Below are 104,516 nucleotides of genomic sequence, written 5' to 3'. Positions count from 1 at the left end.
CCCGACACCGGCTACCCCAACGTGCAGATCAGGAACGACGTCACGGGGCGGTGCATGCGTGCGATGAGCTCCAGCTCGGTCGAGATGAAGTCCTGCGACTCCAAGGACCCCTACGAGATCTGGGCGATGACGGACAGCCCGGTCGGCTACCAGTTCTTCAACTTCGGCGTGCGGTCCTGCCTGGACGAAGGAAATGGGCGCCCCTACCTCTTCCACGAAGAGGGCTGCAACCCCGGCAACCGTTACCAGGGCTGGGCGCTGCTCTAGACCAGCGTTCTCCTCCGGCGGGACGTCTGACCCGCGCGAGCCGTCCGACCGGTGACCAAGCCTGCCGGGAACGCCTCGGGCAAGCGGGAACAAGGACTTGAGGTCTTTGTTCCCGCACGCCCGTCCGGTGCATCATCACCTGGGGGGAGAGGTCATGGGATCCCACGACGTGCCTCCGCCCCAGGAGGGGGCGCGCATTCCATAAGCGGTCTCGCATACCGGTGCCGTAGTGCTCGGTGACCCGGCATCCGTGCGGATGCCGTGTGCCAGCCGCCGGTGAGAACGTGGTCCGCTCAGGTCAGCGGGTTGTCCACGACGTTGCCGAGGTACTTGTGGAATCCGCTGGACCCCTGTCCCTTGGTGGAGGAGGTCTCCACCTGGAAGAACTTGATGTCGGCCTGCTGGTTCCAGGACAGGTTGTTGAACACGGTGTAGTGGCCGCAGCCGCTCTTGCCCACGATGTGCGGGCTGCCGTACTGCTGCCTGCCGTCCGTACCGGTGACGATGATCCGGATCTGCCCGGCGACCAGGTCCTTGCCGCACGGGAAGGTGACGGACATGGCGCCGTTGAGGGTCTTCTTGCCCCAGGTGAAGGTGCCGCTGCCGCAGGCGTACGTACCGCAGGCGTCGCTGCGGCCGGTCGCGGCCGCTGCCGGGCTCGCCTGGACGAGCACTCCCGCCAGCGCGGCGAGTCCGGCCGTACCGGTTACGGCCAGCCTGCGGACGGTGGTCTTGCGCATGAGTAACCCCCTGTTGTGGCGATGATGCCGATGGTGCGGTCAACAGGAAAGGCTAGGGACGCCATGATCACACCACATTCAGCGGGGGGTTGAACTCAGCCTCCACCTTCGGCGGCAGTACGGGTAAACCCTCGCGGTACATGTCGTCAGGGTCGTACTGGAGTATCGGCGCCGACGGGCTCGCTGAGACGAACACCCGACGGCCCAGTTGCTTGGACAGCGGGGGATCCCAGTCGGGATCCCCAACCGCTGCCCCACCGTGAAGGCAACTCGTGCGGGTCGAGGGCCGCCGGGGTGGCGTGGTCGATGGAGCGGCGAAAGTCCTACGTCCCCATCGCGTCGAGGGCGTCGGTCGCGTGGTGGGGCATGAAGCAGGTGATGAGGCTCGCCGCGGGCGAGGCACCGGCCACGCCCCAGAAGTCGATCGTGGTCTTGGGGCGTGGGTCGACGCCGGAAAGCCGATCGGCCCCGCCGCGATCCCGGCGGCTCGGTTTCTCGGATGCGGGCAGCGGTCATTCCCCGCTCGCCAGCATGCATACCATTGCAGGAACGGCCTCCAGGCCAGGCTTCCAGGTCGCCCACCAGGGGAGATGCCGCCGGGTCGCCTGGTTCCGCGAGGACGCGGAGCCGTCGGGTGCGGGGGAGGCATAACGAAACGGGGGGTGCGGCATGCATCGGCGGGCGCTACTGGGTCGCGATACGGAGCGTCGCACGCTGGCTGCCCTGGTCGAGCAGGGGGCCGCCGGTTCGGGCGGCGCGATGGTGATCACCGGCGCGCCGGGGATCGGCAAGTCGGCGCTGGTCGCGGAGGCCGCGGGTGCGGCAGCACGCGGCGGGTTTCGGGTGATCACCGCTGTGGGGGTCCAGTCGGAGGAAGACCTGCCCTGTGCCGGCCTGCACCAGCTGGTTCACCAACTGCGGGACGGAATAGACGACTTGCCGGGACGCCAGCGCACCGCGCTGCTCGCGGCCGTCGGGCTCGTCGACGAGGCCGTGCCCGATCTGTACCTCGTCGGCTTGGCCGCGCTGACCCTGCTGACGGACGCGGCGGCGAAGGCGCCACTGCTGGTGGTCGTCGAGGACGCCCACTGGATGGACCGTGCCAGCCTCGATGTGCTCGGGTTCGTGGCGCGGCGGATCGAGTCCGACCCCCTCGTTCTGGTCGCCGTCACCCGGCGCCTCGACGACCGCCTCAGCAGTGCCGGCCTGCCTGCGCTGCACCTGGGCCCGCTGACGGACGAGGTATCGGGTGAGGTGCTGGACGCGGTCGCCCCCGGACTGGGACAGCAGGTCAGACGGCGGCTGTTGGAGGAGGCCGCGGGGAACCCGCTGGCGCTGACCGAGCTGCCGGTCGCGCTGCAGTCGGTCGGCGGGGCGTACGCGCTCAACCCGGGTCCGCTGCCGCTGACCGCGCGGCTGGAGCGGACGTTCACGGCACGGGTCTCCCGCCTGCCTGCCGACACCCGTGCGGTCCTGCTCCTGTCGGCTCTCAACGGTGACGGGACGATGGACGAATGCCTCGCCGCGGCGAGGCGGATGCTCGGGACGGCGGTCGACGTCGGTGCTTTCCAGGCAGCGATCGACGCGGGCCTGGTGGAGGCCCAGGGGCCGGCTTTCAGGCACCCCCTCATCCGCTCGGCGCTGCACCACGCCGCCACCGCCGCGGAACGCCAGGCCGCGCACGCCGCGCTGGCCGCCGCGCTCCAGGGGCAGCCCGATCGGCAGGCGTGGCACCGTGCCGCCGCCACCGCCGGTCTCGACGAGCGAGTGGCACGGGATCTGGACTCCACTGCCGGCAGAGCCCTCAGGCGAGCCGGTGTCGCCGCAGCCCTTGCCGCGCTGAGGCGGGCGGCGGAGCTGACGAAGGACCCCTCCGCGCGGGCGGACCGGCTGCTCCGGGCGGCGGAGCTCGCACTGGAGTCGGGCCAAGGAGACGTCGCGACGCATCTGCTGACCCAGGCGCGCTCACTGGACCTTTCGGTCCGGGACCAAGGCCGCGCCGCCTGGGTCAGCATCGCCCTGGCCGAGGGGACGCGGGGCGAGGGCGCCGCGACCGCCGAGCTGGCCGAGCTGGCGGTCGAGATCGCCGCCGGCGGCGAGTCGACACTGGGGCTGCGCATGCTGTGGAGCGCGGTCCTGCAGTGCTTCTGGGGAGAGCCGGGCCCGGCCGCCCGTGAGCGGGTCGCCGCCGCTGCCGACCGGATGCCCGTACCCGCTGACAACGCCGACCTGGTCGCTCTGCGGGCGTACTCGGCGCCGGTCGAGTGTGGGGAAGGGGTCATGGAGGGCCTGGCGGGTCAGCTCGAGCGCTCGTCGGAGAACGCGGAGGGGGACCAGCTCCTGGGTGCCGCCGCCGTGACGGTGGGCGCTCCCGCCCTGGCGAGCCGGTTGGCGGCGAGGTCGCTGGACGCCCTGCGAGCACAGGGCAGGCTGTCGATGCTGGCCCGCGCCCTCTGCGTCCAGGCGGGGAGCGCCGCACGGCTGGGTGACGTGCGCGCCGGTTCCCTCGCCGCGGAGGAGGCCGCGTCGCTTGCCCGCGAGACCGGTCAGCCTCTTGTGGCCGCGATGGTGAACGCCATCCGCGCACAGCTGGCCGCCGTCAGCGGCGACCCGGCGGCAGAGGCATGGGCGGCCGAAGCCGAACGCGAGGCCCTTCCCAGCGGAAGGCGCCCGGTGCTGGCCATCATGCAGATGGCCCGCGGGCAGGCGGCACTCTGCCAGGGCCGTTACGGCGACGCGTTCGGCCACCTGCACCGCGTCTTCGACCCGGCCGACCCTGCCTTCCACTCCTGGCTGCGCTTCTACGCGGTCGCGGAGCTGGTCGAGGCGGCGGTGCGCAGCGATTCCGCGGGGGTGGCACGCGACATCGTGCGGGAGCTGACCCCGCTCGGGGAATCGACGTCTTCGCCCGCCCTGCTCTGCGGGTTGCGACTGGGCCGGGCCCTGCTGAGCCCGCAGGATGCCGCCGAGCCGCTGTACAGGGCGGCCCTCGACGCCGTCCCCGCGGACTGGCCGTTCGAGGGGGCGCGGGCGCGCCTCGCCCTGGGCGAGTGGCTGCGGCGTCACCGGCGGCCCGCGGAGTCCCGCGTCGTCCTGCAGGCCGCACGCGAGATCTTCGACGCCCTCGGCGCGTCGGCATGGGCGGAGCGGGCACGGCAGGAACTGCGCGCCGCGGGCGCGTCGTCCCCGCGCCAGGATCCGGCCGCGGTCGACCGGCTGACCTCGACCGAGCTGCATGTCGCCCAGCTCGCCGCGCAGGGTCTGACGAACCGGGAGATCGGCGAGCGGTTGTACGTCTCGCCCCGGACGGTGAGCACCCATCTCCAGCGGATGTTCCCCAAACTGGGGGTCACGTCCCGAGGCGAACTCGCGTCGGTGCTCGGCGGCACGACGACGTACCCCGAGAGCGCAGCGTCATGACGTACGCGGAAGACGCAGCAGCATGACGTACGTCGAAGCCGTAATCCGACGGACGCGGTCCGACCTGCTTGATTCCTAGGTTTGTGCCATGCCCGGTGCGCACACGGCGGACGGGCGGGAAGGCACACCATGGGAACCATCACCGTCGGCACCGAGGGCTCGACCGGCATCGATCTCTACTACGAGGACCACGGGTCCGGGCAGCCGGTCGTCCTGATCCACGGTTACCCGCTGGACGGGCAGTCGTGGGAGAAGCAGACCGATGCGCTAGTCAAGGCCGGCTACCGCGTCATCACCTACGACCGCCGCGGCTTCGGCCGGTCGAGCAAGACCATGACGGGCTACGACTACGACACCTTCGCCGCCGACCTGGACACCGTACTGACGCAGCTGGACCTGCGTGACGTGGTTCTCGTCGGGTTCTCGATGGGCTCGGGCGAGGTCGCCCGCTACCTCGGCGTCCACGGCTCGGAGCGGGTGGCGAAGGCGGCGTTCCTCGGTTCGCTCCAACCGTTCCTGTTGCAGACGCCGGACAACCCCACCGGTGTGCCGCAGAGCGTCTTCGACGGCATCGCGGAGCAGGCGGAGGCCGACCGCTACGCGTGGTACGAAAGCTTCTTCGTCGACTTCTTCAACACCGACGAAACGCTCGGGTCGCGGCTCAGCGAGGCCGCGCTGCGGGCGAACTGGGCCACCGCCATCGCCTCGGCGCCCAGGGCGGCCTACGCGTGCGTCCCGGCGTGGCTGACGGACTTCCGGGCCGACGTGGAGCGCATCGACGTACCGTCGCTGATCCTGCACGGGACCGCCGACCGCATCCTGCCGATCGACGCCACGGCCCGCGAGTTCCGCCGCCGCCTGCCCGACGCGCGGTACGTCGAGATCGACGGCGCTCCGCACGGGCTGCTGCTCACCCACGCGGCCGAGGTCAACGCCGCCCTGCTCGACTTCCTCGCCGCCTGAGAGCCGGCGCCCGTCACGAAAGGACCGCACTGCTGTGCCGGTTGTCAACAACCCTCTGCCCGAGCGCGACCGCGAGACCGCGGGTGCGGCGCTGCAGGCGACCCTGGCCGACCTTCTCGACCTGTCCCTGGTAGCCAAGCAGGCCCACTGGAACGTGTACGGCCCGCGCTTCCGCTCGGTTCACGCCCAGCTCGACGAGGCCGCCACCGTCGCCCGCAACCACGCAGACACGGTGGCCGAGCGCGCGGCAGCCCTGGGCGTCAGCCCGGACGGACGGGCCGGGACCATTGCGGGAACCAGTGGCGTGCCCGCCCTTCCGCCGGGCTGGACCAAGGACAGCGACGCCGTCGAAGCCTTGGTGTACGCGCTCTCTGCCGTGACCGAAAGGCTGCGTGAGCGCATCGTCGCGATGGGCCCGGTGGACGTCGTCACCGAGGATCTCCTCGTCGGACTGACGGCCGAACTCGAGAAGCAGAGCTGGATGTTCCAGGCGGAGAACCGGGCCTGATCAGAGGCCAGAGCCCCACAGTTGTCGTCCGAAGTGGAGAAGAGCATGGGTGTCGAGGGAACGAGCACAGACCGATTCGAACCGGTACGAGCGGTGCTGGCAGCGCACCTCGAAACAGGCGAGGAGTTGGGGGCGTCCATCGCCGTCGATGTGGACGGAGTCATGGAAGTCGATCTGTGGGGTGGCCACGCGGACGAAGCACGGACCGTTCCGTGGCGCCGGGACACGTTGGTGAGTATGTGGTCGACCACGAAAACCCTCACCAATCTCGCGGCTCTCATCCTCGTCGACCGGGGCGCGCTGAATCTGCACCGCCCGGTCGCGCACTACTGGCCCGAGTTCGCCGCCCAGGGAAAGGAGCACATCGAGGTGCGCCACGTCCTGGCTCACACCTCGGGACTCTCCGGCTGGGAGCAGCCCTTCTCCATGGAGGATCTCTACGATCGGCCTACCGCGAGTGCCCGGCTGGCCGCGCAGGCACCCTGGTGGGAGCCGGGCTCCGCTTCGGGCTACCACGTGCAGACCCAAGGGCAACTGGTGGGAGAGCTTGTCCGGCGGGCCAGCGGCCGTACCCTGACGGAGCTCGTCGCCACCGAGATCGCCGAACCGACGCAGGCCGACGTCCAGATCGGCGCGCGACGGGCCGACTGGCCGCGTATCGCCGACCTGGTGGCCCCCTCGCAGCCAGTCGGTATACCCACGGGTCTCGATCCCGAGGGGATCTTCACCAGGACGCTGCTCGGGAGCCCCGCACGTGACGAGCACGTCGACACCCCGCAGTGGCGCTCCGCCGAACTCGGAGCCATCAACGGACACGGCAACGCCCGAGGCCTGGCCCGAGCGCTCTCCGTCATCTCGCGGCGCGGCCAGGTCAACGGCCGCCGGCTTCTCTCGGAGGAGACGGTGGACAAGGTGTTCGACGTACAGGCCGACGGAATCGACCTGTTCCTGGGCGTTCCCGTGCGCTGGGGCATGGGCTACGCGCTCGCCGATCCGAGGACCATGCCGCACATGCCCACCGGGAGAATCTGCTTCTGGGTCGGCCGGGGCGGTTCGATCGTCATGATGGACCTCGACCGGCGCGTCACGTTCGCGTACACGATGAACCGGGTGGGCGACGGGCTCCTCGGCTCGGAGCGCACGCACAGCTACCTCAGGCATGTCTACGAAGTCCTGGAGCGCACCGGCTGAGGGCAATCGTCCCGACGATTGAGGGCTACGGCACACCTCGGCCATGGGCTCGATCACGTCGGGAAACCGCTCCCGCGGCACGTCACACCGCCCTCCCTGTCCACGAACGAGCAGCCCGCCGGCGGCTGAACCGCCCGGACGCCCCCTCGGTAGGACAGCACGACGGCGCTCCTCGCCCGGTGAACGGGCGAGGCCGAAGCCTCAGGACCACCCTCGGGCCGCAGCCCGGCAGCCGCTCTCCGGGGCACTGTCGGCTGCCGCCTACCAGCGCTCCGATCCGCGCTGCTCACATGGCGCAGACGGACGCACGCCAACCAGGTACCGGCGAAGCGAGCCGGGCCCCATTTTTCTCGACGCACGCCGCTGCATCGCCTTTCGGTCCGTCGAGCACCATCCATCGAACCAACGAACAAGAGGGATGTCACACATGCGCAACACCCGCCTCGTCCGTCCGGGCAGCAGATCCGCGCTGCTCGCTGTCACCGCGGCCGTAGGACTGTCCGTCACCGCCGTCACCCTGCCCGCTGCGGCCGACGCTACGCCCCACCACCCCGTACGTCCGACGATCGTGCTGGAACACGGAGCGTTCGCCGACGCCGCGAGCTGGGACGGTGTCGTCGCCCGGCTGCAGCGTGCGGGCTACCCGGTGGTGTCCGCCGCCAACCCGCTGCGTGGTCCGGCGACCGATGCCGCCTACCTGCGCAGCGTCCTCGACCACATCGACGGACCCGTGGTCTTGGTCGGTCACTCCTACGGCGGCACTGTCATCAGCCAGGCCGCCACAGGTCTCGAGGGCAAAGTAAAGGCACTGGTCTACATCGCGGCGTTCCTGCCGGACGAAGGTGAGAGCTCGATCGGGCTGACGGACAAGTTCCCCGGCAGCACCCTCGGCCAGGCCGTCGAGTCCGTCAACTACGTCCTGCCCGACGGTGATCAGGGCGCGGACGTGTACATCAAGCCGGAGAAGTTCCGCAGCCAGTTCGCCGCAGACGTGCCGAAAGACAAGGCCAGGCTCATGGCTGCAGGGCAGCGTCCGATCGCTGCCGCCGCGCTGGAGGAGAAGTCCACCCAGGCCGCCTGGAAGACGATCCCCTCCTGGTCGCTGGTGACCACGCAGGACCACAACATCCCCTTGGCTGCCCAGCGCTTCATGTCAGCCCGCGCCCATGCCCGCATGACGACCATCGACGCGTCACACGCGGTATCCGTATCCCGCCCCGAGGCCGTCACCCGCATCGTCGAGCAGGCGGCCCGCACGGTCCGATGACCGAGAGCCCCGCCCTGTCGCTCCTCGCGCATCACCGCACAGCGGGTCTGATGCAGGTTCCGGTGACAGGTCAAGAGAGTCACCCGCTCGGCGCTGTCTGCGCCCGGGTCCAGGCCCGCCACATGGGCCGCGAGGTGTACGCGGGTGACTGCTCAAGGACATAGCCATGCTGGAGACCAGCGTGCTGCACGAGCCGCCTCTTTACCGGCAGCGACTGGTCGCGCCATCTGCGTCGCAGCTGTGTTGACCTACCCGGTGAACCGCGCGGCCACGTACAGCATGAAGCCGTCCAGGGCGCTGTCCTCGGTTGCGGTGTTGTCGTACATGCCCGTCACACGGAAGCCGTGGTTGGCGAGGTAGTACTCCACTTCCATGGAAAAAGGAGCCGGAGGCGCACAAAGTCCTGCTGGTCAGGCTGGCCGGGGAAGGACCAGATGCGCTGACGGGACAGGAGTTGACGGCGGCGGTCGAGATGGTAGGTGGCACTGGCCGTGGCCTGGAAGGAAGGTGTATTGATCACGAAGCGGGCTGGCATGCCGTGCCCGTCGAGGTCGCCGATGGCGTTGGGCAGGTGCAGGTGCAGGTGCAGGAAGAGCATGGTGCCTGGCGCGGCGTGGGCGGCGAACGTCGCCATGGCACTGTCAATGTCCTGGGGAGTATGCAGATTTGCGGGGGCCCAGCCGACGCACGTGATGACGTCGAAGGTCGTACCGAGCCGGAACGCCCGCATGTCACCGGTCTGGAAGTCGATGCCGGGCCGGCGGTCGCGCGCGTAGGCGATCATGTTGGGCTGGAAGTCGATACCGGTACAGCAGGTTCCCTGGCCTGCGAAGTATCCCAGGTCGCGGCCGGTGCCGCAGCCGATGTCCAACAGCGTCCTGGGTGTACCGCCGAACAGCGCTGCGCACATGCGGGGGATCTCGTGGCCGGATCCGTCGTAGATCTTCTCGTACAACTCGGGGTCGTCGTAGAGCATGTTCTTCAGGCTGGCTTCCATGCAGCCCTTTCCTTCGGCTACTGCCGTGCCGTGGTGACGACTTCGTCGACGAGGGAGGCGGAATCTACGAGGTGCCCGGCAGCTTCGAACACATGGTGCAGTTGTTGAGCAGGGAGGTACGGATCGACCGAGTGCACGACATCGCCTTCCATGGCACTGGGCGGATGGCCTTCCGCCTCCAGCCAGTCCCTGCCCCACTGTCCGTGCTCAGCCGCGTCCTCCACCGCGGCGTCCAGGTCCATGACGGTCTGCCGGTAGATCCCCACAGTGTCCTCCCTTTACATGGCTCAGCCTGCCGCAGTGATCTCGAACCGGCGGGCGTGACCTGTGGATGGTCCTTGGCCGTTTCCCGGGCTAGGTATTCGCCTTCGAAGAGGGGCTCGCTCGGAATGAGGCCATCCACAGTCGCAAAAGGCCTTTCACAGGTGCGCATTGTGCACCCGTCGGCGTCGTGAGGCGGTGAACGGGGCCCCTGCACGCGGGTTGGCCGTCAGGTAGCCGGAGGGACTTGCCTTCGGCTACCTCCTATCCAGCGCTCTGTTCCTCAAATTCACGGCTCACGGTTGAGGATGTGGGCGGAAGGCCGCCGCTGCGTGAGGAGGCAGCGCTGGTCTCGGTGATGGTCGTGGTCGTGAACCCGAGGCGGTCGATGAACGGCCGGAAGAATCCGGGGGCCGCCGCGACGAGCGCATGGGTGCGGCACGCGGTGATCGTCTGTGCCCGACGTTCGATGCCTGACACGATGCTGCGCACGGCCTTGTCGACGGTGCACATCCGCCACAGTCCTCGTTCGTTTCCGCCCCACAGGAGCCGACCTGCCGGGTCTGCGTGGATCGCGTCCAGCATCGGCGTTTTCAGGAACGTGGGGTGCAGGGTCCCGACACCAACGCCGAGGTGCCGCACTTCCAGACGGATGCTGTTGCACATCGCCCAGATTCCGGCCTTGCTGGCCGTGTAGGGGGCCTGGAGCGGGGAGTGCACGAAGGCCGCCATGGAGGAAGTGGCCAGCAGATAGCCGCATTGTTTGCCTGGGTGGTGTCGCTTGGCGCTCCGAGTGGTCGGTGGCGACCTACTGAGCTTGAAAGGGTGATGTCGGTGCCGATCATCCAGTCGACGCGCGCGTGTTGGTGCGGTCACTGTAGTGACCTACGACGGGCGCCGGGCCGGGGGGGGGGCTGGCCGACACGGAGACACGCGGCAGTGGTGACGGCCGCGGGCCGTGGACGATTTCAATCTCCAGCCTCGGGGCCTCAGGGGAATCCACCTGAATTCGGCCCCAGTCTCCGACGAGCGCGAACTCCCCGGCAGTCCAGGTGAACTCGTCGATGGCGCCGTAGTCGATCTCCCCGCTCGCGTCCCGGGCTGGCGGAGTGCCCTGGTCAGTCCAGGTGAGGGCGTGGACGGCGTCGAAACAGTGTAGAGCTGGACGGAAGCAGGACCGATCGTCTCCCAGCGGCGGACCGAAGTTGGGATGCCCTGGATCGAGCAGGAGGTCCAGCCTGAACACCAGCTTTCCCGGGCGGGCTTCGATCCCCAGCACGTAGCTGCTCTCGAGGTGGATCTTCTCGAAGTTCGGCAGGCTGCGATAGTCCGCCAGCATCCGGAGACCTCCCTATGCCTACACCGTTCTCCGACGACGCCACGCTACCCATGCCCATCCCGGCCGCCCAGGATCGCGCGCCGGGCGGAGGACGTGGCGTGTGTGGTGCTGACGAACCGCCAGGAGCAGAACCGCCGGGCCCGAGCCCACTAGATGGAGCACGCCGTGGCTTTGACCGAAGGTAGCTCTCCGTCCTGGTTCACCAGGCCCGACCAGCGGTCAGCTCCTCTGCCTCCGCTTCCGTGAACTCGTATGCCGACGCGACGAAGCAGAACTCGTCACAGATCCACTCCCGCGCCACCGTCTCGATTTCGCTTCCGGCCGCCACGAACTCGCTGTCCAGCAGGTTGAACTCCTCCGTCGCGGCCTGGGTGAGTGCATACAAGCTCTCCAGGTTTGACGGCCGCTCGGCCTCGATACGCTCGCACAGCCGCAGCAGGACCGCCTTTGCCTGGTCGACCACGTGATCAGGAAAATACGAGTCGTCGTACATCTGCCGCAGGAACGCATGTCCCACAATCTGCTGGTTTGTGATCGGCATGGCACTTCCCTACCTCCGCGAAAAGCTGACGCGCCGATCATGCACAGCACCACTGACAGCGGCGTCCCCATGGATGCCAGACCTCACGCGAGCTGGACTTTCACAACAGGCCCTAGCTCCACATAGGGGAGCGGCTGCTCTGCGGGTCGCCACCTCCAGTCGTTCCCGTGGCGGGCGGACCACGAAGATCCATCTCGCGGCAGACAGCCGATGCCGGCCCCTGGCGCTCGTCCCCACGCCCGGGCAGGCCGGTGACGCGCCTGCGTCCCCCTGGGCATGGCTCGCTTACGGGTGCTGCGGCTGATCGGTCGGCCCCGGACCACTAGCCTCCAGCAGGTGAGCCGTAGCGGGTCTTGAGTCGCGAGCACGAGGACCGGCCGCAGTACCGATGTTGGGCCGGCGGGAACGCCCCGGGCGGTCGGGTGTCCGCGTACTCATTGAAGTGCTCCGCCAGGTACGGATGAACGTGCTCAGCCCGACGTCGAGCAACATGGGGGCACGCAAAGTCTCGAGTCACCGAGGGTGCGACAATCTGGCTGTGTCTGAGGAGCTGTCGCGCTGGTATGGGGGCCGCTTGGTCGTGGGGCCGTTCAGGCCGTTCGAGACCAGTGAGCTGGAAAGTCTCGAACGGGAGGTCGGGCTGCCTCTGCCGGCCTCGTACCGCTCGTTCCTTGAAGCAGCGGGCGGGGCGAGCTTCCCGTACTCAGTCCGCCTGTCGGCTTGTGAGCCGGAGCCGTTCCAGAGCTTCGACGACCTATATCAGCTCGGGCCTGACGATGACGGCGAATACGGCTGGGGCACCTTGCTGGGCGAGTACCGCCGAAGCCGTGATGGGCAGCTTGCCGATGAGGTCTCGCTGGCCGGCCTTCTCCCGATCGCTCGCAACGGCGGCAGCGACACTCTGTTCCTGGACCTGAACCCGGCCACCCATGGACAGCTCCACGCCTTCGTCCATGGCATTCCTCACCCCGGATACTTGTCGACGGGGGTTTTCACTAGAGTCGCCGCCGACTTCAAGGGCTACCTCGACATGCTCGTCGTCGACCCGGACCTGGCGGCCGATACCTGGGCCGACGCCAACGAGAGCGACGTCACCGATCCCTGGCGGCGGACCGTCGAGGAATGGCTGGACAAAGAACTGCCCGACTGGCGTGATGAGCCGTGGGCAGTGGTCTGACCTCCCCGGCGGTGTAGTTGATCAAGGTTGAGGCGCCGAGCATCTTTCGGCTGGGGTGGGGTACGTCTGGACGATTGCGTTATTCCCCAGGGGTAAGTTCACGTAGTTCGCCAGGTGCTGGGCCTGGAGGGGCTAGCTTGCGCCGGGTAGTCCCAGGGCGGTCAAGAGGGCTGAGGAGAGCTGTTCCGCGAATGGAGCCGACCCGGTGAGCGTCTGCCGGATGGTCTCCTCGTCGGGTGTCAGTCCGGCGGCGGCCGACCAGGCGAGTGCGCCGGCGACGGCGGGCTCGATGGGGAAGTGTTCCAGAGGGATCTCGTAGCTCTTCGCCGTCTCGCGGTTGAGCAGGCCCTCCCAGCTACTGCCGTCCGGCGTGAGGGCCTCGACGAAACCGACGTCGCTGTCGAGGAAGGACACCATGACGGCCGGTGTCCCTGTGCTCTGGACGAGGTTCGCCAGGCTGCGCCGTCCGGCGTCGGCGAAGTCCGTCACCTGCCAGCCCTCCGCCAACGCCTGCGTGTCTTCAAGGCCCGTGAACCCAGCTGCTCGCATGAGCTGGTGCAGTTCCCCGGTGGACCGGGTCGTCAATGTTCCGCCTGAGTTTCCCATGGTCAGGAAGCTAGCGGATGCCTCTGACAAGCCCGTTCGCGCGCGACCTCCGACGGCCGTGGGAGTGGCCGGCGGAACCGAACAGGCTCACCCCGGCTTGAGTGAGGCGGGGGTTCAGGAACGTGTGGGCGAAGACGGGCACGCCGACCGGTGCACCGAAACCCACCTGGCCCGGCCCTGGCCGCCCGCTCGGTTCGAAGAACCGACCCCCCGCGCCTCGCCGGACGGCGGATGGTGGGCAAGAAGGGGTTGGGGATAGACCTGCGTCGATCGTTGCCCCAGCACTGCTGCCCCGGTCGGCGCGGCGCAGGACGGGCCACAACCAGCGCAGCCGTTCTGCGGCCGTGCGCATGGCTGCGGGCAGAAGCCTGGCCCTTGAGGAGTCCGGCGGTCGTGTGTGCTTCCAGCTGGCGGCGCGGTTGATGTCAGTGGGCTCTAGCGTCGGCGCACCGTCGGCGAAGTGGGAACGCACCGGCCGGCCCCTGCTGGACACCGTAGGTCGGCTGCGGCAACGACCCGGCCGGGCTTGCGGCGCACGCACGCGGAGAAGCAGTACGGCGAGCCGCGCCGAGATGGATCGAGTTGGCCGACCTGGACCGGACAGGTGAGAGTTGCTCCCGGTGTCGATGATGGCGCCGTTGAAAGCGAGCCGGTCAATGATGGCGGCGCGGCCAGAGCGATCGGTGAGGGTCGACGTCCAGATGCCGAACGACTCGCTGGAGCGGTGCGGCAATGTTGTTCTCCTCGCGCCCGGTCAAGTGGGTGGTGTTGTGGCGGCGCTTCGATGCTGCGCAGTCCCGCCCCCCATCCGTCCCCGCCAGCTCACGTCCTCCAGGCCGCTGGGCAACATGCCGGCCAGGCCCGCGCTTCGCCGCAACTTCTAGGCACGCGTCGTCAGCTGCTTCACGTCGCAATGGACCACATCCTTCAGGCGCCAGCTCCGCGACCTCGACCGTGTCCCCGTCCTGGGTACGGATGGTATGCGTCAGCACCAGGCTGGCCTCCACGCACCCGTGGCCGCAGGCCACGTTGTAGAGCAGCGTGAGTGCCGCCAGCTCCTTCCCCCAGGTAGCGCCGGCGATCCGCTCCGGATTCGCTGCCGCCGGGCGCCGCCACTCCTCCCATGGCTCCATCCCCACCGGACCGGCGGTTCGTACGGGGCGGCCGGGGTCGGCCGCTGTCGCTGTGCCCAAGAACAGCGGCCGGCCGGGGGCTCGAGGGGGGCGAACGGGACGGCAACCATTCCCGGTTCTGTGGCAACTGCGGAGTAGACCGCTCCTGGCGGGTGCCCCCGCGTACATACAGATTGGGACAACACGCATGACTGAGCTGCACGGCCACGGCAAGGCCCGGCACCGCAGAAAGAAGACGGCCCTGCTGTCAGGGATCGCACTGGCGCTGGCCGCCGCAGGCGCCATGGCCTACGGCACGGCCTTCGGGGTGTTCGGCGAGGACGTGCAGCCGAAGGCCGCGGCGGCGGCGCCGAGCGCGGCCGCCTACCCGGTCCCCGGGAGGGTCACCGGCGACGTCGTCGTCCACGATCCGACCATGCTCCGCGCGCCCGGCGGGCGCTACCTGCTCCAGTCCAGCCACGGCTACCTGGAGTCCCGCACCTCCACGGACCGCATCGCCTTCGGCCGTAACGGCAACGCTTTCTCCTCGACGCCGCGTTGGTGGTCTCGCTACTCGGCCGAGAACGATCCGTGGGCACCCGACCTCTCCTATCACGGGGGCAAGTACCTGATGTACTACGCCGTCTCCGGCTTCGGGTCCAAGACCTCCGCGATCGGCCTCGCCACGTCCACGACCGGGACACCGGGCAGCTGGAAGGATCAGGGCATCGTCTACTCCTCCACGTCCAGCAGCGACTACAACGCCATCGACCCCGACCTTTTCGTCGACGACGACGGTAAGTGGTGGCTGGCCTTCGGCTCGCACTGGAGCGGGATCAAGATGATCCGCCTCGACCCGAAGACCGGCAAGCGGTACGCGGGGGACACCACCCGCCACTCCCTCGCCGCCCGCTCCACGGGGACGAGGGCGGTGGAAGCCCCGACCGTCGTGAAGCGAAACGGCTACTACTACCTGTTCGCCTCCTACGACGCTTGCTGCAGCGGTACCACTTCCACGTACAAGATCAAGGTGGGGCGGGCCACCCGCCCCACCGGGCCCTACTACGACCGCAACGGCGTCGCGATGAACAAGGACGGCGGCACCGTCGTCATGGCGTCCCAGGGATCCGTGATCGGTCCCGGCGGGCAGGACATCATGTCCGACACTGACGGAGACCTGCTCGTCTACCACTACTACGATGGCAGGGACCACGGGGCTCCCAAGCTCGGCCTCAACCGGCTGAACTGGGACAGTGGCTGGCCCACCGCCCACTGACCAGGATTCGCGGAAGAGACGCTTCGAGCCGCACGCTGCTTGCGGCGTCCCGGGCGACAGTTGCGCCAGCAGCAGTCGTCCGCGGAAGTCGCAGGCCGCGTGTCGCACCGCCGTATCTCCGCAGGACTGGCGGCGCTTCCGTCTCACGAGGTGACCGGTAGGTGCTCCTGGGTGCATTTCTTGAGCGGGATGCGCCCAGGGCGAGGCGCAGGACGACCGGTTGATCGCAGAGGCGTTCGCGGGCCCAGAGGCTCCTCTCAGGGTGCCAGAGGTAAGGAGCCGCGTCGGCGCCGGCAGCGCAGATCCTGGTCGAACGTGTCCTGGGGGGACATCCGGTCGCACGCCGTAGTCGAACTGGGCTTATACGGCCGGAAAGCCCGTAAGTTGTTCCGCTGCTGCCATAGGGAAAGGGACGGAGACGCGGATCTCGCCGGGGCTCCAGCAGGAACGGCACCACCCCGCACCACGCCTTGGCACATACCAAAACGAGGTGTGCCGGGCCTTCGCGGGGCGGGGCACGACGTGTTGGTGAAGTCCCGCAGTCGCCAGATCGTCGCCGCCGCCGGGAATCTCGCCGGTGACCGCAATAAAACCGCGGCTGCGCTCGCCGCCGCGCAGCAGAAGGGCGCCGTGCGGTGGAGGCAGTAGGCAGGTTGCCCGCCGATCACGGCGGGCGGTGTCTCAGCCTGGTCGTTCCCCCGCGCGCACCAGGCCGGTCTCGTAGGCGATGACAACCAGCTGGGCGCGGTCGCGGGCTCCTAGTTTGGCCATGGCGCGGTTGGCGTGGGTCTTGACGGTGATGGGGGTGACGAAGAGGTGTGCGGCGATCTCGTCGTTTGCCAGGCCGGAGCCCACCAGGGTGAGCACCTCTCGTTCCCGGGGGGTCAGAGTGGCAAGTCGTGTGGTGTCGACGAGGTCGCCGGGGGAGGGCTGGGCGAGGACGCGGGAGATGAGGCCTTTGGTGGCCGCGGGGGAGAGCAGCGCCTCTCCGGCGGCCACCAGGCGGATGGCGTCGAGTAGTTGCGCCGGTTCGACTCCCTTGCCCAGGAAGCCGCTCGCTCCGGCCCGCAGGGACTCGATGACCAGGTCGTCCTCCTCGAAGGTGGTCAGGACGAGGACCTTCACTCCGGCCAGGTCCTCGTCCTGGGCGATCAGCCGGGTCGCCGCGATACCGTCGACTTCGGGCATCCGGATGTCCATGACCACCACATCGGCGTGCTCGGTCCGGGCCAGTTGCGCCGCCTGGCGCCCGTTGGAGGCCTCAGCGACGACCTCCATGTCCGGCTGGGCGTCGATGAGCAGCCGGAAGGTGCCGCGGAGCAGAGCCTGGTCGTCGGCGAGAAGGACGCGAATGGGCATGAGTGGCCTTTCCTCACGGGGCGTCAGACAGGGTGGGGGCGAGCGAGAAGGGCAGTTCGGCGACGACCTGGAAGCCGCCCTCCGGCGGGAGCCCGGCGGTGACGGTACCGCCGATGGCGACGGCCCGTTCGCGCATGCCGATCAGACCGTGACCGGTGCCCGCGCCCTTGGGCGCGCCGGGGCGCCCGTCGTCCTTCACGGTGACGCCGAGCGTGTGCACGCCGTACGCGAGGATGATCTCGGCCCGGGTGGCCGAGGCGTGCTTGTGGGTGTTGGTGAGGGCTTCCTGGATGATCCGGTAGGCGGTCAGCTCGGTGGCTGGCGCCAGCGGCGTAGGATCCCCGGTCCGGGACACGCACACGAGCAGCCCGCTCGCCTGGAACCCGCCTACGAGACCATCGAGATCAGCCAGGCGCGGGATGGGGGCACGCGAGTCGGGCGCGTCGTCGGGCTGGCGCAACAGGCCGACGGTGGCACGCAGTTCGTCGAGTGCGGCGCGGCTGTTGTCCTTGATGTGGGCGAGCGCCTCGTAGGCCTGGTCGGGGTTGGCGCGCATGAGATGGTGCGCCACACCGGCCTGGGCGTTGACGAGGGTGATGTGGTGGGCGACGACGTCGTGCAGATCGCGCGCGATGCGCACGCGTTCCTCGGTGACCCGGCGACGGGACTCCACTTCCTGCATGCGCTCGGCATGCTCCGCACGTGCCCTGGCCGCCGCGAGGTTCTCGCGGCGGCTACGGACGGCGCGGCCCAGTGTGGTGGCTCCGATCGCGAAGTCCAACCGCAGCAGACTGTCCCCTGCCACCACGGACTCTCCGTGGGTGGCGGCGTACACACCTGCGATCGCCACGGCCGCGGCCGTCCCGACCGTCCACGCGGTGCGCCGGCCGCCGAGGAGAGCGAGGGTGTACAGGGCGATCAGGCTCGCCGCCGGGGTCGGCGCGATGTGCGAGGCGACGGCCATCAGCGTGAGGTCGCCCGCCACCGTGAACAGGGCGACGGCCAGCGGCCAGCGGCTCCGGAAGGCCAGGGGCATGCAGGACAGTGCTGTCCATGTGACCTCGTGCCACCGGGGCTCGTGCCAGCCGTCCTGACCGACGGCGGTCGCCGCCGCGGCAATCACGACCAGAGGCGCCGCGGGCAGAGCGTCTGTGATGCGGTCATGACGGGCCAGCCACTGTCGCCACACCATGGGCAGTTCCATTCCCTCACTCTAAGCAGCGCCGGCCGGTGGAAGGTCAGTTCCCTTCCACCGGCCGGTGTGCGATGTCGGTCCGTCGTGCTGACGGTCAGCGGACCTGGCCGGCGGTCTCCGGCTCCCGCACGGCGTGCGGCGGGTGCCCGGACGCCTCGGCGGGGCCTTCCAAGGACACGCTGGGCAACGCGCGGTCCAGGCGGCGGGGCAGCCACCAGTTGACCCGTCCGCACAGGTGCATGAGCGCCGGCACGACGACCATGCGGATCAGCAGGGCGTCCACGGCGACGGCGACGGCGAGGCTGACGCCGAACTCGGAGATGACGCGCATGCCGCCGAACACAAAGGAACCGAAGACGCACACCATGATCGTCGCGGCGACCACGATCACCTTGCCGGTCTCGGCCTGCCCGACCCGCACGGCCCGGTGGCTGTCACCGGTGTGGGCCCATTCCTCGCGCATCCGGCTGACCAGGAAGACCTGGTAGTCCATGGACAGACCGAACATGATGCCGACCACCAGGATCGGTACGAACGACTCGATCGGTCCCGCGGCACCGAGCCCGAGCAGCCCGGCGCCGAAGCCGTACTGAAAGACCACGACGATCGCGCCGAAGGCGACGCCGATGCTGAGGATGTTCAGCACGGCACCGACGGCAGGGATGAGCAGGCTGCGGAAGGCGATGGTCAGCAGCAGGAAGCCGAGGGCGGCGATCACCAGCACGAAGATCGGAAGCTTGCTCATCAGCACCGACGCGAAGTCGTCGTTGCTCGCGGTGACACCACCCACATACACCTTCATCGCTGTGCCCCGTACTGCCTCGGGAATCACGTCGTCCCGCAGGTGGTGAATGAGGTCGGATGTGGCCTTTGACTGCGGGGAGGTGGTCGGGACGACCTGGATCACACCAACGGTCTGTCCGCCCTTCATGGGCGCGGCATTGACATGGGCGACACCGCCGACCTGCTGGAGAGCGGTGACCAGCTTCGCTTCGACGGCCATGTCAGCGGTCGTGGGGGCCTGGACGGCGAGGACGAGGGGGCCGTTGAAGCCGGGCCCGAAACCGTCCGCGATCATGTCGTACGCCTGCCGGTTCGTCGAGGTCACGGGCAGGTTGCCGTCGTCGGACGCACCCAGGCGCAGCGACAGCGTCGGCATCGCCAGCGCCGCCAGCACAGCCAGCGCGACGACCCCCAGAGTCTTCGGCCTGGCCTGGACACGTCCGGCCCACCGGACCCACAGCCTGGCATGCCCGCAGGACGACGGGCGGCTCGCCTGCCCGGTCATGCCGTGGCGCTCCTTCTTGCTGAGGACACGCGGGCCGATCATGCCGAGGAGGGCGGGCAGCAGAGTGACGGCGGCCAGCACGGTCAGGACGACGGTGACCGCGGCGCCGATGGCCATGCCGTTGATGAGGCCGACGTTCAGGGTCAGCATGCCGAGCAGTGCGACGACGACGGTCAGTCCGGCAAACACCACCGCCCGGCCGGAGGTGTCAAGGGCCTTGGCGACCGACTCGGCGACGCCCATGCCCGTCATGAGGTTGGCGCGGTGGCGGTTGACGATGAACAGGGCATAGTCGATGCCCACGCCCAGGCCGATCAGCGAACCCAGAGTCAGCGTGGTGTCGGAGAGCGTGATGACGTGGCTGAGCAGCATCACCGCGACCGCGGAGGTGCCCACTCCGACGATGGCCGTGATGATCGGCAACGCCGCCACCCAGACCGCCCGGAAGACGAACAGCAGCACGATGAAGGCGAGGAAGATGCCCAGGGCGTCGGCGGCCGCGTTCGGCTTGGGGTTGACGGTGAACGCCTGGCCGTTGAGGGCGATGTGCAGAGTCCCCGACTCCGGGCCTGTAGCGAGTTCCTTCACATGATCGACCTGGGCGTCCTCCACGTCCCGGTCGAACGCGACCGAGGCGTAGGCCGTCCGGCCGTCCTTGCTGATCTGCCCCGTGCCGTCCGGCGTGTAGGGGCTGGTCACCGCGGCGACGCCCGGTGCCTCAGCTATCTCCTTCAGAGTCCGCGTCATCGGCTGCTTGGCGGCAGCCTCGGTTACCTTCCCGCCGTTCACCTGCCAGACCACCCGGCCGCTCTTGCCGGCCGCGCTGTTGGAGGCCTGCTGGAGCAGTGCCGTCGCCTTGGCCGAGTCGGTGTCCTGGGAGATCGGGCTGTTGCCGAAGGCGCTACCAGCCGCACCGACTCCGGCGCCGAGAGTGAGCAACATGCCCACCCAGATCAGGAGGACAGCGAGCCGGTGCCGATGGCACCAGCGGGCGAGAGGGGACATCGACGAGCCTTTCGAGGGGACTGCCATGTGCGTGTGGGCCGACGATCTCGGCCCTCGAACACTCGCAGTTCTCCGCTCTCTCGTCGTTGGCCGCACGCAGACTCTTTCATCTACTGCGATCGCAGCAGACAGGACCGCGACGGCCTGATCAGACCGGTCAGGGGGACGTCGTCGGCGAGTGGCACCCCGTGGACGGCGCGGAGCATGAACCCGCGCAATCGTTCCAGGGCGCCCTCGTCCGGTCCGGCGAGCGCCCCTACCGCCGACCCCAGCCGGGCGGAGTACCTGCGGGCATCGTGGTGCTCGGATCACTGCTGGGCACGCCTACCGGGAGGAGCTGGCCGATTTGGTGGGCAACCGGCTCCCGGCGGAGCGGTGGAGACAGCCAAGGACTCGGTCGGCGGTGGCCTGGCCGTCGCGGAGCGGGCCGCGCAGGATCCCGCCGCCGGGCCCCAGCAGGGCTCAGGCCGCCGTGGACGCCGTCCACCAGGCCTTCGCCCACGGAGTCGCCCAGACCAGTCTCATCGGCGGGATCATCATGGCCGCCGGAACACCGATAGTCCTCGCGGTCCTGCCGGGCCGGCGCGGATTCGCGAGGAAGAGCGCCGAGCCGGGGGCCGGGACGACGGCGAGCTAGGCGGCGACTGGGCGGGAGCACACCGGGTCCACCCGCTGGACGCCGGCGGGGCGTCCACTGGATCGCCAGGGACGCGTCCGCCGGATCGCCGGGCACCGGCCCACCGCCAGATCGCCCGCCAGGCGCGTCAGGCAGGAGCCCGGCGGCGCGAGCACGCGCAGGGCACGGCCGTGGTCCACGGTCCACGGCCACGCGAATCCTCTGCCGGAACACCTCACCGTCCCTGGCCTCCGGGCCGCCCCGGGGCTCTCCTCCAGGGCGGCCCGGAGGCCAAGGACCGTGAGGTGACAGCGGCGATCGCGGCAGACGCCGCCCTGCAGACGACTGCCACTACGCCGCGCTCCGCTATGCCGCACCCACGCGGCGGCGTCATGCCACCACCCTGCGGCCTGCTCGCACCCCCGCCCTCTGAGCCTCGCGCCCCCACGGCGCCGCTCGCGTCGGCATCCCCTCTGCCGCCGTCACCCTCAAGGTGTCTACGCGGCCGGGTCCGGCCGCCGGGTGCGCTCTCTCCGGTAGATGCCGACAACCGTTTTTGAGGACGGCGTCTTCCGCCGGATCCCGGGCCACCATGGCATCAGGGGCGGGACGGAGGTCGGCGAGCTGGTCATGTCCGGGGCGCGGGGCAAAAAAATTCACCGCGTGCGGCAACCTTGCACGGGTCGGCGGCCACTGACAGGGCGTAACCCCGTTCTTCTCCCCGTAAGGAAGCCCTGTGGCTGCTCGCTCCCATCGCCGGTCCCTCCGCTCCCGTCGTGCCGCCGTCATCGGCGCGGCCGTCGTGGCCGCAGGCGTCGGCTCTGGCGTTGTCCTGATGAACGCCAACGCCGGGACCGTCGACCTGTACCACCAGACGCTCACCGCCAAGGACGGCTGGGCGTCCTTGGGAACGGGGACCACCGGCGGCACAAAGGCCGACGCCGCCCACACCTTCACCGTCTCCACCCGTGCGCAGCTCGTGAAGGCACTGGGCTCGGTCTCCGACACCACGCCCCGCATCATCAAGATCAGCGGCATGATCGACGCCAACACCGATGACAGCGGAAAGAAGCTGACCTGCGCCGACTACGCCCTGGGTACCGGCTACTCGCTGTCGGCCTACCTCAAGGCCTACGACCCGGCCACTTACGGCCGCTCCAAGCTGCCCTCCGGCACCCAGGAGAAGGCACGCGCCGCCGCCCAGGCCAAGCAGGGCAAGAACATCGTCTTCAAGGTCCCCGCCAACACGACCATCATGGGCGTCTCCGGTACGAACGCGGGCCTCACCGGGGCCATGCTGCAGATCCAGAGCGTGGACAACGTCATCGTCCGCAACCTGACCTTCGCCGCCACCGAGGACTGCTTCCCGCAGTGGGACCCGACCGACGGCGACGACGGCAACTGGAACTCCAACTACGACTCGGTATCCCTGCGGGGCGCGACCCACGTGTGGGCGGACCACAACACGTTCACCGACGCGCCGCACTTCGACAGCGCCAACCCGAAGTACTTCGGCCGCGAGTACCAGATCCACGACGGCGCCCTCGACATCACCAAGGGATCCGACCTGGTGACCGTCTCGCGCAACCAGTTCACCAACCACGACAAGACGATGCTGATCGGCAGCAGTGACACCGACAGCGTCGGCAAGCTCCGCGTCTCCCTCCACCACAACGTGTGGAAGGGCATCATGCAGCGCGCCCCGCTGACCCGCATCGGCCAGGTCCACATCTACAACAACTACTACGACGTCACGCCCCTCAACGGGTACACGCCGCAGTACAGCATCAACTCCCGCGCCAAGGCACAGGTCGTCGCGGAGAACAACTACTGGAAGCTGCCGTCCGGCGCGAAGGCCGCCAAGGTCCTCAGCGGGGACGGCACCGGCGCGGTCAAGGGTTCCGGCAACCTCGTCAACGGCACGGTGACCGACCTCGTCGCCGCCTACAACGCCGCCTCGTCCAAGGACCTGAAGACCACGGTCAACTGGACCCCGACTCTCACGACGGGCCTGGAAACTTCGGCGGCCAACCTGCCGGCGTCGCTGGCGACGACGACGGGGGCGGGCGTGCTCAAGTAGCAACCCAGCCACGCGAGGGCCGGGGAGACCACGAACCCCCCGGCCCTCGCGTATTCGTGCCGCTCGTTCCGCCCCGCCACAGACGGTGAGGGGGCCGCCTACGGCCGCAACTGGGCCGCGAGTGTCTCCGGGCGTCCCACTCGGTGAGGATCTCGGTTGCCCGGTGCATCGTGGTCCGGCTGACCCGGCCTCGCGGCAGAGGTTGTTCTTGCCGCCGCCAGCGGCCCCGTCGTGCAGATGGGACCGCTGGCGGCTTCTTCTTGCCGGAAGGTCCTGAGTGTCCCTGTGGCCGTGAGTGCGGTGCGCTTCAGCGGCGGCCGAGGGCTCGGGTCATCCAGCCGGCTTCGCGCCACTGTGCGGTGGTGAGGGTGCCGCGGGCGTCGATGACCTTGGGGTTGTTGGTGCGGGTGGCGAGCCGCTTGGGGTCGATGGTGGAGAACTGTGGCCACTCGGTGCGGTGCAGCAGCAGATCCGCGTCGTCGACGGCGGCGATGGGGTCCTCGGCGTAGTAGAGGTCGGGGTGGAGCTTGCGGGCGTTGTCGAGGGCCTTGGGTCGGTGACGGTGACGGTGGCGCCGAGGTCGTGGAGGGCCTGGGCGACGGCGAGGGCGGGCGAGTCGCGGATGTCGTCGGTCTCGGGTTTGAAGGCGGCGCCCCAGACGGTGATCCGCTTGCTCCGCAGGTCGCCTCCGAGTTCTTCGCGGGCGAGGTCGATGACGCGCTGGCGGCGGGGGGCGTTGACGGCGGCGGCTTCGCGGAGGATGCCGACGGCCTGGCCGTTGTCGAGGTCGTCGGCGCGGTTGATGAATCCGACCGCTCGGTCGGGATGCGGCTGGCGATCGTAGGGACCGCCCACCTCCAGGCCCGCGACCTTGACCACGGCCTGGAACTCGGCAACCGCTCCGTGGACATCCTCGCCCGCGTCCAGTCCTCCCGCGCCAAGGACTACGTCCGGCAGTTCAACACCGCCCTCGCCCCCTGGCGCCGGGAGCCGGCCGTCCGCGAGTTCCTCCACCGCACTCGCACCGAACTCGGCGTCGCCGCCTAACTGATCGGGGCTGGACCCGCACCGACCGCTCCCGCCACACCTACACCTTCCGCAACCTGCGCCTTGCAGGCCACCAGTCGGTGCGCGTCCACACCGGCATCGGCCGCGACACCGCACGCGACGTCTACCAGGACCGCCGCGCGTACGTCTGGAACAACACCGGTGACGCCGCCACCCTGCGTGACAACCACCAGCACGTCATCGCCGCGAAGTCCTGGGGTCGCCGCTGACGTCGAGTGACGAAGGCTGCCACGGCGCGTGAACCGGAGAGGGCGGTATTCCTGCAGGGGGTGCTGCCCTCAGCCTCTGGGCTCCGGCTGGGGGCTACCTGTTGTCCAGTTCCCGCACGAGACGCCGCAGTACGGGCAGCGCGTCCCGCAGTGCGGCCCTGTCCGCGGCCGGAAGCGCGGCAAGTGCGCCTTGCAGGGCTGCGGTGCTGGCGCGGTCGTAGCGGTCGAGCAGGTCGAGCGCCGCGGGGGTCGGGGTGAGGACCACGGCCCGCTGGTCCGCGCGGTCGGCGGCCCGCTCGACGAGTCCGGACGCCACCATCGTCTTGACGAGGTTGCTGACGGTCGAGGGCGCGATACGCAGCCGGTCCGCGACCACCTTGGTGCCGAGGGAGCCTTCTGCGGCCAGGGCCCGCAACAGCTCGATCTGAGCCTCGGGCAGGTCGGGGAGGTCGGCCGCGCTCCGTGTGGAGCGGAGTACGGCGCGGCGCAGGGGGCCGAGGAGCTGGCTGAGGTCGGAGGCGGTGTCCATGGTGGACATTCTGCCGAAGGTTTCGTTTTGACACAAAATAGTTTTGTGTCAAACTTAAGGAGTCAGTGACGCAGCAAGGAGAGATCCCATGACCACCATCGCCGAAGCCGCACTCGAAACGACCGCGTACCCCACCACGGTCACGACTCCGATCCCGCCACAGGACCTCTCGGGCATCGTCGGCCACCGCTTCATCTACACCTACGCCAACGGCTGGCAGTACGAGATGTATGTCAAGAACGACCACACCATCGACTACCGCATCCACACCGGCATGGTCGGCGGCCGCTGGGTGAAGGACCAGGAGGTGGACCTGGTCATGCTCACCGCGGGCGTCTACAAGGTTTCCTGGAACGAGCCGACCGGCACCTCCGTCGCCGTCAACGTCGTCCCCGGTGAGCGTGTCCTGCACGGCGTGATCTTCTTCCCGCACTGGGTCGAGGAGCACGGCGAGCGCACGGTCCTCTTCCAGAACGACCACCTGGAGGAGATGCGCGCCTTCCGCGACGCGGGCCCGACGTACCCGATCTACGTCGTCCCGGAGTTCGCGAAGATCACCCGTTACGAGTTCGTCGGCGTGGACAACGAGGACGTCATCGCCATCGCCCCGGCCGATCTCCCCGCGGGCTGGGCGGACGAGACCAACTAGGGCCGGGTCTGCCAGCCGCGGACCTGCGCGGTTTGACCTGGAGCGGGTGCGTGCCCTGCAGCCTGGGGGAGTGCGAAGCCCTCAGTGGGCTGGCCATGGACACGTGCGCACGAGATAGATCCCATGCTCGTTCTGGCGGCCGGGAACGAGCCGGCCGGCGCTCTCCCACTGGTGGACAAGGTCGGCAAAGATCGGTTCCGGGCCGGAGCGGGGAATCGTTCATTCACTACGCCGTCCCCTGACGCCCGGGGCCGGTCAGGTCATCGTGCTGAGCATGTTGGGCACAACGCTGATGCGCCTACCGGGTTACTCCTGATCCGCTACTGCTACTTCGGCAGTGACCACCTCGGCATTGAGACCGTGGCTTTCGTCACGGGGGACTCGACTCCGGCCAACCTGCCGATAGTCAGCTTCTTTCCGACGACGCCGCAGACCTGGCAAGCAGCTAGTGCCGTGTCAGGCAACGTTTGCCCCGTCCTGCTGGACGCGTCCGCGGCGGGTAGCTGTCGGATGCGGTCCGCGTAGTGTCGCGGGATGCATTCTCATCTGAGCTTCGAGAACCCTCCCGCGCTGCCTCACGACGTGGTGGTCGAGACGTTGGAGCGGGCGCTGCGTGACCGCTCAGCAGAGGGCGAGGCGGCGGGAGTCCTGGTCGGCACCGCGTTGAACGACAACGACGCGGGGTTCGCCGAGCACTGGTGCGTGCAGGTCGGGACGCGGGCTGTGTCGGGTAGTCCGCTGCTCGGGCTGGCCGGCCTGTGCCTGGGACACACCGCTCGACGCTTCGGGCGACTCGGCGATGAGGCCCGTGCCCTGGCGAAGTCGCTGGCGGCGCGGGCCGAGGCGGACCCGTCGGACGTGGACGGTCGGGCCCTCGACGGCTATGACGATGTCCGGAGCTTCCTTCATCTGTGGTGACATCGCCTGTGGTCCAGCGGGCTCGGCTGACGATGCCGGGGACGCTGACGGGTTCGCCTGCAGCGGGGGCTTCGTGCGGGACGGCGTGAACTCGTTCGTGGCGTCTGCGGCTTCCTGGCGGCCGTCGTGTAGGGAGGGTGTCATGAGCTGGGTCCTGAGTGGAAAACAGGGCGGGGCTGGCAGACTTGGGGGATGCCGAGGTGGATTGGGCGTCTCGGCCGCGGCCGAGGAGTGCGATAACTTCGTCGAGTGGGCCGTTCCTCTGGCAGTAGATCGCCGAGGTCGGTCCTGACCCGGCGGATGAGTCCGCGGACACGGGTGATCTCGTCGACGGCATCGCTTCAGCCTTCACCCAGTCGTGGGCATCGAGGGCCGCGGCGCATGAAGAGGCGTTGGCCGAGGTCCGCCGACTCAACCTCGTCGGAGAGCAGCGATTGCTCGCTCTCGCCGATAAGAAACGGAGTGCTCATGGCACGTCTAGGTCGTTCCCTGGAACAACAAGGACGCATGCGGAGGCTCTACGCCATGACATCCCTAGCTGCGGCAGTTCTTCTCCTCTCTGGAATAGCGCTCGCAATGCTGGGAAATTCTAAAGGATGGATTGTTGCCGTCGCGGCTGTGGTCACATGGATCAGCCTGTACATGACTCATAAATACAACAAGCGGGCAACGTGAAGTGCACAGCCCCATGCGTTCACCGCGCAGGGTGATCGATCCACTATTCCTTTTTCTATGGGGACTGGCAGTCCAACAAGCCCGGTCACGTGATCTCCGCGGTGACGCCTATTATCGCCTCTGGTGGCGTGCGAGCCGAGGAGCATGAGGCTGCCGCAGCTATGTCAGTCGGTCATCCCCGTGCGGTGTTCGGTCGGCAGAAGCCGCACGCCTCGACGCTGTCGGCCAGGGCTTACTCGGCGGGCGGTGTCGTGGTCGACGGCTTCGGAAACCCCCGTAGGCGCCTCTCTTGTCTCCCCGAAGCCGAAGCGCGCGGAATCCTCGGCCGCACGTCGTCCCATAGCGCCCACAAGCGGGAGCGGACGACGACCGGTGCAATCCCACCAGGTCGCCGGTGGTCAACGCCAGTTCCGTGGCGCTGATCCACCACCGGTTCGGCCCTACTCGGCACGCTGCATCGGGCAGTAGCTGGACGACCCCACCCAGGGGGAATCGCCCGTGGTGTGAACCGCACGGACCCGCCACCGGCCAGCCGGGAGAGCAACCGGAGCCTGCTCAGGCCGGCCGCCATCCGGATACTCCTCGTCGAGTTCGGCTCCCGCCGTGGTGGAGTCCATCAGCATGGCCGGCCCGTCCGTCTCCCAGACGCCGACGTCTTCTCACGCGGTATCGGCATCGGCAAGTACAGTCTGGGCCGCGGTGAGCAGTTCGTCTTCCGAGTCGGCAGCCAGCCAGCGTCCGAACGCCAGCTGCTCGGGCAAGTAGCGGCTGGTCGCAGGCTCGTCCGCGAGGACCAGGGCCCGAGCGCCGGAGGGGCCGACATCGAGCAGTCTGGCCCAGTCCCCGACAGCGCAGGCTCCGGCCGTCATCGACCTCATCACGCACACCCAGCACAAGACCCGCTGAGCCCCATTCCACAGGAACAGGCATCGAGCCGTCCTCTAGGCCCTCGACAAGACCACCCGCCGGTGCGGCAAGCTCCGCTATGCCCGCATGGCGGCATGGTCGGCTACACCGAACTCGCCCCCGACGCTGAAACCGACCCCGACAGTGGTCGGCAACTGCGTCGGGTGTGCTTCCTCCTGCCGCACGATCGAGCCGCACCGGGTGGGGGAGAAGAGGCTCTGTTGCTGATCTTGTGATCGGGCGTGCTCCTCTAGCAATTCGCTCGGAAGCGAACGTGAGTGCCCTGAGGTTTCTGGACAGATCCTATTCGGTCTCTGTCCAGAAACCTCAGGGCACCGCAGATGCGGTTCAAGCTATAAGCAGGCGGAGGCCGAGGTCTGCCGCGTCGAGGTCAGCGAGGTCGCTGTTGCGCTCGGCCCACCGGCCGGAGTCGAGGTCGTCGCTGAGGCTTCGTACCGCCCGCTGCTCGGCCTCCGGCCCCACCCTCGTCCACACCGACATCGCACGGCGCACGTGATCCTCCAGATACCCCCTCGGTCGGCGCCAGTACGCCTCGAACAGGCCGTCAGCGCAGTCCCATGGGATGGGCACCGGCTCAGCGCGGGCGCCGATCGCGTCGGCCATCCCGGTAAGCGAGGGAAATTCTGCGAGGACGGCGGCGAATTCGGGCAGGTAGTCGCGGGTAAGCCAGAACCGGTCCTGCCATCCGGGCTCGTCGGTGTCGAACGTGAGCACCACCACGCGGCGGGCAACGCGCCGCATCTCGCGCAGCCCCGCTATCGGGTCCCCCCAGTGGTGAACGGTGGAGACGGCCATCGCGACGTCGAAGGAGTGGTCCTCGAACGGCAGGCTCTCCGCGGCGGCGGCCACGCACGGCGCCGAGCCGGGAGGCCGCTGCCAGCGCATGACCGCCGATGGCTCCACCGCGGTCACCTCGCGATCAGCCGGCTCGTAGGAGCCGGTGCCGGCCCCGACATTCAGCACCGTCCGGGCGTCCCCGAGCGCGTTCCAGATCTGTGCGGCGATCCGCGGTTCGGTATGCCGTGTCGCGGTGTAGGCGCCGCCGATCGCGTCGTAGAGCCGTGCACCGAGCATTTCCAGTTGCTCCTCTGGTGTCACCTTCAGTCCCTTCGCCCGTGCATCAAGTTCCCTGTCGATGGCCGCCGCCATGGCGTCAGCACGATCACGCAGCTCCAGCAGCAGGCCACGCAGTCGGCGCAGGTGCGCGACCGCGTCGGTGGACGGGGCGCCGACCAGTTCCGCAACCTCCCGCAGACCGAAGCCCAGCCGCCGGTAGGCCAGCACCTCCCGAAGACGCTCCACGTCGCCCGCCGAATAAGCCCGGTACCCACCCGCGGTGCGCGCCGACGGACGCACGAGCCCGATCTCGTCATAGTGATGCAGTGTGCGGACGCTCACGTCGGCCAGCTCGGCCACGCGTCCCACGGTCCAGTGATCTTCCACGGCACCGACTATGCAGCCTGACGCCACGTGAGGGTCAAGGGCCTCATTTACGGCAGCAAGAGCCGAACGCGAAGCAGCGGTCCGAGCCCGACCTGAAAGGGACTCGCCCATGCCCGAGACAGAGACCAGGACGAGCAGCGCATCAAAGGCCACCACGGTGGACACGACCGCAGGGAGGCAGATCGAGATCCGGAAGGTCACCGCGCACATCGGCGCCCAGGTTTCCGGCGTCGACATCGCCAAGCCCCTGGACGCCGAGACCGTCACCGCTCTGCGTACCGCCTTGAATGAGCACAAGGCATTGGCCTTCGACGACGTCGACCTCGACGACGAGGGCCAGCAGGCCTTCGCCCGCCACTTCGGCGACCTGACCACGGCGCACCCCACCGTGCCCGCCGTGGCCGAGGCACCGAACGTGCTCCCCGTCGACAGCGAGCGCGGGCGTGCCAATCACTGGCACACCGACGTCACCTTCGTCCTCAACCCACCGCAGGCCAGCACTCTGCGCAGCATCACCCTCCCGCCATACGGAGGTGAAACCCTGATCGCCAACTCGGCGGCCGCCTACCGCAGCCTGCCCGAGCCGCTACGGTTGCTCGCCGACACGCTGTTGGGCCGAACACACCAACGACTCCGACTACGCGGTGCCGGACGAGGAGGTCGACGAGGAGAAGGCCGAGCAGCGCGCCCAGTTCACGTCCATCGCGTACCGAACCGCCCACCCGGTAGTCCGGGTCCACCCGCTGACCAGGGAACGCGGGCTGTTCATCGGCGGTTTCGCCCAGCGGATCGTCGGCCTGTCGGTGGCGGACTCCCGCAAGATTCTCGACCTCCTCCAGGCCCACGTCACCCGGCCGGAGAACATCCTGCGGTGGCGCTGGTCCCCGAACCAGCTCGTGCTGTTCGACAACCGGATCACCCAGCACTACGCCATCGACAACTACGACGGCCTGCCGCGCCGCCTCCACCGCGTCACGGTCGCTGGTGACGTGCCGGTCGGCACCGAGGGCAAGGAGAGCTACTCGATCGCGGGTGACGCCTCGCACTACACATCGGTCTATACGCCGGTCGCCTAATGCGGGGCCGGTGGCGGGCGCGGGTGTACGGGGCCGGGGGTCCGTATCCCGCTGCAGCCGAGTGCGTCCGCGTAGCGGTAGCACACCGCGTGTGAGGGGGCCTCTCCGTCCGGGGGAGAGGCCCCCTCGTGGTGCATACGGCGGTCTGGCCAAGGTCATCACCCATCGGTCTCCCGCGCCGTCGTCCCGCCCCATCCAGGAGTGCTGTCCAGGCCCGAGCCCGACAGCATCCAGGAGGTTCAGAGGAATCAGCGGAGGTGGTGAGTTCGAGCTGTGACCAGGGAGACGGTCGGCTTGGTGAGGCTCCGCGGCCGCCTGGTGGGTTTGGCCGGTACCGCGACCCGCGACCCGCGACTGACGAGTCTGACGAAGAGGCGTGTTGTGCCGACTTGAGGCGTGGGAAGCCGCCCCCGTTACGTCCTACTTCTCCGGCTCCCAGGTGTGGAGTAGGCCGAGCAGGCCTGCGTCTCGAACTGCTGCCGCAGCACAGCCGCTCCGGGTACGGACCGTACGCGCCGATCGGCAGGTACGGCCCGATGAACTCCCGCTCCGGGTCCGGCAGGTGCTGTCGCGTCACACGGCTTGATCTACCGGATCGGGCCTCGTCGCGAGGGCGAATCCCGCAGGTTGATCACAGCCCGATACGCGCCGTAGCTGTCTTAGCCGCCACAGCTCGGGCCGCCCGCTCCGTCGAACTGCACCGAGCTGAAAAAGTCCTGATAGGCCGGGAAGAAGTTGCCCTTGCCGGTCGGGCCGGAGGATGTGACCACGGTGCACCCGGTGTAACCCGCGTCGGACCACAGGTGGATGGTCGAAGGGGTCCGGTTCCAATCGGACTTGGCTCGGTCGTTCATGCCGAGCGCCGCGAGGTCCGGCGTGTTCGACCTCAGCTTGATCATGTCTCCGGTGCCGTCGAGGCCCGAGAACATGCAGTAGTAGCCGGTGGGGCACCGGTCATACCCGTCAGCCGCGTGGGCGGGGGAGATCGTCGCCATGCTCAGGGCTGCCACTGTGCCGGCCAGCCCGGCAAGGATCCGTTGGATGTGGTTCATGCCAGCTCAACGAGCCGTTCCTCTCCAGGTCATGGCCTGGAGCGTCCAGGGACGGGGTTTCCCTGGAGTACAACCCCATCCGCTCCCTGGGGACGTACCTTTGCCGCCTCGGCGGCCTTGGTGGGGTGAAGGCCGCCGTGCCGAAGGCTGCTGCCCTCGGCACACTGCTGAGCGACACCCCACTCGACAAGAACGGACGGCTGGTCGCCAACAGTACAGCTGGTAGGACCCGTTTGTTGCGCCGCCGATCCTGCGGTTCCTGTGCCGATCCGGGTCCCGCCTGGGGGCCAAAAGGTCGTCCTGGGGCTCTGGTCCCAGCGCCGGCTACGCGACGGCTGGAGTGTGCGGCCACCCTGCCGGTCTGGAAGAGCGGGCCCGGGAACCGTCCGCCTCGGTGATCTGTTGCTCCCGGGATGGGTGAGCTCAAGCGCGAGTCGACCCGGCTCTCACCACGCTGCCCGAGCGCCGGCATCAGAAGGTCGTCGGGGGTGCACGAGGGTGGCTTCGAGTGCGTCGCGTTCGGCGAGCCAGCGGGTGGGCAGCGCGTTGAAGTCGGGCAGGCTGGGATCGGCGACGGCCGCCAGGTGCGCGGTTCCGGCGTATTCGCCCAGGCAGACCGACAGGTGATGTCCGGCGGGCAGGAACATCAGTGGTAACAGGGTACGGATGCTGTGACCGTAGAGTTCGAGGGGACGTGCGGGACCGGGGACATGGGTGGCCACCATGGTGGTGCGCCGCGGATGCAGAACCCGCGCCAGGGCCCTGCCGTGCCAGCGCGTGGGCAGGACCTCGAAGAGGACGTCCGCGTTGGGATCGCGGCGGCCGTTCCGGATGTCCGCGGTGGCCAGGTGCGTGGCGGCCAGGCGCTCGGCGGCGGTGGGCAGGTGACAGGGCAGGACGACGGGGACGCCACGGTGGAAGTTGCCCAACGCGGCGCTGTTGCCGCCGCGAGTGCTGAGGGGGACCATCGCCCGCACGGTGCCTGTGGCACGGTCGGGGACCCCGGGCCGCAGGGCGCCCGCAAGGGCGGCCAGGTAGACGTCGTTGAGGCTGGCATCGCCCGCCCGCGCGATGGCCTTCATGCGAGGCAGTGGCGTGTCGACCCACATGCGTCGCGGTGGGCCGGTCGGGGCCTGGACGCGGCCGGGGCCGAGGCTGATTGCGTTCGCGGGCAGCGCGATGCCGGCGACCGCTCGCATCAGGGCACGCACGCGAGCGGTCGTCCAGGAAGGTGGGGGCACCAGGGGTGTGCGGCGGCGCGGGAGGCCGGCTGCGCCCAGCGCGGCGAGCGTGATACCGATCAGGGACATGCCGTCCAAGAGGCCGTGATGGGCGCGAAGGAGCAGGGCGAACTCGTTGTCACGGTGGCCGTGGAGCAGGGTCATGCCCCAGGTGACGTCCGTAAGCGGCCGGCCGCACACGCGCTCGATCCCTGCGTGCAGTGCGACGTCACCGCCGTGCACGGGCAACGCGACCTCCTCGAAGTGGTCGGACGGCTCGGGCGGGCCTGCCGCATTCATGCCCCGTGGGCGGGCCCGGTCGAGCAGCGGAGGGTGGGCCCCGCGGACCAAGTCGATCAACGCGTGTAGTTCGACGGTCGAAGGGGCGGGGCCGGTGACCACGGCTACCCCTCCGATCTCCATGCTCGTGTGCGGGTGTGCCGCCGCGTAGTCGAACCAGCGTTCGCCCGCTGCGCTGGCGTCGTCGTGGTCGTGCACGGTGTTCTCCGCTACATGTCGTTCGCGCGGCGCGATGGGGGTGTGCGCACCTGGGGCTTGCTCACGTCCACGGTCCGCGACCTCCCGGGGGCGTTGCGTCATACGGATGCGTTCCCGGTTACCGGGCGCCTACCGAGGTCGTCGGTGACGTTGCGGATGACGCGGGCCGGTCGTCGGGGACCGCGGCGGCGATCTCGCGCACTAGCGCCCAGGCGTTGCGTACGGAGGCCTGGGACGCCAGGCGCGAGCCCAGGGCAGCGCGCAGGATGTAGCGGCCGTCGATGGTGGTGGGTGTCACGAGGATCTGGTGGGTAGCGTCGAGCTTGGCACGCAGGCGCTCTGTGCGGGCGTTGTCACCGGTGAGGCGGAAACACACCAGTCCGAGTGAGTGTGAGACCAGTTCGAAGCCGGGGCTGTCCCGGACCAGGTCGGCGAGCAGCTCGGCGTGGGAGAGCTGTTCGCGGATGTGCGCGCGCAGGCCCTCGACGCCGTGGGTGCGCAGGACGAACCACAGTTTCAGGGCGCGGAAGGGGTGCATGAGTGGCACCTGCCAGTCGCGGAAGTCGGTGACGTCGCCTGAGTCGCTGGCCTGGTTGCGCAGGAATGGCGGGCGGATGTCCATGGCGGCGGTGAGGCTGTGCCGGTCGGCTACCCACATGGCGTCGCAGGGCGGCCCGGTGAGCAGCCACTTGTGGCAGTTCACGGCGTAGGAGTCGGCGTGCTCGACGCCCTCGTTGATCCAGCGGTTCTCTGGGCAGACGGCGGCCGAGCCGGCGTAGGCGGCGTCTACGTGCAGCCAGGCCCCGAACTCGCGGCACACTGTGGCGACGGCGGCGACGGGGTCGATGGCGCACGTGCCGGTGGTACCGACGGAGGTGACCACGATCGCGGGCACCAGGCCTGCGGCGCGATCGGCTGCCAGTTGCTCGTGCAGGGCGCGCGGGTCCATCTCGCAGGTGCCTGGCAGGGTGGGGATCTGGGTCGGTTCCCCCAGGCCGGCGATGCGTGAGGCCTTGGGGATGCAGGAGTTCGCCTGGCCGGTGCAGTACAGGCGGTAGCGCCCCTCGGTGCCGCGCTCGCGTCAGCGTCCGCCTGAGGCGCGGTACAGGGCGGCGGCTACGGCAACCAGGACCGCTGAGGACGCGGAGTCCTGCAGGACCCCGCCGCCGTCCCCGGTGCTGAGAAATCGCTCCGGCAGGCCCAGCGCGACCGCGAGGTGGTCCAGGACCGCCTCCTCGAGTTCGGTGGCGGCCGGGCCTGTCGACCACATCATGTGTTGGACCGCCAGGCCGGAGGCCAACAGCTCGCCGACCACCGATGCGGGGCTGGTCTGGGTCGGGTAATAGCCGAGGAACGAAGGGTGCTGCCAGTGGACGAGCCCGGGGATCACCACCCGCCGTACATCGGCAAGGACATCCCGGATCGGCTCGCCGTGCTCCGGTACGCCGTCCGGCAGCATCGCTCGTACGTCCCCGGGGTGAAGGTCCGGCGTCACCGGCAGGCGTTCCTCGCGCAGATCCTCCCAGTAGTCCTCGATGATCGCGGCGACCTCGCCGATTGCGCTGTGAAACGAATCATCACCAAGAGTTACTGACATGGCGGGTAACGTACCGCATAGAACTAGTGAAACGGCCCAGATGACAAGCGAATCCGTGCTGTGGCTCGCCCCGCCCCAGCACCTGCCCCACAGCCTGGGGACCCTGCGCGAGGCCGCGGACCGACCGGGCCGTCACCACACATCCCCAGACCACCACCGCCGACTCCCCGAACGCGATCCCCGCGAAGCCGCGTTCGGCGAATACTTCGCGGTCGCACGATGCGCCTGCGCCCCCGCGCCCCTGTTGATCGACGCCCTCGACGACACCCTCGCCACAGTGCGGGCCTTCTCCCGTCACCCAGACGGATCTTTAACGGAGCCCGACCTCGATCTCGCCGCGCACGCGGCCGGCCTGACCCCGAAATCCGGCCTCTACGAGCCCCGGACGCAGGCCACGGTGCGCCAACGCTGGATTCAGGGGCACCGGCTGTTCTTCGCCCTCACCCAGGCGACCGTGGTCGCCCTGCGGCACGCCCTTCGCGCTCCCTCGCCCGCAGGTTCCGCCCTCGGCCTGGAAAGTGCCGCACACTTCCTGCGCGCCAGCGCGTCCGCCCTGCGCATCACCGCGTCTTTCGACGCGCAGGACTACCACGACACTGTCCGGCCTTCGATGGCCCCACCGCAGGCTCCCCGTGGATTCTCCGGCCTGTGGTCGGCCGATCACCGCGTCCTTGTGCAGAGTCTGCGCGAATGGGGGCTTGCCGCACCGGCGAAGTCCTCCAGCTTGCGTCCCGCCCACCAGCACCTGGTCGAAGTCCTGACAGATGTTCACCACGCCCACGTGGGCGTCTGCTCGCGCTTCGTCCCCTCCGGACCCTCCCTGCTCCGCGGCGCGGAACCGGGGGTGCAGGTCCTGGACCGCCTGTGCCAGCGGCGCCGCACCGCGCTGGACGCCGCGCCCGGCAGCACGCCAGGCCAACTGCCCGACGCATGCAATGAAAACCTCACCATGCGCCCGTGAACCCGCACGTGACGCGCCCCGGGCGGGCGGGGGAAGCAGCCCCGGCTCGGCCGTTGAGCGGTCTTCCCGCCAGCAGCAACATCACTTGTGTGCGCCTTGATCGTTAGTGCCGGTATGCCAGTACACAGCGAGGACGGGACAGGGCGGGGTGCCTGGTCGGCTCCCCGGGCCTGGAGGGTGGTGGTGTGCGCGGCGGTTGCCCTGGTCGCGGCGCTCCTGAGCCTCCCAGCAGTGTTCGGCGCTTTCGGCGCAGGAGGGACCATCGCCACAGGCACCGAGTCAACCAGGGCTCAGACTCAGGCTGAGGTACTAGGAGTCGGCACCCCGGACCTGGTGCTCGCCGTGACGGTGCGCGACGGGGGCGCACGGCCGGCGATCGCAGCCGGTGCCGGTGCCGTTGCCCGTGTGCTGGCAGGCGAGCCGGCTGTGCGTACGGTGCAGTCGGCCGCCACGGGAGATCCGTGGCTGATGTCGCGGGACGGACGCACCGGCCTGGTGACGGTCTCGCTGTTGGGCAGCGACGCGGACCGCAAGGAAGCGGCGTTGCGTCTCGTGCCCAAGGCGCGGGCGGCGGTGCCGGGGATGCGGGTGGACGCGAGTGGCGTCTCATGGGCGACGGCCGAGATCGACCAACAGGCCGAGGCCGATCTGCTGAAGGCGGAACTCTGGGCTGCGCCGCTCATCATGCTTCTCCTGCTGCTGACCTACGGTTCGTGGGCTGCGGCCGCGCTGCCCCTCGTGGTTGCGATGCTGGCCGTCGTCTGCTGTGTACCGTTGCTGGGTCTGCTGGGCCACGTGAGTGATGTGTCAGCGTTCGCCGTCAACGCGGCCGCGGCTATCGGCTTCGGTCTGTCGATCGACTTCACCTTGTTCGTCCTGGCCCGCTACCGCGAGGAGCACGCGAAGGGAAGGCCGCGCGCCCGGGCACTGGACGTGGCGCTCAATACATCTGGTCGCTGCGTGTTCTGTTCGGCTGTGGTGATCTCGTCATGCCTGGTGGCGGTGGCCTTCATCCCCGTCCCGCTGCTGCGCGCGCTGGCTCTGGCGGGTGTGGCGGTGACGTTGCTGGCGGCGCTGGCCGCGTTGACGGTGCTGCCGGCCGCGTTGACGCTGCTGGGTGATCGCGTCGATGGCGCCGACCCGCTGCGCAGACTGCGCCGGGCTCCGGTCGCAGGAGCCAGCCGGTTCTGGCGGGAGCTCGCCCGCCGTGTCATTGCCCGGCCCGTGGCGGCGGGCCTGGGGACGCTCGCGGTGCTGGTCGTGGTGGCTTGGCCCGCAACGGGTCTGCGGTTGGGCGCGATCGACGAGCAGACGCTGCCGTCGGCGGCCTCGGCCGCCACTGCGGCCGCGGACCTGCGCGGGCGCTTCGACGTATCTCCGGAACGCGTCCAGGTGGTGGTCCTTGAACGGCCGGGCGCGCGTCTTGGAAACTACACGGTCGCCGTGGCCCGGCTGCCGCATGTCGGTGCGGTGCGCATTGTGCCCAACCCTGCGGCCGATCGGCCCGGACAGGCGGCGCAGGAACAGCGCCCGACAGTGGTGCTGGTGGCGGCAACGGTGGGACCTGATACGCCCCAGGCAGCGCGCCTGGTCGATGGGCTGCGCAAGACTCCGGCGCCGGGCCCGGTCCTGGTAGGCGGCCGTGCCGCGCAGATCACCGACACGACAGACGCGGTGCGTGGCGCGCTGCCCTGGGTGGCAGTGGCGATGTGTGTGGTCCTGCTGGCCGCGCTCACCGTGTTCACCCGCAGTGCGATGGCCCCTCTGAAAGCGCTCGCGGTGGCCGTCATCAGCTTGGCTGCCGTTACCGGATTGATCGTGTGGACCTTCCAGTACGGACACGGGGCGGACGTGCTGGGCGGGTTCACGGTCACCGGCACCCTCGACGCAAGTTTGCTGCTGTTCACCCTGGCCGTCGCGTTCGGCCTGTCCATCGACTACGAGGTCTTCCTCCTCGGCAGGATCAGGGAGGAGTTCGACCGCGGCCTGGACAACCAGGCGGCCATCGTCAAGGGCATCTCCCGCACCGGACGGCTGATGACCTCCGCCGCGGCTGCCCTCGCCATCTCCACCGCCGCCATCACGACTTCCCACGTCACCATCCTCAAGCTCATGGGTGCGGGCATCGCATCGGCAGCGATCCTCGACGCCGTCCTGGTCCGCGGAATCCTCGTCCCCTCGGTCATGGCACTTCTCGGTCCCGCCAACTGGTGGAGGCCGGCACACGTCGGCCGACGACGTGGTGGCGGCCCGCGCACCGCACAAAGTGAACCCGCGAAGGGCTGACCGCCCGGATGCCAGGTCACCACCCGTCCCCCCGCCTGGGTCACGGGGAACGGTGACGGCAACCGGCTGACGCGCGGGTGGCTCCAGAACAAGCCCAGCATCCGAGGCGGTGTGATACCGCAGGCGGCGGATTCCAGGCAGGACCGGGACCGCCTGCGACGAAGTCGGCGACAGTGATCAGCAACGTCCTCACCCTTAGGGCGCCGTCCCTCCAGGCCAAGGCCAGGCGGTCCGAGGGCATCCACCAGTCCGCGAGGGCATGGCCGGGCGGTCATCACTTGTCGGAACGTCGAGATGCCCGCTTGGACTCGCCTCGGCAACGGCTGAGCTACGGCAACCCGCCCCGGTGCGGGCAACCGGCAACCGCTGCCCGCACCGGGCCGTCCAGCCCTTCCTCTGTCTCGATCGTTGTCGAAGCCCCACAGGACAACCGCTTGCGCATACCCCTGCCCACGGCCGGTGCAACCAAGTCCGGCGGTGGACCCATGACCGCGCTTCTTCGCAACCTCGGTATGGACCCGGATTCGAGGCACTTTGTATGCCGTGGGACGCCTCGGTGTCTTCCGCCTCATTCCAACGCTCCGTACGGATCGCCGATCGCTACCGCGCCGCGAAAGGCTTCACCGTCACCAGCCTGCGCGCCTTTCCTCACCCGTGGGCACCCCCACCGTCCCGGCGCCCACTGCGCACCGGGCAATCCACACCGGCACAGGACACTGGCCGGGCCGGAGCCGCTTCAAGGCCTCTCCCGGCGCGGGTCCTGCGGGGCCCGCGCCGGGCCCTGGTGCTGCGCCGGGGTTACGTCATGGGCAGTTGGGGGCGCCGCGGAGCACGACGGCGAGCAGCCGTCGGATGGTCGCCTTCGCGTTCTCGCCCTTCGCGTTCTCGCCCCCTGCCGGCGGGCGTGTCATCAGCAGGTGGTGAGTGGTGCCGACGAGCGCGAGCGCGATCGTGGCGGTGTCGGCGTCGGCGGGTAGCCGGCCGCCGCGCTGCTCCGCCTGGAGGTAGGCGGTGAAGGCGTGCTGGATGGCATCGAACGCCGGGGCGCCGGCCTGGAAGCCCTGCCGGGTGTGCAGCGCGGCCGCCGGGCGGGTCATGGCCAGCCCCACCACGGCTGGAGGCAGGGCCTCCAGCAGGACCAGGACGACTTCTTGCAGGTTGTCCGCAACGGTGGCCGTCCCGGCTTTCGCCTTCAGCGCCTGGGCCTGGCGGGCGCTGCGCGCGAACCGGTCGAGGACCAGCTCGGCGACGAACTCGTCGAGGCCGGCGAAGTGCGTGTGCAGGACGCCCTTGGCGCAGTCCGCCTCCGCCGTGACCGCGCGGCTGGTCAAAGCGGCGGCGCCGTCGCGGGCCACCACCCGCTCGGCCGCCGCGAACAGCCGCTCCCGCAAGTCCGGGATCGCCACTCCGCGAGGTGACACAACTGCCCCTTTCCTTCAGCCCCATTGTAAGTATGGGCATTCGCCCATACTGTTTGGGCACTTGCCCATTCTAGGGGCCGGGTAGCGTGCTGCGCCCCGCCTCGAGGGAGTTCACCCATGGACCAACTCATCAACACCGCGCAGGCCGAGGCGTGGAACGGCTACGAGGGCGAGCAGTGGGCCCGCAGCCAGGACCGCTGGGATGCGGTCAACGACGGCTTCAACCAGCCCCTCCTGGACGCTGCGGCCCTCACGGAGACCGACCGCGTGCTGGACATCGGCTGTGGGACCGGCCGCACGACCCGTCTCGCGGCCCGGCGCGCCTACCGGGGAGAGGCGGTCGGCCTGGATCTGTCCGCCCCGATGCTGGGCCGGGCCCGGGCGAGCGCCCTGCGGGAAGGGGTGGAGAACGTCTCGTTCGTCCAGGGCGACGCCCAGGTCCACGCCTTCGGCGCCGAGGGGTTCGATGCGGTGATCAGCCGCTACGGCATGACCTTCTTCACCGACCCCGTCGCCGCGTTCGCCAACCTCCACTCCGCACTGCGCCCCGGGGGCCGGCTGGCCTTCATCTGCGCGGCCGAGGCCGAGGCCAACGAGTGGCTCGCGGCCCTGGCTTCGCTGGAGGGCATCCTGCCGCTCGGCGGCTTCGGGGAGCCCGGCGGCCCCGGCATGTTCGCGCTCACTGATCCCGACCGCATCCGCGCCCTGGTCACCGCGGGCAGGTTCGCCGGAGTCGAGGTGCGGCGAAGCGAGGTCCCGGGGAAGTGGGGCGCCGACGCGGCGGATGCCGCGGCGTTCCTGCTGGACTCCGGCCCCGGGCGCCACCTTCTCGACCAGGTCGGCCCCCGGGAACAGGCCAGAGCCCGGCAGGCGCTGACAGCCGCGCTGCGCCGCTATGAGGCCGATGGCGCGGTGTGGCTGCGCAGCAGTTCCTGGCTGGTCACCGCCGTACGCCGTGAGGCCGCGCAGGCCTGACGCTCGCTGCGGCCGGCCGCTGCTCAGGAGCGGCCTGGCGCTCCCGCTCCTGCGCGCGCTGGATGATCCGTCACCCCAGCTCCTCACCCTCGGCAGGGGTGTGGTCCCGCTCGATGACGACGGCCGCCCTGAGCGCGCCATCGGCCCCGAGCCGTCTGCAGGCAGAGTGGAACAGGTCCAGGGCGCATAGGCCCAGATGTAGTTCCCGGCATGCGCGGGGTTGCGGACACTCACCGTGCACTGCCCCAGGGGCCCGGCGTTCTCCGCGGCCGCTGGCGCCGTACTGATCCCCGGCACTACGGAGGCCAGGGCCACGAGAGCAGTAGGGAGCTCTTGGAGGAACTTGAGATCCGGGTCGCTCGGGGTGGGCATGGGGTGCGGGGCGGACATGCATGGCCTCGGCGCCGCCGTGGAGAGGGTTCATTCGTGATGACCACCACCGATGCTCTGCCTGGCCGAGCCGTGCGCTCACTGCCGTTGATGTGATCGGCCTGGGCGGAGCGGAGTTCCGGCTGCCGCTACTCATCGGCGTCTTCGGGTTCACGGCCCTGTCGGCGGTCATTCTCAACAAGGCGATGAGCCTGATCGTGGTGCCGGCCACGCTGCCCGCCCGGTTGACCTCGGTGCCCTTCTCCGACCTGGGCGCGCGCTGGCCGACCGTGGTCAACCTGCTGGCCGGGAGCCTGCTCGGCGCCTGGGTGGGGGCGTCGTGGGCGGTCCGGATGCGGACCGCCACCCTCTACCGGGTGCCGCCACCCTTTACCGGGTGCTCCCTGTACTGATGGTCTTCATGGCCGCCGCCTTGTGGCCGCCCATACCTTGGAACTGGCCAGTGCGGGGCTCAGTGGAGCGGTGCGCATCGTGACTGGGGCGGTGGCCGGGTTCGGGATCGGCATGGTCACCGCGATCATGGGTGTGCCCGGGGGTGAGCTGCTCGGAGCTGGGCTCCCAGCCCCCGGCATAGGGGACAGCCTGCGGGCGCCAGAATTTCGTGAGATGTGTTGACCGCTGACAGAGGTTTTCGAGTGCGACGGCGTCCTATCCAGCTGCTGAATGACTCTCCTTGGACGGGCAGTGGTACGAGAGCCATCCGCCCGGGCGCCTCCAGCAACTGAACAGGGTTGACACAACGGTAAAGCGTGCTAGCCCCTCGCGTCGCCGTGATCAGGTGGACTGCAGGTTCTTCACGGTCTGGGCCGGGGGCTCCGGCTGCCGTGCCTCTTGTTGGCGTTGGGCCCAGCGGACGGCGAGTGGGGCCGCCATGCCTGTGACGGCGAACAGCGCACCTAAGACGTACCACCCGGGGCGCCCCCAGGTGATGCACAGCGAGATGGCCAAGGTCGGCCCGACGGCTTCGGACAGTCCGACACCCAGGCCGAAGACCCCGAGGTACTGGCCGGTGGCGCGTTCCGGGGCCAGAGCGAAGGACACTTCGAAGCCTGCAGCGGCGTGCCACAGTTCGCCCACTGTATGGACCACTACCCCGGTCAACAGCAGTGTGACCGCGGCCCAGGTCGGCACACCCGCGGACAGGGAGATCAGCGAGCAGGAGACGAGGAAGGCTACGCCCGCTCGCCGGTAGGCGCGCGCGCCGGCAGAGGCGGAATCGATGTTGCGGCTGGCGCGGACCTGGAACGCGATGACGAGGAGGGTGTTGGCGAGCATGGTGCCGGAGATCAGCCAGGGGGGTGCGGTGGTTGCGGTGACCATCCAGAGCGGGATGGCCACGGTGAGGACCTTGAACTGGATCGCCATGATGCCGTCAAGGGTGGTGATCAGGAGGTAGGGCCGGTCGCGAAGGGCGATCCAGCGTGGGCCGCTGGCGGCGGGCTTAGGGGCGATGGAGGGCAGGATGATGAGGACGGCTGCGGCGGCTGCGAAGGAGACGGCGTTGGCGACGACCAGGGCTTGGTAGGCGGACTGCGTGCCGACTTGGACGGCCCAGCCCGCCAGCAGCGCTCCGAGGGAGATGCCGATGTTGGAGATGGCGCGGAGGTAGCCGCGGAATGCCTGCGGCCTGTCTCCTCCGTAGTGTCGGATCAGGGGGGAGCGTGCGGCGAGGCCGGCTGCTTTGGCGCTGGTGGCAGTGGCAACGGCAAGGACGAACGGCCAGAAGCTGTCTGCCAGGACGAAGGCGGCCGTACCTAGCGCCTGGACAACCAGCGTGGTCGCATACACGCCGCGTGCGCCGTATCGGTCGGCAAGGTGGCCGACGCCGATGCCTACGCCGAGCGAGACGAATCCGGCGATGGCGAGCCCGAGTCCGACCTGGCTTGCCGGGAGGTGTGCCGCCTGCGTGAAGTACAGCACCCCCGCGGTCAGGAAGAGGCCACTGCCAACGGTGTACACGAAGTTGGAGGCGGCGAGGACGCGTTGTGGTCTGGTGTCCGGTATCAGGTGGGGCATGGCGTAGCTCCGCATCCTAGGCACGCGGTAAGGGTCACTGACGCTCTGGATATGTTACAGACCCGGCGCGAATCTCGGTCGCTTATCGGTCAAAGAGGCGGCATTGAAGGGTGCTGAGAAGTGGCGACCGTTCAGCGGTGGCTGCCCGTCGACGCTGCCGCGCGGAGCCGCGAGGCGTGTGGGGAGCGACCGCCTCACGACCTGGTGGCCGCTTGCTGGCTTAGGGCTCGAAGAGAATCAACATGCTGATTTGATCTCTGCTGGGTGGGTGTTAGCGAGGAACGCGGTGAGGTCAGCAGGCGTGTGGAACCTGGCTGTCGACGGTGGAATGGTGTAACCATGCTCGGCCAGGAGGGGCTGGACTTGGTGAACGGCCCTGGTCAGGGGGTGCTGCCGTTGACTCCGAAGAGCTGGGCGAGCGGGTCTCGGGTGCCGATCCTGCGGAGGTAGGGCACGGTGGCCAGGACTCCGTCGCCGGTGGTCAGCCTGTCCTTCGCCCCTGCGCCGCGAGCGCGGATGCGCTCACCTCCTCGTTGCTTTAGCCGTTCCTGCTCACGTAACTCAGCGGGTTTCGTGAGCAGTTGGTCGACGAGTCCGTCCAGTGCCGGTTCAGGCATGCCGGTCAGCTCCGGGTTGCGCAGACACCCGGTGCGGGGCGACAGGTGTGGGCCAGCTGATCGCGGGCTCCTGGCTGAACCGGCTGCGCTGGTGGTTTCGGGAGGCTGAGGGTGGAGGGTGTGGTTTCAGTCGCCGTGGAAACGGTGCCGGTCCATCGGCAGGGCGCCGATGTCGCTGTCGGTGACCTTGATGCCGGTGTCGTAGGTGCCCGGGTCGCGTTCGGCGTGGACCTTCAGCCCGGTGCGGGTGGTGGCCGCGATGCTGTTCACGATGACGTCGTGGCTGGTCAGCGGTCGGCCTCGCCAGTTCATGGAGATGTGGGAGAACAGCCGGTGCTCGATCTTGTTCTATTTCGAAGTGCCCGGCGGCATGGCAGACCGTGATGTCCAGGCCCGTCTCGGTGGCCAGTGCTGCGAGTTCAGTCTTCCAGGCACGGGTGCGGTAGCCGTTGGAGCAGTCTGCGTCCGCGGTGATCATCAGACGGGTGGCGGCCGGGTAGTCGTGCCGACCGCGGGCGTGCCACCAACGGCGGATGGAGGCGACAGCGAACGCGGCGGTGTCGTGATCGGTGCCGACACTGACCCAGCCGGTATTCGCGGCGATGTCGTAGATCCCGTACGGGATCGCCTTGCCCGGTCCCCGACGGCCCAGGAAATCGTGCGCACCGGCCAAGCGCTGACGTTCCACTGCTCCATCAGCTCCACGACTTCCTTGAACGTGGGAGCCGCGCGCCGAGGCAGCGCGGGCGACCGACCCACCGGCTTAGACCACACGACGTACAGGCGCCGCAACGAAGTCGAGCGAACCATCAATGCCCTCATGCCCTCAAGGGCCACAGGGCCGTAGCCACACGCTTTGACAAGCGAGCGTGTATCTTCCATGGCACCGTCACTGTTGCTGCCGTGCGCCTCTGGCTCCGCTCGTGACTCGCTGAACAACCCGTCCAACGGCCGGGCGACGCAGTCACCGCCCCAGCACAGCACCGCCGTTGCTGTTGAGGAACTCGCCTGTGATGTAGCCGGCTTCGGGGGAGGCCAGGAAGGCGACGGCCGCGGCGATGTCCTCAGGCTCTCCCACTCTGCCGACCAGGGTCTGGTCCCGGCGCCTGGCAAGTTCCTCCTCGTCGGCGGGTGTGCCGAAGAAATCGGTGCCGGCGACGAACCCGGGCATCACGACATTGGCCGTCGCACCATGCGGCCCCAGCTGCTGCGCGAGCGTATGGTTCCACGCCAACAGGGCGGCCTTGGCGGCTCCGTAGGCTCCGTTGCCCCGCAGGGCGGCAACGGAGCCGATGGTCACCACCCGGCCGCCAGGCTGTGCCAGACGCGGCAGCAATGCCTCGGTGAGCAGTACCGCCGACAGGACGTTGCTGTCGAAGACCCGCCGCCACCGCTCGGCAACCTCCTTCAGGCTCCCGTCCTGCGCGGGCCCGCCCTGGCCACCCGCGTTGTTCACCAGCACATTGACGTCCGCCGGAAGGTCGTCCAGCGCCCGCTCGACCTCCTCCGGCACCGACAGGTCTACCGCAACGGCCCGCACGGGGTGAGCACTCTCGATCTCCCGCGCTGCCGCACGCAGGACCTCGGCCCGCCGCCCCAGAATAGTGACCTTGTCGCCCTGCCGAGCGAACCGCCCGGCGATGGCCCGGCCGATGCCGGTGCCGCCACCGCTGACCACTACGACACGTCCCGCCCCATCCATCAGCCCCTCCACACTCCTTCTCCGACGCCCCTGCCACCAAGATCCCCACCTTGTCACGGACACCCGTCGGTCTCGGCCCGGAATGCGAAGTACCGCAGTGACCTCCGACACCGCCCCTGGCTCGATGGCGCACACGGACACCTTGAGCAGACGCTGCATCGTGCGACGCCGGTCGTCGTTGATGTGCTCAAACGCTTCCCGGCGGCGCCGAGGGGCGGCGGACGGGTTGGTGAGTTGATCCGCATGCTGGACGCTGATCTTCGTTCGCTCACCCTCGCTGAGTAACTGGCCCTGACAAAGGTGTTGGACGTGGCGGTGGGTGATCAGGCAGACGGCGAGGCCGAGGAAAGCTTCGTGGATGTCGTCGCGTCGTTCCCAGCGGATCCGCGGGCGGCGGAAGCCGTCCAGCCAGGAGATGGTGCGCTTGACGACCCACCGGATGGTGCCCAGGCCGGTGCCGTGCGGCTGGCCCCGCTCGGCGATCACCGGCCGGATCCCGCGTTTCCGCAGAAGTCGGCGGTATGTGTCGTGGCCGTAGCCGCGGTCGGCAGACAGCATGTGGGGGCGCCTGCGTGGCCGGCCGACAGGACCGGCAACGCGGGGATCTTGTCCAGCAGCGGCAGCAGTTGTGTGATGTCGTTGCGGTTTCGGCCGGTCAGCGACACCGCGCGCGGGGTGCCCTGGCCGTCGGTGGTGATGTGGTGCTTGCTGCCCGGGTGTGCGCGGTCGGCCGGACTGGGTCCGCTTTGGGGCCCCTGCGAGCGGCCTTGAGGCGGCGGGGGGGGGAGTCGATCACCGCCCGGGACCAGTCGAGCTGGTTCTTCGACCGCAGCGTGTTCAGCAGCAGCTTGTGGAGCTCGTCCCCGACGCCGGCTTCGTTCCAGGCCGCCAGGCGACGCCAGTACGTCATGCCCGAGCCGAAGCCGAGCTCCTGAGGCAGGTACTCCCTCTGGATCCCGGTAGGCAGGACGAACAGGATCCCGCACAAAGCCTGCCGGTCAGGAACCCGCGGACGCCCTTTTCCACCTTCTTCGGCGGCGGCTCTGGCAGCAACGGCTCGATCAGCGACCACAGTTCGTCCGACACGATGCCCGGCCGCGACTGACGTTTCCCCACGAATCGTCTAGGCCGGGGCTCGGGCGCAGCCGGTCGGGCATGTCCACGGTGCACCACGTCAACAGGACTCCGTTACGTAAGTCCACCGCCTCGGCGTCACCGCTCCAGTGCCGGGAGTAGACGCTGAGGGCTGCCGTCAGGCCTTCTGCGCTCGTCGCTTCCTGCGAACGGCGTCAGGTCCGTGGGTTCCAGGCTTGGCGTCTCTTCTGCCGGCTCGCGCCGCAGTGTCGCCTCCAGGCTGGCATCGTCCCGTGACCGTTTGCCTCCCACGAGTGCCAGGACCCAGGACTGCCAGATGCCCTCGCGTCATCTCGGCGATGAAGGAGGTACGGGCCGGTTCCGTTGACTTTACCGACCATGGACGGCCGGGTCGGCTCTGAGCTGGGGCGCTGTGTTGCCCATCCATACGTGACGCGGTGGGCTGCCAGTGAGGGCGGATTCGGGATCTTCAGTGTGGCCTCCTGGTGAAGTCGGCCCGGGGCGCGGAACCGGTCTTTCGACCGGTGCGTTTCCCCGGAGCCGCTTGCCGGACCGGGGATACGACTTGGCACCAGTGAAGGGTGACGACTTGCAGATTCGTGTCAGCCAAGGACAACCATTGGTGCTTTGTCGTTTCGTACTGATAGGTCTCGCTAGGATCTCCTGATGATGGACGTGATGATGGGGAACGAGATGATCGCCATCCCGCCGGGGCAGGTGACGCTGTCGGACCGGCGGACGCAGCGCAGTTGGTCGGTCGGGCTTGCGCCCTACGAGCTCGCGGCATGGCCGGTTACCCAGGGGTTGTACGCACAGATCACAGGCCGGAAGCCGAGTACCACCCGTGGGGACCAGCTGCCCGTCGAGGGCGTCGCCTGGTGGGACGCGGTGAAATTCTGCAACGCCCTCTCCCAGTGCGCCGGCCTCACGCCCGCGTACCACTTCCGTGCCGAGGCCGACGACGTAGAGTGGGACGCGTCCGCCGACGGGTTCCGGTTGCCGACCGAAGCCGAGTGGGAGCACGCCTGCCGTGCCGGTACTGCAGGACCGCGTTACGGGGAGCTCGACGAGATCGGCTGGTACCGCGGTAACTCGCACGAGCGCATCCACGAGGTGGGCGGCAAGCGCCCCAACTCGTGGGGGCTCTACGACATGCTCGGCAACGTCTGGGACTGGTGCTGGGATGTCTACGACGCCGAGGTCTATGGCGCCTACCGGGTGCTGCGTGGCGGTGGCTGGTTCGATGAGCACTGGAGTTGCCGGGCCTCCGCGCGGCGCCGCAGCCACCCGACTTTCCAGGTCGACGACGTGGGGTTCCGCGTCGCGCGTTCCGTCGTGAGCTGATTCACGTCGTGTGCAGCTCGGCGCGCGCGGGGTTGGTCGGGCGTTAGCGTGATCCTCATGACGGATGAAGACGAGGCGCTGACTGGCGGCATGGCGAACGCGGGGGCGGTTTTCCGCCGGGGGGAGTTGGTGGAGCGACCGGCACCGCGCAACGCGCGCGACCTGCATGCCTATCTCCTTGTGCTGAAGGAGCACGGCTTCGACGCGGCGCCGGTCCCTGTCGGTCTCACTGCGGATGGCCGTGAGCAGCTGACTTTCATTCCTGGTGACGTGGCTCTGCCGCCGTTGCCGGACTGGGCGATGACAAGTTCCGCCCTCGAATCGGTGGGGAGTTTGCTGCGGCGTCTGCATGAGACCAGCGCGGTCGTCGCGGTCGACACCGGTGCCGAGTGGCCCCCGGACCTTGCCGACCCGGAGGGAGGAACGATGTTGTGCCACAACGATTTGTGCCCGGAGAACGTCGTCTTTCGTGACGGTCGTGCCGCAGCCGTGATCGATTTCGACTTGGCGGCCCCGGGCCGTGCCCTCTGGGACGTCGCCATGACTGCCCGCTATTGGGTGCCCATGCTCGATCCCGGGTCTGCGGCCGCTCTCTATCCCCCTGGACTGGATGCGCCCGCACGGCTGCGGATGCTTGCCGACAGCTACGGCCTCTCGGCGGGGGATCGCGCCGAGTTGCCCGGCGTCATCGAGCAGGCCACGGAGGTCTGCCGGGCCTTCGTCGCCCGCCGTGCGGCTGGCGGAGATCCTGTCTATCTCCAGGCGCTGGCCGAGCATGGTGGATGGGAACGCTGGGACCGCATGCAGAGCTGGCTGGTGGACCACCGCAAGACGTTCACGGCTGCCCTGCTGGACTGACCGGCCCGGACGTTCGTGGACAGACTCACCGGGCGTTCTTGGTGCCGCGTTCGTCCTCGGTGGCCCATGAGAGACGCCCCTGTCGCAGTCGCCGAGGAACACTGCCAGTTGCCTCATGACCGACGCGAGGGAGTAGTTGTCTGGTGGTCGAGAGCGACTGCGGTGGAATCGGGGGCGGGGTGCACGAGGGGTCCTGTTCCAGGGCCTTCTGCTGCTCGGCTACAGCATTAATCCTGCCCTCCAGGGCTGACTCGCTCTTGGTGATCCAGACGCGGCGTAGTCGATGTTGGGCTGCCGTCTGGTGTCGGCGTAGACCTGGGCGCGGACGCCGGACTCGCCAGGGACGTGTGATGTGTGGGTGGTGCCGGAGGTCGCCTACTGCTGTTGACGCTGTTCCATCACGGCTGGGACGGTTTTCTCGTCGCCGCCCGTGACGTCCACGACGACCAGGCCTGGCCCCGAGATGTGCACCTCCTCGATCGGCATGCTCCCTAGGACGGCTCCGTTCGGCTGCGGGGTTGTCTGGCCGGGACAGATACATCCGTGCGAGGGAACACATCGCAATGACGTGCCCGGTCCGGTCGCGCGGACTGGGACGGGGCCGTAGACAGGGAAGGGGCAGCCGCGTCCGCTGGCAGGCTGGCCCGGTCTGCTCCCTTGGGGGGAGCCGTGACAGCTCCGAGCGTCACGGCGGCCTGCCCAGAGCAGGTCCTCACGGTGCAGTGGCTGCGAAGAGGCAGGCGCGGCCGATTCCTCGTAGCCAAGTCGCCGCGATGTGCACACGTCCGATGCAAAGGTGGCGCTATGCGCTGGGCGCAGGCCGCGACAAGCGGCAGACGGTCGTTCCAGTCCAGGCGCGCTGGCTGTCGTTTCCCAGACGACCGAGGGGCTGAGGGACTCACACCATGACGACACCGCTGTCCCGCATGCGAGCACTTGACCAATTTCATGCAACCCGCAGGTGCCGCCTGGCCCCTACGACGTCGTCACATGTGTCGCCACCATCCACCACATGCCGTTCAGTGAGGCCCTCACCTGCTTGCGCCAGCACCTGGCGTCCGGCGGAATCCTGGTCGTCGTTGACGTCTACCGCCCGCGGTCTCGGAGCGATTACCTGATCGATGCGGTGGCCATTCCGGTGAACGTCGCCATGGCCTGGATCAAGAACAAGGACGGCCGGCTGGCCGGAGTCGTCTCCCAGGCGGCCCTCCTGTGCTAGGAGGAGTTCCCTCAGGACGGTCCGGGTCTGATTGAGCAGGCGGGAGCCGCTCGGAGAGACCCGCAAGGCCGTCGCGACACGGGCTGGTCTGATCACGGCGTCGGAGCCGTCCTCTCCTGGTCCTGGCGAGCCGCACCGACGCCTACGGGACTGCCCTGAACGCACCGGATGCCCGGCGGTTCGATGGTGCTGTCGGTATCCAGTTGGTGCCACTCACCGCTTGCCCGGCTGCCGACAACCTGCGCAGCGGTCTTCCCCATGCCGAACGATGGGATGCGGTGGTCGCCCGTCTGGGCAGCGACCCCCCCTCGGTCATACGTTGAGTACGCCGCTGGGGCTGTTCCTCGCGCGCGCCATCAGAGGCACGGAGCGTGTTGTGCCAGGCAAACAGAAAGCACTTGTCATCCCGGAATGGCACGCCCGGGCCCTGGATCTGGCATGCCCTCCTCGCATAGATGGCCGGTCCAACTTGTGCAGCGGCTTCGGGAACAGCGAGTGGATCTGCCCGTGTCCCTCGGTGCTGGTGTCCTGAAGCGCCGGGGACATGGCCAGCCTGTGGTTTCTTGTGACCGAGCTCAGCGAGTGCCTGAGGAGGGGAAGGCCGCAGAGGTGGCCCGCAAGGGACCTGCTCTGCAGATCTTCCTCTGGTCCGCACGGTAATCCACACGAAACCCCCTGGCTTGAGCGGACGAGTTAGTTGGTTTTCTTCCATGTTTTGCAGCCGCTGGTGCGGAAGGCTTTGTCTGTGGCTGCGATGGTGACGGTTTCTGCTCCCTTGGATGCGTCGCCGCTGATGATGTCTTTGCCTTCGCCGCCGGTCCCGCTCAGCCGTGCCCAGGCGCAGTAGATGATGGGGTCGCCCTGAGGGCCTTCGCTGCGGTACGTGCCGGGTTTGATATCGCGTCCGACGAGGAAGACGCCATCGCCGGGAATCTGTTCCGCGTCGGCCGGGCCGGCTTTTTCGGAGGGTGCCGTGGTGGCCGGTGAGGGCGGTACGGCGGTTTGGGCGGGTGTGGGTGCCACCGTCGCGCTGGGGGAGGCGTCCCCGCCAGGGGCCGGGTGCCCTGCCGAAGCGGCAAGCGCTCCGATCAGCAGCCCCACCGCGGCCGCGGCCGTATGCGTCAGCCACGGCCGGATCCGCCGGCCCGTGGGCTGCTTGTCCGTGCTGCCGGGCGGCTGCATCGGGCCATGCGGTGGCCCTTGAGGCACTCGCCACTCCATTCCGACAGGGTGAACCCGGCATGCCATCCGCGCACGCCAACACGCCGCATGACCCCACCGCCAATCCACCGTTGGCTGCGTACGCACCCAGGGGTCGAGGTCGTCTGCCGTGATGGCTGCCTCACCTATCGGCAGGGCATCGCGGGCGCAGCCCCCGCTGTGGTGCAGGTCAGCGAACCCTTTCCATCTCTGGCAGCGCCTCTCCCGCCGCGTCCAGGAGGGCCTGGCTTTCGTGGGTTGCCCGGAGGCCGGTTATGGCGTGGCCTGGCCACCCGCTACGACAAGACCGCCACCGTCTACCTCGCCGGACTCCACCTGGCAGCCATCTTCATCTGGTCAGCAAGGTGATCCAAAGAAACGGCCTGGCTCTCGGGTGCGGGCGCTCCACCGTGACGGCGCCTCCTGCTGGCCCGTGTCGGTCTCGGCGACTGAGGGCTGCCCACCGGCGCCTGCTTGAGCCGTCAGTCGGCGGTGACTCCCCAGTAGCCGATCTGGGCGGGCTGGCCGTCGAGGTAGAGCACCGTGCAGTTCCCGCAGCCACGTGCGGGGAAGCGCAGCGCCTCGCTGTCCAGAGCGTCGGCCCACTGCACAGAGGTGGGCTGGCCGGTGGGCGCCCACGCCCGCACTTCACGGTCGGTCAACGGCCGCACGAAAGGCCCTTTGCTGGCCTCGGTTGGCTCGACGACGTCGACGAGGTCCAGGACCGTTCCGGTGCCCCCGGCGAAGATGTACTCCTGCCAGCCCTCGTCGTCCCACAGCTGGTCCATGGTCCGCCCCGGGAAACCGTGATCGTCCTTGACCAATTCCTGCTCCTGGGCCTGGCGGAACGCCGCGCCCAGATCCTGCTGGTACGGGCCCGTCTGCCACCAGAAACTGCCACCCACGCGGAGCCCCCCCTTTTTCGGCCTGTGCGAACAAAGGGGGAGCCTAGAGGAGGGTACTGACAGCCAGCCGTCCGGGACTGGCGTGGCACGAGCGTGGAGTTACGGAGCAGGGGCGGCCCTGGGGGCAGATGGCGTCGTCGGCGATCCGGGCCAGGCGCAGCGCCCCATTGAGGCTTGTCCGGTCGGCGAGGTCGGGACACATGCGGTGTGACCAGGCTTCAGGGCCGATGCCGGGCGAGGTGCTGCTGCAGCTGCTGGGACTCAGCCCTATACCCTCCTCCGCACCGCCCTCTTGCCGTCCCGGCAGCTCCGCCTCGCCCGAAACCTCGCCGCCGGCCTGCGAGGCCCTGGGAAGCCCATCCCGGCATCGTGAGCGGTCAGGCACAGGCAGCCGCGAATCGGCTGCGACGTCTGCGCGGCGCCGATGAGGCAGTGGCAGCGGGTTCGGGGCAGCGGGCTTACGTCCTGTACTGGAGGTGTCGTTGCGTGGTGGGTCAGGGGAGGGGGTGAGGAGGTCGGGTGTGCCGTCGATCGCGGGTCCGCAGCCGGGGGGAAGGTGGAAGGCGAGGAGGCGGACAGCTTCTTCGGCGGTGTCGGCTTCGCCGACCTCGTTCCTTTTGTGGAGCTGGAGTACGCGAAATCGGTTGCCGACGTGAGGGAACACGGAGGGCAAGTCCTGGGACCAGGGGAAGCGGGTGCACCGGCTGAACTGCAGGGAGCCGTGGCTGACGAGAGGGAACAGCTGACGCAACGAGGGGGTGGCGTAGGCCGCTTCCACGAGGGCCTTGTCGATGATGTTCTCGTTGAGGGCGCGTACCTGCTCCCACTGGGCGGCTACCGGGTCGGGGTATGTCGCTGCCGGTCATGCCGGCACCCTAGCCGAGGTAATCCGCGATGGGACGACGTGACGGCGTCTTCCGTCCGCGTCTACCGGGTGCGTACTCGCTACGTCACCCCCGGGGGCAGTGGACTGTTGCCGGGGGAAGGTCGATTCCGTCCGCCCTGCCCTGACCGGGCTGGGGCTGGGTCACGGCTTCGATTATCTGGGCCCGTACCCCTCAACGAGGGAGTCTTTAAAGGACCCGCACGGATCCTGGCTACAAGATCCAGATTGTTCACGGCGTCCACGTCGGCAAGTGCTCGAACATCGAGCACAGGGACGTCGACGAGCGTGCGTTCTGGAAGGTGGCGGCGCGCGGCTGCGAGCACACACCCACCGTGTGGAGCTCGACCTTCCACGACACGGGTGGGCCGGCGCAGCGGCCACATCCTGCGGGGCTATAAGGCCCTTCCCCACTCCGAGCCGAAAGGCGTCATGGTCTTCTATGGGGTGCGCGACCTGCTTGGCGGTGCCAGCAACGGCGAGGTCCACGTCAATGCCGAACCCAGGGACCACCACGGACAGTGGTTCCACTACCGGCCCCGGGGCATGGCGACCTGACACGCTCACGCCGTGGCCGTCACCGGCCCCTATGGATGGACCTGCATCGGAGGCCCTGAGCGATGCCCCGTCGGGTCCGTGCCGAGCCCGCGGCGCACTTCTCGGCAGTGGCTGAAGCGTAGAACTGGGAGCGTCACCGCCTGTGCGGAGGCGTCCCCGCCGTGGCCAGGTAAAGGCTTCCAGACCGCGCGCCCTATTTATGAGTTTATGTCCGTCTTACGGGTAGGTGGGAGTCAACCACTCCTTCTCTGGAGGTCATCATGACGTCAACCCACCGCACGCCCATCGAGGAGCACCCTGACCTGATGGAGCTGCGTGCCCGGCACGACCGCGCGGCCGCCACCCCGCGTGCTCAGATGGTCGAGGCCCTGGCTCTGCTCACCGGCCTCTTCCTCGCCGCTTCCCCGTGGATCGTCGGCTTCAACGGCTTCACCACCCTCGCCGTCACCAACCTCATCGCAGGTATCGCCTACATGCTTCTCCTGGGAGGGCTGGGCAACTCCTACGAGCGCACCCATTCGATGGCCTGGGCGGCGGCCGTCATAGGAATCTGGACCTGCGTGGCCCCGTGGGTTGTCGCGGGCGACGTGGCGCATACCCGCTCGATCACCAGCAACCTCATCACCGGCGCCCTCGCCACCCTCCTCGCCCTAGCGGCCGCGTCCGCCGCCCGCGACAACGCCAGCCGCCGCGGTTCCGGCACACACCGTCCCATGCCCGGAACCTGACAGGGGCCGGAAACCGGCACACCCCGTTGCCGCCCCGGCCTGGGGCGGCAGTCCTACGGGCCCGTGCTGCCGTCGACCCCGGGTGGCGGTTGCTCGAGCCCTCGGACCAAACGCTCCGAAGAGGGCTCGATCATCCTCATGCTGAACAAGGCGTTCAGCAAAGCGCGCTTTTCCCGGATGAACCTGTGCTAGGCGGTGCCTGAACAGCACAGGTTCAAGGGGATGAGCGGGTGACGGAGGTGGACGTATCCTGCGGATCATGACTGCGGTATACGTGCTGGACGGAACACGGATTCGAACGTTGGACACCTTCTGGCAGGTCATCATGGACGCCTTCGACGCTCCCGGGCGCCAGTACTTCGGCAGGAACTTCGATGCCCTTGCTGACTGCCTCAGCGGCGGCCCCGGGCACCCCGACGTCGACGAGTACGTCGTTGAATGGCGCGACCACGAGGTGTCGCGTGACCAGCTCGGATACTCCGAGACGGTGCACCAGCTGGAACTTCTTCAGGCCCGGTGCCACCCGTCCAACCGAGCCATCCTCGCGGCGCGACTGGATGCGGCCCGCGACCAGCGCGGACCGACCGTCTTCGACCAACTGGTCGAGATCTTCGAGAACCGCGCCCCCGGCGTGCTGCAGCTGCGCTAGTGCCGCATCAAGCAACCTTTGCCCTGTCGGACGGTGTGTAAGCGCTGATCGTCGGCACGGAGTTTTTGTCGGAGGGTGAGCGGTGTGGGCGCCGCCCGGCCTTTCGGGCCAGGCGGCGCCCACAAATCCCGGTCGTCGCTAGGAGGTCTCCCTCGTCACCCGGGTAAGGACCGCTTGGCGCAGGCTGGTGGGGTCCACCTCCAGGGCGGCCAGTACTTCGAAGCCGTGGCCTTGTCCCGTTGCCAGCAAGCCGAGCAGGATGTGCCCGGTGCCGAACTTCTCGTGTCCCAGTGCGCGGGCCTCGTGCAGGGTGTGTTCGAGGGCCTTCTTGGCGTCCGGGGTGTAGGCGGGCCTTGGGTACTGGAAGGCGCCGGGGCCGAAGGTGTCATCTGCCCGGCGCTGGATCTCCTCGATGTCGATGCCGATGGACGACAGGGCGTCTCTGGCGGGCTGTCCGCCGGCGGCGACGATTCCGGCGGCTTTCAGGATCCGTACGGTCTCTGCCCTGGCCCGCGTCAGCTCGACACCCTGCTCGCGCAGCACGTCCCCGGCCGTGCTCTGGTCGGTGCCGATCAGGCCGAGCAGGATGTGCTCGGTACCGATGAAGTCATGTCCCAGGGCGATCGCCTCGTCCTGGGACAGCACCACAGCGCGCCTGGCGCGGTCGGTGAAGAACTCGAACACCTCTACTCCTCCTTGCCTGTGGCCTTGCGCCTGCTTGCATGCTTCTCGTGCACTGTCTGTCTGCTGACGTTCAGCGACGTGGCGATGCTCTGCCATGACCAGCCCTGGTCGCGTGCGTTGTCGACGTGGACCCGCTCGAGTTCTTCCAGGAGACGGCGCAGAGCGACGACGGCCTGCAGTCCCACGGCGGGGTCCTTGTTGGTGACCTGTCCGGCCAGCGAGGCCGGTGTGTCCTCAGCTCCCATGAGTGTCAGGATTCCCTGACGAGAGGGAGATGTCAAGAAAGCCTGACAAGAGCTGGCTGGACCACTCACTGCCCCCATCCGCGGCGAGGACGCCTGGAGCTTCGGAGCGGTCGATGGCTGCAAACCTGCGCCGTTGGCAGAACGCGTACGCGTGCGCGAGATCGATGACGACGAGGGCCGGCGGTTGCTGCGGACTATCCGACGAGGTACGGGGTCGGTGGTGACCTGGCGCCGGGCTCAGACGGTGCTGCTGTCCGCGCAGGGCATGCCGGTGGCGAAGATCGCGGAGGTCACCTTCTCCAGCAGTGACCGGGTCCGGGACGTGACCCACAATTCCCACACCTACGGCTTCGACTCGCTCTGCCCGAAGTGCAAGGGCGGACGGCCCAGGACCTTCACGCTGCCCGGGCGCCGTGAGATCAAGAAGATCGCCAAGTCCAAGCCGGCGGAGCACAACCTGCCGTTTCGACCTGGAGCCTGGTCAAGCTGGCCGACTTCCTGGTCGCCGAGGGGGTGGTCGACGACATCAGCTCTGTACCAGGCTGTGAGCGCGGCTCCGACGCCGGGCGGGAATCGGAGCCGCGGACGGCACCGCCTTGCGGGGGCCCAGCGGGTGCACGCGTCGTTTGTCTAACGCTTGTCACCGCGTAAGGGCACGGTTCTGACGACAGACCAACCCCGCCTCCTCGCTCCCTTGCCTGCTCCCCGCACCGTGTCGCTGGCGACGCATCCCCTCTTCAGCCGTGGCCTCGGGCACCGCAGTAGGGCCGTGTGGGTGGCCTTCGGCATCCGCATTCCGAAGGGGCTGGGTGCGTGTGGTCTGTCCCACGCAAGGGTGGCAAACCCGCTGGCGGACCGCTGGCGGGACCTCTCCTGGGAAGGAGTGTGGCCATGGTCGGCATTCCGGCCGAGTCAGGTCCCGAGGGAAGGAAGACACCTGTGTCGCAGGTCGAAGAGTCTATTGAGGTCGATGTCCCCGTCAGTACCGCTTACAACCAGTGGACCCAGTTCGAGTCGTTCCCCGAGTTCATGGAGGGGGTCGAACGTATTGAACAGCGTACTGACACGCTGACGCACTGGGTGACGAAGATCGCGGGCGTGGAGCGGGAGTTCGACGCGGAGATCACCGAGCAGATCCCGGACACCAAGGTCGCCTGGGTCACGGTGGGCGGGCAGACCGAGCAGTCCGGGCTCGTCACCTTCCGCCCGATTGACGCCGCACACACGCAGGTCACCCTGCGCATGGACTTCGACCCAGAGGGGATGGCCGAGAGTGTCGGCGACAAGTTCGGCTTCGTCGACCGGCAGGTCAAGGGCGACCTGAAGCGGTTCAAGCACTTCATCGAAGAGCGAGGCACTGAGACCGGCTCCTGGCGCGGCCAGGTCTGACCCCGGCTGAGCGGCCGCCGCCCAGGACATTGCAGGCCGTTGTCTCATCAGTAGCTCAGGGGGACCGCCCTTCGGCGCAACGACGCGAATCCGGCCTGCCTCCGTCCGCGGCGCGCCGTGCTGCGAGCGCCGTGACGCGCTGGTGGCAGGTCCTCTGTTGGGGTGGCGTGCAGGGGCGTACGGTGGGGTTCAGCCGTTGGCGTCCACCGCACTGCCGCGCCCCTTCCCCGGGGGGAAGGGGCGCCTTTGGGTGTGGTCCAACCGCGCGGCCCTGGATGAAGGGCCGCGCGCTTCCTTCCCGGCGCGCCTGACGGAAGGGAAGCGGCTGCTCCCTTCCATCCGGGACGGCCCCACATGGTGAACCCTTTAGGCCGACGCACCTTCCGCTGTCTACTGCCGGGGCCCGGCCTCCTGGCCGCCGCCCGCACGGTGCCCGACTGTCCCTCAGCTCCCGTCGTGCGGACTACCGCGGCCCGGGCGCAGCAGACCGTGCTGGTGCGTGTGACCGGCGACATCGACCTCGAGACCGCCCCGGTCCTGGACTACGCGCTGCTGTGTGTCCGGACGCAGCGGATCGTGGTGGATCTTTCGGGTTGCGGTTTCGCCGACTGTGCCTTGTTGTCCGTCCTGCTGCGGGCCCGCCGCCGCGGCGAGCTGGTCCTGGCCGGATCCCTGCCGATAGGGATTCAGCGGCTGTTTGAACTCACGGGCACCCTGGGCGCCTTCACCATCACGTCCGATGCAGGCGACATGGTGGGCGAAGGTGCGTTCGGGGCCGCCTGATCCTAGCGGTACGCGCCGCGGGCGCCGGATGGTTGCCCACCACCTCGGGCTGGTCGGAAAATCGGTAGCAGGTCCGGCCACCCCATGGCCAAGATCGCGGCATGGCCAACTTCCTGGAGACCGACCGGCTCGTCCTGCGCGCGTTCACCGCAGCCGACACCGCCCACCTGCTCGCCCTGGACAACGATCCCGAGGTCATGCGCTTCATCAACGGCGGCCGCCCCACCAGCCGCCAGGCGATCGAAACGCAGACCCTGCCGCGACTCCTGCACGACTACCCGTGCTGGCAGACCCGCGGCTACTGGGCCGCGCAGGAGAAGACCACCGGCACCTTCCTGGGCTGGTTCGAGTTCCGGCCGTTGGAGGAGCACAGCACCGCCGTGGTCGAACTCGGCTACCGGCTGAACCGAGCGGCATGGGGACGCGGTTACGCCACCGAGGGCTCCCGGGCCCTGATCCACAGGGGGTTCACGGACATGGAGGTCGAACGGGTCACGGCGAACACGATGGCCGTCAACACCCGTTCCCGTCGCGTCATGGAAAAATCCGGTCTGTCCCTCGTCCGGAACTTCACCGGGGACTGGCCGGAGCCGATCGAAGGCTCCGAGCACGGTGAAGTCGAGTACGAACTCACCCGCGCCGAGTGGGAACAGGCACCATAGACGCCAACAGCCCGGCGAATCTGGCGGAGCCGACGGACCGCGACGACCTGCCGTCGCTCCCCGACCGGGCCGGTTCAGCTTCCGTCAGGGTGCGCGGAGGGGCACGGGGCTGAGTCGCAGTGCCAGGTCATTGTTGACGGTGAAGTAGGGACGCAGACGGGTGCTGATACCTGTTTGGGGGTGGGGGGTGTCGGTCGCCGTATACACGTCCGTGCGCTTGCGATCGATGAGATCGCCGAGGATACGGGCGACCCGGACGGGCTGAGACCCTGGGGACAGCCGGAGCCAGAGGTCCCAGACCTCAGGCTGTCCGTCGCTGGCGTGCAGTGCCTGAGAGTGTGCGACGGTGAAGTGGAATACGCCCTCTTCGGACACCGTTAGGTCAGCCTCGAAGGCGGCGGACGGGCGTCTGCGCGGGACCGCTAGCAAGCGGGGGTGATCGCCGTGTTGGGGTTCTGTACCGTGCAACGTGCCCATGACAGAGAACGACGTGGCATCGACGTTCACTTTGCGGGCCTCGGCATGCATCGGGCGCCGCCACGTTCGCACACTCAGGTTGCCCTTGACGGTCGTGTACGGGATCCACCAGCTGAAGGGGACACTCGGCAAGGGTTCCAGCGTCAGAAGGCAGCGCTGGTCAACTGCCTCTGAGGCCACCCGGCGGCGGACGCCGTCATCGGACCGGTGCACGTGGAAGTCCCACCGGCCCTCGGCGAGTTGGTCACCTCGGTGCAGGGTCGCCGTCCAGGTGTCCGCGCCAGGGCCTGGTCGGCGGAGGGGAAGGCTGATGACGTCGTCTGTCCGGCCCTCGCTCTTGCGCAGGGCCGCGGTGAGCGTGAAGGCGCTGCCTTTCATGCCTGCACGGTCGAGCCGGATCACGAGATCCCCCGCGGCATCGACGTGGCAACGGGCCTTCGGGTGTAGCGGGGGCCGCGGGCCGGGGGCCCCGCCTTTTGTTCGGCCGGCTGATGAGGGTGTGGAACGCAGTGCCCGGTGTGCGGATGTCCGGACACGCTGGATACCGGCTGCCATGCGGTGGGTGCGGGAGCGAGGCGCGGGGGGCGACATCACATGGAGATCAGCGATGAGGCTTTCGTAGAGCTGGGCGATGTTCACAGGCTCATACCGCTGGACGTTGCGGCGAGCCGCGTTTCCCATGGCCCGGCGCAGATCCGCGTCAGCGATGAGTGTCATGAGGCCCTGGGCGACAGCGCCGCTGTTGCCGTTGGGGACCAGCAAACCGTCCTCTCCGTCCTGGATGATCTCCCGCGGCCCGTGGGGGCAGTCAGTGGCGACGACCGGAACTCCGCATTGCATGGCTTCCACGATCGTCATCCCGAATGACTCTTCTCGCGACGTGACGGCCGCGATGGATGCTTTGGCCCATTCGGTGGCGAGGGAAGCGTTCACCCCCATCAGGGAGATGTGGTCGCTGAGGCCGAGTTCTTCGATCCGGGCGCGCAGAGCGGCGTGCCCGGGTCCCCGTCCGTAGATCCTCAGTTTCCAGTGCGGATGCGTGGCCGCCACGGTGGCGAAGGCGTCGATGAGGAGCCCGTACTGCTTCGCGGGGATGAGGCGGCCGCCGGCGATGATGAGTGGGGCGGTGCCGTCCGAGGGTTCGGTGAGCGCACGGGGTGACGCGTTGGGAAGGCACCTGATCGGGGTGGATAGGTGGGCGAGGTGCCTGCGATGGACAACAGCATCAGCCTCGGAGACCGTGGTGTGCGCGTCCAAAGCGGCGATGGCGGCGTCCTGGACAGCACGGATGCCGGCCTCATGGGTGCCGTAGGTCCGGTGTTCCTGTCCGATTTTCAGGTAGTGGCCGCGGCCGAACGCGGCCAGGTAGATCACTAGTCCCGGTCGGGTGGCCACGACGACATCGGCGTCGGTCCGGGCCAGGTATCGGGCGACCTTGCGGTCGGTGAGTCGGTCGAAGTGCGCGCCCTGTGCTTCGAGCGGCGGGACCAGCTGGCTGGGCTGACCCCGCAGTCTGCTGTCCCAAGGGGCGAGGCTCTGGCGTCGCTTGTCGATGAGCGGCAAGAGCGTGACGTGTCCGCTCAAAGGCAGGCGGAGTCTGTCCTCGGTTCGCCAGACGGTGACGATGTGGACGTCGTGCCGCTCAGCGAGGGCACTGGCGGCATTGAATGTGGCACGGATAGTACCGCCGATGCCGTAGGCGTTCTGCAGCAGAAAAGCGATCTTCATGACGTGGGAGCCCCATCCGGACAGTCGGGCAGATGCGGGGGACTCTCGCACCATCCGCATACGCCGCCCATCTACGCGCCCCAGACGTATGAGCGGTGGGCAACTGGCCGTGTCCGCGCCTGCACGGAACCGTTAATCGGACGTCCGCGCAGTTCGGGGTCTTACGGAGCGCCCGAAGTGAACGTTTTGCGTCCCCTTCTTCCCTGGTTCGCTCCCACTGTCCTGGTTGCCTCGTTCGGGGTACAGGTGGTGGCCGCGTTCCACACTCTGACGGGGTTGCTGGCCGCCTCGGCACTGACCGGCCTGGCCGCGGACATCGTGCTGCAGCGGTGGCAGCCGCGAGTGGTGGAGGCGCTGGAGCGGACGGGAGCCACTGTCGGTGTGCGGCAGATCATGCGCGACGGCATGCTCCTGTCGGCGCTGTGCGCCTGCGGTGCCCTCGAAGCCGCCTCAACAGCAGTGGTCGTAGGCGGTCTGCTGACCTTTTATGGGCTGTGTTTCACCAACCGGGCCGTGGCCCTCCTTGTACGACGGACCCGCACTCTGCCGGTCATCACGCGGAACATCGACACTTGCGCACTTCCACTGAGACCCGCTCCTGCGGCCTGGCTCCTGCACCAATGTGGCCTGCGGCTGCTGTTGTTCAGCGCCCCATCCACCCTGGGCATGCTCGCAGGCCTGCTCGGCGAGGCGGACGCGGCCCTCGTGGTCAGCGGCCTCGCTCTCTCGGCAGCGATGACGGGTGCCGCGGTAGGTGTCCTGCTCATCCACCTGCTCCCGTCCCGGCGCCCGCCCGACGCGCAGGAGACATGGGCCTGGCTGGACCGCTGGCTCGCCGCATACCGGCCCACCGCCGGAATGTACTTCTCGGGAGGACTCTCCTCCGCCTACCAGGCCGACATGTGGCTAGCGGCCCTCACAACGCTCCCAGACCGGCCGGTGATCATTCTCCGCGAGCGTTTCATGGTCGGTAAGTTGGCTCCGACGGGTCTTCCCATCGTGTGCATCCCCAAGGCCGCCGATCTCCTGCGCCTGGAGCATTCGACACTGCGGGTGCTGATCCACCCCTCCAATTCGGGCAAGACCTCGCACGTGCTGCGCATCCCCACGATCAAGCACGCATTCGTCAACCATGGCGAGAGCGACAAGCACTCCAGCTTCAACCCGTTCGCGAAGGCCTACGACCAGGTATGGGTAGCCGGTCCCGCCGCCCGCGAACGCTATGCGCGAGCCGCAGTCGGTGTCGAGGACAAGGACATCGTGGAAATCGGCCGACCTCAGCTCTCGGCGATCGCGCATCGCACCGGAGCAACCCCACACCGCGGCCTCCTTACCGTTCTTTACGCGCCCACCTGGGAAGGGTGGACGGGCCCGATGGGCGGGTCCTCTCTGGTCCGGGGCGGCGAGGAACTGATCAGCGCGTTGCTGTCGGATCCTGACGTGCGTCTGCTGTACCGGCCGCACCCTCTGACGGGCTCCGTCGACCCCCGCGCCAAAGAAACCGACCGAAAAATCCGCGCGCTGCTCAAGGAGGCGAACACCCGGCTGAGACACCAAGAGTTGCCCGACCGCACCGCGCTGCGAGACCTGGCGGCACGCACAACCGAGCTCGACGAACTCCGCTGCCCAGCAGCGAGCAAGGGCTACGACGACATCGAACGCATGCGGCTCCAGACCCCGCCCTCGCCCGGATACACCCAGGCCCTCGCAGCGGCCACTGCCGCCTGGGAGAAGGCATACTGGGCGGCATCACCCCGGCGCTGGCACCACCTCGTCGACGGCACACGCCCAAGCCTGTACGGCTGCTTCAACCTGTCCGATCTGCTGATCGCCGACGTGTCGAGCGTGGTTTGCGACTATCTCGCCAGCGGAAAGCCGTACGCGGTCATCAACAGCACCAGCCTCTCGGAAGAAGACTTCCGCGAGACGTATCCCACGGCGCGGGCCGCGACCATCCTGCCGCTCGGCGCGACCGGCGTGGCCGGCATGCTCGCCTGCCTGCGCAATCCCGGACGCGACGCGCTGCACACGGCTCGCGATGAGTTGAAGGCGTATCTTCTGGGACCGGTCGACGCCGCGACAAGGCAGTTCCAGCAGGCGGTGTCGGTCCTGGCGGCCGGGACCGTGCCGGGAACCCTCATGGTGCATTCCGTCGTGCCCACCCCATCCCGCAATGCTGCGCCCACCAGCGCCCAGCCGGCAGGAGCATGAAAAAAAAGGGCCCCTCGCACGCCCATCCATGTGCACTCACCACCGCATCGGAGGCGTGCGTCATACGCGGATACACATTGATGCTGTCAGTAGTCGTGAGTCTCGCCGCTCTCGCCTTCGCCTTGCCGGCACCGGGCCGCCATCCCACCGGCCCCGCGTGCCGAGGAACGACACTGGCCGGAGTGGCACACCAAGACGATGACCTGTTGTTCATCAATCCAGCGATCCAGGAAGACTTCAAAGCCGGCAAGTGCATCCGAGTCGTATACCTGACCGCGGGTGATGCGCAGTTGCCCTGGCCCGGCGGATACGCACTCCGCCGCGAGCTGGGGGTCCAACAGGCATACAGCTTCCTCGCCGGCGCGCCCATGAGCCCTCACGCGCCCAGCCACTGGAAGCCTTCTCCCATCCTGGTCGGCAAACGGGTACTGCACCGAGTCCGCCTGGACACCGGCGCGCAGAGGCCCGACATTCACCTGATCTTCCTCCGCCTGCCCGACGGCGGCTGGAGCAAGGCAGCATCCCAGCGAAATAATCTGCTGGCTTTGTTCCAGTCCAGAATCCACTCACTGCGTGCGACCGACGGATCCGCCAGCTACACAGAAACCGAACTGATCGAGACGCTCGCTGCTCTGATAAAGCGCTACCAGCCCAGCACGGTACGCACGCTGGACTTCGCCAACACCGAACTCAAATCATCACGCCAACCGTGGCATGACCACAACGACCATGCCGTCGCCGCCCGCTACTTCCGCATGACGGTCATGCGCGCGCAATCGAGACACGTAGCCCTGACACTAACGGGATATGCCGGGTACGGAAGCGTCACGCGTCCGCCGAACCTGGATTTGGCCCAAACCGACAACAAGACCGCCATCTTCAAGCACTACTACATCCATGACAACAGACAGGGCGACGAAAACTGCCCAGGGAATTACTGCGCACCCACCCGGAAAGTAGCCGCACAGTACGAACGCTGGCTCCGGCGGTACTACCCCCGCCCGCGCCCAGCACCAGGCCCTGGCGCCATCATGTCGTGGATCGGCTCCACAGCAACCAGTTTCACCCACCCCGACCTGTGCCTGACGCAGGACCACAACAGATTCCTCACTACCCCTTGCACCGGCTCCGCCAATCAACGATGGCGCCTGGCCAGACGCCTCCTGCAACCCGAAGACACCGGCGACAGCCGCTGCGCCGCCACCGAAGACAAGGCCGTCACCCTCCAACCCTGCACCCCCACATCGTCCCGATGGGCCATCACACCCCTGGGACAGCTGCGCACCACCACAGGCTGCCTCACCCAGGACGACCTGCTGCGGCCAAACCCTGAACTCCACCTGGCCGCCTGCACCCCAAGCGACCCCGGGCAGCGCTGGTTCACCCGCCTGCGCCACGCAACCGACTGCCCCTGGAGTACAACCCCATCCGCTCCCTAGCGGCGTACCTTTGCCGCCTCGGCGGCCTTCGTGTGGCGAAGGCCGCCGTGCGGGAGACGCTGTTGCAGGGCCTTTGCTCAGGAGTTCAGCACTGGGGGAGCGTGTTCTGTACGCGCCAGAAATCGGTGTCGCTGAGGTTGACCATGCTGACGTAGACGTTGCGGTGGCCGCTGTCGTCGTCGGTGCGCAGCCAGGCGCCGGAGATGTGCCCGTTGTTGGAGCTGCTCGCCTCGGGCTGTGGCGGCCAGGTCGATGAACCGCCTCCGTGCCCGGCCCCGCCAGATGACCTGAACGCGGCGGGCCGCCCGGCGGTGCTCTGCCGGCCCTCGCCGGGAGCCGCCAGGTGTTTACGTCCGGGTCCACCGAGTTAGCGATCAAGAGATCGCGTGTGGCAGCGCGTGGGGAAACCCCGCCCTTGACGGAAGGCATTGCCGATGACCAGGGAAAGCATTCCCTTCTATGCAGCACCGGACGTGCCGGCACTGAACTTCGATCCGTTCCTGGCCCACGCGCAGGCCCAGGCAGCCATCACCAGGATCCGTATGCCCTGCGGGGACGGGGAAGCGGAGTGCTGGCTGGTTACCGGCTACGAGGAGGTCCGCTCCGTCACAGCCGACCCGCGGTTCAGCAGGGACATCGTCGGCAAGCCCTTTCCCAGCATGAACCGGCATCTCGTCCCCCTCGACAAGGCGGTCAGTTTCGCCGATCCGCCCTACCACGCCCGCATTCGGGCCGTGGTCGCCCCCGCTTTCAGCCAGCCGCGCGTGGCCCGGCTGCGGGCCCGCACCCAGACCCTGGTCGAGCAGCTGCTGATGGAAATGGAAGCCGAGGGCGCTCCCGCCGACCTCGTGCGGCACGTCGTGTCCCCTCTCCCCCTCACCCTCACCGGTGAGATCCTGGGAATCCCCGAGAGCGACCGCGACCACATCCGCACCTGGGCCCAGACGCTGCTGACCCGCCCGGCCAACCCGCAGGACATCGCCCCGGCACGACAGGCCAGGCAAGACCTGCAGGACTACGTCCGCGCCCTGGCGGCCGACCGGCACCGCCACCCCCAATCCGACCTGATGACCACCATGACCCAGGCGGTCGACGCCGGACGCATCGACGACGACGAACTCATCGCCCTGGCCTGCCTGGTAGCGGTCAACGGCTGGCACGCCATGCGCAACATCCTGGCCAACATGGCCTATCTGCTCCTCACCCAGCCACACCTGATGACTCTGCTGCGCCAGCAGTACCGCCTGGCCCCCCAGGCCGTCGAAGAACTGCTGCGCTGGATCCCCCACAAGAACGGCATCGGCCAGCCCCGCATCGCCACCGAGGACATCGAAGTCGGCGGCGTCCTCATCCGCACCGGCGAGTATGTCTACGTCTCCTACGTCGCCGCCAACTGGGACGACCACGCCTACCACCAGCCCCAGCACATCGACCTCCACCGCCAGGGCCCACCCCACATGGCATTCGGCCACGGCCCCCACTTCTGCATGGGCCCCGCCCTCGCCCGGATGGAAGCCGAGATCCTCCTGACCACCCTCCCCGGACGCTTCCCCAGCCTTCGCCTGGCCATCCCCGCCGCACAGGTCCAATGGCAGACCAGCGCCCTCATCCGGGGCCCGGTCGCCCTCCCCGTCACCTGGTAGACCCGACAACGGACGACACCATGCAGCCCCCTCTCGCGAACCAACCACCCCGCGTCATCCCGTGGGGCGCAAGAGGGGGCTGGAGTCCTCCCCCGGACCGCCCCAGCCACTGGATCCGGAACCTCAGCCCGACCACGTCCGGCCCGCGCAAGCGCGGCACCGGCCTCACATCACCGCACCCGGCGCCCAACACCGCCACGCCACGTGCAGCGCAAAAACCGGACCCTTGCCGACCGCGTCTGTCAAGGACACAGACCGACAGGGCCCGGTGACACACAAGTTAGCGCCGCCCTGCGTGACATCACCCGCGGACTCCCACCCGCCCGAGCCTGATCACAACGTCACCCGATAGAGGTGGCCCCCACCAAACTGACGATCATGAACCGGCAACAGGTCCGTCCCTCTCACGGACGGACCAACCTGGCTCCCGAACTGCCCGCCCCACTGGCTCTCAAAGACCCCGATAAAAACACGGGGCGTGTGGACACCTCCCCGCCCACTAGGTTGACCAAGATAGAGGTCAAACCCTGGGGGTCGCCGGTGAGCGTGTCTGGTCGTGATCAACGTCCGTCTGGTCCTGGCTGTGGTCCTGGTCCGCGTCTGGCGCGGCGGATCGTCCCGGGACCAGCCAACGCGCGGGGGCTCCGGCACGCAGCCGCTCCCTGTCCGCCAGCGAGCCCTGCAACCGGGCACGGCACCATCCGCTGGGATCAGCCGGCACCCGGGCGAACTCCTGCCGAAGCGCCGGAAGCTCCGCCGGGCCCAACTCGGTGCGCTCCGGCGGTACGGATCGGCGCTTGACGTTGCGTGGCCAGCCCTCCGGGGCCCTGATCACCTGGGCAGTCATCGCCCTCATGACCAGGTGTCTCGGCCCGAAAAGGTGCCACCGACGAGTTGCCGACGCCATTGCCAGGACCAGTCGGCCGGTCGGCGGGACCCGGTTTCGCTGAAGCCGCACGGCAGGCGGCGGAATACCGGCGAGGTTGCCGCTGGCGGCGCCGGTGCCGTGGGTGGTGGCGCCCTTGCCGAGAGCGCCGGTGCGGTGGTTGGCGCAGGCAGTGCCGAAGGCAGGGGAGAGGAAGTCACCGACCCCACCGCCGCCGCCGGTCCCGCAGCGCCAAGGCCTACACCCACGAAAGCCGCAGCGACCCCACCGTCATCTTCTTGCGCTTGGTCATGCTCGGTGAATGACGCTGCTTGCCGTCTGACACCAGTGAGCGCCAGACACCCTCTCCGGAACCAGGCGCCTGTGAACGCCGCGCCCCGGTGTCCGGTCGTCACTGTGGTCCATGGCGCTGGAGCTCCTGTGCGCGCTGGATGATCCACCGCTCCAACTCCTCACGCTGGGCGGGGGTGTGGTCCCGCTCGATGACGACGGCCGCCCCGATCACGCCGTCGGCCCCGAGGGCGGTGGTGATCCTCGGCTCACGGGTGGTGGGCCGGGTCGGTCCGTGCCGTCCCTGGTGGACCACCTGGCCGTCACGCAGGAGCGCCAGGCCCGGCCTCCACCCACGCTGTCTCGATGGTGTCCCCGCCCCACACGTCCGGTTCTCCGCTGAACGAGCCGGCGAACTCCTCCGCGGGCGCGGTATGGGCGACCAGCCGCAACACGTGCTGCACATCCGGCCCCGGGCCCCGCCCCTGCTCGCCGCCACCCTGTACGTCTCCGTCCAGCCGGACAGGTCCCCCCACTCCTCGAGGGTTACCACCAGGACGTCACCGGCCCGCCTCGGGTACCAGGGAGCCAGGGTGAGCCCCCGGTGGCCGTCCAACAGCGCGGACACCTCCCCGGCCAGGTCCCGGCGGCGCTCGGCGTCCTCGGCCCGAATCTGCGGTGACGTGGGCCCCTCGTGCTGCATCATGACGTCTCTTCGATCCCGCCCGGGCACCCGCTGCGCCCCCCGGTCCGATGGCACGACAGGCTCACAGATCACCGCAAACCTGTCAAAGGTCCCCGAAGGGGCGCTGCCGCACCCGGCGCCGATGTACCGGCGGCTGTCCGCGCAACTGGCCAAGGCCCGCCGCGAGGGCCGCTTCCCCAATCTGATCGACACCGTCCGGAGATCCACGCCCCATTGGCCTGGCCGGACGTGGACGCGATCGTACGGGAGATGCCCGACTGGTTCGGTCTGGATCGCACGAACGGTCAGTCCAGGCCATGTACGTCGCCGCGGAGAAGGACACCCAGCGACAGCAGCTGAACGGCTGGCTCGCCCCTGCGCGCATCCCGGTCCTGGTGGTCCGGGGCTTCGGCTCGCAGTCGTACGCCAATGTCGTCCACGAGCGTGTCACCGCAGACCCGCGTTGTCTGCGGGCACCGAATCCCGCCCAAGGCGAGCCGCTGACCTGCGTAGGCTGGATTGAGTGGCAAGGTCGGCCTCCAGCAGGGGATCCGGCCTCGGGGTCGCTGAGCTGCGACGACAAGATTGGTTAGCAAGGAACGGCGCTCGGCGCTGTTCAATGACAGCGGACACGCGTGGCTTTGTTCAAGAGAACGGGTTCTGGCGAACAAAGCCACTGGACCAGGGGCAGCCAGTGGGAGATCACTGAACAGAGGTTGAACCTCAACGACCGGGTCGGCTGCATCAGCGTCGGCTCCCTGCACCCGATAGCACGCTCGGTGGACTACTGGCGATGGTCACCTTTCGGTAGTCAAAGACGGTCGTCGTGCCTGGGGGCTTGAAACGTCACCTGTTCGGCGGGCGGCCGGATCACGCTGAGCTGGGCTGCGAGCTCTTGCAGGCACGCCGGTTCCAGGGCGGCCAGTGGGGCGATGACGGCGTCGGTGAAGCCATGGGCCAGAGAGCGCTTGACCAGGTCGGCGGACGGCGGGGAGGTGACGGCCGCGGCGAGGGCCAGGCAGTAGGCGGCGTCCTCCTGGAGGTCGTCGATGGGAGGGAGGGCCTCGGTCTGAAGGCCTGCGTCGAGCATCGTCTTGACCAGGCTGAAAAGGACACCCTCAGCCAGCACGTCGCCCAGTCGGCGGGCTTCGGCGTGGTAGCGATCCCAGAGGCGCAGGCGGACGACTGCTTCCAGCGGCACGGTGTTGGTCACGTATTGGGCGCCCGTGACCAGGGCGGCGTGCTGCAGCGTGTCCAGAAGGCGGGTGAAGTCCTCGGTGAGGCCGGTGGCCTGGCAGGCCGCGGTGAGCCAGGGGCGGGCCCAGAGTCCGCCGTTCAGCGTCACGCCTGGGTCTGCACTTCCGGCTAGTTGGGCTGTGACGTCACGGCACAGGGCCTGGTGGCCGGCGTCGCACATCTCGACGATCATCGCGGCTGCCTGCTCCTGCCCGCGGGCACGGGCCTGCGGGGAACTCGCGGGGGCGGTCAGGGCCGTTACGCGGATCAGGGAGATCGCCGAGGGGATGTCGTCCGACAGCAGGTGCGCGCGCAACTCGAGGGTGCGGGCGGTGAGGTCGGTCCTGGGGAGCCGGCGGGCCAGGTTCAGGGCCGCGTCGGCGTGCCCGGCGCGGAGGTGGAGGGAGATGAGCTCGTGAGTGACGCGGGTACGCCAGCCGGCCCCGCTCGGGTCCGTTGACTTCTCGATGCCTTCGGTCACCTGGGCGATGAGCGCGTCAAGATCGGCTTTACGGTGATCGCCGTGCGTTTCGACGGCCCTTGCAGCGTGCAGCAGGATGTCGATGCGGTCGAGCTGATCTGCCTCGAACGCCGCTGCGATCTTCAGAGCGAGGTCGAGGTGGCCGAGTCGGGCGGCTGCGCTTGCCACAGCCTGCGCGTCCCACTTGGCACTTGTGTCGCCGCTGTCCTGCAGCACCGTGTCGAGGGCCAGTTCCAGGGCCGGCGTGGCCAGGTCCGGTTGTCCGGCGGTGCCGGCGGCCCGGGCGAAGGCCGCCAGGACGGTGGGCGGCGGCGTGTTCCTGGTCTCGTCGAGGGCTTCCTCCACCTCGCACACTACGGGAGGGGCGTCCTGGGACGTGTCCGAGTCGAGCAGCGCCAGGGCGATCTGCGTGAGGCAGTCCGCACGGATGCCCGGGTTGGCGATGTCCTGGGCCAGGGATACCGCCAGCGAGAGGTGGTTGTTGGCCAGGGCAGACGTTGCGGCGTCGGCGAGCAGCTCGTCCGAGGCCCCGGACTGTCGGGGATCGAGGCCGTGGGCGGCGAGGGCGGTGTAGGCGAGTTCGGCAAGATTGAGATCGGGAGAGTCCGAGGCGGACAGGGCGAGCAGGTGGCGGGCCCGGTCCTCGTCCTGGTAGGCGGCCGATTCCACGAGTTCGGAGGCGGTGAACTCACGGTTCAAGGCGGTGAGGAGCACCTCGGGCACGTTTCGACGGCCGCCCTTGGCGAAGTGTGCGCTGCAGGCGATGAGGAGGGCTCGTCTCCTGCCGTCCCGATCCAGGTCGGCGAGGTGCTGGACGAGGCGGTCGAGGTCACCGAGAGCGGCGAACGCCGGCGCGAGGAGGCCGCAGAAGTCGGGGCGGTCCTCGGCATCGGCGTGTTCGATGGCCTCCTCGATGATGAGCCGTGTCAGTACGGGATCGATCTCGGCCAGTGCGTCGGCGACGGTGGTGAGGGACCAGCCTCGCTCGTCGCCGCTCTCGGTGATGGCTCGGCGAGCGAGATCGGCGGCGCCTGGTTCACCATGCCGGGCAAGCGCAAGGGCTGCGCGCACCGTGTGTGCCATCTGCTCCAGTGGCAACCTGCCTGGCACGGCCATGGCTTCATGGATAAGGTTCCGCGCCTCCGTCGGCTGGCTGTCCAGCAGGTGCTCGCCGATCACCAGCAGAGCGTCGGCCTGCACGTAGACGTTCTGCAGGATACGGGCGAACTGGATGCCCTCCTTGGCTCGGCCGAGGCGTACCAGCAACAACGGGTACGTGGAGGGCATGGCGAAGTTGTCGTCTTCGATGTGCTTGCGGAGCAGCGACACCCGCGTCAGCAGGATGAGGTCGCAGTCGGGGGCTGCCTCGAGGAGCCCTGCCGCGTCCGACAGTTCGGACAGCGCGGCCGCATCGCCGTCGGTCCGGCGGCGGAGCAGGGCGCGGCGGGCGGGGGAGGCCAGCGATGCCAGCGTCCGGCCGGCACCTTCGGTGAGCAGGAGGGTCGGGTACGCCTCGGTCAGGTAGTTCGGGGTGTCATCGGGCCAGCCGGCCGCGGCGAAGCCGAGGGCCCAGCTGTCGATGGCGGTGCGGGTATGGGTGAACTCCTCGGGTTCCAGGTCCTCCTGGACGGCGACGGCCAGGGTGTCATGGGCGAGGGTGTACCGGGTCGGCGTACCGGGGCGCGGCTCCACGACGCGGGAGAGCTGCCGTTCCAGGGTCCTGCGGATCGTCAGCGCGGAGTCGTTGACGATCGAGGCGATGTCCCTGCTGCTCAGCGCGCCGCCGGCGACTGTCATCGTGGTCAGGACAGTGCGCGGGACAGGCTCGGCGAGTACGTGATCCAGCTCTTGGCGGGCTCGCAGGAGCAGGCTTGTGGCGGCGGGGAACGGTGTGAGGACCTGGCGGCGGCAGGTGCGCAGCGGGTGGCTGCTGTCCACGTCGAGCGGCACGTCAGAATGGCGGCTCGTGACCAGGACGTGTGCCGCCGGACCAAGAGCAGTCGGGAGCTGCGCGGCGATACTGGGCTCAGCCAGCTCGCGGTAGTCGTTCTCGTCCAGGCCGTCGACGAGCAGCAGCAGGGAACGTCCGGGGATCTGCATCGCGCGTCCCCAGAGGCTGAGGAAGGCGGCCGCGTCCGGTTCGGCGGGTGGGAACTCGCCCAGCAGAGCGGCGAGCTGGTCACACACGGCTTGGTGGAACTGCTGGACGCGCATCTGCCCATCTCGCCGGGAGATGACGAACGACACCACGTCCAGCCCGGGGTGGGACCCCGTGGCGAAGCGGGTGACCAGCGAGGTCTTGCCGGCCCAAGGACCGGCGACGAGCACGAGGTAGGGGTCCGGCCCGGTTGCGAATGCCAGGAGGTCGGCGAGCTCCCGGTCGCGGCCAGTCAGTTCAGCGCACCGGGCCGCGTACTGGCGCACCATCGCCTCGTAGGCCGGGCGACGCCGCTCCTGCCCGCGCAGGGGTGCCGGGACGACGCCGTGCGAGGCCAGCAGCGCACGTGCGGCGGTGGCACTCGGCGCGGGCTCGCGCTCGCCTTCCGCGCGCGGCTCGTACGCGCCGATCACAGCAGCCAGCCGCACGGCCTCCAACCCACCCGAGTGGGCCGACTCCACGACGACGCCGACCGCCGACCCCTCCCAGACGACGCCCGCGCCGGAGAAGCCGCTCCAGTCGCGCGCTTCCAGGCGTCGGCCATCCGACCGATGCAGCAGCAGGCGGCCCCGCTTCACACTCGACCCGAGCGGGATCACCCCGTCGATCTGGTCGCTGTCGCGCCAGGTCGTCGTGTCCGTGTCCGTCCAGCTCTGATGGCGCGGAAAGCCGATCGCGGTGAACGGAAGCCGCCCGTCGGTATCGTCCGGTACAACTGCGATGGCCATTGGAGCGACCTCGTCGAGGGAGACGTCCGGAGTGAGTTCGACGAGCGCGACGTCCAGCCGGGCACCTCGCCACACCGTCCGGCCGGTGACGACGATCTCGTCGGGGGCGCCGCCCGAGAGCCGCACCCTGACCGTCCCACCGCCTTCGACGACATGCCCGGCCGTGACCACTAAGGAGGTCGCCAGCCGCAGACCCGGTGCCGCCGTCCTGCTCGACCAGGACCTCGGCGCACCGCCCTGCGAGCGAGTCCACCAGCGCAGGCCTCAGCGCGGGAGCTCGGGCAGTCGGTCGGTGACCGACAACGGCCGGCCGGCGTCATCGGTGGGCGTAAGGGTCATCCGCACACGCTGTGTCCGGCCGCCGCTGCGCTTGCCGTCGCCGCCCGCCTCGACCACCCACAGCTTCAGCCCGCCGCGCCCGCCTACCTCCCGCGTCATCGTGACCTCGAACTCCAGCTCCACAGCCCCGACGCCGAACCTGACCCCGCGGCCCGCTCCTTCCTGCTGTGCCGTCTCCAACTGATCGCGGAGTACACGGATGTAGTCGGCCAGGGGCACACCCTCGGGATCACTCATCAGATGCTGCCTCCATGGATGTCGATATCCACAAGTCTGCCAGGCGGCCACCTTGTTCGTATGCGAACCGGATTCGTTTGACCTCGACGCGCCCGCCCACCTCCTTTTTGACGCGGACCCAACCACTACGCATCGGGACCTTTGCGCACGGAACCCCGGACTTGCGTCATCACTGCGCATCCCCAGCCGTCATTGCGCATTGGAGCGTGGACCCTGCACTGCTGGGGGCAGCGGTCAGCGGTCCTGGGGGAGGATGCACGAGTTGAATTCCGCGGTGGCCCGGCCGGACGAGGGGCGGGGGCAGCGAGGGCGACGGTGGGACTCAGCAGAGCTGCGACCGCCGCGACGGTGGCGGCGAGAACGGTTGATGTACGCATGACTGCCCAACCGCCACCACCGCGCGTCACGCCCCAGGGGCGATAACCACTCAGGGGAGGCGCCGCTCGCCGACCGGACCCGGTGGCCGGCCTCTCCCGCACCCTGTTCCCGGGAGAGCTTGCCTCACGAGTTGGCGCGTGATAGCGGGTGGAATGGGGTGGCCGCTCGAGCGGTGTGGTTCAGGCTGTGGCGGTGCGGTCGGAGACGAGGCCGGCGATGGCACGGTAGGTGTCGGGGAGACGGTCGCGGCGGTGGGTCCAGCGGATGAGTTGTTTCCAGCGTTTGTGGTCGGCGAGGGCGTGTTCGACGGTGAACCGCTGTGAGGAGTGGTCGTGTCGCTGGCGTTCTCGGTGCTCGGCGAAGGGCGCTCTTGCTCCGGGCCGTAGCGGTGTGGGGGATCCTTGTGAAGCTGAGCGGCCAAAGCCGCAGCCTGCGGGACCGCGCTGTCGATGAATCGGCGCGGAAATGGCTGCCGGGGGAGTGGCTCCACTACGGCGAGAGGCTCAAGCTGTCCGATCAAGGGCGGGTCCTGGGACGGCCGGCCGCCTTGACGTCGTCGCGCGCCAACACCCCGGTCGTGAGGTTCGTGGTGCTGGGGCTGCCCTTCAGAGGCAGGCCACTACGGAGCTGCCGCCTCAGACGCAGGCCGCCTTGGACGCGGCATGCTGCGCGCCGAAGCCCACGCCCTCGTCCCCGCCTTGGGAGGCAAGGCCCATCGTGTCGTGTTGGGCTCGACCGGGTGCCGGGTCGGGGAGATGGGCGACCGGTAACCTGTGCGAGTGCGGACATCGGGCTGTGGGGGGGGCACGGTGCTACACCGCTGGCCCCTGTGGCATACGCCCCGACTGGACTGATTCCGGGCATGGGATGACCGGCATCAGCACAATGAGTGAGGTGGGGGCGGTCACCGGTCCGGACTGGGTGCTTTGGCGGGCGCCGTGCAGCCGCTCTCGCGTTTCGGCACCCCGGTTCCCTGTCAGTGCCTGCCCGTTCTGGCATGAGAGTGGCATGACCGAAGGCCGCGACGCGTCCCTGTTGTCTTGTCGCATCAGGGTTCTACAAGCTGGTCGGGCCGGACGTCGAACTCGCTCTGGTCGCCTTCGGTGGCTACCGGCCGTCCGCCCGTAGAGATCGTGACGATCTCGTTGCCGTCCGGATCTGAGGTGTGGCTCACGATCTCGCAGATCATCGTGACAGCGATGGGGTACGCCGCTTCGGGGGTCAGGGCATCCCAGTCATCGAAGATCGGCGGCTTATCGAAGAATATCCACTGCCGGCCGTGCGCGTCGGTCAGACGCACCTCGACAAACCCGGGATAGGTACCGTCGTCATACTCAACCGCCCAGCGAGTGGCTTCGCACCGCAACGAGGTCATTCCGCCCTCTTCTCCAATTGACATGTGGCTCCATCCTTATCCGAGCAGCCAACGCTGACTAGCCCCTTTGGCGGGAGCACGGTTCCCCGCTGACGCCGGGGTTCAGCAGCAGATGGTGGAGCTGGTCCCAGACGCCGGCTTCGTTCCAGGCCCCCAGGCGACGCCAGCAGGTCATGCCCGAGCCGAAGCCGAGCTCCTGGGGCAGATACGCCCACTGGATCCCGGTATGCAGGACGAACAGGATCCCGCACAGAGCCTGCCGGTCAGGCACCCGCGGACGCCCATCCACCTGCTTCGGCGGCGGCTCGGGCAGCAACGACACGATCAGCGACCACAGTTCGTCCGACACGATCCACGGCCGCGACTAACGCTTCCCCATGACCACAACAACGAGCGATCAAACCGACAGTCACATTGCGCAGCCTCCACCCGGCGACGGTGGGATTGCCATCGTCTGTGACAACTACTCCCCGCACCTCACCACGAAACGGTGCCAGCGGGTCGCAGCTCGGGCCGAGGCGAACAACGTTGAGATCGCCTACCCCTACGAACTCCTCCTGGCTCAACCGTACCGAGGCCCAGTTCACCGCCCAGCATTATTCGCCCTGGACGGCACCGGCCATGCCAGCCATAAGGAGCAGGGAAGCATGATCCGCCGCTACCTCATCTGGCGCAACAGAGACGCCGCCGACGAACGACTACGCGAAGTGGTCAAGAGGGCGAACGTTGCTTGATACGGCACTAGCTCTCCTGCGGTGAGAGCGGTCGCTCGAAGAACGTCTCCAGAACCACCGTGGCCTGCGTCCCGCTGACGCCGTCGATGGCGTAGATCCGGCGCAGCACGTCCTGGAGCTGCTCGGTGGTCGCGGTCCTCACCTTGAGCAGTACGGAGGCGTTGCCGGCGATGACGTGCGCCTCCAGCACCTCGGGCAGCGCGGCGAAGTCCAGCGCCGAATCACCCATCCACGAGGTCGATTCGACCATCACGTAAGCCAGGACGACGCTGCCCACCGCGGCCGGATCCACCTCCACCGTGGTGCGTCGGATGACGCCGCGCTCGCGCAGCTTGCGCACGCGCTCGTGCGCGGCACCGGCGGAGAGGCCTACGGCCTTACCGAGTGCGGCATAGGGCTGGGTGGCGTCCTGCTGGAGCTGCGCCAGCAGAGTTCGGTCTATGTGATCCACAACTCTCCATTCGGAATCTTCTTGTACTGACCATAGCGCATACTGCAATGTGCACCGCAGGCTGAACACAGTTCGGCAAAGGCGGCACTCGTAGGAGAGGAAGAGCCTCATGGCTGACGAGCGACCTGAGTTGTACGAGATGTTCGACGAGCGGTTCCGCACCGGGCGCTGTATGAACGGCGACGACGCCCTGGAGGTCCTGTACACCGGATGCCGCTGGGCCGAGGGACCCGTCTACGTACCCTCCTGGCGGCAGGTCGTCTGGAGCGACATCCCCAACGACCGGATGCTGCGCTGGGACGAGGAGACCGGCGCCGTCAGTGTCTTCCGCCGTTCGGCAGGACACACCAACGGCAACACCCTCGACCGCGAGGGCCGGCTGATCACCTGTGAGCAGGGCAACCGCCGGGTGACCCGCACCGAACACGACGGCACCCTCACCGTGCTGGCGGACCGGTGGCAGGGCAAGCGTCTGAACAGCCCGAACGACGCGACGGTCAAGTCCGACGGCTCGATCTGGTTCTCTGACCCCGACTTCGGCATCACCAGCGACTACGAGGGCTACCGCGCCCAGAGCGAGATCGGCGCCAACAACGTCTACCGCATCGACCCCGCCAGCGGCGAAGTTCGGCTGGTAGCAGACGGCTTCGGAGCGCCGAACGGGCTGGTCTTCTCGCACGACGAACGGCAGCTGTTCGTCTCCGACACCCGCGCGGGCCGCATCCGGGTCTTCGACGTACGCGACGACGGCACCCTCTCCGACGGCAAGGTGTTCGCCGAGGCGGGGGCCCGGGAGAACGCGCGTTTCGACAACCTCCGCTTCGACGACGGCGGTCGGCTGTGGGCCGCGGCGATGGCCGACGGGGTGCACTGCTACGACCCGGACGGCACCCTCATCGGACGGCTCGTCGTTCCCGGGGCGGTCGCCAACATCTCCTGGGGCGGGGCCAAGCGCAACCGCCTCTTCATCGCGGCGGAGACCACCCTGTACTCGGTAGTCATGGCCGTCACCGGCACGCACCCGACGGGGCCGGGCCGCCGCCCCTGGCTGGACGGCTAACGTGTCGGGGCCCGCCCTCGGCTGTGGCTGACAGGTGGTGCGTCGGCGACAGCCGCGGAGCGTCCCTTGACTCCGGCCTTGGCTGCCCTGTCGTACAGGTCGGTCTCCGTCAGCGACTGGAGCGGCTCAGTCTCGGAGGTGGTGCTGGCTGGCTTCTTCGCAGCGGGGCTTCTTCTGGCGGGCGGTGGTCGGCCCGGTGGGCGGCTGGCTGCTTGGACCGGGCGGCCGGGGTACCAGGGCGGGGTCTGGGGTGGGGTGTGCGGCTGCCTGGAGGCGGCGCCTGGCCTGTGGGGTGAGGTGGAGCAGCAGGTCGGGGGCGTGGGGTGCGGGCCAGATCTGCAGAAGGTGGTGCTCGGCGGTGTCGCTGCCCTGGTGTGATGCTTCGCGTCCGTTGGCGTGGGCGCGAATGCGGTAGGTTCCGGGGCCGTGCGGGGTCAAGTTGGGAAAGACGTTGGGGACAGGGGTGTCCGTGACGAGGAGAATGCCGGCCGGAACGGGCACCGAGACTTCGGCGACGTCGTCCCAGCCGGCGCATAAGGGGGGTTCCAGGTCATGGATTTCCACGGTGAGGGGCAGAGACGCTGTGTGCAGGCCGGTCTCGACTCTGACTTCTCCCTCGCGGGTCGAGACCAGCCCGGTGGTCGGTGAGTGACGCCACAGGCGCGTGGGCAGGTCCGGGCGGGATGCAAGGGAGAAGCCATGATGGTGGGTGCGGACCTGCCCGTGGACTGTGACGGTCATTTTTGGGATCCTTCAGCTCACGACGACGTAGAACTGGTCGCTAGGCAGGACCCGTTCGTTCAGATAGAAGGCCTTGAGCGCCTGGCCGCCCGCGTTGTTGTGGTCTCCGGGAATGTTGCAGCGCGCCCACCCCTGAGAGCCAATATCGGTGTTGACGACAGGGGTCTGGGGCCACTGATCGGTGAGCGGACAGAAACTGAAGGTGCGCGGAGCGAAGGGCGTGCCGCTGGTCTTGGCGCCTTCCTGAGTGGAACGGAAGGGATACTCGTCGCACTCATAGCCGACTGGCCGGGGATAGCTGTCGCCGCGGGGGCAAGCGCGGTCCCCATTGCCCTTGGAATCGTCTGGGTTGGCGAGACGCGTCAAGGTGCTGGGCAGGCCGGTGTAGATGGCCCAACCGACGTTCATTGCGTTCCAGCCGAGGTTCGGGTCGTTGTAGTGGAGAGCGAAGGTGGGCCAGTAACCTGCGAATACGCAGCCCTTGGCCGTGTTGTTGCCGGGGAGTGCGTTGTCGCAGCGGATCGGCAGGGACTGGACGTCCCTGACGCCGTGCACGTCCGGGCCAGGGACATCAAAGGCCAGGTTGACGTTCGCCCAGACGTCACCGCGGGCGCCGGGGGCGCTCGTGGTGGCATCCATGGCGAATTCCTCGGTGATGATGACGTCCTTGACCAGGGTGTGCCGTACCGGGGGCGAGGCCGCCAAGGTGCAGTTGCTGCGGCACGATCCGGTTTCCAGCACGGTCATGCCCGCCCAACCGGTGCCCTCGTAACGCCACGGCGTGACGGAAACCTGGTAGACCGAACGTAGACCGCTCCCGGGGAGGGCGTAGGCGTACTCGATGGTGAAGTAGTCCACGCTGCCCAGCCAGGCACCGGTCTGGGCGTTCCTGACGTCAACCCTGCCGGACGTGGCCGCGCAGGCGTCACGACGCATGAACCACCATTGCCCGTCCAAGTGGTCGGCGCACCAGCGGGGCACGGGCTGCGGGGCCACAGTGCCCACCGTGTGGCGCGCGGGCTGGGACAGCGAGACCAGGGCTCGCCGCGCGGCAGCCGTGCCGGCCGCATCCGCGCGTCCGGGCCGCGTGCAGCTGACCACTTTCGCACCGGCCCTCTCGGCCTGGGCACGCAGAGCGCCCAGGGACTGGCAGGTGTCGCGGCGGATCGGCCCGGGAGCGGACACGGGGACGGTGTCCCGCTGCGGCATCGGCGGGGGCGCTGCCTTCGCCGCCGCATGGACAGCGGAGGCGGGAGAGGGAGCTGGTGAAGCCTCCGCCTGGGCCGTGACCGTACCGCCCAGGAACAGCACGGCGGCTAAAACTGCTGAAATTCTGGCTAATCGCACCGACGGACTCCTTCGTCGTTGAGACGGACGGGGCGCAGGGGACCCTCGACGTGCTGATGTCAGGGGCACATCGCCGGTACAAGACGCCGGACTCCGGGGCCCCTCGCCCACACAGCTCACGCACCGTCGCAGCGAGGCAAGTTGTCCGCAACCGCCCATTAGTTGGGAAGCAGGTCAGGGCGAGGACGGGGCGGACAATGGATTGTCCGCGGACATCACGACCCCAGAATCACGGCCCCCAGAGTTGACCGGTCCGGGTGGTATCCGTCTGGGAGACCGGAGACCGGAGACCGGAGACCGGAGACCGGAGACCGGAGACCGGAGGCCTGGCTTCTGTGCGCGGCCGCCGAAGTGACGTGGCACACGCAGCGACGGCCGGACCAGGCCTACGCGTGGTCCCGCACGATGATCTTTCCGGTGTTCTTGCCGTGCAGCATGCCGAGGAATGCGTCCACGATGTGCTCGAACCCGTCCACCACCGTCTGGTCCAGCGCGAGCTGGCCGCTCTGCAGATGGGGGACCGCGAACTCGTACAGCTCGTCCTGCAGGTCGCGGTAGTTGCTGACCAGGAAGCCCTCCATGCGGAGGCTCTTCTCCACCATGTCCGAGTAGTTGAAGTGCGACGGGGGCGCGTCCGGGGTGTTGTAGCGGCTGATGGTGCCGATCCGGACGATGCGCCCGAACTCGCGCAGTGCGCCTATTGCGGCAGCCAGTTGCTCGCCGCCGACGTTGTCGACGAAGACGTCGATGCCGTCCGGTGCAGCCTTGGCGAGCAGTTCAGCGGCGAGGCCGTCGTGGTAGTCGAACACCGCGTCGTAGCCCACCTCCCGGGTCAGGTGGTCGACCTTGGCCGCCGAGCCCGCGCTGCCCACGAGTCGGCCGGCGCCCAGCAGCCGGGCGAACCGGCCAGTGGCCGTGCCGACGCCGCCGGCTGCGGCGGAGACGAAGAGGTCGTCGCCCTCGCGGAGCCGGGCGATCCGGGTCAGGCCCACGTAGGCGGTCAGTCCGGTGCCGCCGAGGACGCTCAGGTACGCCGTCAGGGGGACCCCGTCGAAGCGGGGGAGTTTGCGGATCTCCTCGGGTCGGACCACGGAGTGCGTGCGCCAGCCCTGCCGGTGGAACACTATCTCGCCCTCGGGCAGCTCCGGCGTCCGCGAGGCGACGACGCGCCCAAGGGTCCTGCCCTCGAGCGGTGTGTGGAGCGCGAAGCCGCCTGGCACGTCGTCCATCATCTCGCGGTGGTACGGGTCGACGGACCAGTAGAGGTTCTCCACGAGCGCGGTGCCGACCGCAGGATCGGGAATGGCGGACTCGACGAAGGTGAAATCCTCGGTGGTGGGGAAGCCGTGGGGGCGGGCGGTCTGCTGGACGGTGATCGCGTTCTCGGTCATGACGGGACCGTAGGACGGGAATGGAGCCCTCGGGCAGGCGGTTGGGCTCATGTGACGCCCCGTTCCATGAGCAGTTCTCATACCTAGAGGTGAGCGCCCTGTGGCCCGCACGACCGACACCGATCTCGCTCCGCACGAACTGCGCATCCTGGTGGCGGTTGCGGACGCCGGCGGCTTCTCGGCCGGGGCCGAGGCACTCGGCCTGACACAGTCCGCGGTCTCTCACTCGGTGCGCGGCAGCGAGCGCAAGATCGGCGCCGTTTTGTTCGAACGCGGCCGCAGCGGTGCGAGACCCACTCCGGCGGGGGAGACGGCTGTGGCGCATGCGCGCCGTACCCTGCGGCTGCTGGACGTGCTCGTCGCCGAGGCGCGGGGAGCCGCCCGGTCCGAGGCGACGCAAGGGCCGGAGGGCCCGCTGCGGATCGCGGCCTTCCGCAGCACCGCGCTGCACCTGCTGCCGCCGGTCCTGCAGCGGCTGCGCACGCAGTATCCCGGCATCGAGCCGCAGGTGCGGATCGTCCGCGAGCTCGGGCGCGGCACGGCGGGCGAGGTGGCCGACGGACGGTCGGATCTCGCCATTGCCACCTTGGACGGAGCGCATCTGCCGGCGGGGCTGGTGGCGAGCGGACTCTTCGAAGAGAGCTACTGCCTGGTGTATCCGGCCGGACACCCGGCTCCGCGCTCGCTGCCGCTGGTCGACTGGGTCGAGAACTGCGGCTCGTACACCCGCGCCTGGTGGGGCGCGCAGGATTGGATCCCGAGGGCCACGATCGAGGCCGAGGACGACGGAGCGGTGCTCTCGCTCGTGAGCGGGGGGCACGGAATGGCGATTATGCCCGCCCTCTCCCTGGTCGGAGCAACGGACTCGATCGAGATCACCGATCTCGGTCCGGAGCGCCCGACGCGCCGTGTCGGCTATGTGACCACCCCGGAGCTCGCCGGCTCCGCCGTCGTGCGCGCTCTGGTGAGGGAGCTGCGGGCCGTCGGCTCCGCCATCTGACCGGCAGCGGGTAGCCAGGTCAAGGCATCGCTGTCATATCTGAACGCGGTCAGTGAGGCGTTCAACCACCACAGCCTGCCCCTTCGCCTCGTCGAAGCGCTGGAGGTCGCCATGCCGTCGATGGAACCCGAACTTCTCAGGCACGCAATCTAGACCCTCGGGGTCACGCACGACCCCAAGGTCCTCCCGGCGATGGAGCCCTTTCAACCACCCCCCCCGCCAGGTCGCGCGCTAGGAGGCACGCCTCGTCGCAGCCGAGATCACCGCATCAACCCCAGAAGACACCATCCACAAGTCCTGACGATTACTCCAATACGTCCTGCGCATCACGGTCACCTGATCAAGAAAATAGTCGCCGGGACCACGGCCGATGCGGGCGGCTGGCCAGAAGACCACGGAGAGCAGTGTCGCAAGCGCATCTGCGCCCGTGCGGCCTGCTCCCGTCCTGCCTTGTCCGGTATCTCCCGCGCACAGGCGGACCGCTCCACCCTCTCCAACGCGAATCGCGAGGTCCCGCCCGCTGCTGGCCGCCCGCGGCATCGCCGTCCCCGACCGGCCTGGGCTGCGCCTGCGCACCTTGGAAGATTGGGTTCGATAAGCACTGGCGTTGCCGGGCCTCCGAGCCGCGCCGCAGCCACCCGACTTTCCAGGTCGACGACGTGGGGTTCCGCGTCGCGCGTTCCGTCGTGTGCTGATCCACGTCGTGTGCAGCCTGGCCCGCGCGGGGTCGGTCGGGCGTTAGCGTGATCCTCATGACCCACCATGTGGAGTGTGTCGCCATCCTCGAACCGGCCGCAAAGGGCTTCTGACCTGCGGTTTCGTCCGTGCGTATTATGTGCGGTGTGTGCGTTACGGGCGATATCTTGACGCTGAAATGACGCTCGTGACGCTCATTTTGTCGCTCGTTCTGATGGGCTGTCAGGTGTGTTGCGCCGCTGGTCAGCTGGCCTGATGGGGAAGTCCGCGAGGCAGGGAGCCGGAGATTTCTGGTGTCAAAACAGTCAGGCTCAGCCACATCCGCAGAGCGCCCAGCAGGTTCTTCGTCTGCTGGGGGTACACGACTGAACGTGTCTCTGACCTGCGGCGGCGGGCGAATTCGTCTGATGCGGCAGCGGGTTGGTCCATCCCCGGTCCGGATCCTGGCCGGCGCACCTGTGAGTGGGGGAGGTTTCCCCGTGGTCCCACCTGACACAGGTAGGCCAGCCTGTCTTCTGGCGTCCACGTGGTCCAGTTTGCAGCCGTTTGCGCAGGTCGGGACCCTGTACTCCAGGTGCGCGACGGTGTTGGTGAGACGCTTGTGAGACTTGGTGATAGATGAGGCCCCCGGCAGAGGTGTCGGCGGGGCCTCTGCGCTCGGGTGGCGGCCCTGAGGCCGGCCAGGACGAGCGAGGTTGAGGACGCGTGCCCGGTTGGGCGTGTGCGCGGGCGCGTAGTTGCGCGCTGCTACGGCTCTCGGGTCGCGTGGGGCGGGGTGGTGCTTCGCGGGGAAGTGTTCGTGCAGGGGTAGCGGTGTGCCGGCGTTGGGCGACTGGGAAGAATCGCAGTGCTGCTGCCGTCGGATCGGTATCTGGCTCTTGTAATTTGGGGCCGAAGTGCCTTAACGATCTTGCGTCGATCACCGGTGCAGGGCAGTGCGCGCAGGACCTGTCTCGAGGGCGTGTGTCTAGAGGACTGCCTTGCATGCGGGATATGCACCGTCTCATTGATGGCCGCTCCTCCGGGCCAGTGGCGACGCTGGCGTGCCACTACTGAAGGCGGTGGGCGAACTATTGTGGCGAGCACTGTTCCCCTCAATTTGGCTGAGGGTGCTGAGGAGGTGATTCTCGGTGTCGACACGCACCGGGATACTCATGTAGCCGCTGTGATTTCGGCAATGGGGAAGACTCTTGCGGTGCAGACCTTCCCGGCTACCGCGGTCGGATATGATCAACTCATCGAGTGGGCAGCCCGGTTGGGTGTTGTGCGGCTGTGCCGGGGTGGAGGGATCAGGCAATTACGGCGACGAACTGGTCAGCCGTTACCGTTCGCTGAGCGAGGAGTTCTACGGGACCGACCGGGTGCTGGTCAGGAAGCAGGCGTTTGCGGCCTTTCCGCTCGGCCTCGTCAGCGTCCTGGTCTCCTCCGGCGCGCTGGTGTACGCGATGGCGACCACGGCGACGGCCGCGGCGGTGGGCCGGCTCGCCGCGTACACCCAGGCGATCAACTTGGTCCAGACGTCCGCGCACAGTGTGCTGTTCGGTATCGGTGAGCTGTACCGGAATGTGCTGTTCGTCGGCAACGTCTTCGAGTATCCCGCCGCGGAGAACATCGGCTTCGGGTCGATCACGAAGCTGGCGGACAGGGAACGGATACGCCGGGCCGGCCGCGACAGTAGCGCCGACGCCTTCCTCAGCCGCCTGCCGGACGACTACGACCCCGTTCTGGGAAAGATGTTCGAGGGTGGTAGACAGCTGTCGATCGGGCAGTGGCAAAAGGTAGCCCTGGCTCGCGCCTTCATGCGCAGGGCGCCACTGGTGGTGCTCGACGAGCCGACCGCGTCGATCGACGCCGAGGCTGAGGCTGAGATCTTCGCGCGGTAGCCACCGGGAGCTGATGCGGCTGAACGGAGCGTACGCGCGGCTCTTCACGCTCCAGGCTGCCGGCTACCTGGACGACGATTCGGTGGCCGATAACGAAGGTCGATCACCAACCGAAAACTAGAATCGCGGCATGACCGCGCAAAATCCTGACCTGCCCGACGGCATCGACGGCGGGAGTAAGTCCACAGATCCACGAGCGGCGCGCCAGTTATTGGTACGGGGGGTGGCACTCGCGCTACTGGGGATCGCGCTGGTGGCAGTCGCGACTCTGGGCTGGCTGCCCTTCGGCGAAAACTCGCTGGTGCGGCACGGACCGCAGCTCATCGGGATCCTGATGATCAGCCAGGGCGCGTACTGGGTAGCCCGATCGCGCTCGCACGAAGACGACAGCTCCTGATCGGGCGCCGGCCGGTCTCCTGTGAAACAACGACCAACAGGGGACCGGCCACGCCATTTTCCTTTCGCAGCCTAGGTGCCCACAGTGTGAGATCTCAGACGACTTCCCACACCTGCATCCGTGCTGCTCCCGCCCTGTACTGCTCCCGCATGGCGAAAAATCGCCTGCCTCGCGCTTGGCGGAACTTTACCCAGGAACCCGGCACTCCGGATCCCTCTGTGGTGATCGGAATACCGTTCGATCTGCAACTCAAGGGGGAACGATGAGTTCTTGGGATTCGACGGACGCGCCTCAGTGGATGACCGCCCTTCGGCGCGTGGGACGACTCACCGGGCGAGAGCGAGAAGTATTCGCACTATTGGCGGAGGGGCCGACCAACATGGAAATCGCCAGGGAAATCTTTGTCACAGAGCGAACGGTGCGTGCGCACATCATGAGCATTCAAGCCAAGCTCGGGTTGCGCACTCGCCTGAAGGTCTGCCTCGCGGCTGCGGCGTACGCCCAAGGACTGTCGCAGACGACAGCGGGCGGAGCTGGAATATTTGAGCAGGATGGATGTCGCCGCCAATGGCCCGAGCATGCAGAGGGGGTGATTGCCATGAAGAAGCCTTACCCGGCTCCGAAGCTCACGGCACGCGGTGCGTTCGCCGCCGCCACCGCCGGGTTCGGCAAGTTCAAGGCCGACCAGCTGGTCGGCCGACTCATCCCGTGAGAGGGCGCGCCGCGGTCGAGTCGAAGCCGCCGGAGAGTTCGGTGCTCACCGTCGTGCGGCCGGCCAGATGGAGACGGACGGACAACTCCAGAGCCTCGCGCACCCCGGTGGCTCCCGCGGTCGCCGGACGGCTCGGGAGAGGCGGATGCCACCACCGACGTGTCGTGACGTACTGCCGGCCGTCGATCCGCTGATGGCTGCCTGCCCTACCGGCAGGGCACCGCGGGCGCAGCCCCCGCTGCGGGGCAGGTCAGCGACCCTCCCCATCTCTGGCAGGGCCTCTCCCGCCGCGTCCAGGACATCGCTTCCGCCCACGGCGGCTGCCTGCCCGCAGCCCTGCCCCCCGGCCGGCGAGAACGATCCCGCACCGGCCGGGGAGACCGCCAGGAGTACCGCGGAAGACAATCGGGCAGCAGGCCATGCCCGCAGGCTGTTCGAGGCCGTTCAGGCCGTGACCCGCACCGGCCGGAGCCACCGTTCCATGGCCCGCGAGCTCGGCCTGGACCGCCGCACGGTCGGCAAATTACGCCCGGGCACGGACCTGGAATGAGGTATTGCGCCGCGGACATGAGCAACTCCTTGGTTCTGCACGGGGCATGCGGGTGCGCAGGTGGAGCTGTGCGGTCCTTAGCTGCGCACGATGCGCCACCGGTTGTCCGTCGTGCCGTCGTCCGGGGCCTGCACGGCGAACGCGCCCACAGCGGTGGAGTTGTCCGCGAGGGCGAGCAACTTGCCGCTGTGCACGTTGCGGATCTTGTAGGTCCCGTCCCCCTGGTCGAGCAGCGTCCACCGGTGGTCGGCGGTGCCGTTGTCCGACCACTGCAGGACCGTCGCGCCGTCGTCCCTGGACATGTTCAGGACGCCGAGCACCTTGCCGCTGTGGGCGTTGCGGAAGCGGACCGCGCTTCCGTCAGCGACCATCTCCCAGTCGTGGTCGGCCGTGCCCGAGTCATGCCACTGCAGCGCGCGGCCGCCGTCGGCCGTCGACATGTTCTGGATGCCAAGGACCAGAGCGCTGCCCGCGTTGGCGAGCCGTACGGTGGCGTCGGTGTTCCAGTAGACGGCGTAGTTGTGCCCGTGCGCGTCGTGGAACGGGCCCAGGCTGACGGTGGATCCGTTGGCGGTGGCGGTGAAGGCGAGCGAACTGCTGCTGGTCCGTCTGATGGAGGAAGTGGTCAGGGAGGGCAGAGCGCTCAGGGCCGAGTCGCCGTAGTTGCCGGACAGGACGACCGGGCCGTACGTGATCGCCGCGACGTTGGGGTTGTCGTCGGCCGCCCGCATGATGATCCGCATGGGCAGGCGGACGGTGACGGTGTCGCCGGAGGCCCACGAGCGGCTCAGGGTGGCGTAGCTGCCGGGGGTGGCGGTGAGGGGTTGCGCGACACCGTTGACGCTGACGGTGGCGCCGCTCGTCCAGCTCGGGATGCGGATGCACATCGCCCAGGTTCCGCCGGCGTTACCGGTGACCTGCAGGGTCGTGGTGTCACTGGCCGGGTACGAGGTGGTCTGGGTGAGGGTGATTCCACGTTCTGTCCAGGTGAGTACCGAGGGCACGAACAGGTTCACGATCAGCGTGTTGTCACGGTGGAAGTAGATGGAGTCCATCAGCCGGGTGTGCATCTCCAGGCCCGTGCCCTGGCAGCACCAGAACGTCCCGTAGTCGGTGCTCCATGTGCCCCCGCCCCAGGCCGGCCCGACGCCGCGTCGGCTTCCGGGACTGAGCGGGGTGAAGTACGTGACGTGGCCGTGGTCGTCGGCCGGGTTCTGCTGGCCGATCATCTGGTTGAGCCATGCCCGCTCGTAATAGTCGAACAGCGCGGTCCGGTTGGGGTCCAGTTCGAAGAGTTCCCGGGTGAGGGTGAGCATGTTGACGGTGTTGCAGCTCTCGCACGTGTCCTTGTTCAGGTATCCGGCGATGGCGTTCGGTGCGCGGAAGTGCTCCGCCTGACTGTTGCCGCCAATGGCGTAGGTGTGCGAGCCGACACAGATGTCCCAGGCGTTGGTGGCGATGTCCCGGTAGCGGGCCGTGCCGGTGGCCTTGAACTCCCGCGCGGCGCCTATCCACTTGGGCACCTGGGTGTTGGCGTGCAGCCCGTTGAGCTTGTCCTGGCCGGCCGTGAGAGGGTCGAACACCGCGGCGTGGTCGAACCGCTGGGCGACGGCGAGCCACCGCGCGTCACCGGTCTCCGAAGAGAGATCGGTCAGCACGGCGTTCATGCCGCCGAACTCGGTCTCCAGCATGGCCTGCATCTGCTGGCTGCTCAGCCTGCTGGTGCGCCGGTCGACCCATACCGCCAGGGCGAGCAGCACGTCCCTGGCCTGCGTACTGCCGATATGGCGCCATACGTCGAGGAGTCCGGCGAGGGTCTTGTGGACGGTGTAGTACGGCACGTTGCCGTTGGTCAGGGTCCGCTGCTCGAGGGCGGTGAAGTCGGACTCGGGGTAACCGGAGAGGTATCCGGGGTTGAAGCCGGCGGCGCTGTTGTTGGCCTGGCACTTGGCCAGCTCCGCGACCATGTACGTCGCCTTGTCGCGGCAGACCGTGTCCCCGGTCACGGCGTACAGCTGCGCCCACGCGGTGAGGAAGTGCCCTTGGACGTGGGTGCGGAAGGGGAACGTCGGTGCGTCCCAACCGCCCGTGGGGGCTGCTCCGCCGGTGGACAGCCTGTGGTTGGCGCGGAAGTTGTACAACAGGCGGTCGACATCGACGAACCGGAGATAGTTCCCTGTACGGTTCTGGTTGTCCAGCCAGCGGCTTGCGGTGAGCCGGACTTGGCCAAGTGCGAAGGGCCGTGCCAAGACTCCGGTGGCGGCCCGCGTGGAGGGGATCGCGGCTCGGGCGGGAGAACTGCCGATGACGAACCCCTCGGCAGAGGCCGCAGCGGCAGCCCCGGCTATTTGCAGAAGTCTCCGTCTGCTGACTATGGACGACATCGTGCACCTTTCGATGACGAGAGAGTGCTTTGTTCGGTCGTTGCGGCGCCGGGGCGCGGTGGTCGAGATGGCCCCCGAGCCGCAGGGGCTAGCCGGGGGCGCGCTGGAACGTCCCTCGCTGGTTGGAGCTGCCGACGTCGAGGCGCTGGAGTCATGGGCATGTTGCGTCCGGGAGGTCCGATATATCGAACGGCTATCGAAGTGTCGGACGTAGTGGCGCCGAACGTAAGGGGGGCCCAGTGCGGAAGTCAACGCCCGTGACAATAATTGGCACCTAAGCTCCGTACGCTGTCCGGGATTTCGAATAAACACGCACTACCCCCACACGCGCCGCAGGATCCCGCGCCGGTAGTCCGCCACCCCCGTGATGCACCCCCGCCGCATCAACGGCCGTCTCGCCGGGAATGCATCGGCCTTTCCGCGAGGTTGACCGGGGCAGACACCCACCGACGGCGACAGAGGACAGCAAGGTGACACAGGTGAGGGAGCTTTACCTGAGTGTGGCGGACACAGCGGCGAAGCTGTTGGCCGCACCGGAGGTGGCCGACGGCTGGCACCAGCCCTCCGCACTGGCGAAGCTCAGCGTCCAGGGGCTGGCGGGCCACCTGGCCGGGCAGGTCTTCTTCATCCCTACGGTGCTGGCAGAGCCGGTACCGACCGAGCCCGCCATCTCTATCCACGAGTACTACGCGCGAGTCAGCTGGATCGGCTCGGACCTTGACACACCGTTCAACCAGGCCATTCGATCAGGCGGCGAGGAAGAGGCGGCCGACGGCCCGGGCGCACTGGCCGCGCGAGTCACCGCATGCGTCGAGGAACTGCGCGGCATCCTGCCCAACGCGCCGGATCGCCTGGTACGTCGGCCCACCTGGGGGACCTGATCGATCAGTCTCGACGACTTCGTCGCCAGCCGTATGCTGGAGCTTGCTGTTCACTGCGACGACCTTGCGCACAGCGTCGGGCTGCCGACCCCACAGTTGCCGGCCCCTGCCGTCGAGACCGTCGTGGACTTGCTGTCACGGATCGCCCTACGCCGGCACGGCGCCACCAACGTCCTGCGCGCACTGAGCCGCAGCGAACGCGCACCGGCTTCCATCTCGGCGCTCTGATACACGCAACGGAACGGGTCGAAAGCTGACGAAGCGTTCCCGAACGCGTACGGGATCACCCCCCCCCGGCGAACGCCCCCTGGGCGGCTGGCCAGCTCCGGGGGGTCCCGGCGGCGGGACAGCGCCCGCATCCGGCTGAAGCAGGTGGCGGTCATCCGCGAGCGGCCCGACTCGCTGCCGCCGGCCAGCACCACGTCGCACGTTGATCGATGCCGTGAACAATCAGCGCCTGGCCGGGTGAACCTGGGCGCAACGTATGGGCTGGACCGCGATGAGGTGTACCGCACTGCGCTACGGACCCGGCTGATGGAGACCTTCGCGCAGGGTGCATCGAACCAGGATCCGCACCAGTGCCTTGCCGGATTGCACGAGTTGGAGGATGAGACGTCCGTACCGGGGACTATGCGGCTTTCGACGGTGCCCCGGACCTGTTCAGCGGGTTGCAGCCCGGGACCTGGCGCTGGTGACGTCGAACTGTGAGCACCGGGTGCGTGGCTGATCTGCACGCATCCAGCGCGGACCGGACCACGGCCCGAGGTGCCGACAGCGCGGGTCACTGCGGGGCTCGGCCGCGCGTCGCCCGCCGGGCGGCGGCTGACAGGCGGGGCCTTTGCGCCGTTCGGCCGCGATTGGGGTCACTGTGCCGGGGCATGCGGGCTCCGACGCGGTGGATGATCTGTCCTGCGGACGGCCGCAGGGAAAGGAGGCCCACGATGGCTGAGCTGTCGTCGCCGGAGCGACAGCCACGACCGGCGGGAGACGGCCGCGTGCCCGCGACCCCACCTCGGCCCGGCGGCGCGCCCGCATCACCTCGACCCGACGGCGCGCCGGTGCCGTCCGCCCCGTCCGAGACCGCGTCCACGCCTCCGCTGCGGCCCGCGGCCTACGATCCCGCCGACTACGTGGAATGCGTGGTGCGCGGCGCCGCCGAGGCGCGGGTGTCGCCCCTGCTGGTCATGACAGTGCTGTGCAACGAGGCGTACAAGCCGCACCACCCGCTGTGGGAACGGCTGTGGCAGTGGTGGAAGCCGGGCGCGTCCTTCGGGGTGGCCAACATGCACAACGCCACCTTCGAGGCGGTGCGCCGCGCGCACGGCCTGGCGCAGCGATGGCAGGATCTGCGCGACGACCCCGCCTTCGCCATCCGCGCGGCTGCCCTGCATCTGAGCGACCTCGACGCGTGCCTGCCCGCACGGCACGCGCGCCGCTACACCCGCGACGAGCTCCTCGCCCTCGGCTACAACGCGGGCGAACGCAATATGCGTGCCTTCGCCCGGGGCGTGCCTCCCGGCCCGATGGCCCGGTCCTATCTGCGCCGGTACCGCACCTACCAGGGTCGAGCCGCTGCCACGCTGAGGAGATTCGAACAAGAGGCGTCAGGGGAAGGGTAGTGGGGGCAGCGATCGCAGGGGGCCGGGCCGACTGGCGCACCGTATCGACGGCGGTCTCCGCCGGATCGGTCCGGCCTCTTACGTCACCGGCGAGGGGAGGCCGACTACCGCCGGCGCATCCGGAAGATGTCCGTACGCACGGCCGTCGACGACCTGCGCGAAGAAGTCCGCCGAGCAGCGGAAGAACAAGGTCGGATCATCGCGATGCACCTGCTGCGGCAGCGCGTCCCAGGCCTGGCTCACGCCGAAGTCATCGAGTACGTAACTGCCTTGCACTGCCTTGCAGACCGGTCCCGCGCCAGATGATCTCGTTGCCGTCGACACCAGAGCCCTCGTTCCTCCTCTCGACCCGGTCCTCATGATCGAGACGATCAAGCCGGGGCGGATCTCTGAGGGCTGTCGTACGCCCGCCCCGTCTCCCTGCTGGGTGCGTCCTCGCCTCTGCCCGTATCGTGCGGGTGCGGGCAGAGGCGAGCCGGGCGGGGGCGACTGGGTGATGGTGGTGCCGGGCCGCGCCCCTGTTTACAGGGTGCCGGTCAGGCGGTCGGTGAGCAGGCGGGTGAAGCGGGCCGGATCGGGCAGGTCGCCGCCTTCGGCGAGCAGCGCGCTGCCGTAGATCAGCTCGGCGGTGTCCGCCAGCTTGGGGTCGTCGGCGTTCGCGGCGTGTGCCGTGCGCAGTGCGGTGATCAGCGGATGCGTGGGGTTGAGTTCCAGGATCCGCTTGACGGTCGGCAGTTCCTGTCCCATCGCCCGGTACATCTTCTCCAGGGTCGGCGTGACGTCGTGGGCGTCGCCGACGATGCACGCTGCCGAGGTCGTCAGACGTGACGACAGGCGGACCTGCTTGACCTGCTCGGACAGGGTGGTGGTCAGCCACGGCAGCAGGGCGGCGAAGTCCTGCTCGCGCTGGGCCTTGTCGGCATCGGCCTCCTGGCTGTCCTCGGCGGATCCTTCGAGGTCGACCTGGCCCTTGGCGATGGACTGGAGCGGGTGGCCGTCGAAGGACCGGACCTGGTCGACCCAGACCTCGTCGACGGGGTCGGTGAGGATCAGGACCTCGTACCCCTTGGCGGTGAAGGCCTCCATGTGCGGGGAGTTCTCCACCATGGCGCGGGTCTCACCAGTGAGGTAGTAGATGGTCTCCTGGCCGTCCTTCATGCGCTCGACGTACTGGCGCAGTGTGGTGGGCTTCTCCGGGTCGTGGGTGGAGGCGGCCGAGACCAGCTCCAGGAGGGCCTCGGTGTTGTCCGTGTCCTCCAGCAGACCCTCCTTCAGGGCACGGCCGAACTGCGACCACACCTTGGCGTAGCGCTCGGCGTCCTTGGTCTGCATGGTCTTGATGGCGCCGAGGACCTTCTTGACCAGGCGTCGGCGCACGCCGCGGATCTGGCGGTCGTGCTGGAGGATCTCGCGGGAGACGTTCAGGGACAGGTCGTGGGCGTCGACGACACCCTTGACGAAGCGGAGGTAGTGGGGCATGAGCGCTTCGCAGTCGTCCATGATGAACACCCGCTTGACGTACAGCTGCACGCCGCGCTTGGTCTCGCGCGAGAACAGGTCGAAGGGCGCCTGCGAGGGGATGAACAGCAGCGCCTCGTACTCGAAGGTGCCCTCGGCGCGCATGTGGATCGTCTCGGCCGGGGGCAGCCAGTCGTGGCTGATCTGCTGGTAGAACTCGTTGTACTCGTCCTCGGTCACCTCGCTGCGCGACCGGGCCCACAGCGCCTTCATCGAGTTGAGCGTGTCGACTTCGCGGGAGGACGCGCCGTCGGTGCCGGTGCGCTCGGTGGCCATCCGGATCGGCCAGCGGATGAAGTCGGAGTACTGCTTGACGATCTGACGGATCTTCGACTCGGACAGGTAGTCGGCCAGCCCGTCCTCGCTGTCGGCGGGCTTGAGGTGCAGGGTGACGGCGGTACCCACCGGCAGGCCGTCGACTTCCTCGATGGTGTAGACGCCCTCACCGCTGGACCGCCACTGGGTGCCCGAGTCGGTGCCGGCCCGCCGGGTGTGCACGGTGACTTCGTCGGCGACCATGAACGCCGAGTAGAACCCGACGCCGAACTGGCCGATCAGGTTCTCGGCGGTGGCGGCGTCCTTGGACTCCTTGATCTTCTCCAGCAGCTCGGCGGTGCCGGACTTGGCGATGGTGCCGATCAGCTCCACGAGATCGTCCCGGCTCATGCCGATGCCGTTGTCACGGACGGTCAGCGTACGGGCGTCCCGGTCGACCTCCAACGAGATGTGCAGGTCGGTGGTGTCGATCTCGCCGAGGCTGGAGTCCGTCAGCGATTCCAGCCGGAGTTTGTCCAGCGCGTCGGAGGCGTTCGAGATCAGCTCGCGCAGGAAGATGTCCTTGTTCGAGTAGATCGAGTGGATCACCAGTCGGAGCAACTGGCGTGTCTCGGCCTGGAATTCCCGTGTCTCGGCGCTGCTGCCCATGCGGGTCTCTTTCTGTGTGAACGTCATGACGGTCGTGAAGGTCATGAACGGTACGGACGGTGTGAGCGGTCGGGCTGGGCCGAGGGGGACCGTGGTCGCCTGGGCACGGTCGGGTCGGACCGGCCCGCCGCCGATTCATGTGGTCGTGGACAGTGCGGGAGGCATCGTCACCTCCCGTCGCCATGGGTCAGCCGGTCATCCAGACGGGCCAGACGGGTGACGAGGTCGGTGTGGCGGGTGTCGAGGTGCGGGCGCATGGCGATCAACGGCGCGATGAGCTCGGCCGCGTCGGTGGCGCCGAGGGCGGTGTCCAGGGCGGCCTGGGCCGAGCGTGCTTCGGGTGCGAGGTGAGTGAGGGAGGAGATCTGTCCGGCGAGGCGGCGCAGGTCGGCGGCGTTGCGGCGGGCCCAGGCGGCGGTGGTGCGGTCGGCGGCACGGGCCTGGCGGGTGGCTGTCACACGCTGTTCGCCGGTGGTCCCGGCCGGGCCGGGACGGCCGCGCAGGTAGCGGCGCTCGGCTGCCTGGCGGCTGGCGACGCCGAGAGGCGGGGCGAGGTCGGCCCAGCTGGCGCCCGCGTCGCGGGCGGTTTCGATCAGGCCGGTCTCCCATCCGGCGAGCTGCTCGCGCACCTGCCGCAGCAGCATCAGGGAGGCCAGCGCCTGCTCGGGCTCCGGCCCGGCAGGGTCGGGGGACTCATGACGGGCGTCGCGCAGGGCGGCGTCTATGGCGGCCAGGGCAACGGCGGCGGCGAGAAAGGACGCCGGGCTCTGGGCGTCGGAGCCGGTCGTGGACGGCTGGTCGGCTGCGGTCATGGGCACCTCCCTCGGGCTGTCATCTCATCGATGACATTGTACGTGTCGTCTTTAGGATGACATGCCCCACGGTAGCAGTGAAGCACTGGCGGCAAGCGCTGATCCTGCTAGGGGTGTTTTCACCGCGTTGACGCGGACTGACATCTTCCGTGGATGGAGCTGTCCGAGCGGCCACTGGAGGTCTTCTCCCGCCAGATCGCGCTCGCCGACGCCCACGATTTCGAGCACATCAACGCCGATTGCGACGCGGGCGTGCTCACCGGGCCAGTGCCCTGTATCCCCCGAAGTGGCCGTCTGCCGCCTGCTGGGAGTCGGATCGCCGTCAGCGGGGTTGGTGGGGGGAAAGCCGATATTGGGGGGATCCCCCCACGGGGCTCGGCGACGCGCCTTCAAGCATCGCTCGCGCGTTGCGCAGGATCCCACCCAGCCGAATCTACGCCAGGTCCACCCCGTCTCGGCGCTGGCCGAGGCAGGTGAGCGTTGTCCCGAGCTGACCTGGCAGCCCAGGACCTCGCCAGCGAGGTAGGCCTCACGGAACTCCCCAGCGACCTGGAGAAAGCCGCCACGACCCTCGGAATCATGATTGCCCGTCAGCCCGGGGACCTGGAACTCTCCGGGATACTCCTACGCCGCGACGGACAACTCGCCATCGGCCTCAACCCGCAATGTATGTCCGCCAGCCAGCGGTTCGCGCTCGCCCACCTCATCGGCCACGCCCACCTCCACCGCAGCCGCAATCTGATCCTCGGCATCGCCGACCGCACCGCCCACGGCCCCCTCGCCTGCCTGCCCACCGACCGTGAAGAGGCCGAGACCAATCGGTTCCCCGGCGCGCTCCTGATCCCGGAGACCGCCGTGCGCCCGCCGAGACCCAGTTCGAGACGGCCACCCAGCTCGCCGCCACCTTTGCCCGCCAGCTCAACGTCAGCGAAATGGTGATGGGCTACCGACTCCTCACCCTCGGGATCACCGGCGACAATTGACCGGAACAGGACACAGCCTCATGGCCAACGTCCTCCCCACGGGCGGCCGTGAATGGATGCACCCGCGCCCCAGAACCCCGACAGAGCGCCACGACCACGCCCCGGCCCGCTACCGTGACCCGGGCACCGGCATCGCGCTCGCCCCTGGCTGATGGCTCCAGCCGCGCGCCTGTTGCTGCAGACGTGCAACAGCGCCTCCGACCGCGGGTCGGGGGCGCTTCGCTGTGTCCGGGGCCGGTCACTCGCGCGGGCGACATCGCGTTACGAATCGGCAACACCAGCCCCACTGGCAGCCGTTCGGTACTGGACTAAGCGGCCTCCACACCAAGGGGCACGCCATGCAGCGCACCACCATCCTCGCCATCGCAGTCCTGCTCGCCGCCACCGGATGCAGCAGCAGCGACGACAAGCCCGATAGCGAGCCGAATGCCGCCACGTCGACCGCGTCCAGCCCCGCTAAGGCCAGAGACGCTGGCGTGGTCTTCACCAGCCTTGCCGCGAAGATCCCGACTGCCAAGCGCGGCGCTACCGTCACGGCCGAGAACGACCCGAACCACCTCCTCGGCAGGCCCGGCCAGTACACGTCAAAGATCACGTTCACGGACACGAGAATCAAGAAGGCCGATACCGAAGGCCTTGACGCCGGCGACGTCAGCCGCGGCGGCGCCATCGAGACCTTCACCACGCCCGACGAAGCCCAAGCCCGGACCAAGTACATCCAGACCGTCATTAAGGGCATGCCGGCACTGGCCGAGTACGACTACGTCCACGGCGCCAGCGTCATCCGTGTCAGCCACCTCCTCACCCCAGCGCAGGCGGGGGAGTACCAGAAGGTTGCCGGGGGACTGCCGTAGTCGCGGGCGTTACGGCGCGTGGCCCTCAATGGAGTGCCGGTGCAGCGTTTGTTTCACCGTAGGCCCACCGCCCGAGCCCTCCACCGCGCCGCCATCTACCGAGCCGGACAGGGCGCACTTGCTGCCGCGATCCGTGCCTTCCAACGCGCCCTCACCGTCCGCGAGCAACTGCTGGGCGGGGACCACCCCGACACGTTGTCCTCGCGCAACAGCCTCGCGTACGCGTACGGGTCAGCGGGGGACTTGGGCCGGGCGACCGCGCTGTACGAACGGACCCTGGCGGACTGCGAGCGCGGACGTTCGTTGAGCAGGTCGCCCAGCTCAGCGAGCGGTACCGCCGCTCCAGCCTCGGACTGAAGCAGTGGCAGCATGCGGTTGCGGTCGAGCTGGGTGGTCGTGCCGGTCAACGGCTTTGCCGACGGCTGCGGTTGAAGGCGGGCCGGACGCGGTTGCTGGGCCTGCTCACGGAGCCGGCCGTGCCCGAGCAGGCGCCGCGCGTGCTCGGTGTCGAGGACTTCGTCTTCCGCAAGGGGAAGCGGTACGGCACCGTGCTGGCCGACGTCGAAACCGGCCGCGTCGTCGACGTCCTGTCCGACCGCGAGGGCGACACCTTCGCCGCCTGGCGCACCGCGCATCGCGGCGCCGAGATCATTTGCAGAGACCGTGCCACCGCTTACAGCAAAGCGATCAAGGAAGCCGCACCGGACGCCCTGGAGGTCGCAGACCGCCGGCACCTGCCGCAGAACCTCGGCAACCGGCCGTGGAGAAGACTTGCCATCAACACCGCTCCTGCCTGCGGAAACACGCCGAGGAGGAGACGGCGGCGCCCCTGGCGGCGACCATCACGATCACCGAGTTGCCGCCCGCCGAACTGCCCCGCACCCAGATCATGGAGCGGACCCGACAGCGTCACGCTGACATCTGCCGGCTCGTGAACGCCGGCTGGACCATCAGCGCCATCGCCCGCCGCCTCCACCTGGACCGCAAGACCGTACGCCGCTTCCGCGACACCGACCTCGATATACGGCAAGGCCGAGCCGGTCCGAGCCGACATCCCCAGCCCGCGGAAGATCACCTCGTGGATCATGTGCCGTCGGGAAGACCTCAGCACGAAAGACGCCGAACGACCCCTCCAAGTCCGGCTCGCCTGCCCGGACATCATCCGGGTCTGCGACCTGGCCCGCACCTTCCACGACCTGGTCACATACCGCCGCGGGCACCTGCTGATGGACTGGATCCGCCAGGCCGAACAGGACGCTCCCGTACCGGTTCGCGGCTTCGGCGGCTTCCTCCGCCAGGACCTCGACGCCGTCACCGCCGGCCTCACCCCGGAATGGAGCTCCGGCGTCGTCGAAGGCAATGTGAGCAGAGTGAAAACTATCAAGCGGAGCATGTACAACCGGGCATCCTTCCGACTCCTCCGGATCCGCATCCTCACCCGGCCATGAGCTTCACGGAACTGCGGCCAGAACCAGATTCAATGAGTGCCATCACCCGGCCGATGTGAATGTCGTCGAGAAGGCCATGTGGGTGCTGCTGGGGGTGACGGCGGGCTGGGTCTTCGCCCCGGACGTGACCTCCAGATGTGCCCCACCTCGTCGCCCTGGTCCGCTCCGGCGCCAAGTCCGCCGACGGCGTCTTGGTCGAACGCTCGATGGCTGCACGGCTGCCTGACTGGTGAGGTCCTATGCTGCGGGGATGATCAAGCCCATTGAACTCGTCATATTCGACTGCGACGGCGTGCTGGTCGACAGTGAACGCATCGCCGCACGCGTGCAGGTCGCCCTGGGAGCCGAGTTGGGCTGGCCGCTGACCGAGGACGAGGTCGTGGACCGGTTCATCGGGCGCTCACACGCTGCCATCCGCAACCAGGTCGCAGCTCAGCTCGGTGAGGACACAGCCGCGACCTGGTCGGAGAGGTTTGAGCAGCTTCACCGCGAGGCCGTGGACGCCGAGCTCTCCCCGGTCGAGGGCCTGCCAGAGGCCCTTGACGCACTTACCCTGCCGACCTGCGTCGCCTCCAGCGGCTCCCACGACAAGATGCGGCACACCCTCGGCCGTACCGGACTCTACGAACGCTTCGCGGGTCGCATCTTCAGCGCAACTGAGGTCTCTCGCGGCAAGCCCGCCCCGGACCTGTTCCTGCACGCAGCCCGACAGATGGGCGTCGATCCCGCAAGCTGCGTGGTGATCGAGGACAGCCAGCCCGGAGTCCGCGCTGCCCGCGCCGCCGGCATGCGATCTTTCTGCTATGCAGGCGGGCTCACCCCGGCTGAAAGACTTGAAGGCCCCAACACCACCGTCTTCTCTGACATGCGCAAACTGCCGATACTCATCGCGGAGCAGTAGCCACCTGAACCGTCCCATCCACAAAAATTGACCATTGCTCCCGCCAGCACCCCCAGCGCGTATATCCCGTACGGCGCCACTGAGACAGAAGCCAAACGACTGCTCTCGTTTGGGTTCGCTGAGTAAACGCCTCGATTGGATGAGAACACGGGGGTCACCGGTCAGATCGGCATCGCGAAGCGTCGGCAGACGTGGACGCGGGCGAACTGGTCGCGGAGTTGCTCCTCGTCGGCAAGGCTGGCGTGCAGGAAGGCCATGACGGGCCGCAGGTCGGGACGGGGCTCGATGATCGTGCGGCCAGGTTCGTGCGGGTCGGCGCGGTAGTTGGCGTGGACGTGCAGGTAGTGGTCGCTCTCGGTGAAGCCCATCGCCCGATACCAGGCCAGTGTGTCCGGGTCGTCCCGCGTCCAGGCGTTCAGTGTGACGGCTCCGGCAGCTCGGGCCCGCTCGCGGGTCTGCTCAAGCAGGCGGCGTCCCAGGCCCCGGTGCTGGAGATCGGGGTGAACGGCGCCGGTGTCGATGGTCGCCAGCTCGCCTTCGATGATGGTGTCCGTGATCCCGACCACGGTGCCGTGGTCGTCCACCGCGATCAGTTCCAGGCCCGGCGGTTCGATGGCCGGCTTGGCGCGGTCTACGTCATCGAAGTAGGCGGTGCTCAGGAAGGACAGCACCCGGCAGCGCAGCCACCAGGGCTCGTCAGCGGGCGTGTAGTCACGGACGGTGTAGCTCAAGGTCATGATCCTCTGCAAGAGTGGCGGTGTTCTGACGGCAGCTGCAGAGTTGAGAGATCACGGAGTCGAACTTGTCCGGTCCATGACGGCTCGGCAAGTGAGTTATCCCCGTTCAGACGGGCTCGGGCACCGCTTATGCGGGCAGCGTCCGTGGTGCCAGGAGTGGCCTGCGGCTGACCCGGCAGGGGAACCACACAGGTCGACAGCCCCTTCAGGTCCCATCGCGGCCGAGCTGCCCGAGCTGCCGCACCGACCGCCGCCACCGCGTCGGCCGCCCGCGGCCGGCCCGGCGACGGCAGCACCGGATCCTCCGCGAGAGCCACAAGCACCATCGTGAACGGGGAACGGATCGCCTCCGCGTACTCGGTGAGCCGGCGGACTGGCTTCGTTCACTTCAAGCGGCTCTGGCTCAACTCCTGTGACGCGGTCGCGCTGAGCAACAGTCGGGCCCTTTCGTGCCGTACGCAAAGTCGCCCGAAAATGGTCCGTGGAACAAGGCGGCTGGGCCGAGATGGACGACCGCTGGAACGAAGGCTCCGCCAACGCGTGGAAGCTGTGGGAAGAGGTCGTGCCGCTCGGCTACAAGGGCAGCTATCAGCGCGTCCGTGCCTACCTGAGGGAAAAGCCCACGTGACCACGACCGGTGACCGCCCGGCCGCCCTCACCCCGCGCCGTCGCCGGATGGATCCTCCGGCACCCCCCGACGCCCTCGCCGAGTCCGAACAGATCCAGCTCAAGACGGTCCGGACCGACTGCCCGGAGATCGACGCCCTCACCTGCCATGCCCGGTCCTCCGCGACCATGCTCACCGGCCGACAGGGCGAGCGGCTGCCGGGCTGGCTCGACGCCGTCCGACAGGACGATCTGCTCAGCCTCCATACCCTCGCCGCAGGCATCGACCGCGGCCGTGATGCCGTCATCGCCGCTTCACCTGCCCTGGAACTCGGGTCCTGTCGAAGGCCATGTCAACCGGATCAAGATACTCAAGCGCCAGATGTTCGGCCGTGCAGGTTTTGCCCTGCTCCGCAAACGTGTCCTGCTGTCCTGAGTGTGCTGGGAGGTTCGGCTACAGGCCAATCACGCGATGCGTGGGCAGAGCGCATGCTGCGGTGCCTCCTGGCATGCGATGACGATTGTTTGCGACGAGTCGATACGCACTGTGGGCAGCCCACCGCATGGGGGGCAGCATGAGCAACGCACCCGCCAGCGACCACCCTCCGCCCGCGCTCATCAGTGCCTTCGCAACAGCCTGGGCGCCTCCATACACCACGCCTAGGGGGGTTACCCACAGAACTTCATGCTCGGCTCGCGTTGAGGCGACACCAAGAGCCTGCAAGTCCGCGAACTGCCAAGGAATGGTCTCGCAACGAGGCTGCAGACGTCGCTCAGCGAACCGCACTGACGTAGAGCAAAAGCCGCAATCGCCATCAAAAACGAGTACAGGCTGATTCCGCATGATCGCATCATGCCGCGCTTACCGCAGGGTGGTCGCTCCGCCGACGAATAAGGGCCACGGAGCGTCATCAAGCACGGAAGCTCTGCCAGAACCGGGCCCGGCTCTGGCTCCATTTCCGTGATCGCGTAGTCGTGAGTGACTCCGGCTGGCCGGGCAGCGAGGATCGATTTCGGGCGCTGCCTAGTGTGGTCTGTAGAGGGAGATCAAGACAGCGACGCCTGCCACGACGGCAAGGGCGAGGGGCCCGAGGACGAGACCGGCCACGGTAGGAGTCAGCCGGTCCCGGAACCGCTTCGAGGGCCGGGTCCGTGCGGCCGGGTCCGTACTCAGCTCCCACCAGTCGATGACCCGTTGGAACTGCTCGTCGAAATCGGGAGCGGGATGCGTGTCGCTGCGAGAGAGCCCGGGCAACGAACGGCGCCGGCCGCTCAACAGGAACATGCGGACCGCGTACGTCGGCGAACCCTGGCTCTGGGTCTCGCGCACATCAATCCACTGGATCTCGCGCCAGGGGTAGGTGCGGCCGTGCCCAAGGCCCCAGCAGATGGTTATCCCCTCGGGCGTGACTCTGCTCCAGCTCCGGGACGACAGCAGGACGAACGGGGCGAGGAGGGCGATGGTCCCGCCCGTCAGCCACCAAAACCCCACCCGGGGGAGCGTGACGAACGCGGCCGCCCCCTCGACCCCCAGGAGGACAAGTCCCAGTACCACGGCCAACTTTGCCGGGTGTCTCCGGCTCCCCGATGGAAAGTGCAGTTCGATCATGCCCGGACACTACGCCTTCGGCCGAGGCCGTGAAACGGCCGGGGCTGGGCGCCGGGGTCCGCAGAGCCAACGGTGGTTCCGGCTTGTCAGAGGTCCGGCGGCGGGCGCCGGCGGACCGGCCCTTGAAGGTGATCTCAAGGGCGTGAGGAGCGGCCGCTCAGCGCTGCGACCAGCGTTTGCCCACCTCCCGCGCCACTGCCTGACTCGAAGACCACGTCCACGCACTGCGGACGCTGGGCAGAGTTCCGCGAACCAAGGTCCGCTACGACAACCTCAAGGCGGCCGTCGCCCGCGTGCTTGGGCTGAGCGGGCCGGTGGATTGCATTCCAGTCGCACTACGGCGTCAAGAGCTTCTACTGCCGCCCAGGCATCGAAGGCGCCCACGAGAAGAACGGCGTCGAGGGGCAGTTCGGCTACTTCCGCTGCAATCACTTCGTTCCGGTCCCCGACGCCTCCTCGCGCGCTGAGCTGAACGAGAAGGGTCGAGCGTGGGGACCGGCAGGACGACGCCCGCCGGATCGGCTCCAGGTCCCGGACCATCGCCGAGGACTTCGCGCTCGAACGGCCGCTGCTGATGCCTCTGCCAGAGGAGCCGTGCGAGACCGGAAGGCTGTTCACCCCTCGGGTCGATCGCAACGAGCAGATCCCGACCCGCACGAACCGCTACTCGGTCCCCATCCGGCTGATCGGCAAGCGGGTCAGGGTCATCCTTCACGCCTCTCACCTCGTGGTTTACGACCATAACGTGGAAGTGGCGCGGCACGAGTGGCTGATCGCCAAAGGCGCCGTCCGTCTCGAACTGGACCACTACCTGGAGGTCCTGGTCCGCAAACCGGGCACCTTCCCCGGCTCGACCGGCTCTCGAACAGGCCCGCTCGGCGGGCAAGGGAGCGCCGCACGGGCGATGCCTGGCCCTGGCACGACGACGCCGACCGCACCGCCAAGAGACTCGGCACCTACGTGCACCCGTGGACGATGTTCGGTACTGGCAACGTGGCCGTTCACGCCGTCAGCATCTCCGCGGACCTGCACACCCCCGGTACTGCGGTGCAGCCCCTCGCGGACACCCACCCGGAGACGATCCCGTCCCTGGAGCGGCGCAGCCGACTGTTCCTGAACGCCGCCAAGGCCGAGCACCAGCGGCGCGAGCCGTCAGGGGCGCTGACCTACCTGCGCCTGGCCTACGACACGTCACCCGAGGCGGTGCGCTACGTCCCCTCCGGCCGCGCGCTCGCGGCCGACCTGGCGCGTACCGCGACGGGCGCTCTCTCCTACACCGCGCACCGCCTGGCCGACGACATCACGGGCGTCGCCGCCTGAACACCGGGTGACCCCTTGCGGGGGACAGCAGGGGGGACAGGCTGTCCCCCCTGGGCACCGGGGACAGGCTGTCCCCGCTCGGGCGAGTAGGGCGTCCTACGGTCGGCGTATGCCGATGAGGACGAGGACGCCGCCCATGACACCCACGGAGCGCCAGGTACACGACGCTGAGGAGCACACGGCCACGGCAGCCGGGATGGCTGCCGCCGCAGCGCTGCGGGAGGCCCTGGCGCGCGTCGGGATCACGCTCCCATCCGTACGCGGGAGCACCCCCGTTGCCGGTACGGCATTCGTAGAACTCGGCGGCACAGCGGCCGGCACCGCGACCCGTCTCGCGGAGATCGTGCACGCAGCCGCCGACGCCCGGCCGGACCTGCGCACCCCCCGCCCCGTAGCCCCGGCAGGCGGCAAGAGGCCGCACCAGACAGACACCCGCGACCGAACGTCACCACGGTCGCGGCCACCAACAAAGGCGCACGGCCAACGAGGGCGCACGCTGCGCCTGCGAAGGGACGGCGTGAGGGCGTGGAGTACGCAGTGGACACCGCGAACAATGATCGGATCGGGGTGTTGGAGGGACGCTTCGAGGGGAGTGTGTACTTGCGGCCGCCTGGTGGCGGGAGGCAGTGGGCGACGGCGCCGGATGCCCTGCGCCCCGCGCGCCCGGAGGAGCTGGTGCGGGCCCGGGTCCTGAACACCCCTGTGGCCCCCGTGCGGGGGTGGCGCTGATGTGGGCACCGCCGGTGGGAGTGCCCCCGGTGCCGAGGCCCGGACCGAGGCCGGTGCCGGTGCCGGAGTACGGCCCAGCGGTCACGTGCGCGCTGGACCCGGCATACGGCCTGGAGCCGGTCGGCGCGCCCGGGTGCGCTCTGTGCGACGCGTGGATGGCGACCCGCGAGGCAGCCCGGGAGGACCGCGCCCACCAGGAGATCCGGGAGGCGACCGCCGAGCTCACCCGCCACCCCGACCACCACACGTGGCCACGAGAGCAGGCGTTGCGGTGAGTGTCAGGAGCACGGTGCGGGGGTGGTCTACCGGTTGCTGCGCCACCCGGGCAGCGAGGTGACCATGACGGCCCGCTGCATGTCCGGCGACGGCTGCTGGTGGGAGCTTGCCGCGACCACGGACCTGGATGCTGCGGGTGTCGAGATCCTGGAGCACACCGCCGCGACGGGCCACGGCATCTTCTCGCGCAGGGTCGAGGACATGGCGGTAGTCGTCCTGGCGAAGCGTGAGGAGCAGGCCCGCCGGGTGGAGGCGAACGGTTTGGAGCAGGCCGCGCAGGAGCGGAGGGACGACATCGAGGCGGAGCACGGCCGGGCCCGACAGTGACGCTGTACGGTCCGCGCCCCGGCTCCCGCTTCCTGGTCTGGTCACGCCGCAGGGGTGCGTGCTCCGTCCCGGCCAGAGAGTGAGGCAAGAGCCCCCGTTCTGGTGCATGGTGTGAGGTCCTTCCGCCGGAACGGGGGCCACCCCGCCCTGGGGGTGCAGTGGGGACTCATGCCCCCGCCGCGGGGTGGGCGATTTCGGCACAACTTCGTGTGTGAACACCGAAGGAGGCCCACTATGGGTGTCGGACGGGTCGCGTGATCGTGTTGTGGGCTCGGGTTCCGCTGTGTGGGGTAACGCCCCTCTTGTGGGGGATTTTCCCTTAGGGGTGGGTGAGAGACGCTTGGTCAGCCGGGGGCGGGCTTCTCCGGATCAGCGGTCCCTTCGAGAGAAAAGTAGGACTGATCATGCGTGTATTGAGGCGTTCGGCAAGGATCGCGGCCGTCACTGGTGCGGCGGTGCTGATGGTGGTGACGGGTATGGCCATGTCCGCCCAGGCAGCGGAAGGGACGTTCTTTTACACACGCGCCGATACGGGAAGCGAGACCTTCCTCGGCTCGACGCCGAACGGCCCGTGCCTTTCCATCCCGGGCGGTGCCCGCCAGGCGACCAACGACACCGACACGGATGCCCGCCTGTACACGAACAGCAGTTGCACGTCGTCCAGCAGGTTCCTCGGATCCCGGCAATCGGACGACTACGCGGCCCCGTACCCGACG

86 protein-coding genes and 25 pseudogenes are annotated in these 104,516 nt (G+C 68.6%); 60 read left to right on the top strand and 51 right to left on the bottom strand.

Translation table 11 applies throughout. From position 1 onward, the window contains the following. Positions 1–267 (top strand): hypothetical protein (locus ABZ404_RS31520; RefSeq protein WP_358991131.1); only part of this gene is annotated, 267 nt, incomplete at its 5' end. Between the two features lie 293 nt (positions 268–560). Here the strand turns inward: ABZ404_RS31520 and ABZ404_RS31515 are convergent. Further along, positions 561–1,007, bottom strand: a complete 447-nt coding sequence (locus ABZ404_RS31515; RefSeq protein WP_358832153.1) for a hypothetical protein — start codon at positions 1,005–1,007, stop codon at positions 561–563. Between the two features lie 669 nt (positions 1,008–1,676). Between ABZ404_RS31515 and ABZ404_RS31510 the strand changes: the two genes are divergently transcribed. From ABZ404_RS31510 to ABZ404_RS31490, 5 genes are all read left to right on the top strand, one after another. Then, positions 1,677–4,427, top strand: coding sequence for an AAA family ATPase (locus ABZ404_RS31510; protein ID WP_358832154.1), 2,751 nt, complete (start codon positions 1,677–1,679; stop codon positions 4,425–4,427). A 129-nt stretch (positions 4,428–4,556) separates the two neighbouring features. Then, entirely contained in the window at positions 4,557–5,390 is an 834-nt protein-coding gene (locus ABZ404_RS31505) for an alpha/beta hydrolase (protein ID WP_358832155.1), read from the top strand. A gap of 34 nt (positions 5,391–5,424) precedes the next feature. Then, positions 5,425–5,898, top strand: a complete 474-nt coding sequence (locus tag ABZ404_RS31500) for a DNA starvation/stationary phase protection protein (protein ID WP_358832156.1) — start codon at positions 5,425–5,427, stop codon at positions 5,896–5,898. A gap of 45 nt (positions 5,899–5,943) precedes the next feature. Next, entirely contained in the window at positions 5,944–7,089 is a 1,146-nt protein-coding gene (locus ABZ404_RS31495; protein WP_358832157.1) for a serine hydrolase domain-containing protein, read from the top strand. Between the two features lie 427 nt (positions 7,090–7,516). Continuing rightward, on the top strand, positions 7,517–8,356 hold the full coding sequence (locus ABZ404_RS31490) for an alpha/beta hydrolase (protein WP_358832158.1): 840 nt from the start codon (positions 7,517–7,519) through the stop codon (positions 8,354–8,356). 248 nt (positions 8,357–8,604) lie between these two features. Here ABZ404_RS31490 and ABZ404_RS31485 read toward each other — a convergent pair whose 3' ends face one another. The 6 genes from ABZ404_RS31485 to ABZ404_RS31460 all read right to left on the bottom strand — a co-directional run bounded on the left by ABZ404_RS31485 (position 8,605) and on the right by ABZ404_RS31460 (position 11,494). Next, a complete protein-coding gene (locus tag ABZ404_RS31485) occupies positions 8,605–8,730 on the bottom strand; it encodes a hypothetical protein (RefSeq protein ID WP_358832159.1) in 126 nt (41 codons plus the stop codon). Then, positions 8,688–9,353: a class I SAM-dependent methyltransferase gene (locus tag ABZ404_RS31480; RefSeq protein WP_358832160.1), complete on the bottom strand. Its 666-nt coding sequence runs from the start codon at positions 9,351–9,353 to the stop codon at positions 8,688–8,690. Before ABZ404_RS31480 ends, ABZ404_RS31485 begins: the two co-directional genes overlap by 43 nt. 17 nt (positions 9,354–9,370) lie before the next feature. Then, entirely contained in the window at positions 9,371–9,619 is a 249-nt protein-coding gene (locus tag ABZ404_RS31475; protein WP_358832161.1) for a hypothetical protein, read from the bottom strand. A gap of 259 nt (positions 9,620–9,878) precedes the next feature. Then, positions 9,879–10,490, bottom strand: a complete 612-nt coding sequence (locus ABZ404_RS31470) for an SDR family NAD(P)-dependent oxidoreductase (protein WP_358832162.1) — start codon at positions 10,488–10,490, stop codon at positions 9,879–9,881. Continuing rightward, positions 10,456–10,953 (bottom strand): hypothetical protein, encoded by a 498-nt coding sequence (locus ABZ404_RS31465; protein ID WP_358832163.1) that lies wholly within the window; start codon positions 10,951–10,953, stop codon positions 10,456–10,458. The genes ABZ404_RS31470 and ABZ404_RS31465 overlap by 35 nt, the downstream gene beginning before the upstream one ends. A gap of 199 nt (positions 10,954–11,152) precedes the next feature. After that, the gene (locus tag ABZ404_RS31460; RefSeq protein ID WP_358832164.1) at positions 11,153–11,494 is read right to left on the bottom strand and encodes a DUF5713 family protein; all 342 of its coding nucleotides are present in this window, start codon (positions 11,492–11,494) and stop codon (positions 11,153–11,155) included. Positions 11,495–11,654: 160 nt separating this feature from the next. Here ABZ404_RS31460 and ABZ404_RS31455 point away from each other — a divergent pair. Both ABZ404_RS31455 and ABZ404_RS31450 read left to right on the top strand, forming a co-directional pair. Beyond that, positions 11,655–11,741 (top strand): annotated as a pseudogene (locus ABZ404_RS31455) (IS5/IS1182 family transposase); the annotation flags it as partial. 291 nt (positions 11,742–12,032) lie between these two features. Then, positions 12,033–12,671, top strand: a complete 639-nt coding sequence (locus tag ABZ404_RS31450) for an SMI1/KNR4 family protein (protein ID WP_358832165.1) — start codon at positions 12,033–12,035, stop codon at positions 12,669–12,671. A 132-nt stretch (positions 12,672–12,803) separates the two neighbouring features. On the opposite strand, the gene ABZ404_RS31445 is transcribed toward ABZ404_RS31450, so the two are convergent. After that, positions 12,804–13,220 (bottom strand): hypothetical protein, encoded by a 417-nt coding sequence (locus ABZ404_RS31445; protein ID WP_358991128.1) that lies wholly within the window; start codon positions 13,218–13,220, stop codon positions 12,804–12,806. A 95-nt stretch (positions 13,221–13,315) separates the two neighbouring features. Between ABZ404_RS31445 and ABZ404_RS31440 the strand changes: the two are divergent. Then, positions 13,316–13,498 (top strand): annotated as a pseudogene (locus tag ABZ404_RS31440) (transposase); the annotation flags it as partial. Between the two features lie 1,099 nt (positions 13,499–14,597). Beyond that, entirely contained in the window at positions 14,598–15,665 is a 1,068-nt protein-coding gene (locus tag ABZ404_RS31435) for an arabinan endo-1,5-alpha-L-arabinosidase (RefSeq protein ID WP_358832287.1), read from the top strand. Between the two features lie 681 nt (positions 15,666–16,346). Here the strand turns inward: ABZ404_RS31435 and ABZ404_RS31430 are convergent. The 3 genes from ABZ404_RS31430 to ABZ404_RS31420 form a co-directional block, all read right to left on the bottom strand. Then, on the bottom strand, positions 16,347–17,024 hold the full coding sequence (locus ABZ404_RS31430) for a response regulator transcription factor (RefSeq protein ID WP_358832288.1): 678 nt from the start codon (positions 17,022–17,024) through the stop codon (positions 16,347–16,349). Between the two features lie 13 nt (positions 17,025–17,037). After that, entirely contained in the window at positions 17,038–18,228 is a 1,191-nt protein-coding gene (locus ABZ404_RS31425) for a histidine kinase (protein ID WP_358832289.1), read from the bottom strand. Positions 18,229–18,313: 85 nt separating this feature from the next. After that, positions 18,314–20,512, bottom strand: coding sequence for an MMPL family transporter (locus tag ABZ404_RS31420; RefSeq protein WP_358832290.1), 2,199 nt, complete (start codon positions 20,510–20,512; stop codon positions 18,314–18,316). 290 nt (positions 20,513–20,802) lie between these two features. On the opposite strand from ABZ404_RS31420, the pseudogene ABZ404_RS31415 reads away from it, so the two are divergent. Together ABZ404_RS31415 and ABZ404_RS31410 are read left to right on the top strand one after the other, a co-directional pair. Then, positions 20,803–21,149, top strand: a pseudogene (locus ABZ404_RS31415) (MFS transporter); the annotation flags it as partial. Between the two features lie 715 nt (positions 21,150–21,864). Beyond that, positions 21,865–23,208 carry a polysaccharide lyase family 1 protein gene (locus ABZ404_RS31410; protein WP_358832291.1) on the top strand — a complete coding sequence of 448 codons (1,344 nt, stop codon included), beginning with the start codon at positions 21,865–21,867 and terminating at the stop codon, positions 23,206–23,208. Positions 23,209–23,515: 307 nt separating this feature from the next. Here the strand turns inward: ABZ404_RS31410 and ABZ404_RS31405 are convergent. Next, positions 23,516–24,063 (bottom strand): annotated as a pseudogene (locus ABZ404_RS31405) (UDP binding domain-containing protein). Between ABZ404_RS31405 and ABZ404_RS31400 the strand changes: the two are divergent. Continuing rightward, a pseudogene (locus ABZ404_RS31400) lies at positions 24,022–24,255 on the top strand (sporulation protein); the annotation flags it as partial. The pseudogenes ABZ404_RS31405 and ABZ404_RS31400 sit on opposite strands and share 42 nt — an antisense overlap. Then, positions 24,186–24,485 carry a lamin tail domain-containing protein gene (locus tag ABZ404_RS31395; RefSeq protein WP_358832312.1) on the top strand — a complete coding sequence of 100 codons (300 nt, stop codon included), beginning with the start codon at positions 24,186–24,188 and terminating at the stop codon, positions 24,483–24,485. The pseudogene ABZ404_RS31400 and the gene ABZ404_RS31395, both read left to right, overlap by 70 nt. Before the next feature lie 94 nt (positions 24,486–24,579). Here ABZ404_RS31395 and ABZ404_RS31390 read toward each other — a convergent pair whose 3' ends face one another. Next, positions 24,580–25,014, bottom strand: a complete 435-nt coding sequence (locus tag ABZ404_RS31390; RefSeq protein WP_358832292.1) for a MarR family transcriptional regulator — start codon at positions 25,012–25,014, stop codon at positions 24,580–24,582. Positions 25,015–25,102: 88 nt separating this feature from the next. On the opposite strand from ABZ404_RS31390, the gene ABZ404_RS31385 reads away from it, so the two are divergent. Further along, the gene (locus ABZ404_RS31385) at positions 25,103–25,663 is read left to right on the top strand and encodes a phenolic acid decarboxylase (protein ID WP_358832293.1); all 561 of its coding nucleotides are present in this window, start codon (positions 25,103–25,105) and stop codon (positions 25,661–25,663) included. Positions 25,664–26,197: 534 nt separating this feature from the next. Then, complete coding sequence (locus ABZ404_RS31380; protein WP_358832294.1) at positions 26,198–26,581, top strand: hypothetical protein; 384 nt, start codon at positions 26,198–26,200, stop codon at positions 26,579–26,581. A 1,115-nt stretch (positions 26,582–27,696) separates the two neighbouring features. On the opposite strand, the pseudogene ABZ404_RS31375 reads toward ABZ404_RS31380, so the two are convergent. Then, a pseudogene (locus ABZ404_RS31375) lies at positions 27,697–28,125 on the bottom strand (Imm21 family immunity protein). 76 nt (positions 28,126–28,201) lie between these two features. Between ABZ404_RS31375 and ABZ404_RS31370 the strand changes: the two are divergent. Next, positions 28,202–28,359, top strand: a pseudogene (locus ABZ404_RS31370) (DUF6009 family protein); the annotation flags it as partial. A 151-nt stretch (positions 28,360–28,510) separates the two neighbouring features. On the opposite strand, the gene ABZ404_RS31365 reads toward ABZ404_RS31370, so the two are convergent. Beyond that, positions 28,511–29,608: a MerR family transcriptional regulator gene (locus ABZ404_RS31365; RefSeq protein WP_358832313.1), complete on the bottom strand. Its 1,098-nt coding sequence runs from the start codon at positions 29,606–29,608 to the stop codon at positions 28,511–28,513. 199 nt (positions 29,609–29,807) lie between these two features. Between ABZ404_RS31365 and ABZ404_RS31360 the strand changes: the two are divergent. Continuing rightward, positions 29,808–30,702 (top strand): annotated as a pseudogene (locus ABZ404_RS31360) (TauD/TfdA family dioxygenase). 659 nt (positions 30,703–31,361) lie between these two features. Here the strand turns inward: ABZ404_RS31360 and ABZ404_RS31355 are convergent. The 3 genes and pseudogenes from ABZ404_RS31355 to ABZ404_RS31345 form a co-directional block, all read right to left on the bottom strand. Beyond that, complete coding sequence (locus ABZ404_RS31355; RefSeq protein ID WP_358832295.1) at positions 31,362–31,754, bottom strand: peptidase inhibitor family I36 protein; 393 nt, start codon at positions 31,752–31,754, stop codon at positions 31,362–31,364. 446 nt (positions 31,755–32,200) lie between these two features. Then, entirely contained in the window at positions 32,201–33,472 is a 1,272-nt protein-coding gene (locus ABZ404_RS31350; protein ID WP_358832296.1) for a WS/DGAT domain-containing protein, read from the bottom strand. A 118-nt stretch (positions 33,473–33,590) separates the two neighbouring features. Then, positions 33,591–35,069 (bottom strand): annotated as a pseudogene (locus ABZ404_RS31345) (pyridoxal-dependent decarboxylase). Between ABZ404_RS31345 and ABZ404_RS31340 the strand changes: the two are divergent. Both ABZ404_RS31340 and ABZ404_RS31335 read left to right on the top strand, forming a co-directional pair. Then, on the top strand, positions 35,068–36,030 hold the full coding sequence (locus ABZ404_RS31340) for a hypothetical protein (protein WP_358991125.1): 963 nt from the start codon (positions 35,068–35,070) through the stop codon (positions 36,028–36,030). The pseudogene ABZ404_RS31345 and the gene ABZ404_RS31340 overlap by 2 nt on opposite strands. Positions 36,031–36,144: 114 nt before the next feature. Next, positions 36,145–38,316: an MMPL family transporter gene (locus ABZ404_RS31335; protein WP_358832298.1), complete on the top strand. Its 2,172-nt coding sequence runs from the start codon at positions 36,145–36,147 to the stop codon at positions 38,314–38,316. 803 nt (positions 38,317–39,119) lie between these two features. Here ABZ404_RS31335 and ABZ404_RS31330 read toward each other — a convergent pair. Further along, on the bottom strand, positions 39,120–39,737 hold the full coding sequence (locus ABZ404_RS31330; RefSeq protein ID WP_358832299.1) for a TetR family transcriptional regulator: 618 nt from the start codon (positions 39,735–39,737) through the stop codon (positions 39,120–39,122). A 117-nt stretch (positions 39,738–39,854) separates the two neighbouring features. Here ABZ404_RS31330 and ABZ404_RS31325 point away from each other — a divergent pair, with 117 nt between their 5' ends. After that, complete coding sequence (locus tag ABZ404_RS31325) at positions 39,855–40,712, top strand: class I SAM-dependent methyltransferase (protein WP_358832300.1); 858 nt, start codon at positions 39,855–39,857, stop codon at positions 40,710–40,712. A gap of 482 nt (positions 40,713–41,194) precedes the next feature. Further along, on the top strand, positions 41,195–41,494 hold the full coding sequence (locus ABZ404_RS31320) for a hypothetical protein (protein WP_358832301.1): 300 nt from the start codon (positions 41,195–41,197) through the stop codon (positions 41,492–41,494). A gap of 382 nt (positions 41,495–41,876) precedes the next feature. Here ABZ404_RS31320 and ABZ404_RS31315 read toward each other — a convergent pair whose 3' ends face one another. The 3 genes and pseudogenes from ABZ404_RS31315 to ABZ404_RS31305 form a co-directional block, all read right to left on the bottom strand. Further along, positions 41,877–43,118 (bottom strand): MFS transporter, encoded by a 1,242-nt coding sequence (locus ABZ404_RS31315; protein WP_358832302.1) that lies wholly within the window; start codon positions 43,116–43,118, stop codon positions 41,877–41,879. Positions 43,119–43,498: 380 nt separating this feature from the next. Further along, positions 43,499–43,735, bottom strand: a complete 237-nt coding sequence (locus ABZ404_RS31310; protein ID WP_358832303.1) for a hypothetical protein — start codon at positions 43,733–43,735, stop codon at positions 43,499–43,501. 129 nt (positions 43,736–43,864) lie between these two features. Next, positions 43,865–44,396 (bottom strand): annotated as a pseudogene (locus ABZ404_RS31305) (ISAzo13 family transposase); the annotation flags it as partial. Positions 44,397–44,465: 69 nt separating this feature from the next. On the opposite strand from ABZ404_RS31305, the pseudogene ABZ404_RS31300 reads away from it, so the two are divergent. After that, a pseudogene (locus ABZ404_RS31300) lies at positions 44,466–44,662 on the top strand (IS5/IS1182 family transposase); the annotation flags it as partial. A gap of 37 nt (positions 44,663–44,699) precedes the next feature. Here the strand turns inward: ABZ404_RS31300 and ABZ404_RS31295 are convergent. The 3 genes and pseudogenes from ABZ404_RS31295 to ABZ404_RS31285 form a co-directional block, all read right to left on the bottom strand. Then, positions 44,700–45,596, bottom strand: coding sequence for an SDR family oxidoreductase (locus ABZ404_RS31295; protein WP_358832314.1), 897 nt, complete (start codon positions 45,594–45,596; stop codon positions 44,700–44,702). A 177-nt stretch (positions 45,597–45,773) separates the two neighbouring features. Then, a pseudogene (locus ABZ404_RS31290) lies at positions 45,774–46,553 on the bottom strand (IS5 family transposase); the annotation flags it as partial. A gap of 96 nt (positions 46,554–46,649) precedes the next feature. Next, a complete protein-coding gene (locus ABZ404_RS31285; protein ID WP_358832315.1) occupies positions 46,650–46,850 on the bottom strand; it encodes an NUDIX domain-containing protein in 201 nt (66 codons plus the stop codon). A 351-nt stretch (positions 46,851–47,201) separates the two neighbouring features. On the opposite strand from ABZ404_RS31285, the gene ABZ404_RS31280 reads away from it, so the two are divergent. Continuing rightward, positions 47,202–47,876, top strand: coding sequence for an SUMF1/EgtB/PvdO family nonheme iron enzyme (locus ABZ404_RS31280; RefSeq protein ID WP_358832316.1), 675 nt, complete (start codon positions 47,202–47,204; stop codon positions 47,874–47,876). A gap of 57 nt (positions 47,877–47,933) precedes the next feature. Then, on the top strand, positions 47,934–48,734 hold the full coding sequence (locus ABZ404_RS31275) for an aminoglycoside phosphotransferase family protein (protein WP_358832304.1): 801 nt from the start codon (positions 47,934–47,936) through the stop codon (positions 48,732–48,734). A 219-nt stretch (positions 48,735–48,953) separates the two neighbouring features. On the opposite strand, the pseudogene ABZ404_RS31270 reads toward ABZ404_RS31275, so the two are convergent. Next, a pseudogene (locus tag ABZ404_RS31270) lies at positions 48,954–49,220 on the bottom strand (DUF6207 family protein). A gap of 475 nt (positions 49,221–49,695) precedes the next feature. Between ABZ404_RS31270 and ABZ404_RS31265 the strand changes: the two are divergent. Continuing rightward, positions 49,696–49,953: a hypothetical protein gene (locus ABZ404_RS31265; protein ID WP_358832305.1), complete on the top strand. Its 258-nt coding sequence runs from the start codon at positions 49,696–49,698 to the stop codon at positions 49,951–49,953. A gap of 693 nt (positions 49,954–50,646) precedes the next feature. Here ABZ404_RS31265 and ABZ404_RS31260 read toward each other — a convergent pair. Then, the gene (locus ABZ404_RS31260) at positions 50,647–51,135 is read right to left on the bottom strand and encodes a hypothetical protein (RefSeq protein WP_358832306.1); all 489 of its coding nucleotides are present in this window, start codon (positions 51,133–51,135) and stop codon (positions 50,647–50,649) included. 294 nt (positions 51,136–51,429) lie between these two features. On the opposite strand from ABZ404_RS31260, the pseudogene ABZ404_RS31255 reads away from it, so the two are divergent. After that, positions 51,430–51,522 (top strand): annotated as a pseudogene (locus tag ABZ404_RS31255) (IS5/IS1182 family transposase); the annotation flags it as partial. A 113-nt stretch (positions 51,523–51,635) separates the two neighbouring features. Here ABZ404_RS31255 and ABZ404_RS31250 read toward each other — a convergent pair. After that, on the bottom strand, positions 51,636–52,058 hold the full coding sequence (locus tag ABZ404_RS31250; protein ID WP_358832307.1) for a hypothetical protein: 423 nt from the start codon (positions 52,056–52,058) through the stop codon (positions 51,636–51,638). A 43-nt stretch (positions 52,059–52,101) separates the two neighbouring features. Next, positions 52,102–52,884 (bottom strand): annotated as a pseudogene (locus tag ABZ404_RS31245) (DUF6193 family natural product biosynthesis protein); the annotation flags it as partial. 489 nt (positions 52,885–53,373) lie between these two features. On the opposite strand from ABZ404_RS31245, the gene ABZ404_RS31240 reads away from it, so the two are divergent. The 3 genes from ABZ404_RS31240 (at position 53,374) to ABZ404_RS31230 (ending at position 54,876) form a co-directional block, all read left to right on the top strand. Beyond that, positions 53,374–53,499: a hypothetical protein gene (locus ABZ404_RS31240; RefSeq protein ID WP_358832308.1), complete on the top strand. Its 126-nt coding sequence runs from the start codon at positions 53,374–53,376 to the stop codon at positions 53,497–53,499. A 260-nt stretch (positions 53,500–53,759) separates the two neighbouring features. Next, on the top strand, positions 53,760–54,227 hold the full coding sequence (locus tag ABZ404_RS31235; RefSeq protein WP_358832309.1) for an SPW repeat protein: 468 nt from the start codon (positions 53,760–53,762) through the stop codon (positions 54,225–54,227). A 259-nt stretch (positions 54,228–54,486) separates the two neighbouring features. Continuing rightward, complete coding sequence (locus tag ABZ404_RS31230) at positions 54,487–54,876, top strand: barstar family protein (protein ID WP_358832310.1); 390 nt, start codon at positions 54,487–54,489, stop codon at positions 54,874–54,876. A 138-nt stretch (positions 54,877–55,014) separates the two neighbouring features. Here ABZ404_RS31230 and ABZ404_RS31225 read toward each other — a convergent pair whose 3' ends face one another. The 3 genes and pseudogenes from ABZ404_RS31225 to ABZ404_RS31215 all read right to left on the bottom strand — a co-directional run bounded on the left by ABZ404_RS31225 (position 55,015) and on the right by ABZ404_RS31215 (position 55,805). Continuing rightward, a complete protein-coding gene (locus ABZ404_RS31225; RefSeq protein WP_358991134.1) occupies positions 55,015–55,167 on the bottom strand; it encodes a Clp protease N-terminal domain-containing protein in 153 nt (50 codons plus the stop codon). 204 nt (positions 55,168–55,371) lie between these two features. Then, positions 55,372–55,560: pseudogene (locus ABZ404_RS31220) on the bottom strand (Clp protease N-terminal domain-containing protein); the annotation flags it as partial. A 2-nt stretch (positions 55,561–55,562) separates the two neighbouring features. Next, the gene (locus tag ABZ404_RS31215; protein ID WP_358832311.1) at positions 55,563–55,805 is read right to left on the bottom strand and encodes a hypothetical protein; all 243 of its coding nucleotides are present in this window, start codon (positions 55,803–55,805) and stop codon (positions 55,563–55,565) included. Positions 55,806–55,938: 133 nt separating this feature from the next. Between ABZ404_RS31215 and ABZ404_RS31210 the strand changes: the two are divergent. The 4 genes and pseudogenes from ABZ404_RS31210 to ABZ404_RS31195 form a co-directional block, all read left to right on the top strand. Further along, positions 55,939–56,336 (top strand): annotated as a pseudogene (locus ABZ404_RS31210) (IS630 family transposase); the annotation flags it as partial. 408 nt (positions 56,337–56,744) lie between these two features. After that, the gene (locus ABZ404_RS31205) at positions 56,745–57,194 is read left to right on the top strand and encodes an SRPBCC family protein (protein ID WP_358832318.1); all 450 of its coding nucleotides are present in this window, start codon (positions 56,745–56,747) and stop codon (positions 57,192–57,194) included. A 354-nt stretch (positions 57,195–57,548) separates the two neighbouring features. Next, entirely contained in the window at positions 57,549–57,977 is a 429-nt protein-coding gene (locus ABZ404_RS31200) for an STAS domain-containing protein (RefSeq protein WP_358991122.1), read from the top strand. Between the two features lie 101 nt (positions 57,978–58,078). Next, positions 58,079–58,639 (top strand): GNAT family N-acetyltransferase, encoded by a 561-nt coding sequence (locus ABZ404_RS31195; RefSeq protein ID WP_358832957.1) that lies wholly within the window; start codon positions 58,079–58,081, stop codon positions 58,637–58,639. 84 nt (positions 58,640–58,723) lie between these two features. Here ABZ404_RS31195 and ABZ404_RS31190 read toward each other — a convergent pair whose 3' ends face one another. Further along, positions 58,724–60,844 carry a glycosyltransferase family 4 protein gene (locus ABZ404_RS31190; RefSeq protein WP_358832956.1) on the bottom strand — a complete coding sequence of 707 codons (2,121 nt, stop codon included), beginning with the start codon at positions 60,842–60,844 and terminating at the stop codon, positions 58,724–58,726. A gap of 177 nt (positions 60,845–61,021) precedes the next feature. On the opposite strand from ABZ404_RS31190, the gene ABZ404_RS31185 reads away from it, so the two are divergent. The 3 genes from ABZ404_RS31185 to ABZ404_RS31175 all read left to right on the top strand — a co-directional run bounded on the left by ABZ404_RS31185 (position 61,022) and on the right by ABZ404_RS31175 (position 66,137). Next, complete coding sequence (locus tag ABZ404_RS31185; protein WP_358832955.1) at positions 61,022–63,055, top strand: hypothetical protein; 2,034 nt, start codon at positions 61,022–61,024, stop codon at positions 63,053–63,055. Between the two features lie 182 nt (positions 63,056–63,237). Then, positions 63,238–64,494: a ricin-type beta-trefoil lectin domain protein gene (locus ABZ404_RS31180; RefSeq protein WP_358832954.1), complete on the top strand. Its 1,257-nt coding sequence runs from the start codon at positions 63,238–63,240 to the stop codon at positions 64,492–64,494. A 434-nt stretch (positions 64,495–64,928) separates the two neighbouring features. After that, positions 64,929–66,137, top strand: a complete 1,209-nt coding sequence (locus ABZ404_RS31175; protein ID WP_358832953.1) for a cytochrome P450 — start codon at positions 64,929–64,931, stop codon at positions 66,135–66,137. A 1,277-nt stretch (positions 66,138–67,414) separates the two neighbouring features. Here ABZ404_RS31175 and ABZ404_RS31170 read toward each other — a convergent pair. From ABZ404_RS31170 to ABZ404_RS31145, 6 genes and pseudogenes are all read right to left on the bottom strand, one after another. Next, positions 67,415–67,609 carry a hypothetical protein gene (locus ABZ404_RS31170; protein WP_358832952.1) on the bottom strand — a complete coding sequence of 65 codons (195 nt, stop codon included), beginning with the start codon at positions 67,607–67,609 and terminating at the stop codon, positions 67,415–67,417. Positions 67,610–68,789: 1,180 nt separating this feature from the next. Continuing rightward, entirely contained in the window at positions 68,790–72,752 is a 3,963-nt protein-coding gene (locus ABZ404_RS31165; protein WP_358832951.1) for a hypothetical protein, read from the bottom strand. Between the two features lie 93 nt (positions 72,753–72,845). Beyond that, positions 72,846–73,157 carry a trypco2 family protein gene (locus tag ABZ404_RS31160; RefSeq protein WP_358832950.1) on the bottom strand — a complete coding sequence of 104 codons (312 nt, stop codon included), beginning with the start codon at positions 73,155–73,157 and terminating at the stop codon, positions 72,846–72,848. A gap of 557 nt (positions 73,158–73,714) precedes the next feature. Further along, positions 73,715–73,879, bottom strand: a pseudogene (locus tag ABZ404_RS31155) (transposase); the annotation flags it as partial. Positions 73,880–74,583: 704 nt separating this feature from the next. Next, positions 74,584–74,934 (bottom strand): hypothetical protein, encoded by a 351-nt coding sequence (locus tag ABZ404_RS31150; RefSeq protein WP_358832949.1) that lies wholly within the window; start codon positions 74,932–74,934, stop codon positions 74,584–74,586. Positions 74,935–75,013: 79 nt separating this feature from the next. Then, positions 75,014–75,262: pseudogene (locus ABZ404_RS31145) on the bottom strand (transposase); the annotation flags it as partial. A 62-nt stretch (positions 75,263–75,324) separates the two neighbouring features. On the opposite strand from ABZ404_RS31145, the pseudogene ABZ404_RS31140 reads away from it, so the two are divergent. Next, a pseudogene (locus ABZ404_RS31140) lies at positions 75,325–75,644 on the top strand (transposase); the annotation flags it as partial. 7 nt (positions 75,645–75,651) lie between these two features. On the opposite strand, the gene ABZ404_RS31135 reads toward ABZ404_RS31140, so the two are convergent. Next, positions 75,652–76,095, bottom strand: a complete 444-nt coding sequence (locus tag ABZ404_RS31135; protein ID WP_358832948.1) for an Lrp/AsnC family transcriptional regulator — start codon at positions 76,093–76,095, stop codon at positions 75,652–75,654. Between the two features lie 109 nt (positions 76,096–76,204). Between ABZ404_RS31135 and ABZ404_RS31130 the strand changes: the two genes are divergently transcribed. Next, on the top strand, positions 76,205–77,155 hold the full coding sequence (locus ABZ404_RS31130; RefSeq protein WP_358832947.1) for an SMP-30/gluconolactonase/LRE family protein: 951 nt from the start codon (positions 76,205–76,207) through the stop codon (positions 77,153–77,155). A gap of 126 nt (positions 77,156–77,281) precedes the next feature. On the opposite strand, the gene ABZ404_RS31125 is transcribed toward ABZ404_RS31130, so the two are convergent. From ABZ404_RS31125 to ABZ404_RS31115, 3 genes are all read right to left on the bottom strand, one after another. Next, positions 77,282–77,896, bottom strand: a complete 615-nt coding sequence (locus ABZ404_RS31125) for a hypothetical protein (protein ID WP_358832946.1) — start codon at positions 77,894–77,896, stop codon at positions 77,282–77,284. 12 nt (positions 77,897–77,908) lie between these two features. After that, positions 77,909–79,081: a hypothetical protein gene (locus tag ABZ404_RS31120; RefSeq protein ID WP_358991119.1), complete on the bottom strand. Its 1,173-nt coding sequence runs from the start codon at positions 79,079–79,081 to the stop codon at positions 77,909–77,911. A 548-nt stretch (positions 79,082–79,629) separates the two neighbouring features. Then, positions 79,630–80,634: an NADP-dependent oxidoreductase gene (locus ABZ404_RS31115; RefSeq protein WP_358832944.1), complete on the bottom strand. Its 1,005-nt coding sequence runs from the start codon at positions 80,632–80,634 to the stop codon at positions 79,630–79,632. A 100-nt stretch (positions 80,635–80,734) separates the two neighbouring features. Here ABZ404_RS31115 and ABZ404_RS31110 point away from each other — a divergent pair, with 100 nt between their 5' ends. The 6 genes and pseudogenes from ABZ404_RS31110 to ABZ404_RS31085 all read left to right on the top strand — a co-directional run bounded on the left by ABZ404_RS31110 (position 80,735) and on the right by ABZ404_RS31085 (position 85,322). After that, positions 80,735–81,634, top strand: a complete 900-nt coding sequence (locus ABZ404_RS31110) for a LysR family transcriptional regulator (RefSeq protein ID WP_358832943.1) — start codon at positions 80,735–80,737, stop codon at positions 81,632–81,634. Positions 81,635–82,111: 477 nt separating this feature from the next. After that, positions 82,112–82,220: pseudogene (locus ABZ404_RS31105) on the top strand (IS5/IS1182 family transposase); the annotation flags it as partial. Between the two features lie 4 nt (positions 82,221–82,224). Beyond that, positions 82,225–82,329, top strand: a pseudogene (locus ABZ404_RS31100) (formylglycine-generating enzyme family protein); the annotation flags it as partial. A 1,227-nt stretch (positions 82,330–83,556) separates the two neighbouring features. Then, the gene (locus ABZ404_RS31095) at positions 83,557–84,213 is read left to right on the top strand and encodes an ABC transporter ATP-binding protein (RefSeq protein ID WP_358832942.1); all 657 of its coding nucleotides are present in this window, start codon (positions 83,557–83,559) and stop codon (positions 84,211–84,213) included. A gap of 130 nt (positions 84,214–84,343) precedes the next feature. Then, complete coding sequence (locus ABZ404_RS31090) at positions 84,344–84,610, top strand: hypothetical protein (RefSeq protein WP_358832941.1); 267 nt, start codon at positions 84,344–84,346, stop codon at positions 84,608–84,610. 262 nt (positions 84,611–84,872) lie between these two features. Then, on the top strand, positions 84,873–85,322 hold the full coding sequence (locus ABZ404_RS31085) for a helix-turn-helix transcriptional regulator (protein ID WP_358832940.1): 450 nt from the start codon (positions 84,873–84,875) through the stop codon (positions 85,320–85,322). 627 nt (positions 85,323–85,949) lie between these two features. On the opposite strand, the gene ABZ404_RS31080 is transcribed toward ABZ404_RS31085, so the two are convergent. Continuing rightward, positions 85,950–88,256: a beta-L-arabinofuranosidase domain-containing protein gene (locus ABZ404_RS31080; protein ID WP_358832939.1), complete on the bottom strand. Its 2,307-nt coding sequence runs from the start codon at positions 88,254–88,256 to the stop codon at positions 85,950–85,952. Between the two features lie 479 nt (positions 88,257–88,735). Between ABZ404_RS31080 and ABZ404_RS31075 the strand changes: the two genes are divergently transcribed. Next, a complete protein-coding gene (locus ABZ404_RS31075; protein WP_358832938.1) occupies positions 88,736–89,137 on the top strand; it encodes a maleylpyruvate isomerase N-terminal domain-containing protein in 402 nt (133 codons plus the stop codon). 308 nt (positions 89,138–89,445) lie between these two features. Here ABZ404_RS31075 and ABZ404_RS31070 read toward each other — a convergent pair. Next, positions 89,446–89,565 (bottom strand): annotated as a pseudogene (locus ABZ404_RS31070) (3-oxoacyl-ACP synthase); the annotation flags it as partial. A gap of 2 nt (positions 89,566–89,567) precedes the next feature. Here ABZ404_RS31070 and ABZ404_RS31065 point away from each other — a divergent pair. Then, positions 89,568–89,861 (top strand): annotated as a pseudogene (locus ABZ404_RS31065) (phosphatase); the annotation flags it as partial. Positions 89,862–90,078: 217 nt separating this feature from the next. Continuing rightward, on the top strand, positions 90,079–90,756 hold the full coding sequence (locus ABZ404_RS31060) for a lytic transglycosylase domain-containing protein (protein WP_358832937.1): 678 nt from the start codon (positions 90,079–90,081) through the stop codon (positions 90,754–90,756). Between the two features lie 78 nt (positions 90,757–90,834). Here ABZ404_RS31060 and ABZ404_RS31055 read toward each other — a convergent pair whose 3' ends face one another. The 3 genes from ABZ404_RS31055 to ABZ404_RS31045 all read right to left on the bottom strand — a co-directional run bounded on the left by ABZ404_RS31055 (position 90,835) and on the right by ABZ404_RS31045 (position 94,010). After that, entirely contained in the window at positions 90,835–91,080 is a 246-nt protein-coding gene (locus ABZ404_RS31055; RefSeq protein WP_358832936.1) for a hypothetical protein, read from the bottom strand. Between the two features lie 198 nt (positions 91,081–91,278). Then, the gene (gene htpG, locus ABZ404_RS31050) at positions 91,279–93,198 is read right to left on the bottom strand and encodes a molecular chaperone HtpG (protein ID WP_358832959.1); all 1,920 of its coding nucleotides are present in this window, start codon (positions 93,196–93,198) and stop codon (positions 91,279–91,281) included. 167 nt (positions 93,199–93,365) lie between these two features. Next, positions 93,366–94,010, bottom strand: a complete 645-nt coding sequence (locus tag ABZ404_RS31045; protein WP_358991116.1) for a type III effector protein — start codon at positions 94,008–94,010, stop codon at positions 93,366–93,368. Between the two features lie 127 nt (positions 94,011–94,137). On the opposite strand from ABZ404_RS31045, the pseudogene ABZ404_RS31040 reads away from it, so the two are divergent. The 7 genes and pseudogenes from ABZ404_RS31040 to ABZ404_RS31010 all read left to right on the top strand — a co-directional run. Next, positions 94,138–94,283, top strand: a pseudogene (locus tag ABZ404_RS31040) (Hsp20 family protein); the annotation flags it as partial. A 207-nt stretch (positions 94,284–94,490) separates the two neighbouring features. Then, positions 94,491–94,949, top strand: coding sequence for an ImmA/IrrE family metallo-endopeptidase (locus tag ABZ404_RS31035; RefSeq protein WP_358836285.1), 459 nt, complete (start codon positions 94,491–94,493; stop codon positions 94,947–94,949). Positions 94,950–95,331: 382 nt separating this feature from the next. Then, complete coding sequence (locus ABZ404_RS31030; protein ID WP_358836286.1) at positions 95,332–95,847, top strand: hypothetical protein; 516 nt, start codon at positions 95,332–95,334, stop codon at positions 95,845–95,847. Between the two features lie 18 nt (positions 95,848–95,865). Then, on the top strand, positions 95,866–96,204 hold the full coding sequence (locus ABZ404_RS31025) for a tetratricopeptide repeat protein (RefSeq protein ID WP_358991113.1): 339 nt from the start codon (positions 95,866–95,868) through the stop codon (positions 96,202–96,204). A gap of 119 nt (positions 96,205–96,323) precedes the next feature. Further along, a complete protein-coding gene (locus ABZ404_RS31020; protein WP_358836288.1) occupies positions 96,324–96,782 on the top strand; it encodes a transposase in 459 nt (152 codons plus the stop codon). Positions 96,783–96,932: 150 nt separating this feature from the next. Then, on the top strand, positions 96,933–97,295 hold the full coding sequence (locus ABZ404_RS31015) for a transposase (RefSeq protein ID WP_358836289.1): 363 nt from the start codon (positions 96,933–96,935) through the stop codon (positions 97,293–97,295). 250 nt (positions 97,296–97,545) lie between these two features. Further along, positions 97,546–98,196 carry an HAD family hydrolase gene (locus tag ABZ404_RS31010; RefSeq protein ID WP_358836290.1) on the top strand — a complete coding sequence of 217 codons (651 nt, stop codon included), beginning with the start codon at positions 97,546–97,548 and terminating at the stop codon, positions 98,194–98,196. Positions 98,197–98,357: 161 nt separating this feature from the next. Here the strand turns inward: ABZ404_RS31010 and ABZ404_RS31005 are convergent, their stop codons facing one another. Further along, a complete protein-coding gene (locus ABZ404_RS31005) occupies positions 98,358–98,933 on the bottom strand; it encodes a GNAT family N-acetyltransferase (protein ID WP_358991110.1) in 576 nt (191 codons plus the stop codon). 505 nt (positions 98,934–99,438) lie between these two features. On the opposite strand from ABZ404_RS31005, the gene ABZ404_RS31000 reads away from it, so the two are divergent. Beyond that, positions 99,439–99,561 carry a hypothetical protein gene (locus ABZ404_RS31000; protein ID WP_358836292.1) on the top strand — a complete coding sequence of 41 codons (123 nt, stop codon included), beginning with the start codon at positions 99,439–99,441 and terminating at the stop codon, positions 99,559–99,561. A 432-nt stretch (positions 99,562–99,993) separates the two neighbouring features. Here ABZ404_RS31000 and ABZ404_RS30995 read toward each other — a convergent pair whose 3' ends face one another. Next, on the bottom strand, positions 99,994–100,383 hold the full coding sequence (locus tag ABZ404_RS30995; RefSeq protein ID WP_358836293.1) for a DUF393 domain-containing protein: 390 nt from the start codon (positions 100,381–100,383) through the stop codon (positions 99,994–99,996). A gap of 180 nt (positions 100,384–100,563) precedes the next feature. Further along, on the bottom strand, positions 100,564–101,148 hold the full coding sequence (locus ABZ404_RS30990) for a hypothetical protein (protein ID WP_358836294.1): 585 nt from the start codon (positions 101,146–101,148) through the stop codon (positions 100,564–100,566). A 993-nt stretch (positions 101,149–102,141) separates the two neighbouring features. On the opposite strand from ABZ404_RS30990, the gene ABZ404_RS30985 reads away from it, so the two are divergent. The 4 genes from ABZ404_RS30985 to ABZ404_RS30970 all read left to right on the top strand — a co-directional run. Further along, a complete protein-coding gene (locus ABZ404_RS30985) occupies positions 102,142–102,468 on the top strand; it encodes a hypothetical protein (protein WP_358836295.1) in 327 nt (108 codons plus the stop codon). Positions 102,469–103,226: 758 nt separating this feature from the next. Beyond that, positions 103,227–103,472, top strand: a complete 246-nt coding sequence (locus ABZ404_RS30980) for a hypothetical protein (RefSeq protein ID WP_358836296.1) — start codon at positions 103,227–103,229, stop codon at positions 103,470–103,472. Between the two features lie 22 nt (positions 103,473–103,494). Then, positions 103,495–103,800, top strand: a complete 306-nt coding sequence (locus tag ABZ404_RS30975; protein ID WP_358836297.1) for a hypothetical protein — start codon at positions 103,495–103,497, stop codon at positions 103,798–103,800. Between the two features lie 404 nt (positions 103,801–104,204). Further along, the coding region (locus tag ABZ404_RS30970; RefSeq protein WP_358836298.1) for a hypothetical protein at positions 104,205–104,516 on the top strand (312 nt) is incomplete at its 3' end.

Source organism: Streptomyces sp. NPDC005878 (genome assembly GCF_040629815.1).
Taxonomy (GTDB): domain Bacteria; phylum Actinomycetota; class Actinomycetes; order Streptomycetales; family Streptomycetaceae; genus Streptomyces.
The sequence above is the reverse complement of the archived record's forward strand: the minus strand, read 5'-3'. Positions and strand labels throughout refer to the sequence as shown.

Bases quoted from the DNA above. Each gene is read 5' to 3' on its own strand.
- ABZ404_RS31385 (WP_358832293.1), top strand. From the start codon at position 25,103: ATGACCACCATCGCCGAAGCCGCACTCGAAACGACCGCGTACCCCACC.
- ABZ404_RS31115 (WP_358832944.1), bottom strand. From the start codon at position 80,634: ATGACCGAGAACGCGATCACCGTCCAGCAGACCGCCCGCCCCCACGGC.
- ABZ404_RS31280 (WP_358832316.1), top strand. From the start codon at position 47,202: ATGGACGTGATGATGGGGAACGAGATGATCGCCATCCCGCCGGGGCAG.
- ABZ404_RS31445 (WP_358991128.1), bottom strand. From the start codon at position 13,220: ATGCGAGCAGCTGGGTTCACGGGCCTTGAAGACACGCAGGCGTTGGCG.
- ABZ404_RS31425 (WP_358832289.1), bottom strand. From the start codon at position 18,228: ATGGAACTGCCCATGGTGTGGCGACAGTGGCTGGCCCGTCATGACCGC.
- ABZ404_RS31460 (WP_358832164.1), bottom strand. From the start codon at position 11,494: ATGCCGATCACAAACCAGCAGATTGTGGGACATGCGTTCCTGCGGCAG.
- ABZ404_RS31125 (WP_358832946.1), bottom strand. From the start codon at position 77,896: ATGACCGTCACAGTCCACGGGCAGGTCCGCACCCACCATCATGGCTTC.
- ABZ404_RS31230 (WP_358832310.1), top strand. From the start codon at position 54,487: ATGACTGCGGTATACGTGCTGGACGGAACACGGATTCGAACGTTGGAC.
- ABZ404_RS31435 (WP_358832287.1), top strand. From the start codon at position 14,598: ATGACTGAGCTGCACGGCCACGGCAAGGCCCGGCACCGCAGAAAGAAG.
- ABZ404_RS31195 (WP_358832957.1), top strand. From the start codon at position 58,079: ATGGCCAACTTCCTGGAGACCGACCGGCTCGTCCTGCGCGCGTTCACC.
- ABZ404_RS31090 (WP_358832941.1), top strand. From the start codon at position 84,344: ATGACCGCGCAAAATCCTGACCTGCCCGACGGCATCGACGGCGGGAGT.
- ABZ404_RS31485 (WP_358832159.1), bottom strand. From the start codon at position 8,730: ATGGAAGTGGAGTACTACCTCGCCAACCACGGCTTCCGTGTGACGGGC.
- ABZ404_RS31010 (WP_358836290.1), top strand. From the start codon at position 97,546: ATGATCAAGCCCATTGAACTCGTCATATTCGACTGCGACGGCGTGCTG.
- ABZ404_RS31275 (WP_358832304.1), top strand. From the start codon at position 47,934: ATGACGGATGAAGACGAGGCGCTGACTGGCGGCATGGCGAACGCGGGG.
- ABZ404_RS31480 (WP_358832160.1), bottom strand. From the start codon at position 9,353: ATGGAAGCCAGCCTGAAGAACATGCTCTACGACGACCCCGAGTTGTAC.
- ABZ404_RS31190 (WP_358832956.1), bottom strand. From the start codon at position 60,844: ATGAAGATCGCTTTTCTGCTGCAGAACGCCTACGGCATCGGCGGTACT.
- ABZ404_RS31235 (WP_358832309.1), top strand. From the start codon at position 53,760: ATGACGTCAACCCACCGCACGCCCATCGAGGAGCACCCTGACCTGATG.
- ABZ404_RS31490 (WP_358832158.1), top strand. From the start codon at position 7,517: ATGCGCAACACCCGCCTCGTCCGTCCGGGCAGCAGATCCGCGCTGCTC.
- ABZ404_RS31390 (WP_358832292.1), bottom strand. From the start codon at position 25,014: ATGGACACCGCCTCCGACCTCAGCCAGCTCCTCGGCCCCCTGCGCCGC.
- htpG (WP_358832959.1), bottom strand. From the start codon at position 93,198: ATGGGCAGCAGCGCCGAGACACGGGAATTCCAGGCCGAGACACGCCAG.
- ABZ404_RS31340 (WP_358991125.1), top strand. From the start codon at position 35,068: ATGGCGGGTAACGTACCGCATAGAACTAGTGAAACGGCCCAGATGACA.
- ABZ404_RS31175 (WP_358832953.1), top strand. From the start codon at position 64,929: ATGACCAGGGAAAGCATTCCCTTCTATGCAGCACCGGACGTGCCGGCA.
- ABZ404_RS31310 (WP_358832303.1), bottom strand. From the start codon at position 43,735: ATGCCTGAACCGGCACTGGACGGACTCGTCGACCAACTGCTCACGAAA.
- ABZ404_RS31160 (WP_358832950.1), bottom strand. From the start codon at position 73,157: ATGAGTGATCCCGAGGGTGTGCCCCTGGCCGACTACATCCGTGTACTC.
- ABZ404_RS31515 (WP_358832153.1), bottom strand. From the start codon at position 1,007: ATGCGCAAGACCACCGTCCGCAGGCTGGCCGTAACCGGTACGGCCGGA.
- ABZ404_RS31130 (WP_358832947.1), top strand. From the start codon at position 76,205: ATGGCTGACGAGCGACCTGAGTTGTACGAGATGTTCGACGAGCGGTTC.
- ABZ404_RS31200 (WP_358991122.1), top strand. From the start codon at position 57,549: ATGGTGAACCCTTTAGGCCGACGCACCTTCCGCTGTCTACTGCCGGGG.
- ABZ404_RS31215 (WP_358832311.1), bottom strand. From the start codon at position 55,805: ATGGGAGCTGAGGACACACCGGCCTCGCTGGCCGGACAGGTCACCAAC.
- ABZ404_RS31505 (WP_358832155.1), top strand. From the start codon at position 4,557: ATGGGAACCATCACCGTCGGCACCGAGGGCTCGACCGGCATCGATCTC.
- ABZ404_RS31430 (WP_358832288.1), bottom strand. From the start codon at position 17,024: ATGCCCATTCGCGTCCTTCTCGCCGACGACCAGGCTCTGCTCCGCGGC.
- ABZ404_RS31315 (WP_358832302.1), bottom strand. From the start codon at position 43,118: ATGCCCCACCTGATACCGGACACCAGACCACAACGCGTCCTCGCCGCC.
- ABZ404_RS31295 (WP_358832314.1), bottom strand. From the start codon at position 45,596: ATGCAGCGTCTGCTCAAGGTGTCCGTGTGCGCCATCGAGCCAGGGGCG.
- ABZ404_RS31420 (WP_358832290.1), bottom strand. From the start codon at position 20,512: ATGTCCCCTCTCGCCCGCTGGTGCCATCGGCACCGGCTCGCTGTCCTC.
- ABZ404_RS31240 (WP_358832308.1), top strand. From the start codon at position 53,374: ATGGTCTTCTATGGGGTGCGCGACCTGCTTGGCGGTGCCAGCAACGGC.
- ABZ404_RS30990 (WP_358836294.1), bottom strand. From the start codon at position 101,148: ATGATCGAACTGCACTTTCCATCGGGGAGCCGGAGACACCCGGCAAAG.
- ABZ404_RS30995 (WP_358836293.1), bottom strand. From the start codon at position 100,383: ATGCGGAATCAGCCTGTACTCGTTTTTGATGGCGATTGCGGCTTTTGC.
- ABZ404_RS31015 (WP_358836289.1), top strand. From the start codon at position 96,933: ATGTGCCGTCGGGAAGACCTCAGCACGAAAGACGCCGAACGACCCCTC.
- ABZ404_RS31080 (WP_358832939.1), bottom strand. From the start codon at position 88,256: ATGTCGTCCATAGTCAGCAGACGGAGACTTCTGCAAATAGCCGGGGCT.
- ABZ404_RS31060 (WP_358832937.1), top strand. From the start codon at position 90,079: ATGGCTGAGCTGTCGTCGCCGGAGCGACAGCCACGACCGGCGGGAGAC.
- ABZ404_RS31325 (WP_358832300.1), top strand. From the start codon at position 39,855: ATGGACCAACTCATCAACACCGCGCAGGCCGAGGCGTGGAACGGCTAC.
- ABZ404_RS31465 (WP_358832163.1), bottom strand. From the start codon at position 10,953: ATGCTGGCGGACTATCGCAGCCTGCCGAACTTCGAGAAGATCCACCTC.
- ABZ404_RS31510 (WP_358832154.1), top strand. From the start codon at position 1,677: ATGCATCGGCGGGCGCTACTGGGTCGCGATACGGAGCGTCGCACGCTG.
- ABZ404_RS31085 (WP_358832940.1), top strand. From the start codon at position 84,873: ATGAGTTCTTGGGATTCGACGGACGCGCCTCAGTGGATGACCGCCCTT.
- ABZ404_RS31335 (WP_358832298.1), top strand. From the start codon at position 36,145: ATGCCAGTACACAGCGAGGACGGGACAGGGCGGGGTGCCTGGTCGGCT.
- ABZ404_RS31095 (WP_358832942.1), top strand. From the start codon at position 83,557: ATGATCAACTCATCGAGTGGGCAGCCCGGTTGGGTGTTGTGCGGCTGT.
- ABZ404_RS31030 (WP_358836286.1), top strand. From the start codon at position 95,332: ATGCAGCGCACCACCATCCTCGCCATCGCAGTCCTGCTCGCCGCCACC.
- ABZ404_RS31495 (WP_358832157.1), top strand. From the start codon at position 5,944: ATGGGTGTCGAGGGAACGAGCACAGACCGATTCGAACCGGTACGAGCG.
- ABZ404_RS31000 (WP_358836292.1), top strand. From the start codon at position 99,439: ATGGACGACCGCTGGAACGAAGGCTCCGCCAACGCGTGGAAGCTGTGG.
- ABZ404_RS31150 (WP_358832949.1), bottom strand. From the start codon at position 74,934: ATGTCAATTGGAGAAGAGGGCGGAATGACCTCGTTGCGGTGCGAAGCC.
- ABZ404_RS31260 (WP_358832306.1), bottom strand. From the start codon at position 51,135: ATGCAGCCGCCCGGCAGCACGGACAAGCAGCCCACGGGCCGGCGGATC.
- ABZ404_RS31045 (WP_358991116.1), bottom strand. From the start codon at position 94,010: ATGACCGCAGCCGACCAGCCGTCCACGACCGGCTCCGACGCCCAGAGC.
- ABZ404_RS31005 (WP_358991110.1), bottom strand. From the start codon at position 98,933: ATGACCTTGAGCTACACCGTCCGTGACTACACGCCCGCTGACGAGCCC.
- ABZ404_RS31380 (WP_358832294.1), top strand. From the start codon at position 26,198: ATGCATTCTCATCTGAGCTTCGAGAACCCTCCCGCGCTGCCTCACGAC.
- ABZ404_RS31355 (WP_358832295.1), bottom strand. From the start codon at position 31,754: ATGAACCACATCCAACGGATCCTTGCCGGGCTGGCCGGCACAGTGGCA.